At 62.6% G+C, this 112,817-nt stretch carries 113 protein-coding genes and 1 pseudogene (1 of these 114 running past the window's edge); 88 read left to right on the plus strand and 26 right to left on the minus strand.

Annotated features, from left to right (window positions below):
- From HU766_RS10240 to HU766_RS10270, 8 genes are all read right to left on the minus strand, one after another.
- The coding region (locus tag HU766_RS10240; protein ID WP_186656170.1) for a site-specific integrase at window positions 1–999 on the minus strand (999 nt) is incomplete at its 3' end.
- A gap of 757 nt (window positions 1,000–1,756) precedes the next feature.
- Window positions 1,757–2,161: a hypothetical protein gene (locus HU766_RS10245; protein ID WP_186656172.1), complete on the minus strand. Its 405-nt coding sequence runs from the start codon at window positions 2,159–2,161 to the stop codon at window positions 1,757–1,759.
- Complete coding sequence (locus HU766_RS10250) at window positions 2,161–2,505, minus strand: hypothetical protein (protein ID WP_186656174.1); 345 nt, start codon at window positions 2,503–2,505, stop codon at window positions 2,161–2,163. The genes HU766_RS10245 and HU766_RS10250 overlap by 1 nt, the downstream gene beginning before the upstream one ends.
- A 3-nt stretch (window positions 2,506–2,508) precedes the next feature.
- Complete coding sequence (locus HU766_RS26425) at window positions 2,509–2,643, minus strand: hypothetical protein (protein WP_273027719.1); 135 nt, start codon at window positions 2,641–2,643, stop codon at window positions 2,509–2,511.
- Window positions 2,640–2,933: a hypothetical protein gene (locus HU766_RS10255; protein ID WP_186656176.1), complete on the minus strand. Its 294-nt coding sequence runs from the start codon at window positions 2,931–2,933 to the stop codon at window positions 2,640–2,642. The genes HU766_RS26425 and HU766_RS10255 overlap by 4 nt, the downstream gene beginning before the upstream one ends.
- On the minus strand, window positions 2,930–3,115 hold the full coding sequence (locus HU766_RS10260) for a hypothetical protein (protein WP_346656667.1): 186 nt from the start codon (window positions 3,113–3,115) through the stop codon (window positions 2,930–2,932). Before HU766_RS10260 ends, HU766_RS10255 begins: the two co-directional genes overlap by 4 nt.
- Before the next feature lie 8 nt (window positions 3,116–3,123).
- On the minus strand, window positions 3,124–3,555 hold the full coding sequence (locus HU766_RS10265; RefSeq protein ID WP_186656179.1) for a hypothetical protein: 432 nt from the start codon (window positions 3,553–3,555) through the stop codon (window positions 3,124–3,126).
- Window positions 3,552–3,752 (minus strand): helix-turn-helix domain-containing protein, encoded by a 201-nt coding sequence (locus HU766_RS10270; protein ID WP_186656182.1) that lies wholly within the window; start codon window positions 3,750–3,752, stop codon window positions 3,552–3,554. The genes HU766_RS10265 and HU766_RS10270 overlap by 4 nt, the downstream gene beginning before the upstream one ends.
- A gap of 167 nt (window positions 3,753–3,919) precedes the next feature.
- Here HU766_RS10270 and HU766_RS10275 point away from each other — a divergent pair, with 167 nt between their 5' ends.
- Window positions 3,920–4,474 carry a hypothetical protein gene (locus HU766_RS10275; RefSeq protein ID WP_186656184.1) on the plus strand — a complete coding sequence of 185 codons (555 nt, stop codon included), beginning with the start codon at window positions 3,920–3,922 and terminating at the stop codon, window positions 4,472–4,474.
- Here HU766_RS10275 and HU766_RS10280 read toward each other — a convergent pair.
- The 6 genes from HU766_RS10280 to HU766_RS10305 form a co-directional block, all read right to left on the minus strand.
- Window positions 4,471–5,685, minus strand: a complete 1,215-nt coding sequence (locus HU766_RS10280; protein ID WP_186656186.1) for a tyrosine-type recombinase/integrase — start codon at window positions 5,683–5,685, stop codon at window positions 4,471–4,473. The genes HU766_RS10275 and HU766_RS10280 overlap by 4 nt on opposite strands.
- A gap of 193 nt (window positions 5,686–5,878) precedes the next feature.
- Complete coding sequence (locus HU766_RS10285; protein ID WP_186656189.1) at window positions 5,879–6,205, minus strand: AzlD domain-containing protein; 327 nt, start codon at window positions 6,203–6,205, stop codon at window positions 5,879–5,881.
- Window positions 6,202–6,945 (minus strand): AzlC family ABC transporter permease, encoded by a 744-nt coding sequence (locus HU766_RS10290; RefSeq protein WP_186656191.1) that lies wholly within the window; start codon window positions 6,943–6,945, stop codon window positions 6,202–6,204. The genes HU766_RS10285 and HU766_RS10290 overlap by 4 nt, the downstream gene beginning before the upstream one ends.
- Window positions 6,946–7,075: 130 nt before the next feature.
- Entirely contained in the window at window positions 7,076–8,020 is a 945-nt protein-coding gene (locus tag HU766_RS10295; RefSeq protein WP_186656193.1) for a dihydrodipicolinate synthase family protein, read from the minus strand.
- A gap of 37 nt (window positions 8,021–8,057) precedes the next feature.
- Window positions 8,058–9,431, minus strand: coding sequence for a fosfomycin efflux MFS transporter AbaF (gene abaF, locus HU766_RS10300; RefSeq protein ID WP_273027721.1), 1,374 nt, complete (start codon window positions 9,429–9,431; stop codon window positions 8,058–8,060).
- A 185-nt stretch (window positions 9,432–9,616) separates the two neighbouring features.
- The gene (locus HU766_RS10305) at window positions 9,617–10,237 is read right to left on the minus strand and encodes a GntR family transcriptional regulator (RefSeq protein WP_152604616.1); all 621 of its coding nucleotides are present in this window, start codon (window positions 10,235–10,237) and stop codon (window positions 9,617–9,619) included.
- A gap of 281 nt (window positions 10,238–10,518) precedes the next feature.
- Between HU766_RS10305 and HU766_RS10310 the strand changes: the two genes are divergently transcribed.
- A complete protein-coding gene (locus tag HU766_RS10310; RefSeq protein WP_186656219.1) occupies window positions 10,519–11,553 on the plus strand; it encodes a sensor domain-containing diguanylate cyclase in 1,035 nt (344 codons plus the stop codon).
- Window positions 11,554–11,625: 72 nt separating this feature from the next.
- Here HU766_RS10310 and lpdA read toward each other — a convergent pair whose 3' ends face one another.
- From lpdA to HU766_RS10330, 4 genes are read right to left on the minus strand one after another with little or no spacing between them, the layout of a single operon-like run.
- Window positions 11,626–13,005 carry a dihydrolipoyl dehydrogenase gene (lpdA, locus tag HU766_RS10315; RefSeq protein ID WP_186656222.1) on the minus strand — a complete coding sequence of 460 codons (1,380 nt, stop codon included), beginning with the start codon at window positions 13,003–13,005 and terminating at the stop codon, window positions 11,626–11,628.
- A 2-nt stretch (window positions 13,006–13,007) separates the two neighbouring features.
- Complete coding sequence (locus tag HU766_RS10320) at window positions 13,008–14,294, minus strand: dihydrolipoamide acetyltransferase family protein (RefSeq protein ID WP_186656224.1); 1,287 nt, start codon at window positions 14,292–14,294, stop codon at window positions 13,008–13,010.
- On the minus strand, window positions 14,295–15,353 hold the full coding sequence (locus HU766_RS10325; RefSeq protein WP_033699538.1) for an alpha-ketoacid dehydrogenase subunit beta: 1,059 nt from the start codon (window positions 15,351–15,353) through the stop codon (window positions 14,295–14,297). It abuts the gene before it with no gap.
- A gap of 1 nt (window position 15,354) precedes the next feature.
- Window positions 15,355–16,587 carry a 3-methyl-2-oxobutanoate dehydrogenase (2-methylpropanoyl-transferring) subunit alpha gene (locus HU766_RS10330; protein ID WP_047583445.1) on the minus strand — a complete coding sequence of 411 codons (1,233 nt, stop codon included), beginning with the start codon at window positions 16,585–16,587 and terminating at the stop codon, window positions 15,355–15,357.
- Between the two features lie 197 nt (window positions 16,588–16,784).
- On the opposite strand from HU766_RS10330, the gene bkdR reads away from it, so the two are divergent.
- The 3 genes from bkdR to HU766_RS10345 all read left to right on the plus strand — a co-directional run bounded on the left by bkdR (window position 16,785) and on the right by HU766_RS10345 (window position 20,176).
- Window positions 16,785–17,270: a Bkd operon transcriptional regulator BkdR gene (gene bkdR / locus HU766_RS10335; RefSeq protein WP_027593063.1), complete on the plus strand. Its 486-nt coding sequence runs from the start codon at window positions 16,785–16,787 to the stop codon at window positions 17,268–17,270.
- Between the two features lie 196 nt (window positions 17,271–17,466).
- Window positions 17,467–18,708, plus strand: coding sequence for a glutamine synthetase family protein (locus HU766_RS10340; RefSeq protein WP_077068544.1), 1,242 nt, complete (start codon window positions 17,467–17,469; stop codon window positions 18,706–18,708).
- A 127-nt stretch (window positions 18,709–18,835) separates the two neighbouring features.
- Window positions 18,836–20,176: an MFS transporter gene (locus HU766_RS10345; RefSeq protein WP_033699534.1), complete on the plus strand. Its 1,341-nt coding sequence runs from the start codon at window positions 18,836–18,838 to the stop codon at window positions 20,174–20,176.
- A gap of 72 nt (window positions 20,177–20,248) precedes the next feature.
- Here the strand turns inward: HU766_RS10345 and HU766_RS10350 are convergent, their stop codons facing one another.
- The 5 genes from HU766_RS10350 to flgA form a co-directional block, all read right to left on the minus strand.
- On the minus strand, window positions 20,249–20,827 hold the full coding sequence (locus HU766_RS10350; RefSeq protein ID WP_186656226.1) for a hypothetical protein: 579 nt from the start codon (window positions 20,825–20,827) through the stop codon (window positions 20,249–20,251).
- A 185-nt stretch (window positions 20,828–21,012) separates the two neighbouring features.
- Window positions 21,013–21,756, minus strand: coding sequence for a flagellar brake protein (locus HU766_RS10355; protein WP_186656238.1), 744 nt, complete (start codon window positions 21,754–21,756; stop codon window positions 21,013–21,015).
- Window positions 21,757–21,835: 79 nt separating this feature from the next.
- Window positions 21,836–22,303, minus strand: coding sequence for a flagellar protein FlgN (locus HU766_RS10360; RefSeq protein WP_033699531.1), 468 nt, complete (start codon window positions 22,301–22,303; stop codon window positions 21,836–21,838).
- A gap of 50 nt (window positions 22,304–22,353) precedes the next feature.
- The gene (flgM, locus tag HU766_RS10365) at window positions 22,354–22,668 is read right to left on the minus strand and encodes a flagellar biosynthesis anti-sigma factor FlgM (protein WP_033699529.1); all 315 of its coding nucleotides are present in this window, start codon (window positions 22,666–22,668) and stop codon (window positions 22,354–22,356) included.
- Between the two features lie 156 nt (window positions 22,669–22,824).
- Window positions 22,825–23,577, minus strand: coding sequence for a flagellar basal body P-ring formation chaperone FlgA (gene flgA / locus HU766_RS10370; RefSeq protein WP_156310990.1), 753 nt, complete (start codon window positions 23,575–23,577; stop codon window positions 22,825–22,827).
- A 77-nt stretch (window positions 23,578–23,654) separates the two neighbouring features.
- Between flgA and HU766_RS10375 the strand changes: the two genes are divergently transcribed.
- The 69 genes and pseudogenes from HU766_RS10375 (at window position 23,655) to HU766_RS10710 (ending at window position 97,371) form a co-directional block, all read left to right on the plus strand.
- Window positions 23,655–24,584, plus strand: coding sequence for a chemotaxis protein CheV (locus HU766_RS10375; RefSeq protein WP_033699526.1), 930 nt, complete (start codon window positions 23,655–23,657; stop codon window positions 24,582–24,584).
- A 51-nt stretch (window positions 24,585–24,635) separates the two neighbouring features.
- Window positions 24,636–25,463 carry a protein-glutamate O-methyltransferase CheR gene (gene cheR / locus HU766_RS10380; protein ID WP_047583440.1) on the plus strand — a complete coding sequence of 276 codons (828 nt, stop codon included), beginning with the start codon at window positions 24,636–24,638 and terminating at the stop codon, window positions 25,461–25,463.
- 296 nt (window positions 25,464–25,759) lie between these two features.
- A complete protein-coding gene (gene flgB / locus HU766_RS10385) occupies window positions 25,760–26,167 on the plus strand; it encodes a flagellar basal body rod protein FlgB (RefSeq protein WP_033699522.1) in 408 nt (135 codons plus the stop codon).
- A 2-nt stretch (window positions 26,168–26,169) separates the two neighbouring features.
- Window positions 26,170–26,613, plus strand: coding sequence for a flagellar basal body rod protein FlgC (flgC, locus tag HU766_RS10390; RefSeq protein ID WP_033699519.1), 444 nt, complete (start codon window positions 26,170–26,172; stop codon window positions 26,611–26,613).
- A gap of 12 nt (window positions 26,614–26,625) precedes the next feature.
- Complete coding sequence (gene flgD, locus HU766_RS10395) at window positions 26,626–27,327, plus strand: flagellar hook assembly protein FlgD (RefSeq protein WP_095063736.1); 702 nt, start codon at window positions 26,626–26,628, stop codon at window positions 27,325–27,327.
- Between the two features lie 27 nt (window positions 27,328–27,354).
- Window positions 27,355–28,677 (plus strand): flagellar hook protein FlgE, encoded by a 1,323-nt coding sequence (gene flgE, locus HU766_RS10400; RefSeq protein ID WP_033699514.1) that lies wholly within the window; start codon window positions 27,355–27,357, stop codon window positions 28,675–28,677.
- Window positions 28,678–28,737: 60 nt separating this feature from the next.
- Entirely contained in the window at window positions 28,738–28,929 is a 192-nt protein-coding gene (locus tag HU766_RS26190) for a hypothetical protein (RefSeq protein WP_077068494.1), read from the plus strand.
- Between the two features lie 158 nt (window positions 28,930–29,087).
- Window positions 29,088–29,828 (plus strand): flagellar basal body rod protein FlgF, encoded by a 741-nt coding sequence (locus tag HU766_RS10405; protein WP_033699512.1) that lies wholly within the window; start codon window positions 29,088–29,090, stop codon window positions 29,826–29,828.
- Window positions 29,829–29,874: 46 nt separating this feature from the next.
- The gene (gene flgG, locus HU766_RS10410) at window positions 29,875–30,660 is read left to right on the plus strand and encodes a flagellar basal-body rod protein FlgG (protein ID WP_033699511.1); all 786 of its coding nucleotides are present in this window, start codon (window positions 29,875–29,877) and stop codon (window positions 30,658–30,660) included.
- Between the two features lie 48 nt (window positions 30,661–30,708).
- On the plus strand, window positions 30,709–31,404 hold the full coding sequence (flgH, locus tag HU766_RS10415) for a flagellar basal body L-ring protein FlgH (protein WP_033699509.1): 696 nt from the start codon (window positions 30,709–30,711) through the stop codon (window positions 31,402–31,404).
- 6 nt (window positions 31,405–31,410) lie between these two features.
- Window positions 31,411–32,526 carry a flagellar basal body P-ring protein FlgI gene (locus HU766_RS10420; RefSeq protein WP_162181145.1) on the plus strand — a complete coding sequence of 372 codons (1,116 nt, stop codon included), beginning with the start codon at window positions 31,411–31,413 and terminating at the stop codon, window positions 32,524–32,526.
- 9 nt (window positions 32,527–32,535) lie between these two features.
- The gene (gene flgJ / locus HU766_RS10425; protein WP_047583436.1) at window positions 32,536–33,690 is read left to right on the plus strand and encodes a flagellar assembly peptidoglycan hydrolase FlgJ; all 1,155 of its coding nucleotides are present in this window, start codon (window positions 32,536–32,538) and stop codon (window positions 33,688–33,690) included.
- Window positions 33,691–33,702: 12 nt separating this feature from the next.
- On the plus strand, window positions 33,703–35,745 hold the full coding sequence (flgK, locus tag HU766_RS10430) for a flagellar hook-associated protein FlgK (RefSeq protein ID WP_186656252.1): 2,043 nt from the start codon (window positions 33,703–33,705) through the stop codon (window positions 35,743–35,745).
- 13 nt (window positions 35,746–35,758) lie between these two features.
- Window positions 35,759–37,321 (plus strand): flagellar hook-associated protein 3, encoded by a 1,563-nt coding sequence (locus HU766_RS10435; protein ID WP_033699504.1) that lies wholly within the window; start codon window positions 35,759–35,761, stop codon window positions 37,319–37,321.
- A gap of 217 nt (window positions 37,322–37,538) precedes the next feature.
- Window positions 37,539–37,808 (plus strand): annotated as a pseudogene (locus HU766_RS10440) (MFS transporter); the annotation flags it as partial.
- 425 nt (window positions 37,809–38,233) lie between these two features.
- Window positions 38,234–39,163, plus strand: a complete 930-nt coding sequence (locus HU766_RS10445) for a ketoacyl-ACP synthase III (protein WP_095063733.1) — start codon at window positions 38,234–38,236, stop codon at window positions 39,161–39,163.
- A 305-nt stretch (window positions 39,164–39,468) separates the two neighbouring features.
- Window positions 39,469–40,911: a flagellin gene (locus HU766_RS10450; RefSeq protein WP_186656255.1), complete on the plus strand. Its 1,443-nt coding sequence runs from the start codon at window positions 39,469–39,471 to the stop codon at window positions 40,909–40,911.
- A 76-nt stretch (window positions 40,912–40,987) separates the two neighbouring features.
- Complete coding sequence (locus tag HU766_RS10455; RefSeq protein WP_033699500.1) at window positions 40,988–41,341, plus strand: flagellar protein FlaG; 354 nt, start codon at window positions 40,988–40,990, stop codon at window positions 41,339–41,341.
- Between the two features lie 83 nt (window positions 41,342–41,424).
- Entirely contained in the window at window positions 41,425–42,810 is a 1,386-nt protein-coding gene (fliD, locus tag HU766_RS10460) for a flagellar filament capping protein FliD (protein WP_186656274.1), read from the plus strand.
- A gap of 128 nt (window positions 42,811–42,938) precedes the next feature.
- Window positions 42,939–43,340 carry a flagellar export chaperone FliS gene (fliS, locus tag HU766_RS10465; RefSeq protein WP_033699497.1) on the plus strand — a complete coding sequence of 134 codons (402 nt, stop codon included), beginning with the start codon at window positions 42,939–42,941 and terminating at the stop codon, window positions 43,338–43,340.
- A gap of 15 nt (window positions 43,341–43,355) precedes the next feature.
- Window positions 43,356–43,649: a flagellar protein FliT gene (locus tag HU766_RS10470; protein ID WP_186656277.1), complete on the plus strand. Its 294-nt coding sequence runs from the start codon at window positions 43,356–43,358 to the stop codon at window positions 43,647–43,649.
- 168 nt (window positions 43,650–43,817) lie between these two features.
- Window positions 43,818–45,293: a transcriptional regulator FleQ gene (fleQ, locus tag HU766_RS10475; RefSeq protein WP_033699493.1), complete on the plus strand. Its 1,476-nt coding sequence runs from the start codon at window positions 43,818–43,820 to the stop codon at window positions 45,291–45,293.
- A gap of 239 nt (window positions 45,294–45,532) precedes the next feature.
- On the plus strand, window positions 45,533–46,303 hold the full coding sequence (gene rfbF / locus HU766_RS10480; RefSeq protein WP_033699490.1) for a glucose-1-phosphate cytidylyltransferase: 771 nt from the start codon (window positions 45,533–45,535) through the stop codon (window positions 46,301–46,303).
- Window positions 46,294–47,361, plus strand: coding sequence for a CDP-glucose 4,6-dehydratase (rfbG, locus tag HU766_RS10485; RefSeq protein ID WP_186656501.1), 1,068 nt, complete (start codon window positions 46,294–46,296; stop codon window positions 47,359–47,361). The genes rfbF and rfbG overlap by 10 nt, the downstream gene beginning before the upstream one ends.
- A complete protein-coding gene (rfbH, locus tag HU766_RS10490) occupies window positions 47,354–48,679 on the plus strand; it encodes a lipopolysaccharide biosynthesis protein RfbH (RefSeq protein ID WP_186656287.1) in 1,326 nt (441 codons plus the stop codon). The genes rfbG and rfbH overlap by 8 nt, the downstream gene beginning before the upstream one ends.
- A complete protein-coding gene (locus HU766_RS10495; protein WP_186656296.1) occupies window positions 48,679–50,208 on the plus strand; it encodes an N-acetylneuraminate synthase family protein in 1,530 nt (509 codons plus the stop codon). The genes rfbH and HU766_RS10495 overlap by 1 nt, the downstream gene beginning before the upstream one ends.
- 1 nt (window position 50,209) lies before the next feature.
- On the plus strand, window positions 50,210–52,039 hold the full coding sequence (locus HU766_RS26560) for a thiamine pyrophosphate-binding protein (protein ID WP_186656298.1): 1,830 nt from the start codon (window positions 50,210–50,212) through the stop codon (window positions 52,037–52,039).
- Window positions 52,039–52,674 (plus strand): HAD hydrolase-like protein, encoded by a 636-nt coding sequence (locus tag HU766_RS10505; protein WP_186656302.1) that lies wholly within the window; start codon window positions 52,039–52,041, stop codon window positions 52,672–52,674. Before HU766_RS26560 ends, HU766_RS10505 begins: the two co-directional genes overlap by 1 nt.
- A gap of 110 nt (window positions 52,675–52,784) precedes the next feature.
- Window positions 52,785–53,705, plus strand: coding sequence for a class I SAM-dependent methyltransferase (locus tag HU766_RS10510; RefSeq protein ID WP_238338598.1), 921 nt, complete (start codon window positions 52,785–52,787; stop codon window positions 53,703–53,705).
- A complete protein-coding gene (locus HU766_RS10515) occupies window positions 53,656–54,735 on the plus strand; it encodes an NAD-dependent epimerase/dehydratase family protein (RefSeq protein WP_238338599.1) in 1,080 nt (359 codons plus the stop codon). Before HU766_RS10510 ends, HU766_RS10515 begins: the two co-directional genes overlap by 50 nt.
- Window positions 54,732–56,075: a polysaccharide pyruvyl transferase family protein gene (locus tag HU766_RS10520; RefSeq protein ID WP_186656306.1), complete on the plus strand. Its 1,344-nt coding sequence runs from the start codon at window positions 54,732–54,734 to the stop codon at window positions 56,073–56,075. Before HU766_RS10515 ends, HU766_RS10520 begins: the two co-directional genes overlap by 4 nt.
- Window positions 56,076–56,151: 76 nt before the next feature.
- Window positions 56,152–57,318, plus strand: coding sequence for a class I SAM-dependent methyltransferase (locus HU766_RS10525; protein WP_238338600.1), 1,167 nt, complete (start codon window positions 56,152–56,154; stop codon window positions 57,316–57,318).
- Between the two features lie 5 nt (window positions 57,319–57,323).
- A complete protein-coding gene (locus HU766_RS10530) occupies window positions 57,324–58,265 on the plus strand; it encodes an FkbM family methyltransferase (RefSeq protein WP_238338601.1) in 942 nt (313 codons plus the stop codon).
- Window positions 58,262–59,668, plus strand: a complete 1,407-nt coding sequence (locus HU766_RS10535; protein WP_186656312.1) for a glycosyltransferase family A protein — start codon at window positions 58,262–58,264, stop codon at window positions 59,666–59,668. Before HU766_RS10530 ends, HU766_RS10535 begins: the two co-directional genes overlap by 4 nt.
- 79 nt (window positions 59,669–59,747) lie before the next feature.
- Window positions 59,748–64,610: a glycosyltransferase gene (locus tag HU766_RS10540; protein WP_186656315.1), complete on the plus strand. Its 4,863-nt coding sequence runs from the start codon at window positions 59,748–59,750 to the stop codon at window positions 64,608–64,610.
- A gap of 133 nt (window positions 64,611–64,743) precedes the next feature.
- Window positions 64,744–65,964, plus strand: a complete 1,221-nt coding sequence (locus tag HU766_RS10545) for an ATP-binding protein (protein ID WP_238338602.1) — start codon at window positions 64,744–64,746, stop codon at window positions 65,962–65,964.
- Entirely contained in the window at window positions 65,961–67,325 is a 1,365-nt protein-coding gene (locus tag HU766_RS10550; RefSeq protein WP_186656318.1) for a sigma-54 dependent transcriptional regulator, read from the plus strand. Before HU766_RS10545 ends, HU766_RS10550 begins: the two co-directional genes overlap by 4 nt.
- Window positions 67,326–67,568: 243 nt before the next feature.
- Complete coding sequence (gene fliE, locus HU766_RS10555) at window positions 67,569–67,901, plus strand: flagellar hook-basal body complex protein FliE (RefSeq protein WP_033699469.1); 333 nt, start codon at window positions 67,569–67,571, stop codon at window positions 67,899–67,901.
- Between the two features lie 15 nt (window positions 67,902–67,916).
- A complete protein-coding gene (gene fliF / locus HU766_RS10560) occupies window positions 67,917–69,695 on the plus strand; it encodes a flagellar basal-body MS-ring/collar protein FliF (RefSeq protein ID WP_186656322.1) in 1,779 nt (592 codons plus the stop codon).
- A complete protein-coding gene (gene fliG / locus HU766_RS10565; RefSeq protein WP_027593031.1) occupies window positions 69,688–70,707 on the plus strand; it encodes a flagellar motor switch protein FliG in 1,020 nt (339 codons plus the stop codon). Before fliF ends, fliG begins: the two co-directional genes overlap by 8 nt.
- Window positions 70,708–70,877: 170 nt before the next feature.
- Window positions 70,878–71,648, plus strand: a complete 771-nt coding sequence (fliH, locus tag HU766_RS10570; protein ID WP_186656325.1) for a flagellar assembly protein FliH — start codon at window positions 70,878–70,880, stop codon at window positions 71,646–71,648.
- Window positions 71,638–72,996: a flagellar protein export ATPase FliI gene (gene fliI / locus HU766_RS10575; protein ID WP_186656327.1), complete on the plus strand. Its 1,359-nt coding sequence runs from the start codon at window positions 71,638–71,640 to the stop codon at window positions 72,994–72,996. Before fliH ends, fliI begins: the two co-directional genes overlap by 11 nt.
- 6 nt (window positions 72,997–73,002) lie before the next feature.
- Window positions 73,003–73,455, plus strand: coding sequence for a flagellar export protein FliJ (gene fliJ, locus HU766_RS10580; RefSeq protein ID WP_186656329.1), 453 nt, complete (start codon window positions 73,003–73,005; stop codon window positions 73,453–73,455).
- A gap of 108 nt (window positions 73,456–73,563) precedes the next feature.
- The gene (locus HU766_RS10585; protein ID WP_033699464.1) at window positions 73,564–73,869 is read left to right on the plus strand and encodes an STAS domain-containing protein; all 306 of its coding nucleotides are present in this window, start codon (window positions 73,564–73,566) and stop codon (window positions 73,867–73,869) included.
- A gap of 8 nt (window positions 73,870–73,877) precedes the next feature.
- Window positions 73,878–75,569 (plus strand): fused response regulator/phosphatase, encoded by a 1,692-nt coding sequence (locus HU766_RS10590; RefSeq protein ID WP_186656331.1) that lies wholly within the window; start codon window positions 73,878–73,880, stop codon window positions 75,567–75,569.
- A gap of 76 nt (window positions 75,570–75,645) precedes the next feature.
- A complete protein-coding gene (locus HU766_RS10595) occupies window positions 75,646–75,993 on the plus strand; it encodes an Hpt domain-containing protein (protein WP_186656334.1) in 348 nt (115 codons plus the stop codon).
- A 71-nt stretch (window positions 75,994–76,064) separates the two neighbouring features.
- Window positions 76,065–77,315 (plus strand): flagellar hook-length control protein FliK, encoded by a 1,251-nt coding sequence (locus HU766_RS10600; RefSeq protein WP_186656337.1) that lies wholly within the window; start codon window positions 76,065–76,067, stop codon window positions 77,313–77,315.
- A gap of 211 nt (window positions 77,316–77,526) precedes the next feature.
- Window positions 77,527–78,024: a flagellar basal body-associated protein FliL gene (fliL, locus tag HU766_RS10605; protein ID WP_033699458.1), complete on the plus strand. Its 498-nt coding sequence runs from the start codon at window positions 77,527–77,529 to the stop codon at window positions 78,022–78,024.
- Window positions 78,025–78,033: 9 nt separating this feature from the next.
- Window positions 78,034–79,002: a flagellar motor switch protein FliM gene (gene fliM / locus HU766_RS10610; protein ID WP_027593022.1), complete on the plus strand. Its 969-nt coding sequence runs from the start codon at window positions 78,034–78,036 to the stop codon at window positions 79,000–79,002.
- Between the two features lie 47 nt (window positions 79,003–79,049).
- Window positions 79,050–79,514, plus strand: a complete 465-nt coding sequence (gene fliN / locus HU766_RS10615; RefSeq protein ID WP_027593021.1) for a flagellar motor switch protein FliN — start codon at window positions 79,050–79,052, stop codon at window positions 79,512–79,514.
- 12 nt (window positions 79,515–79,526) lie between these two features.
- Window positions 79,527–79,961, plus strand: a complete 435-nt coding sequence (fliO, locus tag HU766_RS10620; RefSeq protein WP_047583666.1) for a flagellar biosynthetic protein FliO — start codon at window positions 79,527–79,529, stop codon at window positions 79,959–79,961.
- Window positions 79,961–80,716: a flagellar type III secretion system pore protein FliP gene (gene fliP / locus HU766_RS10625; protein ID WP_077068491.1), complete on the plus strand. Its 756-nt coding sequence runs from the start codon at window positions 79,961–79,963 to the stop codon at window positions 80,714–80,716. The genes fliO and fliP overlap by 1 nt, the downstream gene beginning before the upstream one ends.
- A gap of 21 nt (window positions 80,717–80,737) precedes the next feature.
- Window positions 80,738–81,007: a flagellar biosynthesis protein FliQ gene (gene fliQ / locus HU766_RS10630; protein ID WP_033699456.1), complete on the plus strand. Its 270-nt coding sequence runs from the start codon at window positions 80,738–80,740 to the stop codon at window positions 81,005–81,007.
- Window positions 81,008–81,014: 7 nt separating this feature from the next.
- On the plus strand, window positions 81,015–81,791 hold the full coding sequence (gene fliR, locus HU766_RS10635; protein ID WP_033699454.1) for a flagellar biosynthetic protein FliR: 777 nt from the start codon (window positions 81,015–81,017) through the stop codon (window positions 81,789–81,791).
- 2 nt (window positions 81,792–81,793) lie between these two features.
- Window positions 81,794–82,936: a flagellar biosynthesis protein FlhB gene (gene flhB / locus HU766_RS10640; RefSeq protein ID WP_033699452.1), complete on the plus strand. Its 1,143-nt coding sequence runs from the start codon at window positions 81,794–81,796 to the stop codon at window positions 82,934–82,936.
- Window positions 82,937–83,327: 391 nt separating this feature from the next.
- Window positions 83,328–85,457, plus strand: coding sequence for a flagellar biosynthesis protein FlhA (gene flhA / locus HU766_RS10645; protein WP_033699451.1), 2,130 nt, complete (start codon window positions 83,328–83,330; stop codon window positions 85,455–85,457).
- Between the two features lie 11 nt (window positions 85,458–85,468).
- On the plus strand, window positions 85,469–86,776 hold the full coding sequence (gene flhF, locus HU766_RS10650; RefSeq protein ID WP_033699450.1) for a flagellar biosynthesis protein FlhF: 1,308 nt from the start codon (window positions 85,469–85,471) through the stop codon (window positions 86,774–86,776).
- Window positions 86,777–86,869: 93 nt separating this feature from the next.
- The gene (fleN, locus tag HU766_RS10655; RefSeq protein WP_027593013.1) at window positions 86,870–87,703 is read left to right on the plus strand and encodes a flagellar synthesis regulator FleN; all 834 of its coding nucleotides are present in this window, start codon (window positions 86,870–86,872) and stop codon (window positions 87,701–87,703) included.
- Complete coding sequence (fliA, locus tag HU766_RS10660; RefSeq protein ID WP_033699449.1) at window positions 87,700–88,440, plus strand: RNA polymerase sigma factor FliA; 741 nt, start codon at window positions 87,700–87,702, stop codon at window positions 88,438–88,440. Before fleN ends, fliA begins: the two co-directional genes overlap by 4 nt.
- Before the next feature lie 119 nt (window positions 88,441–88,559).
- The gene (locus tag HU766_RS10665) at window positions 88,560–88,934 is read left to right on the plus strand and encodes a chemotaxis response regulator CheY (protein ID WP_161775562.1); all 375 of its coding nucleotides are present in this window, start codon (window positions 88,560–88,562) and stop codon (window positions 88,932–88,934) included.
- Between the two features lie 20 nt (window positions 88,935–88,954).
- The gene (locus HU766_RS10670) at window positions 88,955–89,743 is read left to right on the plus strand and encodes a protein phosphatase CheZ (RefSeq protein ID WP_033699448.1); all 789 of its coding nucleotides are present in this window, start codon (window positions 88,955–88,957) and stop codon (window positions 89,741–89,743) included.
- 12 nt (window positions 89,744–89,755) lie between these two features.
- A complete protein-coding gene (locus HU766_RS10675; RefSeq protein ID WP_186656340.1) occupies window positions 89,756–91,951 on the plus strand; it encodes a chemotaxis protein CheA in 2,196 nt (731 codons plus the stop codon).
- A 46-nt stretch (window positions 91,952–91,997) separates the two neighbouring features.
- Window positions 91,998–93,119, plus strand: coding sequence for a chemotaxis response regulator protein-glutamate methylesterase (locus HU766_RS10680; RefSeq protein ID WP_033699445.1), 1,122 nt, complete (start codon window positions 91,998–92,000; stop codon window positions 93,117–93,119).
- The gene (locus tag HU766_RS10685) at window positions 93,119–93,859 is read left to right on the plus strand and encodes a flagellar motor protein (RefSeq protein WP_033699443.1); all 741 of its coding nucleotides are present in this window, start codon (window positions 93,119–93,121) and stop codon (window positions 93,857–93,859) included. The genes HU766_RS10680 and HU766_RS10685 overlap by 1 nt, the downstream gene beginning before the upstream one ends.
- Before the next feature lie 3 nt (window positions 93,860–93,862).
- Window positions 93,863–94,720, plus strand: coding sequence for a flagellar motor protein MotD (gene motD / locus HU766_RS10690; protein WP_033699441.1), 858 nt, complete (start codon window positions 93,863–93,865; stop codon window positions 94,718–94,720).
- A gap of 77 nt (window positions 94,721–94,797) precedes the next feature.
- On the plus strand, window positions 94,798–95,586 hold the full coding sequence (locus HU766_RS10695) for a ParA family protein (RefSeq protein WP_033699440.1): 789 nt from the start codon (window positions 94,798–94,800) through the stop codon (window positions 95,584–95,586).
- Window positions 95,586–96,452: a CheW domain-containing protein gene (locus tag HU766_RS10700; protein ID WP_186656343.1), complete on the plus strand. Its 867-nt coding sequence runs from the start codon at window positions 95,586–95,588 to the stop codon at window positions 96,450–96,452. Before HU766_RS10695 ends, HU766_RS10700 begins: the two co-directional genes overlap by 1 nt.
- 42 nt (window positions 96,453–96,494) lie before the next feature.
- Window positions 96,495–96,974 carry a chemotaxis protein CheW gene (locus HU766_RS10705; protein WP_003254393.1) on the plus strand — a complete coding sequence of 160 codons (480 nt, stop codon included), beginning with the start codon at window positions 96,495–96,497 and terminating at the stop codon, window positions 96,972–96,974.
- A 1-nt stretch (window position 96,975) separates the two neighbouring features.
- Window positions 96,976–97,371 carry a DUF2802 domain-containing protein gene (locus HU766_RS10710; RefSeq protein WP_186656518.1) on the plus strand — a complete coding sequence of 132 codons (396 nt, stop codon included), beginning with the start codon at window positions 96,976–96,978 and terminating at the stop codon, window positions 97,369–97,371.
- A gap of 33 nt (window positions 97,372–97,404) precedes the next feature.
- On the opposite strand, the gene HU766_RS10715 is transcribed toward HU766_RS10710, so the two are convergent.
- The 3 genes from HU766_RS10715 to HU766_RS10725 all read right to left on the minus strand — a co-directional run bounded on the left by HU766_RS10715 (window position 97,405) and on the right by HU766_RS10725 (window position 102,162).
- Entirely contained in the window at window positions 97,405–100,137 is a 2,733-nt protein-coding gene (locus HU766_RS10715) for a DUF6543 domain-containing protein (protein ID WP_186656345.1), read from the minus strand.
- Between the two features lie 127 nt (window positions 100,138–100,264).
- On the minus strand, window positions 100,265–100,609 hold the full coding sequence (locus HU766_RS10720; protein ID WP_033699435.1) for an EscU/YscU/HrcU family type III secretion system export apparatus switch protein: 345 nt from the start codon (window positions 100,607–100,609) through the stop codon (window positions 100,265–100,267).
- Window positions 100,606–102,162 carry a flagellar hook-length control protein FliK gene (locus HU766_RS10725; protein ID WP_047583657.1) on the minus strand — a complete coding sequence of 519 codons (1,557 nt, stop codon included), beginning with the start codon at window positions 102,160–102,162 and terminating at the stop codon, window positions 100,606–100,608. The genes HU766_RS10720 and HU766_RS10725 overlap by 4 nt, the downstream gene beginning before the upstream one ends.
- A gap of 132 nt (window positions 102,163–102,294) precedes the next feature.
- Here HU766_RS10725 and ccmA point away from each other — a divergent pair, with 132 nt between their 5' ends.
- From ccmA to HU766_RS10795, 14 genes are all read left to right on the plus strand, one after another.
- Window positions 102,295–102,927: a cytochrome c biogenesis heme-transporting ATPase CcmA gene (gene ccmA, locus HU766_RS10730; protein ID WP_186656347.1), complete on the plus strand. Its 633-nt coding sequence runs from the start codon at window positions 102,295–102,297 to the stop codon at window positions 102,925–102,927.
- Complete coding sequence (gene ccmB, locus HU766_RS10735) at window positions 102,924–103,592, plus strand: heme exporter protein CcmB (RefSeq protein ID WP_027592998.1); 669 nt, start codon at window positions 102,924–102,926, stop codon at window positions 103,590–103,592. Before ccmA ends, ccmB begins: the two co-directional genes overlap by 4 nt.
- Window positions 103,593–103,638: 46 nt before the next feature.
- Window positions 103,639–104,406 carry a heme ABC transporter permease gene (locus HU766_RS10740; RefSeq protein WP_033699432.1) on the plus strand — a complete coding sequence of 256 codons (768 nt, stop codon included), beginning with the start codon at window positions 103,639–103,641 and terminating at the stop codon, window positions 104,404–104,406.
- Window positions 104,403–104,579 carry a heme exporter protein CcmD gene (gene ccmD, locus HU766_RS10745; protein WP_033699430.1) on the plus strand — a complete coding sequence of 59 codons (177 nt, stop codon included), beginning with the start codon at window positions 104,403–104,405 and terminating at the stop codon, window positions 104,577–104,579. The genes HU766_RS10740 and ccmD overlap by 4 nt, the downstream gene beginning before the upstream one ends.
- The gene (ccmE, locus tag HU766_RS10750; RefSeq protein WP_186656349.1) at window positions 104,576–105,031 is read left to right on the plus strand and encodes a cytochrome c maturation protein CcmE; all 456 of its coding nucleotides are present in this window, start codon (window positions 104,576–104,578) and stop codon (window positions 105,029–105,031) included. Before ccmD ends, ccmE begins: the two co-directional genes overlap by 4 nt.
- A gap of 11 nt (window positions 105,032–105,042) precedes the next feature.
- A complete protein-coding gene (locus HU766_RS10755; protein WP_186656528.1) occupies window positions 105,043–107,016 on the plus strand; it encodes a heme lyase CcmF/NrfE family subunit in 1,974 nt (657 codons plus the stop codon).
- The gene (locus HU766_RS10760; protein ID WP_095063717.1) at window positions 107,013–107,549 is read left to right on the plus strand and encodes a DsbE family thiol:disulfide interchange protein; all 537 of its coding nucleotides are present in this window, start codon (window positions 107,013–107,015) and stop codon (window positions 107,547–107,549) included. Before HU766_RS10755 ends, HU766_RS10760 begins: the two co-directional genes overlap by 4 nt.
- On the plus strand, window positions 107,546–108,034 hold the full coding sequence (locus HU766_RS10765) for a cytochrome c-type biogenesis protein (RefSeq protein WP_033699425.1): 489 nt from the start codon (window positions 107,546–107,548) through the stop codon (window positions 108,032–108,034). Before HU766_RS10760 ends, HU766_RS10765 begins: the two co-directional genes overlap by 4 nt.
- Window positions 108,027–109,217, plus strand: a complete 1,191-nt coding sequence (gene ccmI / locus HU766_RS10770) for a c-type cytochrome biogenesis protein CcmI (RefSeq protein WP_186656371.1) — start codon at window positions 108,027–108,029, stop codon at window positions 109,215–109,217. Before HU766_RS10765 ends, ccmI begins: the two co-directional genes overlap by 8 nt.
- Window positions 109,218–109,229: 12 nt before the next feature.
- A complete protein-coding gene (locus HU766_RS10775) occupies window positions 109,230–109,649 on the plus strand; it encodes a hypothetical protein (protein WP_033699422.1) in 420 nt (139 codons plus the stop codon).
- 107 nt (window positions 109,650–109,756) lie between these two features.
- Window positions 109,757–110,695 carry a 2-hydroxyacid dehydrogenase gene (locus HU766_RS10780; protein ID WP_033699420.1) on the plus strand — a complete coding sequence of 313 codons (939 nt, stop codon included), beginning with the start codon at window positions 109,757–109,759 and terminating at the stop codon, window positions 110,693–110,695.
- Window positions 110,696–110,746: 51 nt separating this feature from the next.
- Window positions 110,747–111,535 (plus strand): PhzF family phenazine biosynthesis protein, encoded by a 789-nt coding sequence (locus tag HU766_RS10785; RefSeq protein WP_186656373.1) that lies wholly within the window; start codon window positions 110,747–110,749, stop codon window positions 111,533–111,535.
- 449 nt (window positions 111,536–111,984) lie between these two features.
- On the plus strand, window positions 111,985–112,323 hold the full coding sequence (locus tag HU766_RS10790) for an FKBP-type peptidyl-prolyl cis-trans isomerase (RefSeq protein ID WP_047583653.1): 339 nt from the start codon (window positions 111,985–111,987) through the stop codon (window positions 112,321–112,323).
- A gap of 275 nt (window positions 112,324–112,598) precedes the next feature.
- Window positions 112,599–112,817: the 5' portion of a histidine phosphatase family protein gene (locus HU766_RS10795; RefSeq protein WP_186656375.1), read on the plus strand. Its footprint extends 444 nt past the window's final position; the window shows 219 of its 663 coding nt (coding positions 1–219); its start codon is at window positions 112,599–112,601; its stop codon lies beyond the right edge, outside the window.

Raw genomic sequence — 112,817 nt, forward strand, 5'->3', positions numbered from 1 at the left:
GTCGTGGCTGGTCCACTGGCGGTCACTCAGTTCGGCAAACACCAGGCTCGCTGCGGTTGCGCTCAGTGGCCCGCGCCGGCTGGCTGGGAACAGGTAGGCACCGTGATAGCCATGGGCGGCCTGCTGGGCTTGATAGCGGCTCAGCAATGCGCAGGCTTGGCTGGTCAGTGGCAGTATGTGGTTCTGCTTGGTCTTGGTGTCGTCGGCGGGGATGAACCACTGGCCGGCCTGCAGATCGACGTTGCGCCACAGTGCGCTGCGCGTCTCGCCCAGGCGGGTACCGTGGCACAGCATCATCAGCGCCAGCAGGGAGTCACCGGGCCGCGCCTCGCTCCAGCCTGCGAGCTTGGCCAGCAGATCGGGCAAGTCTCGCTCCCGCAGCCGTGACGACTTCGGCTTGATCCGCACCGCGACGAAATCCCCGAAGCGCAGCGAGCCCATGGGGTTCTGCTCGATCATCCCGAGCCGGTGTGCCTTGCGCATGGCTACCGCCAGCACGTTGAACACCAGGCGCACGAACGACAGGGCGTAACGCTCCTGCAGTGGCCACATCAGGCGTTGGTCGAGCGTGGCCTTGCTCACCTCGGCCAGCGGCAAATCGTGCAGCCGTGGCGCTAGGTGGCAGGTGATGGCCGACTTCGCGCCGGCCTTGCGCTTGGCCGACAGGTTGCGATCACGCAGCATGCGGTCCAGGTACCAGTCCAGCAGCTCACCGGTACGGCTCCAGGTGCTGGTCAGCGAGGTGGCCTCGGCGTCTGCGGCACGGCGCCCCAGGATGGCCGGCAGCGCGGTCAGCATGGCCTTGGTGGTCAAGCTGGGGAAGTCGCCGGCCTTGCCCCACTTGCCCCTGACAACAACGTGCCAGGCACCCCGGGTGCGATCTACGGTGGAATAGCGGAAGCGCAGTTCGGGGTAACGTGGGTCACGCAATTGGCGCACCGGCTGGCCGGCCTGCTTGCGGATCTCGGCGTCACTGAGGGTGATGCGTTTGGTAGTCATGCTTCGTTCTCGAATTGAGGCCGGCTCGGCGCCAGCGGCTCGACCTGCGTAGCCGGGCTGGTGACACAGCCTGATAGGTAGTTCAGTTGAGCCGAGTCGGACCGGATCAGCCGAGACAGACCGAATGATCTGTCTCGGCAATCCATTGTGTTGATTCCTACACAGTGTGTTGATAACGCCACGGTGGAAGATGGCTCACTGTTATCTCGGCGAGCGATCGACGAATGCACGCAGGTCGCGACCACCGCATCAACCGCACCTGGCAGGAAATGCCCCGGTACCACATGCCGCCCTGCATCAGTTGCATCCCGTCGCGCTTGATCAGCCCGTAGCCAGGCAATCCAGCGCGAGCTGCTTGGGCACGTTGTCGACTATCAGCTGTAGGTGGCCGCCCAACGTGCTGGCCTGGGCAGCGAGCAATTGCGGTTTAACAAACACTGCGCACTTGCGGCAGCAGCCGGCTGCAGTCCACGGAAGCCACTCGAACACCAGGAACGTGTACCCGCCCGCTCGTTTGCACCCGGCATCGGCCTGCGATCGGCATCGGGCTTGTTCAGTCGTAACTCGGCTCATTTCAAATCCCTGTGGTGGTAATAGTTATAAAGGGGCCTAGTTTTTGAACCTGAAACCCCGCCAAAACCGCCGATAATGGTTCATTTTTTGAACCGTTATCGGGATTCGCGGCGCGTTGTTGCGCTTGAACGGTTCATTTTCTGAACCCTTGCTGTTCAAAAATTGAACCCGGTAAAAGGGCAAATCATTCCCCCAACCTCCTCATAGGCGCGGGCGTTGGCCCAACCTCCAACTGCCGGCCTGGGCATTCATGAATGCGAAGCCAGGTGAGGGCGTATAGGGCGCATCTGGCGCCCTCACGGCCCTTCATGTTGGTTCTGGTGCGAACGATCAGATTCCTTTCCTGCAGCCCCTGCAGCGATGCCGCCAGCGTTGCTTTCGCCATGCCGCCACGCTCTTCCATCATCGAGTGCGTGGCCGCTAGGTCGCCGTTGTTGTTCCCGCGGTACTGCGAGAGCAGCAGCATGAACACCTTCAATTCGGAGCCTGTCATGGTCAGAAAATCGGGGTGCTCGCCGAGCAGCCTGGGGATCATGTACGCGCCACGACCTCCCCAATCTGAGTCGCGGCGGGTTTTCCTCTTGGTCATCAGAGCCTCAGTTCTGCGCCATTCGTCTGTGGTTCGGGTTGTCGGGCCTTGGTCGCTCTCTCCATGCTGAGCTTCGGCACGCCGGCGCCAGCAAAGGCTCGGCAGACCTGGCCGTTGTTCACCGCGTGCCAGTAGGTCTGGTCGTCCAGCGAGTCGATGAGGCGGGCAGTTACAACTGCATCAGCGCTACGCAGAACTGCGCGCCCGCACTCGGCGTCGGACTGGCTCAAGAACGGCCCCAGCAAGGCCCGTTCGACCTTTGGATGGCCCAGGTAAAACAGTTCAGTGGCTTTCTTTGGGCAAGCCGATCCCGTCAGCGCTTGCGCACTGTTTTGATTCTTCATGGGTTACTTCCTGTTGAAGTCGATCGGCGCGGAGCACTCGGTGACGCTGTGCAATGCACGCCGACCCTGGGCGGCGGCCCAGGCCATGACGGGTTGCTGCGCCATCACGGTAGCGACGAGACGAATAACGGAGCTCATACGACCGCCTCGTCATCCATTCCGGGGCGCTCGCCTACAACGCCATACGAGGCTCCCAGGTGGCGATGAACCCAGCAGAAATTACGGCTGAAAATTCGGACCTGCTCCAGATGCCGTGCAATGTCGCGCATCGTTCCCTCCTCATGGCTCTCACACACGGGGTAGAGCAGGTCGTAAAGTTTGTTGAATTCATCCCTAGCAAAGTTCATGGAGCACATTGCGTGGGCATCAAGCACCGCCTCCGACAGAACCTCACCTTCAAGAATCACTGCTTTCAGAAGGTTGTTCATTGGGCTCCCCCTTGAGCTTCAACGGCGCGGGCTTGATCCATGTGGTGGTTGTAGCGCTTCAAGCGGACGGACAGGGATGAGCTTGCGCGGAGGGCGCTCAGGGCCATCATGCGATGTGCAAGGGCACCGTTTTGCTCTTTCGAAGAGCGATCATTTCTGGTGCCGGCGTTGTGCTGGCCGATGCGTTCTGTCACGATAACTTCCTCTCGTTGGTGCCTACCAATGCGATTTCGCCGGAGAGGTGCTGCAACACCTCCTCCTGCAACTGTTTGTCAACCACGGCGCCATCGGCCCCTTCGCACGGGGCTTGGCGCGTGGTCACTTCAAGATCAGCGTCATCCAGTAACAGGTTCACCCAGTCGGGCTTCTCCGCTCGGCATGTGTGACGCACTGTTCCGAATAGCGCTTTGTTGGTCTCTTGGCGGGCCTCGGTCCAAAGGTCATATTCGCCTTCACTTCCAGCCATCTGCTTCCGCGCCCACTCAGGCAGTTGCCCCCTGCAACGCATTTCGCTCAGCATCGTCCACCAATGGCATGCCATTGCGCGCTCGGCCTCGATCAGCGCCCCGATCTGCTGCCGCTGGTTCATATTCAGCGCCACTACGACTTCCAATTCATTCACCGGCTGCCCACCTTCGCGACACGGTTGATCCACGCTTCGAGTTCTTTCACCAGGATCAGTCGGCGCTTTCCCGACTTGAACGCCTGTAGTTCACCCTTGGCGATCGCGCCATAGATGGCGCTGCGGCTGTGGCTAGTGAGGCGCGCCGCTTCGTCGGGCCCTACAGCCAGCGGTTGAATTGGTAAGGCTTGTTCCATGAGAGCTCCTGCGGTGTATTGAAAGATGTGGACACCTTATCCGAGCCCAAAACGATGTGTCCACATTTTTCTTACACTGCACGACACATGCGCACACTGACTGACACGTATCGACACAAGGCACTGTGTGTGCCATGATTTTCCGCAAACGATCCTAGGAGATGGTGATGGCGAAGGCCCAGCCAAACAGAGTCAAAGCAGAAACCCTTTCCCTCAGGATTTCGCCGGACTTGAAATATGGACTTGAGCTCATATCGAGAATTGAAGAGAACTCGCTAACCAGCCAAGTGGAGAAGGCTTTACGGGAGCTCTTTGCCACTGCTCGCATGTCATACGAGTACCTGGGTGAATCAGAAAGGCCTAGCGAAATACCCAATCACGACATTTATTTTTCGGAAATTCTGCAGCTAGTAATGTCCATTGATGCCCCGACCCGGCTTATGCGAACGGCAATATTGCTGCCGTATACTCTCAGCCAGAAAGATCAGGCCATACTTGAATTAATTCATACTCAGCCCGGCTTTGATGGTGAGGATGAAAATATTTTTGGGTTCGAGCATGAGCACTCTGTGATTACTGAATGGCTAACTAAAGAGTATTTTTCAAAGTATTCTAAAGTTAGCTTTAAGGCCATCAGGAAAAACTGGGCAAGACTAAACGAAACGGCTGAGCAGACGCTTGAAATGGGGCATTACCCCGCGGAAATGATATGGGAGAGCTAGATCAACTCAACCGCCGCAGCCTTCGTATCAGGCGCTAGGTGGGCATATCGAAGGGTCATTTTGATGTCGGAGTGCCCCAACAGGTCTCGTACCGTGTTCAGCGGTACGCCGGCCATAACCAAGCGCGATGCGAAGTCATGCCGCATATCGTGCCAACGGAAACCGATGATGCCCGCTCGGTCGAGTAGTCCGAGCCACGCGCTTTTAACATCCTCAAGCCGACCGCCATCAGCTGAAGGAAATACAAATCCCGACGTCTTTCGACATTCCTTCTGCCACTCCTGAAGCGTTTCGAGTGCTTCCTTGTTTAGTGGGATGTGGCGAGTTTCATTATTCTTGGTTGTGTCACCGATTATTGTAATCGTCTTGGTCAAAAAGCTTACTCTTTGCCACTCTAGATTGAATAGCTCGCCACGCCGGATGCCGGTGTTGAGCGATACCAGTACCATTGGTTTTAGATGGTCAGTGAACACTCTTTCTGCAAACGAATGAAGTTGTTTTTTTCCTCTGTCAGCTCGCCATCTATTCGCGCTTTCACGCTCTGCCCGAATATCATCCTGGCGATCATCGAGAGCCTTGCGCAGTTGCAGGTTTTCGTCAGTGCTCAGGTAGCGCACGACCCCCTTGCTGTCGACCTTCAGTTGTTTGAGCTTGGCCATTGGGTGGGTAGTGATAATTTCCCATTCGACCGCTCGACTGAGTACACCGCTGATGCTGCCCATCTTCCGATTGACTGTCGCCGGTTTGTTGCCGGCCTGCAGCCAGGTCGTGCGGATCTCTTCCAGGTCCCGACCGGTAATGGCGTCGATGCGCTGGGAGATGATCGCCTCGAAATTGTTGGCCAGCGTGTGGGCGGTCTTCTCGTAACCCCGATGGTGCGCCTTGAACCAAGGCAGATATGTGTCGGTGATGAATTCGCGCAGGGAGGGCAGGGCGGCTCCTCGGCGCCCCTGTGAGATGGCAGTGGGCTCGCCGTGCTTGCGAGCCTCAGCAAGGTACTGGGTCGCTTCCTGACGTGCCTGCTCGAGGGTGAGGATACCCACCCGGCCCAGGGTTTTCTTGCGGCCCCTGGCCCAAGTCACGACATAGGACCTCGCCCCCGCGGCGGTCACGCGCACGAAAAGCCCTGTGATGGTAGTGTCGTGCACTTCGTACTCGCGACCGGTGACCTGCAGGCTGGCCAGTAGCTTGGCGGTGAGCTTATCTTTCACTTCGTCCCCATGGGTGCATTGTGGGTGCAGAAATGAATATACGGTGGCGTCTGATCGGACGCAACCGGACGTAGAACCCAATAAATGCGGGCTAAGGCAAGGTGCTGCGGGGTTGTAAAAGACCCTCCTAAGGGGAAGGTTGCAGGTTCAATTCCTGCCTGGGACGCCATTTCTTCACGCCCTTCGCCAAAGCCTACAGCCCCCAGTGCTTCAACGCCCACAGCGCGCCCATGCCCACGCCCAGCGTCAGCAGCGTGCTGCGCGTTCGCCAGGCCACCAGGCCCGCGAGTATCGCGGCCGGTATCTGCGGGTTCAGCCAGTCGAAGTCGGCCTGCCGGTCAGACAGCACCACGGCCGGCAGCACCAGTGCGGCTAGCACGCTGGCCGGCACATACGCCAGGGCGCGGCGAAACAGCGGCGGTATGCGCAGCACGGCGTAGAACTCGATGAACGACAAGCGCACCGCGAAGGTGCCCAGGCCGATCAGCAAGAAGGTCATCCATGGGGTCATTTCGCTCATGATGCTTCCTGTTCGCGGTGTTCATCAGCCACAGGCTGCACGGTTCTGCCTTTTTGCAGGCGCTCGAGGAGCAGGCCGGCGATGATCCCGCCCAGTGCACCCGCCAACAGGCCCAGGTTATAGGGCAGGTCTACCGCCAGCACGGCGAGTACACCACCGGTCAATGCCGCGCCAATGGTCGCTGGGCTGCGCAGGCTGGGGATCAGCAGCGCCAGGAACGACAAGGGGATGGCAAAGCCCAGGGACCAGTCTTCCGGGATGCCCGCGCCCAGGTATATGCCGGCCAGCACCGAGAGGTTCCAGCCGAACCACATGGTGATGGCCGTGCCGGCGTAGTAGTGGAAGGCGAAACGGCCCAGTTCCCCCGAGGCCATTTTCAACGAACACAAGGCAAAGGACTGGTCCGAAAGCAGGTAGGCCATCGGCCACTTGCGCCGCCGCGGCAGGTGGCCAAGGTGCGGGGCCAGGCTGGCGCTGTACATCAGGAAGCGGAGGTTGATCACCAGCGCCGTGACCACCATGGTTACCGGCAGGGCGCTGTTCTGCATCAACTGCATCACCACCATTTGCGCCGAGCCTGAATAGAACAGCAAGGTCATGCCGATGGCATCGGCGGGCGACAGGCCCATGCCGATGGCCGTGACCCCGGTGATCAAGCCGAACGGCACGACCCCGGAGGTCAACGGCAGGACGCTGTGGGCGCCCTGTCTGAACGCTTGGGTCGCGCTGGGGTACGGCATTTGAAGTCCTTGACGATGTCCGGGAGGGCGAGGGTTGCTGCCAAGGTAATGCCCGTGAAAGCTGGCCGCAAGGGTAGATCTTGCACACTGCCCCCCCCTGCCCAGGGGAAGGGGGCATGGCTGCGCGTTGTCAGTCTACGTTGTTGGCCGCCGACCAGTCGGCGTACCAGGCGCGGAACAGCGCGTACTGCTGTTCGGCATAGCGGCGCTGGGCGTCGGTCAATGCATCGGTTTCGTTGAAGTGCCGGGCGTATTCCGGGTTGCCGTTGAGCACCATCAGGTGCTTGTAGTACAGCACCAGGTCGCAGCCTTCATCGAAGGACGACAGCACGGCCAGGGCCGCTTCCAGTTCCCCGGCAAGGCGCCGCGCTTTGGCATCGCCCTGGGCTGCACGTTTGGCCAGCGCCACCAGGTGCAGCACCTCGCGCGGCAGCGCATTGCCAATGCCGGTGATGGCGCCGGTGGCATTGCAGTTGACGAACCCGTGCACCACCTGGGTATCGACGCCCACCATCAAGGTGACGTCATCATCTTTGGAGGTGATGAACTCTGCGGCATAACGCATATCCGCAGCGCCGCCGAACTCCTTGAAGCCGATCAGGTTGGGGTGCTCGCGGCGCAGTTCGAAAAACAGGTCGGCGCGGGTCGCGAACCCGTAGTACGGGCTGTTGTAGATCACCGCCGGCAGCTGCGGGGCGGCATCGAGGATGGCCTTGAAGTGGGCCTTCTGGGCCACTGCCGACGCACCACGGGACAGCACACGGGGGATCACCATCAACCCCTGGGCGCCAACCTTCGCCGCATGGGCGGCATGGGCCACGGCTTCGCGGGAGTTGACCGCACCGGTGCCGACGATGGTCGGGATGCCGGCCGCTACCAGGCGTGCCACCCCCTCCTGGCGCTCTGCCTCGGTGAGCAGCGGCCAGTCGCCCATGGAGCCGCAATACACCACGGCGCTCATGCCAGCTTCGATCAGTTCGCGGCCTTTGCGCACCAGGGCGTCAAAATCAGGCTTGCGCTCGGGGGTGCACGGGGTCATCAGTGCGGGGATGGTGCCGGTGAAGATGTTGCTCATGCTCATTACCTCGAGGGTTGTCGTTCTTGTTGGTCTGTCAGCGGTCGGCGGTGCGTGCCAGGGATTCTTCATCCACCGCCCGCAGCGACTTGCCACGTGTTTCCCTGGCACCGGCGACGGCAATGATCGAGATCACGGCGGAGGCCACCAGGTACCAGGCGATCGGCGTTGAGCTGTTGTATTCCTTCAGCAGGGTCACGGCGATCAGCGGCGCCAGCGAACCGGCCAGGATCGGCGCCACCTGGTAGCACAGCGACAGGGCGGTGTAGCGCACATGGGTCGGGAACAGTTCGGCCATCAGGGCGGAGTAGGGCGCGTAGGTCATCGACTCGATGGCCAGGCCCAGGGTGATGGCCGCCATGATCAGCCAGTCGTTGCCGGTGTCCATCATCGGGAAGCCGACGAAGCCCCAGAACGCGGTGAGCACGGCGCCGATCAGGTACACAGGCTTGCGGCCGATGATGTCCGAGAGGTAGCCCATGAGCGGGATCATGAAGAAGTGCAGCAGGTGAGCGCCAAACATCAGCAGCAGGATTTCTGACGTGTCCTTGTGCACCACCAGCTTCAGGTAGGTGATGGAGAAGGTGACGACGATGTAGTAGAGGATGTTTTCCGCAAACCGGGCGCCGATGCCGATCAGCACTTCGCGCCAGTATTTGGTGACCACCTCGACCACGCCCAGTTGCTGGCTTTCCACCCGCTGCTGGCGGGCCTGGGCCTCTTTGAAGATGGGGGCATCATCGACCCGGGTGCGGATCCAGTAGCCAATCAGCACCACCACGGCCGAGAACCAGAAGGCGACGCGCCAGCCCCAGTCGAGAAATTGCGCGTCGGACAGGTTGGTCGAGAGCAGCAGAAGGATGACCGTGGCAATCAGGTTGCCTGCCGGCACGCCCGCTTGCGGCCAGCTGGCCCAGAAGCCGCGACGGTTGTCCGGGCTGTGTTCGGACACCAGCAGCACGGCCCCACCCCATTCGCCGCCAAAGGCAAAGCCTTGGATCAATCTCAATACCACCAGCAGGATGGGGGCGGCATAGCCGATGCGTTCGAAGGTGGGCAGGCAGCCCATGAGGAAGGTGGTCACCCCGACCACGATCAGGCTGATCTGCAGCAAGTGTTTGCGCCCGACCTTGTCACCGTAGTGGCCAAATACCAGGCCGCCGATGGGGCGGGCGAGAAAGCCCACGGCATAGAGGGCGAATGCCGCGATGATGCCGTCCATCGCGCTGCCGGTCTGGCGGAAGAACAACTGGCCGAAGACCAGCGCGGACGCGGTGCCATACAGGAAGAATTCGTACCACTCGGCAACTGCGCCCGCCATTGCGGCTGCCACCACGCGTTTGATGCCCGCAGGCGCCTTTTCTGCTGTGTTCGCGGCACTCACTGATGCCGCAGTTGTGGGTGTGGCCATCGTTTTGCACTCCGATACGTATTATTGGAAGAAGGAGTAGGCAGTTCGGCATCGTTGTGTGCCGCCCATTCCTTATATTGTATTTCGTATACGATATCTAGATAAGCAAAAACGAAGCCAAGGACAGGCGGTCGCGCGCGGGCGGCGCTCGCTATACGCCACCCTAAAAATCAAGGCAGGGCTACTCAGTTATGGGGCAGATGATCGTAAAGGCTTTGGCACACCCCATTGATGTGCGTCTCGATCAGCCGGGCAGCCAGCTCCACGTCCCGTGCGCGGCAGGCGGCGACAATGTCGCGATGCTCGTGATCCGCGCGGTCCTTGCCGGCCGACAAGCTCATCTGCATGCGCAGATAGCGTTCGACCTTGTCATGGATGGAGCGAATCAGGCCGATCAGGTAGGGGCGTTTTGCGGGCTCGTACAAACACGCATGCAGCGCCCAGTTGAGGTCGGCCCAGCGGCCGATATCGTCCTCGCCGATGAACTCCGCGCAGATGGCTTCGGCACGGGCAAAGTGCGCTTCGGTCATGTTGGGGATCGCCAGGCGAATCGCCTTCACCTCCAGCAGCACCCTGACCTCGAACATCTGCGCCAGCTCAGGCTCGGAAATGCGCGTAACCAGGGCGCCACGGTTGCGATGAAAGTCCACCAGGCCTTCCGCTTCAAGGCGTTTCAACGCCTCGCGCACCGGAATCTTGCTGACATTGAAGGCCTGCGCCACCTCGTCCTGGCGCACCGGTTCGCCTTCGGCGAGCTGCCCCGAGATGATCGCCTCGCGCAGGTGCTTGGCGATGATTTCGGACATCGAAGGTGTGGCACCCAGGTTGGTAGCTTTGAACGACGGCAGCGGCACGGGATTTTCCAGCAATCAGGCTTTGTGGATATCTTATACGAAACGCAATGCCAGCCAAACCAGCCGCCGCCGCGAGGCCCATCGAGAAATAGCCCCTTGGTCCTATTCCGGTTGCCCCCTGGCGGGCATATGCTTGCCCGTCAGCGGCTTTGCCTTGCCGCCTGCGGCACCTATCAAAACTGTCGGCAGCTCCTTGACCGGGGCGCAGTTGCTGGACATCAGGGAGAGCGTCCATGAGTCACAACACCAGGCCGGCACCCGCCGGCTTCAGTGAGCAGCAGCTGCATACCTTGTTCGAATTGATCAGCGACGGCATCTGGGACTGGAATGCCAACACCGGCTACGTCTATCGCAACCCGGGTTGGTACGCCATGCTCGGCTACGCCAGCCATTCCATGGCCAACTCGGTGCTGACCTGGGAAAGCGTGATCCACCCGGAGGACTATCCGCGGGTAATGGCGCACTTCGAGGCCTACATCACCCAACGCAACGAGCGCTACCTGATCGAGTACCGATGTCGTTGCCAGGATGGCAGTTATCTGTGGGTCGAAGACAGCGGCTACATCATCGCCCGCAACAGCGACGGCTCGGTGGCGCGCATGCTTGGCGCCCACCGCAACATCGATGCCGGCAAGCGGCGGGTAGCGCAGCTTGAGCAACAGAACCTGTCGCTGGAAAGCCTGGTGGCCGAACGCACCCGTGAGTTGTCCTGGGTCAACCAGCAGTTGCAGCGCCAGCTGGATGAAAACCGCGAATTAGCCGAGCGCGATGCGTTGACCCGGATCGCCAATCGCTATCGGCTGGACAAGGTGCTGCAGCAGGAATGCGAGCGGAGCCAACGCTTCCGCCAGCCGTTGTCGCTGATTGCCATGGACGTGGACGACTTCAAACCGATCAATGACCGCTATGGCCATGCCCGTGGCGATGCGGCGCTGGTCCAGGTGGTCGACAACCTGCGTACCTGCCTGCGCGAATATGACCTGCTGGCGCGTTGGGGCGGCGATGAGTTCGTCATTGTGCTGCCGCAGACGCTGCTGGACGAGGCGCTTGAAGTGGCTGCAGGGTTGCGCCAGGTGATGGAGAAGGTGGAGCCGGTCGGCGAGTGTCGCCTGACCATGAGCTATGGGGTGGTGCAGTGGCAGGACGGTGATGCGCCGGATGACCTGCTGGCCCGTGCCGACAAGGCCCTGTACCGGGCCAAGGGGGCGGGCAAGAACGCAATAGCGGATGACCTGACTGCGCTTGCAGAACAACACGGATCTTGCTGATTTAGCGGGTGCCTGAGGGGAGCGGGTTTACCCGCACCCCCAGGGACTCAATCGGCCTGAGCCCTTTCAGCGTCAGACATGCAGGGCGTGGCCCAGCGCACGCAATGCCGCTTCCTGCACCGCTTCACCCAACGTCGGGTGGGCGTGGATGGTGCCCGCGATATCTTCCAGGCATGCGCCCATTTCCAGTGACTGGGCAAAGGCCGTGGACAATTCCGAAACGGCCACGCCCACCGCCTGCCAACCCAGGATCAGGTGATTGTCGCGGCGCGCTACCACGCGCACGAAGCCGGCTTTGGACTCAAGGCTCATGGCCCGGCCGTTGGCGGCGAACGGGAACTGCGCGACGATGCAGTCAAGGCCCTGCTGGCTGGCCTGCTCAGGCGTCTTGCCGACCACCACGATCTCCGGGTCGGTAAAGCACACCGCAGCGATTGCGCTGGGTTCGAAGCGCCGCGTCTTGCCGGCGATGATCTCGGCGACCATCTCGCCCTGGGCCATGGCCCGGTGCGCGAGCATCGGTTCACCGGCCACATCGCCGATGGCCCAGACATTGTGCATGCTGGTCTGGCAGCGCTCGTCAATGGCGATGGCGGCGCCGTTCATCTTCAGCGCCAAGGATTCCAGGTTGAAACCCTGGGTGCGGGGGCGGCGGCCCACGGCCACCAGTACCCGGTCGGCTTCCAGGCGCAGTTGCTCGCCCTGGCCGTCGCGGGCCAGCAGGCAACCATTGTCGTAACCTTCGACGCTATGGCCCAGATGCACGGCGATGCCCAACTTCTTCAGCGCCTCGGCCACCGGGCTGGTCAGTTCGCTGTCGTAGGTTGGCAGGATGCGCTCGCGTGCTTCCACCACGCTCACCTGTGCGCCCAGCTTGCGGTAGGCGATACCCAGCTCCAGGCCGATATAGCCACCGCCTACCACCACCAGGTGCTGCGGCAAGGCCGCCGGTGCCAATGCCTCGGTCGAGGAAATGATCGGCCCGCCCTGCGGCAGCATCGGCAGTTCGACGCTGTTGGAGCCTGTGGCCAGCAGCAGGTGCTCGCACTGGATGCGCTGGCCATCGACGTCGACATGCTTGCCGTCGAGGATCTTCGCCCAGCCGTGGATCACCTTGACCCCGTGCTTTTTCAGCAAGGCCGCAACCCCACTGGTCAGGCGGTCGACGATACCGTCTTTCCAGGCCACGCTCTGGGTGATGTCCAGGCGCGGCGCGCTGACACTGATGCCCAGTGCCGACGGCGTGGTGTACCGCGAGGTCTGGTGAAACTGCTCGGCGACATGGATCAATGCCTTGGACGGAATGCAGCCGACGTTCAGGCAAGTGCCGCCCAGCGCCTGGCCTTCGACCAGCACGGTGGGGATACCCAGTTGCCCGGCGCGGATGGCGGCCACATAGCCGCCAGGGCCGCCGCCGATGATCAGCAGGGTGGTTTCGATAGTCTGTTGCATGCTCACTCCACGAACAGGCAGGCGGGTTGTTCAAGCAGGCCACGCACGGCCTGGATGAACAGCGCGGCATCCATGCCATCGACCACCCGGTGGTCGAACGAGCTGGACAGGTTCATCATCTTGCGCACGACGATCTGGCCGTCGATCACCATCGGCCGCTCGACCATGCGGTTGACGCCGACGATCGCCACTTCCGGGGTGTTGACCACCGGCGTGCTGACGATGCCGCCCAACGCACCGAGGCTGGTCAGGGTGATGGTAGAGCCGGACAGTTCTTCGCGGCTGGCCTTGTTGCTGCGCGCGGCAGTGGCCAGGCGCGAGATTTCGCTGGCATTGCCCCACAAGTTGCCGGCTTCGGCATGGCGCAGCACCGGCACCATCAGGCCGTTGTCACCCTGGGTGGCGATGCCCACATGCACCGCGCCATGGCGGGTGATGATCTGTGCTTCGTCGTCATAGGTGGCGTTGATCTGCGGGAAGTCGCGCAGGGCCACCACCAGGGCGCGGACCAGGAACGGCAGCAAGGTCAACTTGCCACGGCTGTCGCCGTGCTTCTGGTTGAGCTGCTGGCGCAGGGCTTCCAGGGCGGTGACGTCGATTTCCTCGACATAGCTGAAGTGCGCGACCCGGCGCTTGGCGTCCTGCATGCGCTGGGCGATCTTGCGGCGCAGGCCGATGACTTGCACCTGCTCGCTGTCGGTACGCTTGGCGTAGCCGCTCGGGGCTTGCCCGGCTGCGGTCTGCGGTTTGCTCATGAAACCGTCGAGGTCTTCGTGCAGGATGCGCCCGGCCGGGCCGCTGCCGTGTACGTAGCGCAGTTCGATACCGGCATCCAGCGCACGTTTGCGCACGGCTGGGGAGGCCAGTGGCTTGTCGCCGGCCTGGCGCGGCACGATGGGCGCGGCGGTGTGGGGGGCTGCGCCCTGGCAGGCGGGCGCTGGCACTGCGGCATGCGGTTGCGGCGTGCTCGCGACTGGCGCGACAACTGCCTCGGCCGGCTTGGTGTCGGCCGGCTTGCCCTGCGGCGCGTCGACATGGTTGCCGCTGCCCTCTACTTCGATGCGGATCAGCTCGCTGCCGACCGCCATCACTTCACCCGGCTGGCCACCCAAGGCCAGCACCTTGCCGCTGACCGGCGAAGGGATTTCCACGGTCGCCTTGTCGGTCATGACATCGGCCACTACCTGGTCCTCGGCGATCACATCGCCGACCTTGACGAACCACTCGACCAACTCGACCTGTGCGATGCCTTCGCCAATGTCCGGCATCTTGATGACGTGCGTGCCCATTCAGACCTCCATGACCCGTTTCAATGCCGCACCTACCCGCGAAGGCCCTGGGAAGTAAGCCCATTCCTGTGCGTGGGGGTAGGGGGTGTCCCAGCCGGTGACGCGCTCGATCGGCGCTTCGAGGTGATGGAAGCAGTGTTCCTGAACCAGCGACACCAGCTCGGCACCGAAACCACAGGTACGGGTGGCCTCATGCACCACCACGCAGCGGCCGGTCTTCTTCACCGACGCGACGATGGTTTCCAGGTCCAGCGGCCACAGGCTGCGCAGGTCGATGACTTCGGCGTCGACGCCGGTCTCCTCGGCGGCCACCTGGGCCACGTAGACCGTGGTGCCGTAGGTCAGCACGGTGACATCATTGCCCGGGCGGGTGATCGCCGCCTTGTCCAGTGGCACGGTGTAATAGCCATCCGGCACGGCGCTGTGCGGGTGCTTCGCCCACGGCGTCACAGGGCGGTCGTGGTGGCCGTCGAACGGGCCGTTGTAGAGGCGCTTGGGCTCGAGGAAGATGACCGGGTCGTCGCATTCGATCGAGGCGATCAGCAGGCCCTTGGCGTCATAGGGGTTGGACGGCATGACCGTGCGCAGTCCGCACACCTGGGTGAACATCGCCTCCGGGCTCTGGCTGTGGGTCTGGCCGCCGTAGATACCACCCCCGCACGGCATGCGCAGGGTCAGCGGCGAGATGAACTCGCCGGCCGAGCGATACCGCAGGCGGGCCATTTCCGAGACGATCTGGTCGGACGCAGGGTAGAAGTAGTCGGCAAACTGGATTTCCACCACCGGGCGCAGGCCGTAGGCACCCATGCCCACGGCGGTGCCGACGATACCGCTTTCGGAGATCGGCGCGTCGAACACGCGCGACTTGCCGTATTTGTTCTGCAGGCCTTCGGTGCAGCGGAACACGCCGCCGAAGTAACCGACGTCCTGGCCGTAGACCACGACATTGTCGTCACGCTCAAGCATGATATCCATGGCCGAGCGCAGGGCCTGGATCATGGTCATGGTAGTGGTGGCCATGGCGGTTTCCGGGTTGATGCTGTTGTTATGGTCGTTCATCTCAAACCCCCAGTTCCTGGCGTTGACGGCGCAGGTGTTCGGGCATTTCCTTGTACACGTCCTCGAACATCGAGGCTGCGCTCGGGATGTGGCCGTTGGCCAGGGTGCCGTACTGTTCGGCTTCCTTCTGCGCCGCGATGACCGCAGCTTCGAACTCGGCGGTGACGGCCTGGTGTTCTTCCTCGGACCAGTGGCCGATCTTGATCAGGTGCTGCTTCAGGCGGGCGATCGGGTCGCCCAGCGGGAAGTGGCTCCAGTCATCGGCGGGGCGGTACTTGGATGGGTCGTCGGAGGTCGAGTGCGGGCCGGCACGGTAGGTGACCCACTCGATCAGGCAAGGTCCCAGACCACGGCGGGCGCGTTCGGCAGCCCAGCGCGAGGCGGCGTAGACAGCGACGAAGTCGTTGCCGTCGACGCGCAGCGAGGCGATGCCGCAACCTACGCCACGGCCGGCGAAGGTGGTCGATTCACCGCCAGCAATCGCCTGGAAGGTGGAGATCGCCCACTGGTTGTTGACCACGTTGAGGATCACCGGCGCGCGGTACACATGGGCGAAGGTCAGGGCGGTGTGGAAGTCCGACTCGGCAGTGGCGCCGTCGCCGATCCAGGCCGAGGCGATCTTGGTATCGCCCTTGATCGCCGAGGCCATGGCCCAGCCGACCGCCTGCACGAACTGGGTCGCCAGGTTGCCGCTGATGGTGAAGAAACCTGCCTCGCGCACCGAATACATGATCGGCAGTTGGCGGCCCTTGAGCGGGTCACGCTCGTTGGACAGCAGCTGGCAGATCATCTCCACCAGCGACACGTCGCGGGCCATGAGAATGCTTTGCTGGCGGTAGGTGGGGAAGCACATGTCGGTGCGGTTCAGCGCCAGGGCCTGGGCGCTGCCGATGGCTTCCTCGCCCAGGCTCTGCATGTAGAAGGACATCTTTTTCTGGCGCTGGGCAACCACCATGCGGCTGTCGAAGATACGCGTCTTGAGCATGGCGCGCATGCCTTGACGCAGGACCATTGGGTCGATGTCCTCGGCCCACGGGCCAAGTGCGTCGCCATGCTCGTCCAGCACCCTGATCAAGCTGTTGGACAGCTCGGCGGTGTCGGCAGCGTCGACGTCGATCGAAGGTTTACGGGCAATACCTGCATCGTTCAGACGCAGGTAGGAAAAATCGGTCTGGCAGCCTGGCCGGCCGGTTGGCTCGGGCACATGCAAACGCAGGGGGGCGTACTCGTTCATGCTTTTTACGCTCGCTCGAATGTTGTTTTTGTGAGCTCTGAAGCGGCCGCCGCTGAGTACCGGCTCGTGACTGGCAAGTCAGCGTCTCCTACATCTTAGTGGCACGGCAGAAGAATATTTCTCTCAAGTTGGTTGCCTTTGCCGACGAGCGCAGATAAACATTCCGCATAAACACAAAAAACCGGTGAATTTGTCTCATGCGCAAACTCGATCGTACCGATATCGGCATTCTCAACAGCCTTCAGGAAAACGCCCGCATCACCAATGCAGAGCTGGCGCGCTCGGTTAACCTGTCGCCCACCCCCTGTTTCAACCGGGTCAAGGCCATGGAGGAACTTGGGGTGATCCGCCAGCAGGTGACCTTGTTGTCACCGGAGGCGCTGGGGCTGGATGTGAATGTGTTCATCCATGTGAGCCTGGAAAAACAGGTGGAGCAGTCGCTGCACCGGTTCGAGGAGGAGATCGCCGAGCGCCCCGAGGTGATGGAGTGCTACCTGATGACCGGCGACCCGGACTACCTGCTGCGGGTGCTGTTGCCGAGCATTCAGGCGCTGGAGCGGTTTCTCGATTACCTGACGCGGTTGCCGGGGGTGGCGAACATTCGCTCGAGTTTTGCCTTGAAGCAGGTGCGCTACAAGACCGCCTTGCCGTTGCCGGCCAATGGCATGACCCTGCGCGAGTAAAGGGTTGCCAGCACTGGCAACCCAGTAGGTGCTTGATATTTTAAACACCCCCAGCCTATGTTGTTGTTAGCCAATAACAACAAGGACAAGCGTCATGACCACCGCAGGCCAGAACACCCTCGCCGAACACCTTCACGGCATCGATGAAATCGAATGCGTCACCCCCGACCTCAACGGTGTGCCGCGCGGCAAAGTGATGACTGCCGAGGGCTTCCTCGAAGGCCGGCGCCTGCAGATGGCCCGTGGCGTGCTGTTGCAATGCATCATGGGCGGCTACCCGCCGGCAAGGTTCTACGGCAGTGATGACGGCGACCTGGCGCTGGTGGCCGAGCCCACGCAAATCCACCGCCTGCCCTGGAGCGAGGATGGCCGCGCCCTGGCCATCTGCGACGCCAACGAACTGGATGGCAGGTCGTCGGCGTTGTCCACCCGCGGCCAGCTCAAGGCGGTGATCGCCCGCTACGCAGCTTTGGGCCTGGCCCCGGTGGTGGCCACCGAACTCGAATTCTTTGTCTTTGCACCCAACACCGACCCCGTGCAGCCCTTTCTGCCGCCCCTGGGCAAGGATGGCCGCCGGGAGCTTGGCCATTCGGCGTTCAGTGTCAGCTCCAACAATGGCTTGCGGCCGTTCTTCAACGAGGTCTACCAGTGCATGGCAGCGCTCGGCCTGCCACGTGACACCTTCATGCACGAGATGGGCATCAGCCAGTTCGAGATCAACCTGTTGCACGGCGACCCGCTGCTGCTGGCCGACCAGACCTTCCTGTTCAAGCACCTGCTCAAGGAAGTAGCGCTCAAGCATGGGCTGACCGTGGTGTGCATGGCCAAGCCCCTGGCCAAGACCCCCGGCAGTTCCATGCACATTCATCAGAGCCTGGTGGAGATCGGCAGCGGGCGTAACGTGTTCAGCGATGAGCAGGGACAGCCGACCGCCACCTTCCTGCACTTCATCGGTGGCCTGCAGGCGTGCATGGCGGACTTCACCGCGTTGTTTGCGCCCAATGTCAATTCCTACCAGCGCCTGTGCCACCCGTACGCCTCGCCCAACAACGCCTGCTGGTCCGAGGATAACCGCGCGGCGGGCTTGCGCATACCGGCCAGCGCCCCCGTGGCCCGGCGCGTGGAAAACCGCTTGCCCGGCGCCGATGCCAATCCGTACCTGGCGATTGCCGCAAGCCTGGCTGCCGGGTTGCACGGCATCGAGCAACGCTTGCAGCCGGCGCCGGCCATCCAGGGTGAGTTCGAGGTGCCAGAGCACCTGAGCCTGCCGTGCACCCTGCACGCAGCACTGCAGCGCCTCAAGCGCAGCGCGCTGGCGCGGGAACTGTTCGGCAACGAGTTCATCGAAGGCTACGTTGCCAGCAAGACGCTGGAGCTGACCGACTTCTTCGACGAGATCACGCCGTGGGAGCGTCGGGTGCTGGCAGCACAGGCCTGATCGCGACACAACCGCTACTGGACGCGTCCCCTGCACGCTATTTCGCAGGCAAGGGACTGCGCTGCAACACAATTGCTTTTATGCTTGCCAGGCTAACGCCACCTGACCAGGGAGCCCGACGGGACGTATGCGAAACATCTGGAAGCCGTTTCAGTCGCTGTATTTCGCTGCCTTGATGATGCTTATCGGCTCAGGCCTGCTCAGTACCTACCTGGCACTGCGCCTGGCGGCCGACCATGTCGACAGCTTGTGGGTCGGTGCGTTGATGGCGGCCAACTACTTCGGCTTGGCCGTGGGCGGCAAGGTCGGCCACCGGCTGATCGGCCGGGTAGGGCACATTCGCGCGTATGCCACCTGCGCCGGTATCGTTTGCGCGGCGGTGCTCGGCCATGGCATGACCAATTGGTTGCCGGCCTGGGTCGGGCTGCGGATGGTGGTCGGCCTGGGGATGATGTGCCAGTACATGGTCATCGAAAGCTGGCTCAACGAACAGGCCGATGCCAAGCACCGCGGTGCGGTATTCAGTGGCTACATGATCGCCTCCTACCTGGGGCTGGTGCTCGGCCAGCTGATTCTGGTGGTGCACCCCGAGCTCGGCCCTGAACTGCTGATGCTGGTCGCCATGTGCTTCGCCCTGTGCCTGGTGCCGGTGGCGATGACCCGGCGCATTCACCCGGCGCCTTTGCGCCCGGCCCCGATGGAGCCGAAGTTCTTCATCAAGCGGGTGCCGCAGTCGTTGAGCACGGTGCTCGGTTCGGGCCTGATCGTCGGTTCGTTCTACGGCCTGGCGCCGCTGTACGCTTCCAATCAGGGGCTGTCCACCGAGCAGATTGGTCTGTTCATGGGTAGCTGCATCTTTGCCGGGCTGCTGGTGCAGTGGCCGTTGGGCTGGCTGTCCGACCGCTACGACCGCGCGTTACTGATCCGCAGTGCTGCCGTGGGCCTGGCAGTGGCCTCTGCGCCGCTGGCCCTCTTGCCCAGCGTGCCGCTGGAGTTGCTGTTCGGTATCGGCTTTGTCATTTCATTGTTGCAGTTCTGCCTGTACCCCTTGGCAGTTGCGTTCTCCAATGACCACGTGGAAAGCGAGCGGCGGGTCTCGCTGACCGCCATGCTGCTGGTCACTTATGGTGTGGGCGCTTGTATCGGCCCTCTGGCGGCGGGCGTATTGATGAAAGTGCTGGGGGCGCAGATGCTGTATGCGTTCTTCACGTTCTTCGCGCTGGTGCTGGTGTGGCGCATTCGGCCGAAAGCGGTCACCGGGCTGCACCAGGTGCAGGACGCGCCGCTGGGCCACGTGGCAATGCCGGCGGCCGGTTCGCCGTTGTCGGCAGCGCTCGACCCACGGGTCGATGAGCAGACGGTGCAGGATGTGATGCAGGCGCCGGTGGCGGCGGAGGATACGGAAGCGGACCAAGGCTCGGTAGAGCGCGAAGCCAAGGCGCAACCTGAAGTCGACAAGTCTGTGTGAGGTCAGGCCGCCCAGCGTTGAAGGCCGAGTGAGCCGTATCCGTCGCTGGGCGTCGCGGTGACTCACCGCAGATCACAACACCTTGATGGCGTGCAGGTGGAATTTCAGTATCGTTCCGTCCTTGGTGCCTGCGTGCAAGAACCAGTGACGGAGTGTCTCGAATCGGTCTTTGTAGACCGACATAACCTGCGAGACCCGATGGCCGTCTTTGTCACGTAAGTAAAACTCGACGTCTTCGGCGCCCGTCAGGTTGCCGTCCCATTTGTCGAGTAATTCAATCTTCCATTGATCCTGGAAGGAGGGGGCCTTGTTCAGGAGCGTCGAAGGATTGAGTCCGCTGGTGAGCTCATATGTCAGCCCGTACCCGTACATACCCAGCCAGCCGTTGCTGTTTTGCTCAAGCCTTGCGTTATTGAACTTGGCGTCTGCGGTACTGTTGATTCGATAAATGAGGCGGTTCGCCGTTTCTTCGATGAAGGTGAATTTGAATGTGAGCGGTTTGAAACTGACTGAATCACCTCGTTCGTCGTCGGTACACAACCAGCCGTCCTGGTTTGCAGCAAAAGGCGGATAGGCCCAATAAGGTGTATCAACCACCCCGATCCGGCCAAACTGGCTATGCAATTCTGCGGTAAATGTGGAACGAATCATGCGCTGTCTGCTCCTCTGACCCGCCCAGCCGGGCGGTACAAAACCACATTAAGCAGCCGCCAAAACAGCGGTAAGCGGGAAACCTTGCTGGTCAGCAAACCCGGTTGCCCGCATGCAAGGTCGGGTAATGGGCGCCAACAAAAACGCCACCCGTTTGGGTGGCGTTGGCACATCAGGCGATGACCTCAATAGTCGTCTTTATCGAACCGTCGCGCTTCACGCTGCAACTGGTAGACGAAGCTTTCGATCTTGCGTTGCGCCTGGCCGTTGAGGTTATGGAAGCGCACGCCGGCGAAGGTGGTGTTGATACGCTCCTCGAAGTGCAGGTGGCGCAGCTCGACCATGGTGTCGATCAGGCCCAGCGGGTTGCCGGCCTTGAAGCGCTCGTACACCTGGCCCAGTTGCAGGCGGTCCTCGACGTTGCCTTCGAAGCGCAGCTTGCAGCCGGTGGCAGAGATGTCCAGCAGCTTGCCGCGCAGGGCACCGTTGCCTTTAAGGTGGGTGCCGTCGAGGATGACATCGACCAGCTGCGACAGCTTCAACGCGGCGCGAAAGGCGTTGCGGCGCTGGTGGTAGGTCATTTCTTCCGGCATCGCGCCGCGGTAGCAGCGGTGGCCGTCGACTTCGCTGATGGTCAGCTGGGCAGTGCATTCCCAGGCGATGCGCACGCCATCATGGAAGCCTTCGACGCGGAACGGTTCGCCGTTCTCGATGAATTTTTCGCCGTCGCGGGGGATCATTTCGTCCAGTGCCAGGGTATTGCTGTCGCGGTCAACATTCACCACGTAGCTCTGGAACCGCTGGTTGCGATCATGGAAGGTGATGATCAGGGGGTCATGGCTTTCCTGCAGCTGTCGCAGGTTGGCTGCGATCTCCAAAGGTGTACTCAGCACCTTCGGCGGCTGCGGGGCATCGGCTTCATTGAACACGGCTAATCAATCTCCAGGCAAAAACGACACACGCAAGTAACGGCATTTTGCCAGTATGTTCCGTGCCTTGATAGAAGTATCACACTTGGCTGAGGGCGCGCGGCTTGGCCAGCAGCGAGGTGCCGCCACGGCTGTCGTAGAGCGACGGAGAATCGCCACCCATGAGGATTCTGATCTGGTTGTTGGTGACGTGTTGCTGCACTTGGATGATGCGCCCGTTGGTCTCGTTGATCTGCTGGCAGGTGTCCATCAGTTGCGAGAGCATATCGAGCCGTTGCAGCATTGTTTCGCCATGCTGCGACTGCGCTGCCACTGCCTGCACACCGGCGCGGTCGGCGCTAAGGCCGAGGCCGGTGAGCAACTGGCTGCGCCGCTGCCCATGCTGCTCGAGCAAGATGATCAATGACTGCTTGCGGGCCAGGATCTGTTCCAGCAGTGCCATCTCGCGGCCATGCAGGGCGACCGCTTCTTTATGAAGGAGGTCGAGCAGTTCCTGCATCGGGGCGATGTCATCTTCGATCAGTTGCAGCAAGGTGGTGTCGTGCATGGCTAACTCTTGGCTTTGTTAAGCGTCCGTGAAGTCAGCGCGCCGAACGGTCAGCGCTGGGCTTCGAAATCGAGCAGTTTGCTGGCGACCCGGCCGGCATCGACCTGGTAGCTGCCATCGGCGATCGCCTGTTTCAACTCGGCCACGCGGGCACTGTTGACCACGGGCTGTTCGCGCAGCGTGTCGCTGATCTTTTGCAACTGCTGTGCCTCTTGGCTGAGGTGTACGGCTTCTCCGCTGGCGCTGGTGCTTTTAGGCGCTTCCTGGCTCGCGCCGGGCTTTTCGGCGGTGCCGGGCGCGGCATTGCCGCGAACGCCGCCCGTGACGGACGGAGAGTTATTCAAACGACTGAAGTCGATGACCATGATCAGAAACCCCTGGGTATTTGGACGCTTGCCTTGTTTTCGGCCAACCCGAAAGAAACTTTAGGCACAAATGCATAGCCGCCTGTCAGCAAGCTCGCGAACCCGTGTTCTGACACAGTTTAGGAAAAGCGGTTCCACACTGCCAGCGCAATCCTGCTACATCGTCACTTCGACCTGGCCGGGGCCGGTCACCCGGGCCTTGATCACCCGTTTGGAATTGAGGTTGCGCACCCGGATCTGTTCACTCAGGCCACCCTTGCTCAGCGCTTCGCCTGGCATGCGCACGCTCAGGCTGCCGCTGCGAGCGATGATCACCACGTGGTCGCCCTTGCGCACCACTTCGGCTTGCTCAAGGTGCTGCGGGGTGAGCACCTGGTCGATGACCGTAGGGCGCAGCATCTTCATGCCCACCGCCTGGTCCAGCTCGCTGAGAAAGCCCTGGCCGAGGGTGCCGACATCACGCTCGCGCAGGGCCACGTCACCTTCGCCGACCACGTTGTCACGCTTGAGCGGGCGGGTGACCACCACCACATCGCGAAACAGCCGCACCGTTGCCGGCACAAACACGGTCCACGGTGCCGCACTGTCGCAACGCACCCGCACCGTGACCCGTCCCAGTGGCTGCGCGGGGCTTTCCAGCGAAGCGTCCAGTGGCTGGCTGCACAATGGCATGCGCAAGCGCGGGTCGAGGGTGCTGACCTGGATCTCGTAACGGCCGACGGTTTGGGTGGTGGCCAGATAATCTTCTACGGTGAATTCAAGAAACCCTTGGGTGACACCGATAAGCTGTTCAGGCAAGGTAAACGCGTCCGCCAGCGTGCGAACGCCGGGCACCAGCAGGCACAGCGTGGCCAGCGAGCCAGTCAGCAGGTGCGTCAATCGTCGGAAAAATGTCGTTTTCGTGTACATGGCGCTCAAAAAAGCAAAGCCCGTGCCGACTCGGTACCTGATTTGCAACGAAAGGCTGAAACGTAAAGGAGTCTGGCATGGCGGGTGTTATGGATTCGGTCAACCAGCGCACACAGCTGGTGGGGCAGAATCGCCTGGAATTGTTGCTGTTTCGCCTCAATGGCGGCCAGCTCTACGGTATCAACGTGTTCAAGGTCAGGGAGGTGCTGCAGTGCCCTGCGCTGACCGTGCTGCCCAAGTCCCACCCGGTGGTGCGCGGCGTGGCCAACATTCGCGGGGCGACCATCCCGATCCTCGACCTGTCGATGGCTACTGGGTTGGCGCCACTGCAGGAGGACACGCGCAACAGTTTTGTGATCATCACCGAGTACAACACCAAGACCCAGGGCTTTCTGGTGCACTCGGTCGAGCGCATCGTCAACATGAACTGGGAAGAAATCCATCCGCCACCCAAGGGCACCGGCCGTGACCACTACTTGACTGCGGTCACCCGGGTGGATAACCGCATGGTCGAGATCATCGACGTGGAAAAGGTGCTGGCCGAAGTGGCGCCGTCGTCCGAGCAGGTGTCTGCCGGCGTGGTCGATGCCGAGGTGCAGGACAAGGCCGTGTTGCTGCGGGTGTTGACCGTCGACGATTCGTCGGTGGCGCGCAAGCAGGTCAGCCGCTGCCTGCAAACCGTCGGCGTCGAAGTGGTGGCGCTCAACGATGGCCGCCAGGCGCTCAACTACCTCCGGCAATTGGTGGAGGAGGGCAAAAGGCCGGAAGAAGAGTTCCTGATGATGATCTCGGACATTGAAATGCCAGAAATGGACGGTTACACGCTGACCGCGGAGATCCGCAGCGATCCGCGCATGCAAAAATTGCACATCGTCCTGCATACTTCGCTGTCCGGGGTATTCAACCAGGCGATGGTCAAGAAAGTCGGCGCCGATGATTTCCTGGCCAAGTTCAAACCGGACGACCTGGCGCAGCGCGTGGTCGACCGGATCAAGGCAACACATTGAAGCAGCCGGGAGCCCGCTCCCGGCACCAGCGATTGAAAAGAGGCGGCAGTAGTGTCTACGGGTAATTTGGATTTCGAACAGTTCCGGGTCTTCCTGGAGAAAGCCTGTGGCATCCTGCTGGGCGAGAATAAGCAGTACCTGGTCTCCAGCCGTCTCAACAAGCTGATGGAGCAACAAGGTATCAAGAGCCTGGGCGAGCTGGTGCAGCGCATCCAGACCCAGCCGCGCAGCGGTTTGCGCGAACAGGTGGTCGACGCGATGACGACCAACGAGACCCTGTGGTTCCGTGATACCTACCCGTTCGAGGTGCTGAAGAACAAGGTCATCCCCGAGTTCATCAAGAACAACCCGGGCCAGCGCCTGCGCATGTGGTCGGCGGCCTGCTCGTCGGGGCAGGAGCCGTACTCGATCTCGATGGCTATCGATGAGTTCGAGCGCAGCAACCTGGGCCAGTTGAAGATGGGCGCGCAGATTGTCGCGACCGACCTGTCCGGGACCATGCTGACCAACTGCAAGACCGGCGAATACGACAGCCTGGCGATTGCCCGCGGCCTATCGCAGGAGCGCCTGCAGCGCTACTTCGACCCCAAGGGGGCGGGGCGTTACGCGATCAAGCCGGCCATTCGCAGCCGCGTCGAGTTCCGCTCGTTCAACCTGCTCGACAGTTACGCGAGCTTGGGCAAGTTCGACATCGTGTTCTGTCGCAACGTGTTGATCTACTTTTCGGCCCAGGTGAAGAAAGACATCCTGCTGCGTATCCACAGCACGCTCAAGCCGGGCGGGTACCTGTTCCTTGGCGCCTCCGAGGCGCTGAACGGGTTGCCGGACCATTACCAGATGGTGCAGTGCAGCCCGGGGATTATCTACCAGGCCAAGTAGGGTTTGCCTTGAGGGTTGTGGCGCCTACGAGATCGAGCGCCACGCGGGCGGCGCTCGATCTTGTAGGCGCCACACCGCTATCGCCAAACACGTCAATTTTTTGTTTTGCCGCCTATGCCGACCGGCAATTGCCGCTTGCGCCCCTTCAAGCGGAAGACCTTTGCCGCTTTTCTGGCATCACCCTGACAGCATTCCGTCTTGCTAGCCCGTATTTCCGGGCCTTTCCGCTGGTTGGCACAGCCCTTGCTATGCCTTGCTCAACGACACTCCGGTCAACCTTCGAAGGTTTCCCCGACATGAGCATCAGCTTCGACAAGGCGCTTGGCATTCATGAAAAGGCCCTGGACTTCCGCGCCCAGCGCGCCGAAGTGCTGGCCAACAACATCGCCAACGCCGACACGCCCAACTACAAGGCGCGTGACATGGACTTCTCCTCGGTGCTCGCCGCCGAAAGTGAAAAACAGCAAAGCGGCCGCTTCGCTCTGGATCGGACCAACAGCCGGCACATCGAGGCCGATGGCCTGGCCCTGAGCGACGAGGCGCTCAAGTACCGCACGCCGCTGCAGCCGTCGATCGACCAGAACACCGTGGACGCCCAGATCGAGCAATCGAACTACACGGAAAACGCCATCGGTTTCCAGGCCAGCTTCACCTTGCTCAACAGTAAATTCAAAGGGCTGGTTTCGGCCCTGCGCGGAGAGTAACCATGTCCCTATCCAGTGTCTTCAACATTGCCGGCAGCGGCATGAGCGCGCAAAACACTCGCCTCAACACCGTGGCCTCGAACATCGCCAACGCCGAGACCGTGTCGTCGAGCATCGACCAGACCTACCGCGCACGCCATCCGGTATTCGCCACCACCTTCCAGGACGCGCAAGGCGGTACCAGCCAGTCGCTGTTCGAGGACCAGGGCGAAGCCGGGCAGGGCGTGCAGGTCAAAGGTATCGTCGAAGACCAGAGCAACCTGGAAGCGCGCTACGAGCCCAACCATCCGGCGGCGAACAAGGACGGCTACGTCTACTACCCGAACGTCAACGTGGTCGAGGAGATGGCTGACATGATCTCTGCCAGCCGTGCGTTCCAGACCAACGCCGAGCTGATGAACACCGCCAAAAGCATGATGCAGAAAGTCTTGACCTTGGGTCAGTGATAGGAAGCCGACATGACCACGACCAATTCCACCAGTGACGTCGGCAGCGCGTACCTGACCTCGCTGCAAAAGCAGACCAGCAAGACCGACAGCAGCACCGGCGCTGCCGGCAGTGCGCTGGGCAAGGATGCGTTCTTGCAGTTGCTGGTAACGCAGATGAAAAACCAGAACCCGCTCGACCCGCAGGAAAACGGCGAGTTCGTGGCGCAGCTGGCGCAGTTCAGCAGCCTTGAAAGCATGCAGACGCTCAACGAAACGGTGAACTACATCGCCGGTTCGTTCCAGTCGTCCCAGGCCTTGCAGGCCTCGTCGCTGGTTGGGCGCAACGTGATCGTCCAGACCGACAAGGCCGTGGTCGACACCAGCAAGGAGCTCAAAGGCTCGGTCAACCTGACCTCTTCGAGCACCGCCACGTCCGTCGGTATCTACGACAAGGACGACAAGCTGGTGCGCACCCTGGACCTGGGTACCAAGGCTGCGGGCAAGGCTGACTTCACCTGGGATGGCAAGGGTGAAGATGGCGAGGTACTGGCGGAGGGCACTTACACCTTCAAGGCCACTGCCAGCATCGATGGCAAGGCCACGGCCATGACGACCAACCTGCCGGCCACGGTCACCAGCGTGACCATGGGTAGCAATGGCGCGGAGATGACGCTCAACCTCGCCGGGCTGGGCAGTATCGCGCTTTCCAAAGTTCAAAGCATTGGCATTTAGGGCCTAACCCAACGACAGGAGTAGCACATGTCTTTCAATATCGGCCTTAGCGGCCTCTATGCAGCAAACAAGGCCCTGAACGTTACCGGCAACAACATTGCCAACGTCGCCACCACTGGCTTCAAATCGTCGCGCGCCGAGTTCGCCGATCAGTATTCCAACTCCATCCGCGGTACCAGCAGCGGCAAGAATGCCATCGGCAGCGGTGTGAAGACTGCCGCTGTTTCGCAGCTATTCACCCCGGGCAACATCAATGCCACTGGCCAAGCGCTGGACTTGGCTATCGATGGCAACGGCTTCTTCGCCCTCAGTGACAATGGCTCGAAGATCTATACCCGTGCCGGCGCGTTCTACAGCGACAAGGAAGGCTATGTGGTCAGCGCGTCGGGCGGCAATCTGCAAGGCTATGCGGTGGATGAAAACGGCAAGGTCATCCAGGGCGTGCTCACCGATCTGCAAATCGATACCTCCAACCTGACGCCGAACCCGACCGGGCGTATTGCCGAAACCGTCAACCTCAACTCCAGCGCCGCCGCGCCGACCGAGACGCCGTTTGACCCGACCAATGTCAAGACCTACAACTTCACGTTCAACACTGATGTTTATGACAGTCAGGGCAATGCGCACCAGCTGAACCAGTACTTCGTCAAAGATGCCGCCAGCAACTCATGGACCATGTACAGCACTGTCGATGGTCGCAATCCGGCTGACCCGACGTCCACCACGGCGCTGGTCAACAAACTGCCATTCAAGACCGACGGCACCCTGGATACTGCCGCGATGACCGCAGGGCCGGTGGCGGGCGGCATGACCATCGCCGCCAACAAGACCTTCACTCTCGACGGGTGGGTTCCAGCACAGAAAAACGCTGCAGGCGCTTGGGCTGCCAATGGTGCTACCGCGCATGACGGCGGGGTTAACTTGGACATGCTCGGTACTACCCAGTACAACGCAGCGTCTGCGGTCACTGCCAAGACACAAGACGGTTTCGCCACGGGTGAGCTGTCCGGCTTGACCGTGGATCAAGGTGGCTTCTTGTTCGCCAACTTCACTAACGGCCAGAACAAAGTGATCGGCCAAGTAGCCATTGCCAACTTCGCCAACTTGCAGGGCCTGACTCCGATCGGCGGCACCAGTTGGAAAGAGTCCTACGCATCGGGTGTGCCGGTCATCGGCGCGCCAGATACCGGCACCCTCGGCCAAATCGCCGGTGGCGCGTTGGAAGACTCCAACGTTGACTTGACCGGCGAGTTGGTCAACCTGATCAAAGCGCAGAGCAATTACCAGGCGAACGCCAAGACCATCTCCACTGAGAGCACCATCATGCAGACCATCATCCAGATGACCTGATGGTGAGCGTTGGGTGGTGATTGGGTTTGGCACAAACCCTGGCCTGGGCAGGAGTGCGATATGAAAAAGCTGTGGGTTCTAGCCCTTGTGTCTGTGTTGGGAGTTGCTATGGCGGCTTACGCTGCACCGGCTCCTTTCTATCTCTGGCAAAGTCTTGCCACCGGGCGCTACATGTGCTCGGCGAACAACCCAGGGTCGGGCTGGGCCCGCTTTTCAGGGCCTTACAACAATGCAGGCTGCCGGGACTATTGACGGGCAGCCGGCTACCGTTGGCCTGAATACGCCGACAAACTGACACTTCCCTGACACCGGTGCGTGGAAAGCCCCAATTCAAGGGGCTTTAAAGCTGGTTCGATTATTGCTTGATGCTCGCCAGTGACAGCGCGGCAGGTACGCGCAGAGGAGATGCTGTGGACAAGATGCTTTACGTGGCCATGACCGGCGCCAGCCAGAACGCGCTGGCGCAGAAGGCCCATGCCAACAACCTGGCGAACATTTCCACCAACGGCTTCCAGCGCGACCTGGAACAGGCGCGCTCGATGCCGGTGTTTGGCGACAGCTTTCCGGCGCGCGCCTTTGCCATGACCGAGCGCCCGGCCACTGACTTCAGCGAAGGCCCGATGATCGAGACCGGTCGCGAGCTGGACGTCACCGTGACCGGCAAGGGCTTCATCGCCGTGCAGGCCCCGGACGGCAGCGAAGCCTACGTGCGTACCGGCAGCCTGAACATCGATGCCCTGGGCGTGCTGCGTGCCGGCAACGGCATGCCGGTGATCGGCAACGGTGGCCCGATTGCCATCCCCCCGGAGCAGAAGGTTGAAGTGGGCGCCGACGGCACCATCAGCATCCGCGCCATGGGTGAAGACCCGCGGGTAATGGCCGAGGTCGACCGTATCAAGCTGGTCAACCCCGACACCAAAGGCCTGACCAAGGGCCTGGACGGCATGATCCATACCAGCAATGGCCAACCGGCCGACGCCGACGTCAATGTGCGCGTGGTATCGGGCTTCCTGGAAGGCAGCAACGTCAACGCCGTCGAGGAAATGACCTCGGTGCTGGCGTTGTCCCGTCAGTTCGAGCTGCACGTCAAGATGATGAACACGGCCAAGGAAGGCGACGAAGCCATGGCGCGTGTTTTGCAAATCGGCTAATCACATTTGAACGGGTGCCGTAAAACAGGCGCACGAGGAGAACAGCATGCTTCCGGCTCTTTGGGTCGCTAAAACCGGCCTGTCCGCCCAGGACACCAACCTGACGGTCATTTCCAACAACCTGGCCAACGTCTCGACCACCGGCTTCAAACGTGATCGCGCCGAGTTCCAGGACCTGCTCTACCAGATCAAGCGTCAGCCTGGCGCCCAGTCGACCCAGGACAGCGAGCTGCCTTCGGGCCTGCAAGTGGGTACCGGTGTGCGCATTGTCGGCACCCAGAAGAACTTCACCGCCGGCAGCCTGCAGACCACCGAAAACCCGCTGGACATGGCGGTCAACGGCCGTGGCTTTTTCCAGATTCTGCAGCCCGATGGCACGGTTTCCTACACCCGTGACGGCACCTTCCACCTGAACTCCGATGGCCAGATCGTCACGGCCAACGGTTTTGCCCTGGAGCCTGCGGTGGTCGTGCCGAACGACGCGCAGACCTTCACCGTCGGCCAGGATGGCACCGTGTCGATCACCACTGCCGGCAACCCGGCGGCCCAGGTCATCGGCAACATCCAGACCGCTGACTTCATCAACCCGACCGGCCTGCAGGCAATCGGCGACAACCTGTTCCTGGAAACCGCCGCCAGCGGTGCGCCGCAAGTCGGTACCCCAGGCCTGAACGGCTTCGGCACCACCCTGCAGCAGACCTTGGAAAACTCCAACGTCAGCACCGTGGAAGAGTTGGTGAACATGATCACCACCCAGCGTGCCTACGAGATGAACTCCAAGGTCATCTCCACCGCCGACCAGATGCTGTCGTTCGTCACCCAGCAGCTGTAACACCCTGAACCTGATCCACGTAGCCCAGTTACACCGTGAGGTAGCGTCATGAATCGTCTGTTGTCCGTCTTCGCCCTGGGGGGGGCGGTGTTGCTGGCAGGTTGCGTCGCGCCGACGCCCAAGCCCAACGACCCGTACTATGCGCCGGTGTTGCCGCGCACCCCGTTGCCGTCGGCGGCCAACAACGGTTCGATCTACCAGGCCGGTTTCGAGCAGAACCTGTACAGCGACCGCAAGGCGTTCCGGGTCGGTGACATCATCACCATCACCCTCAACGAGCGCACCTCGGCCAGCAAGAACGCCGGTTCGCAGATCCAGAAAAACAGCAAGGCCGACATCGGCCTCAGCTCGTTGTTCGGCAGCACACCCAACACCAACAACCCGTTCGGCGGCGGTGACCTTTCGCTGGAGGCCGGCTACAGCGGCGAACGTGCCACCAAGGGCGACAGCAAGGCCACCCAGGGCAACACCCTGACCGGTTCGATCACCGTGACCGTGGCCGAAGTGCTGCCCAACGGCATCATCGCCGTGCGCGGCGAGAAGTGGCTGACCCTGAACACCGGCGAAGAGCTGGTGCGCATTGCCGGCATGATCCGTGCCGACGACATCGCCACCGACAATACCGTGCCGTCCACCCGCGTGGCCGATGCGCGCATCACCTATTCGGGGACTGGCTCGTTTGCCGATGCCAGCCAGCCCGGGTGGCTGGACCGCTTCTTCATCAGCCCGCTTTGGCCTTTCTGAGTACGGATGACCATGTTCAACGTGAGGCAGCTGATTGCCGCAACCCTGCTCCTGTCCTGTGCCTTCGCGGCCCAGGCCGAGCGCTTGAAGGACATCGCCAGCATCTCTGGCGTGCGTTCCAACCAGTTGATCGGCTATGGCCTGGTGGTGGGGCTCAACGGCACGGGTGACCAGACCACCCAGACGCCGTTCACCCTGCAGACCTTCAACAACATGCTGTCGCAGTTCGGCATCAAGGTGCCGGCCGGTTCCGGCAACGTGCAGTTGAAAAACGTCGCGGCGGTGTCGGTGCATGCCGACCTGCCCGCCTTTGCCAAACCCGGCCAGGTGGTGGACATCACCGTTTCGTCGATCGGTAACTCCAAGAGCCTGCGCGGCGGCAGCCTGCTGCTGACCCCGCTCAAGGGTATCGACGGCAACGTCTACGCGATCGCCCAGGGCAACCTGGTGGTCGGCGGCTTCGATGCCGAAGGCCGCGATGGCTCGAAGATCACCGTCAACGTTCCGTCGGCCGGGCGTATCCCGGGCGGCGCCAGCGTCGAGCGGGCCGTGCCGAGCGGGTTCAACCAGGGCAACAGCCTGACCCTGAACCTCAACCGCCCAGACTTCACCACCGCCAAGCGCATCGTCGACAAGGTCAACGAACTGCTCGGCCCGGGCGTCGCCCAGGCCTTGGACGGTGGCTCGGTACGTGTCAGTGCGCCGATGGACCCAAGCCAGCGTGTGGATTACCTGTCGATCCTGGAAAACCTCGAGATCGACCCGGGCCAGGCAGTGGCGAAAGTCATCATCAACTCGCGTACCGGCACCATCGTCATTGGCCAGAACGTCAAGGTGTCGCCAGCCGCGGTGACCCACGGCAGCCTGACCGTGACCATTACCGAAGACCCGATCGTCAGCCAGCCGGGGCCGTTCTCCAATGGCCAGACTGCCGTGGTGCCACGCTCGCGGGTCAACGCCGAGCAGGAAGCCAAGCCGATGTTCAAGTTCGGCCCAGGGACCACGCTGGATGAAATCGTCCGCGCGGTGAACCAGGTTGGCGCGGCGCCCAGCGACCTGATGGCGATCCTCGAAGCCCTGAAACAGGCCGGCGCCTTGCAAGCCGACCTGATCGTGATCTGAGGACGCAGGATGAACAGCAAAAGCCTGGTATCCGGCAGCGTCGACAGCGGCGCCTACACCGACCTCAACCGCCTCAACTCGCTCAAGCACGGCGACCGCGACAGCGAAGCCAACGTGCGCAAGGTGGCCCAGGAGTTCGAATCGCTGTTCATCAGCGAAATGCTGAAGGCCTCGCGCAAGGCCAGCGATGTGCTGGCCGCCGACAACCCGATGAACACCGAGACGGTCAAGCAGTACCGCGACATGTATGACCAGCAGCTGGCGGTGAGCATGTCCCGCGAGGGTGGCGGTATCGGCCTGCAGGACGTGCTGGTGCGCCAGTTGACCAAGAGCAAGAGCACGGCAGGCGCCAGCAGCCCGTTTGCGCGCGGCGAGGGCAGTGGCCCGGCGCTGTGGGGCAACAAGGTGGCTGAGCCGGTGCATGCCACCGAGTCGGGTGCCACCCGCAACGACGTAGCGGCCCTCAATGCGCGGCGCCTGGCGCTGCCGAGCAAGCTCACCGACCGCCTGCTGGCCGGCATCGTGCCGTCGGCCGCGACCAGCAACGGCGCCGCCGTGCCGGCCCGTGACGGCCAGCAAGTGGCCAAGGCCTTTGCCGTGCCGGAAAACGGCCTGCGCATTGTCGGGCGTGCCGTGGCCCAGCCGCCGCTGGCGCCGAACAAAGCCTTCAGCGACAGCGACACGTTCGTGGCGACCATGCTGCCGATGGCCGAGCAGGCCGCCAAGCGCATCGGTATCGACCCGCGCTATCTGGTGGCCCAGGCGGCGCTGGAAACGGGCTGGGGCAAGTCGGTCATGCGCAACACCGATGGCAGCAGCAGCCACAACCTGTTCGGCATCAAGGCCAGTGGCAACTGGCAGGGCGAGCAGGCGAGGGCGATCACCAGCGAATTCCGTGATGGCCAATTCGTCAAGGAAACGGCGGCGTTCCGCTCGTACGATTCCTACCAGGACAGCTTCCATGACCTGGTGAATCTGTTGCAGGGCAATTCCCGCTATCAAGGTGCGCTGGACGCGGCCGATAACCCTGAGCAGTTTGCAAGAGAGCTGCAAAAGGCAGGTTATGCGACTGACCCGGGCTATGCGAAGAAGATCATCAGCATCGCCCAGCAAATGCAAGCAACCCCTCAATACGCCATGGCTGGCAGAACCACGAATCTATAAAAGGACTAAATCATGTCGAGCCTGATTTCGATCGGCCTGAGTGGCCTGAGTGCCAGCCAGGCGGCATTGTCGGTTACCAGTAACAACATCGCCAACGCCGCCACCAGTGGCTATTCGCGCCAGCAGACGATCCAGGCCGCAGGGGCCTCGCATAACATCGGCGCGGGCTTTCTCGGTACCGGTACTACGCTGTCGGATGTGCGCCGTATCTACAGCGCTTACCTGGACAACCAGCTGCAGACCGCCACCTCGCTGCAGGCCGACTCGGTCGCGTTCCAGGACCAGATCACTAGCGTCGACAAGCTGCTGGCTGACCGCGACACCGGTATCAGTTCGGTCCTTACCGCGTTCTTCTCGGCCTTGCAGACGGCGGCGGCCAAGCCCGGCGACGTTGCTTCGCGGCAGTTGCTGCTGACCCAGGCGCAGACCTTGAGCAACCGCTTCAACGCGGTGTCCAACCAGCTCACCCAGCAGAACGAAACGATCAACTCGCAGCTCGATACCATGGCGGGGCAGGTCAACAAGCTAACGGCCAACATCGCCGAGTACAACAAGCAGATCTCTGCAGCGACGGCCACCGGCAATACCCCCAACAGCCTGCTGGATGCGCGCAGCGAAGCGGTTCGCCAGCTCAACGAGCTGGTCGGCGTGACCGTGCAGGAGCGCGACGGCAACTACGACGTCTACCTGGGCAGCGGCCAGTCGCTGGTCACCGGCAACAAGGCCAACACCCTGTCGGTGCAGCCGGGGGTTGCCGACAAGAGCCAGGCCAGCCTGCGCATCAACTATGAGTCCTTCAGCTCTGACGTGACCTCGGTGGTGAGCGGTGGCGCGATCGGCGGCCTGCTGCGCTACCGTCAGGACGTGCTGACGCCGTCGATGAACGAGCTCGGCCGCGTCGCCCTGGTAGTGGCTGACAGCATCAACAGCCAGCTGGGCCAGGGCCTGGATGCCAATGGCCAGTTCGGCAGTTCGCTGTTCTCCAGCATCAACAGCGCTACCGCCATCGCCCAGCGCAGCCTGGCGTCGTCGAACAACAGTGCAGGGTCTGGCAACCTGAATGTGAGCATTGCCGACAGTGGCGCGCTGACCACCTACGACTACGAGGTGAAGTTCACCAGCGCCAACCAGTACAGCGTGCGCCGCTCCGACGGCACCGACATGGGCAGCTTCGACCTCAATGCCGACCCGGCACCGGTGATCGACGGCTTCAGCCTGGCGCTGAAAGGCGGTGGCCTGGCGGCAGGCGACAGCTTCAAGGTAATCCCCACCCGTGCGGCGGCAGGCAGCATCACCACTGCCCTGACCGATGCCAACAAGTTGGCGTTCGCCGGGCCGGTCAGCGCCACGGCGGGTAGCGGCAACAGCGGCACCGGCACCATCACCCAGCCTACCCTGGGCGAATCGCTGGACATCTACGGCGGTGCCGATACCGCGTTGATCCAGCAGTCGATTCGCAACTCGATGCCGGTACGCGTGGTGTTCGACGCCGCCAACGGTGGCTCCCAGGGCTACAAGCTGTTCGATGCCAAGGGCACTCAGATCGGCACCGGCAGCGTGGTGCCTGGCCAGGACAACAAACTGGCCGTGGCCGTACCCATGCTCGATGCGGCGGGTAATCCAATCCTCGATGGCAGCGGCAACCCGCGCACCTTCAGTGTCGAAACCACGATCGGCGGCAGCCCGGCGGCGAATGACAGCTTTACCCTGTCGTTCAATGCCGACGGCAAGGCAGACAACCGCAATGCCACGGCGCTGCTCGACCTGCAGACCAAGTCGACGGTGAACACCGGGTCTGGTGGCGGCACCAGCTTCACCTCGGCCTATGCCTCGCTGGTCGAGCGCGTGGGCGCCAAGGCCAGCCAGGCTGCCATCGACACCACCGCGACCGAGGCGGTCATCAAGTCCGCCAGCGAGAGCCGCAGCGCGGTTTCCGGGGTCAACCTCGATGACGAGGCGGCGAGCCTTGTGAAGTTCCAGCATTACTACACGGCGTCGTCGCAGATCATCAAGGCGGCGCAAGAAACCTTCAGCACCCTGATCAATGCTTTGTAAGGAGTAGACTCTCGTGCGTATTTCCACTGCTCAGTTCTACGAGTCCAGCGCCACTAGCTACTCCAAGAATTTCTCTGGCATGAACAAGACCAACGACCAGGTCACCTCGGGTATCCGTATCCAGACGGCGGCCGATGACCCGGTCGGCGCAGCGCGCCTGCTGCTGCTGCAACAACAGCAGGCATTGCTGGACCAGTATGGCGGCAACATCAATACGGTGAGCAATGCCCTGCTGCAGGAGGAGAGCGTGCTCTCCACCGTCAACGACGCCATGCAGCGCGCCAGTGAACTGGCGATCCGTGCGGGTGGGCCTGGGGTCACCGACTCCGACCGCGTGGCCATCAGCACCGAGCTCAAAGAGATCGAAGCCAACATCTTCGGCCTGCTGAACTCGCGCGATGCCAATGGCGACTACATGTTCGGCGGCTCCAAGAGCACTTCGCCACCCTATGTGCGCAACTCCGACGGCACCTACAGCTACCACGGTGACCAGACCCAACTGAGCCTGCAGGTGTCCGACACCCTGAACCTGGCGACCAACGATACCGGCTTCAGCGTATTCGACTCGGCCAGCAACAAGAGCCGCACCCAGTCGACGCTCTTGGTGCCGGCCACCGACGATGGCGTGGTCGGGGTGTCGCCAGGCTTGATGACCTCGAGCAGCAGCTATAACAACAACTTCACTGCAGGCCAGCCCTACAAGCTGACCTTCACCAGTGCGACCCAGTATGTGATCACCGACAGCACTGGCCGCGATATCACCGCTGAAACCGCCACCAACGGTCACTTCGACAGCAACACCGAAGGCGCCAACCGCATCGCCTTGCGTGGCGTCGAGTTCGAAATCACGGTCACGCTGGAAGAGGGCGCCGATGCCGACGCTTCGGTGGCGGGGCGCGAGTTTTCCCTGGCGGCGCGGCCGGATTCGTTCAACACCACCCGCAGCGCCGGCAACACTTCCAGCGCCCAGGTCACCAGCAGCACCGTAAGCGACGAGGCGGCCTACCGCAGCACGTTCCCCAGTAACGGTGCGGTGATCAAGTTCACCGGGCCCGGCAGCTACGAGTTCTACGCGCAGCCATTGACGGCTGACAGCAAGCCTGTGGCTACCGGTACGTTCACGGCGCCAGCCTTGACGGTGGCGGGTGTGACCTACCAGGTATCCGGTTCGCCGGAGGCGGGTGACCAGTTTGCCGTTACCGCCAACACTCACCAGAACCAGAACGTACTGGAAACCCTCAGCCAGCTGCGCGCTGCGCTGGATACGCCGGTCACGGGCACAGGCCAGGCCAACTCGCTGAAGGATGCTGCGGCTTCGGCCATCGCCAACCTGGCCAGCGCCCGTGAGCAGGTCGATGTCACCCGCGGTTCGATCGGTGCCCGTGGCAACTCGCTGGAGATCCAGCGCCAGGAGAACACCAGCCTGGGCCTGGCCAACAAGACCACCCAGAACGCCATCGGCAACACGGACATGTCGCAGGCTGCGATTACGCTGACCTTGCAGCAAGCCATGCTCGAAGCTTCGCAGCTGGCTTTCTCGCGCATTTCCCAATTGAGCCTGTTCAACAAGCTCTGATCCGCTGCTGCCCCTACAGGCTCGCACAATCCTTGTGTGGCCTTGCCGGGGCGCCGGACCGGTCGGAATGGGGCGCGTAGCGGCCCCGGCGATTTTTGCTGCGCCACAGAACCTGGGGCCGCTACGCAGCCCTTTTGCGACGCAAGGCCGCTCCTACAAACGGCCACTCAGCGGCCCAGGGGCAACGCCACGCCAATCACGGCGAACAAAGTCCCGCAGCATGCTGGCGCCGGTGGCGCTGCTGATCGGGCTGACTTCGCCTGGCCTCAGCGTGATCGGCCTGGCGCTGACAGGCGTGCTGTTGGGCTTCGCGGTACAGATGAACGCGGTGTACATGACCAGCATCTTTCTGGGCGGGGCGTTGGGCTCGGCGGTGGCCAGTGCGCTGTTTGCCGAGTTCGGCTGGCAGGGGGTAGCGCTGGTGGGCGCCGGGTTGCCTGGGGTGGCGCTGATCGTGTTCCTCATCCAGGCCCGGCGGGGTTTGTAGGAGCGGCCTTGCGTCGCGAAAGGGGCGCGTAGCGGCCCCAGGTTCTGTGGCGCAGCAAAAATCGCCGGGGCCCCTACAGGCTCGCACAATCCTTGTGTGGCCTTGCCGGGGCGCCGGACCGGTCGGAATGGGCCGCTGCGCAGCCCATTCGCGACGCAAGGCCGCTCCTACGGGGATCTGTGCCTGCCTGGTCACTCCTCGAATTCCTCAGTCTCCACGCCCGGCGCACGGCTTTCGTAGCATTTCAATGTGACCAATGAGTCAAAACGCTCATCTTCCCTGTATTCTATGCAGCAGCTGTTGCAGCATTTTGTTACCGGTGCGCAGGCGAGCTCTGCTTTCAACCCTTGGCGGTGACGCTCCGGTATTTGGCGCCCTCAATTCATCGAGTGGTGGTCTTTGGCTGTTTTCATTGGGAAGCCAGAATGATTGGCATCAAAAGCATCGCGAGTTACGTGCCCACCGCTGGCCTGGACAACTATGTCCAGGGTGCGAAGTTCGGCAAGGACGAAGAGTTCATGTTCGGCAAGATCGGCGCGTCGTTCTTGCCGCGCAAGGCCGAAGAGCAGGAAACCTCCGACCTGTGCGTAGAGGCCGCCCAGGCCCTGTTCGCCAGCAACCCTGACCTTGATCCGCAGTCGATCGATGCGCTGATCGTGGTCACGCAGAATGGTGATGAAGAGGGCCTGCCGCACACCGCTGCCATCGTCCAGAGCAAACTTGGCCTGTCTACCCGCGTGGCGGCGTTCGACGTGTCGCTGGGCTGCTCCGGCTACGTGTATGGCCTGTACGCCATCAAGGGCTTCATGGAAGCGGCAGGGCTGAAGAACGGCTTGCTGATCACCGCCGACCCGTATTCGAAGATCGTCGACCCGGAAGACCGCAACACCACCATGCTGTTCGGTGATGCCGCCACGGCCACCTGGATGGGTGAAAACGCGGTGTGGAACCTGGGTGAAGCGCGTTTCGGTACTGACGGCTCCGGTGCCGAGCACCTTAAAGTCACTGACGGCAAGTTCTTCATGAACGGCCGCCAGGTGTTCAACTTTGCCTTGGTCAAGGTGCCGGCGCACCTGCACGAACTGCTGGATGCCAGTGGTCTGACGTCGGCGGATATCGACGCCTTCTGTATTCACCAGGGCAGTGCGGCGATTGTCGATGCCGTGGCCCGGCGCTTCGAAGAGCAACACCCGGAGAAGTTCGTCAAGGACATGCTGGAAACCGGCAACACCGTGTCGTCCAGCGTGCCGCTGCTGTTGCAGAAGCACATGCTTGACGGCAGCTGGAAGCGTGTGGCGATCAGCGGCTTTGGTGTGGGCTTGTCGTGGGGTTCGGCCATCCTGTATCGCGACTGATTGCTCGCAGACCCCAAAAAAGCGCCCGGCGGCCACCGCCTGGCGCTTTTTTTATGCCTGCAGAAAAACCGCTCTCGTGGTGGTGCTGCAAGCCGTTATCTGGCGCATTTCATAAGGTTTTTGACGCCAATAAAATGCCCTTAAGCCCTTGAATTTCCAAGGGTGGCCGCTTGCCAGTATTTTTTTTTCGAAAAAGCCCTCAAGCAACCCGCGCACCCGACGATAACTATTACGAAGGTTCTCTAGGCCAAGCCGGCGGTTGCCAAGGCCGGAAGCCGCAGTACCCATCCAACGAGGATTTCGTCATGGCTTTAACTGTAAACACCAACATTGCGTCGATCACTACTCAGGGCAACCTGACCAAGGCGAGCAACGCTCAGACCACTTCGATGCAGCGTCTGTCCTCGGGTCTGCGTATCAACAGCGCTAAAGACGACGCTGCTGGCCTGCAGATCGCCAACCGTCTGACCAGCCAGATCAATGGCCTGGGCCAGGCTGTGAAGAACGCCAACGACGGTATCTCGATCGCCCAGACCGCTGAAGGTGCGATGCAGGCTTCGACCGACATCCTGCAAAAAATGCGTACCCTGGCTCTGTCCTCGGCTACTGGCTCCCTGAGCGCTGACGACCGTAAGTCGAACAACGACGAATACCAGGCCCTGACCGCTGAGCTGAACCGTATCTCGGAAACCACCACCTTCGGTGGCCAGAAGCTGCTGGACGGTTCGTACGGCACCAAGGCCATCCAGGTCGGCGCCAACGCCAACGAAACCATCAACCTGGCCCTGGACAACGTTTCCGCCAAGAGCATCGGCTCGCAGCAGATCAAGTCGGGCACTATCTCGCCAAGCGCCAGCGGCGTCGCCGCAGCCGATCTGGTTGTCACTGGCAACGGTCAGAGCAAAACCGTCAGCTACGATGAGGGCTCTTCGGCCAAAGACATCGCTGCCAAACTCAATGGCTCGATCGGTGGCCTGACTGCTACTGCCAGCACCGAAGTCAAACTGGCTGTTGCCAGTGGCGCTGCAGCTACCCCTGCCAACTTCGATTTGACTGTTGGTGGCAGCACCGTCAGCTTCATCGGTGTTACTGACACTGCAAGCCTGGCTGACCAGTTGAAGTCCAACGCCGCCAAGCTGGGTATCAGCGTCAACTACGACGAATCGACCAAGAGCCTGTCGGTCAAGTCGGACACTGGCGAAAACCTGGCCTTCACCTCCAAAGCCGGCGCAGACGCCATCTCGGTGGGTGCGCGCAACGGCAGCGGTGATTTCCCAGGTACTCTGACCACGCTTTCCGCTACCCTTAACGACAAATCGACTGTCACTGGCCAGATTTCTCTGGACTCCGCCAAAGGTTACTCGGTCGCTAACGGTGCAACCGGTACGGGTGCTACTGACCTGTTCGGCGCGGCGTCCAAGTCCTCGGATAAAACCACCATCGCTGATACCGATGTTACCGACGCCGTCAACGCCCAGAACGCTCTGGCCGTCATCGACAAGGCCATTGGTTCGATCGACAGCGTCCGTTCGGGCCTGGGTGCTACCCAGAACCGTCTGCAAACCACCGTCGATAACCTGCAGAACATCCAGAAGAACTCCACCGCTGCCCGCTCCACCGTGCAGGACGTGGACTTCGCTTCGGAAACTGCCGAGCTGACCAAGCAGCAGACCCTGCAGCAGGCTTCGACTGCGATCCTGTCGCAGGCTAACCAGCTGCCATCTTCGGTCCTGAAACTGCTTCAGTAATTCAGGCGCCTGAGTAAAGGGTGAAAGGGCGCGTTTACGTGCCCTTTCACCCTTTTTGGCATGAGGAGTTCGAAACATGGACATGAATGTCAAGCTGAGCCAGGTGTACCCGTCTGTGTTACCCCAGGCGCCAGTCGCTGACCGGGACCCGGTAGTGCCTGCCAAAGTGCAGGAGGCTGCTGCTGCCCCCGACAGTCAGCCGCACTCGCGCGAAGACCTGGAGAAGGCGGTTGGCGAGATTCGTGATTTCGTCCAGTCGAGCCAGCGTCAGCTGGACTTTTCCATTGATGATTCCACGGGGCAGGTTGTGGTCAAGGTGATCGCCACCCAATCAGGTGAAGTGATTCGCCAGCTCCCGTCGGAAACAGCGCTGAAGCTTGCACAGAGCCTCAGTGAAGCCGGCAGCCTGCTGTTCACTGATCAGGCATAGGCTGGCATGATTTTTGTTGCTGTTATCTATTTGATGGATTTATCCGCCAAGGATCCGGCAGCTACTGAACAAGGAGAGCAATGATGGCAGGTACAACAGTCAGCGGTATTGGCTCGGGCATTGATACCCAGGCGATTGTCGATTCCCTGGTAGCCGCGCAGAAGGCGCCGAAGCAGGCGCAGATCAATACCCAAACGCTGAAGGCAACCACCACGTTGTCCTCTATCGGCAAGATTCAGTCGGCCCTGGATGCCTTCCGCGGCGCCTTGACCAACATGACCGACACCAACAGCTTCGGCGGTTTGAGCCTGAAGTCTTCGGATGAGAAGGTCGCGACCGTCACCATGGGTACCGGTGCTGCCAACGGTTCGTTCAAGTTGATTGTCGACAAGTTGGCGACTGCTTCGAAGATCTCGACCAAGGTCTATGCGAACGGCGCGGGCTCGGTAGTCAATGCCGGTAGCACCCCGACCACCTTGACCATTCGTCAGAATGACAAGAACTACGATCTGAGTGTTCCTGCCGGCGCAACACTGCAGCAGGTGCGCGATAACATCAACAGCCAGTTCGGCGTGGCGGGCCTCAGCGCCAACGTGCTGACGGATGCCAATGGCTCGCGTTTGATCATCACCTCGACCAAGATGGGTGAAGGTTCCGACATTACGCTGCTGGGCGATTCAGGCATCGATACGGGCTATACCGTTGTCGATGAACCGGCGGACGCTGAGTACACGCTCGACGGCATTGCCATGAAGTCCAAGACCAATGACATCACCGATGCCGTCAGTGGTCTGAACATCAAGCTGATCGGTACTTCACCGAAAAACGCTACCAGTGGCGAAGTGACCGCTACCATCCTTTCGTTGAGTACCAGTTCCGCGACGTTGAAGTCGGGCCTCAAGGGTTTCATCGATACCTACAACGCCTTGCTCAATGTGATGAACGCAGAAACCAAGGTCACCAAGAATGCCAACGGCACCATGACCGCTGCCGCGCTGACCGGTGATGCCGCGATGCGCACGTTGATGTCCTCCATTCGTGAGGAGCTCAATGCGGTGTCGGGCAATGGCACCTTGAAATCGCTTGCGGCCTTCGGTGTCACCTCGGCCCAGGATGGCGGTGCGCTGAGCCTGGACGACAAGAAATGGGACAAGGTTGCCTCGACTAATGCGGCAGACCTGACCAGTATTTTCAATGGCAAGGACGGCTTGCTGGCGCGCCTGCAGAAGGTCACCGAGCCATTCGCCAAAGCCGCCACTGGCTCCCTCGCCGAGCGCTCCAAGACCCTGAGCGAGAGCCTGACCAAGCTCAAGAGCGAGCAGGACTCGCTGGATGCTCGTATGGAAGCCCTGCAGAAAAGCCTGCAAGACAAGTACAACAACATGGATACCCTGGTCACTCAGTTGCGTCAGCAGCAGAACTCGGTGCTGAGTACCCTCAACGCACTGAACAAATCGAGCGACGATTGATCAGTGGGCGGTGCGTGAAGCCCGGGCGTGACGCCCGGCTTCATGTCATCGGCCGGTAAAGTTTTCCGCCTTTTGCCCGATACAGGGAATATCACCCCCCTTTAGCCTGCCCGTCACGAGGTCGCAAGATGAATCCCATGAGAGCCCTTCGTCAGTACCAGAAGGTCAATTCCCATGCCCAGATTTCCGAAGCCACGCCGCATCGCCTGGTGCAGATGCTGATGGAGGGTGGCCTTGATCGCATGGCGCAAGCCAAGGGTGCAATGGCCCGTGGCGACATCGCGGAAAAGGGGCTGATGCTCGGCAAGGCGATCGACATCATCATCGGCCTGCGCGATGGGTTGTTGCCTGAAAAGAGCGAAAACCCGGAGTACGTCGAAAAGCTCGACGCCCTTTACGTCTATATGACCAACCGCTTGATGCAGGCCAACGTCGACAACGATGCCGGCATTATCGACGAAGTTGCCCAGCTGCTGATTACCGTGAAAAGCGGTTGGGACGGCATCGCCGACGCCCAGCCCGCCAGCTGACGGAAGGAGATTACCGTGACCGCACTGCAACGCCTCGATGACACCTGTGATGCCCTGATCGGTGCCTTGGGTGAGCGTGACTGGGATGCCATTGCCAAGCTGGATGTGGCGTGCCGTGCGTGCATTGACGAGGTACTGGAAACCCACGCGATGGACCAGACGTTGCTGCGCGGAAAGCTGGAAGGGGTGCTGCGGGTCTACCGCAACCTGATCGATGTGACAACCGGTGAACGCCAGGCAATTGCCGAAGAGATGATGCAGATCAACCAAGCGAAAAATGCTTCGAAGGTTTATCATCTGTTCAGTTAATATGCGCACAACTGAATAAAAGGCGCCATAAATTTGACTGTTTGGGCCTTTTTGACTTTACTAGTGGCTGTTTTCGAATTTCAGACGTCCGAACACTGACCATTCAGTCGGAATGATGTCGAGCATGCCCTTGCAGGGCGCCGATATGACTAGGGAAGTTGCTATTGCATGTGGCGTGAAACCAAGATTTTGCTGATCGATGACGACAGCGCGCGCCGCCGCGACCTTGCGGTGGTGCTGAACTTTCTCGGCGAAGAGAACCTCGCTTGCTCAAGCCAGGACTGGCAACAGGCGGTCGAGACGTTGTCCTCGAGTCGTGAAGTGCTGTGCGTGCTCATCGGCGCTGTAAACGCTCCGGGCAATCTCCTAGGGCTCGTTAAGACAGTGGCGGGTTGGGATGAGTTCCTTCCTGTTCTGCTTTTAGGTGAAATTTCTTCTGCCGAGCTCCCGGAAGACCTTCGTCGCCGGGTACTGTCCAACCTGGAAATGCCACCAAGCTACAGCCAGCTGCTGGATTCGCTGCACCGTGCCCAGGTCTATCGCGAGATGTACGACCAGGCCCGCGAGCGTGGCCGCCAGCGCGAACCCAACCTGTTCCGCAGCCTGGTCGGCACCAGCCGTGCCATCCAACACGTGCGGCAGATGATGCAGCAAGTGGCCGATACCGACGCCAGCGTGCTGATTCTGGGTGAGTCCGGCACCGGCAAGGAAGTGGTGGCGCGCAACCTGCACTACCACTCCAAACGCCGCGAAGCGCCGTTCGTGCCGGTCAACTGCGGCGCGATCCCGGCCGAGCTGCTCGAAAGCGAACTGTTCGGCCACGAGAAGGGCGCCTTTACCGGGGCGATCACCAGCCGTGCCGGGCGTTTCGAACTGGCCAACGGCGGTACCCTGTTCCTCGACGAAATTGGCGACATGCCGTTGCCGATGCAAGTCAAGCTGCTGCGTGTGCTGCAGGAGCGTACGTTCGAGCGCGTGGGTAGCAACAAGACCCAGAGTATCGACGTACGCATCATCGCTGCGACGCACAAGAACCTCGAGAGCATGATCGAGGACGGCACCTTCCGCGAAGACCTGTACTACCGGTTGAACGTGTTCCCCATCGAGATGGCGCCGCTGCGTGAGCGGGTAGAAGACATCCCGTTGCTGATGAACGAGCTGATTTCGCGCATGGAGCACGAAAAGCGCGGCTCGATCCGCTTCAATTCGGCTTCGATCATGTCGCTGTGCCGCCACGGCTGGCCGGGCAATGTGCGCGAGCTGGCCAACCTGGTCGAGCGCATGGCGATCATGCACCCGTACGGGGTGATTGGCGTGTCCGAGCTGCCGAAAAAATTCCGCTACGTCGATGACGAAGACGAGCAGATGGTCGACAGCCTGCGCAGTGACCTGGAAGAGCGCGTGGCAATCAATGGCCACGCGCCGAACTTCAGCAACCCTGCGATGCTGCCGCCTGAAGGGCTGGACCTGAAGGACTACCTCGGTAGCCTGGAGCAGGGTCTGATTCAACAGGCGTTGGACGACGCCAACGGTATCGTTGCGCGCGCGGCTGAACGTTTGCGCATTCGCCGTACCACGCTGGTGGAGAAAATGCGCAAGTACGGCATGAGCCGCCAGGGCGGCGAGGACCAGGCGGAGGATTGACGCCTGGGCCGGGGTTTTCGCCTCGGTTTTTCTGTCGCCCATTAGTTGAGCGCCGCCCATGCGACGCTCAATTTCCTCCCTGTCACACATCCCAAGCCCTGCCTCGATTCCCTTCGCCTATAAAACCGATTCCGCAGCGAATGCCAGCATAAAGCAGGCATGCGTTTTGCTTTGCATAGCATAAAGGGCCAGGGGTCAGTTTTTTGTCACCCCTCCGACCAATGCGGACAAACAGCATAATGAAAGCAGTCATTCTGGCCGGTGGGCTGGGCACACGCATCAGCGAAGAATCCCACCTGCGCCCAAAGCCGATGATCGAGATAGGCGGCAAGCCGATCATCTGGCACATCATGAAGATCTACTCGCACTACGGTATCAACGACTTCGTCATTTGCCTGGGCTACAAGGGCTATGTGATCAAGGAGTACTTCGCCAACTACTTCCTGCACATGTCGGACGTCACCTTCGACATGGCGGAAAATCGCATGGATATCCATAACCGCCACGCCGAACCTTGGCGGGTGACGCTGGTGGATACCGGGGAAAACACCGCCACCGGTGGCCGCCTGAAGCGTGTCCGCGACTATGTTGGCGATGAAACCTTTTGCCTGACTTACGGCGACGGTGTGTCCGACGTCGATATCCCCCAACTGATCGACTTCCACCGGCAGCACGGCAGGCTGGCCACCGTTACCGCCGTGCAGCCGCCGGGGCGTTATGGCGCGCTGGATGTGCAGGGCGAGCAGGTACGTGGCTTCCAGGAAAAACCTTTGGGCGACGGCGGCTGGATCAATGGCGGCTTCTTCGTGTTGGAGCCGGCCGTGCTCGATTACATCGAAGGTGACGACACCACCTGGGAATACGAGCCGCTGCGTCGTCTGGCCAAGGAGGAGCAGCTGATGAGCCACCTGCACCGTGGCTTCTGGCAGCCGATGGACACCCTGCGTGATCGCATGCTGCTTGAAGAACACTGGAAAAACGGCGAAGCAGCATGGCAGCTATGGCGCTGAACCCGGCATTCTGGGCTGGGCGCCGAGTCCTGCTGACCGGGCATACCGGCTTCAAGGGCGGCTGGCTGGCCGTCTGGCTGCGCCAGCTTGGCGCCGAACTGCGCGGCTTTGCCTTGCCTGCCGCGACCACGCCATCGTTGTGGCAGGCCGCGCAGCTGCAGCAGCAGATAGCCGGCGATTTCGCCGATATCCGTGATGCTTCGGCCCTGGCTGGTGCCTTGAAGGATTTCCAGCCGGAGGTGGTGCTGCATCTAGCGGCTCAGCCGCTGGTGCGCGAATCCTATCGTGCGCCAGGCGACACCTACGCAACCAACGTCATGGGCACGCTCAACCTGCTGGAGGCCGTGCGTGCCACGCCTTCGGTACGCGCGGTGCTGGTGGTGACCACCGACAAATGCTACGACAACCGCGAATGGCCCTGGCCCTACCGGGAACAGGACGCCCTAGGCGGCTTCGACCCCTATAGCAGCAGCAAGGCCTGTGTCGAACTGCTGTGCGCGAGCTACCGCGATTCGTTCTTGCGTACCTCCGGCGTGGCCCTGGCCACGGCGCGCGCTGGCAACGTGCTAGGGGGCGGGGACTGGTCTGCCGAGCGCTTGCTGCCGGATATCTTGCGTGCCTGGGAGGATGGCCAAGAGGTGATCTTGCGGTATCCCGATGCGACGCGCCCCTGGCAGCACGTACTCGACCCGCTGATGGGCTATCTGCAACTGGCGCAGGGCTTGCTGACCGATGCCGAGCGACACGCCGCAGCCTGGAACTTCGGCCCTGACAGCGCAGGGCTGGCCAGCGTCGGCGAGATCGTCCGGCGCCTTGCCGAACGTTGGCCAGGCGAGGCGCGCTGGTCGGTGGCCGGCGATGCCCAGCCGCACGAAGCCGGCCTGCTGGCGCTGGACTCCAGCAAGGCGCGGCAGATGCTTGGCTGGTCGCCCCGCTGGTCGCTGGATGACACCCTGAAACAGACCCTGGACTGGCATCTGGCCTGGCGCGCAGGGCGTGATATGAACATCGTTACCCGCGAGCAGATCGCGGTTCACCAAGGCGGATCCCATGAGTGACAGTACGGCGCAGCAGTTGCGCCAACAGATTGCCGAACTGGTCGGGCGCTATGCCGATCTGCAGATGGCGCCGAAACCCTTCGTGGCGGGGCAGAGCAGCGTTCCGCCTGCCGGCAAGGTGATCGGCGCGGGCGAACTGCAGGCGATGACCGAGGCCGTGCTGGATGGCTGGCTGACCACCGGGCGCTTCAACGAGGCGTTCGAGAAGCGCCTGGCCAAGTACCTGGGCCGTCGCTGCGTACTCACCACCAACTCGGGTTCGTCGGCCAACCTGCTGGCGTTTTCCGCGCTGACCTCGCCACGTCTGGGCGACCGCGCGATCAAGCCCGGCGACGAAGTGATCGGCGTTGCCGCCGGTTTCCCGACCACCGTCAACCCGATCCTGCAGTTTGGCGCGGTACCGGTGTTCGTCGATGTCGAGATGGGCACCTACAACATCAACCCGGCGCTGATCGAAGCGGCCATCGGCCCGAAGACCAAGGCCATCATGCTCGCCCATACCCTGGGCAACCCTTTCGACCTGGGCGTGATCCGCGCCCTGTGCGACAAGTACGGCCTGTGGCTGATCGAAGACTGCTGCGATGCCCTGGGCTCCACCTACCAGGGGCGCATGGTCGGCACCTTCGGCGATATCGGCACGCTCAGCTTCTACCCGGCGCACCACATCACCATGGGCGAGGGTGGGGCAGTGTTCACCGACTCGCCGTTGCTCAAGCGCATCATCGAGTCGTACCGCGACTGGGGCCGCGATTGCTACTGTGCGCCCGGCGAGGACAACACCTGCAGCAAGCGTTTCTGCTGGAAACTGGGTGGCCTGCCGCAAGGCTACGACCACAAGTACACCTACTCGCACCTGGGCTACAACCTGAAGATCACCGACATGCAGGCCGCCTGCGCGCTGGCGCAGATGGACCGGGTCGATGATTTCGTCGCTGCGCGTAAACGCAACTTCGGCTGGCTCAGCGAGCGCCTGGCCGGTTGTGCGGACCAACTGATTCTGCCCCAGGCCACCCGCGACAGTGACCCCTCCTGGTTCGGCTTCCCGATTACCCTGCGCGACGGCAGCGGCGTGAAGCGCCTCGAGCTGTTGCGTTACCTGGATGAACAGGGCGTGGGTACCCGCCTGCTGTTCGCCGGCAACCTGACGCGCCAGCCTTACATGCAGGGGCTGAACTACCGGGTTTCCGGCGAACTGCCGGTCACCGACAAGATCATGAACGACACGTTCTGGATCGGCCTCTGGCCGGGCTTGAGCGATGACCATCTGGAACATGCGGCCAGTCACATCGAAACCTGGCTCAATCGAGGAACCCACTGATGAGCACTGCCTCTTCCGCCAACACCGGTACGTTGTTCGACAAACCGCTGTTCATCCTCGAAATGGCCAACAACCACATGGGCGATGTGGCGCATGGCGTGGCGCTGATTCGCGCATTTGCCGAGGTGTGCAAGGCGTTCCCGTTTCGCTTTGCCTTCAAGCTGCAATACCGTGACCTGGATACCTTCATTCACCCGGCGATGCGCGGCCGTGACGATGTGAAGTACATCAAGCGTTTCGGCGAGACACGTTTGTCCCGTGAGCAGTTCGATACCCTGGTGGCGGAAATCCGTGCCAACGGCTTTCTTTGCCTGTCCACGCCGTTCGATGAGGCATCGGTAGGCGTGATCGAAGAGCAGGGGCTGGATGCGATCAAGATCGCCAGTTGCTCGATGAGCGACTGGCCGTTGCTGGAACGCGTGGTACAGACTCAGCAGCCGCTGATCGTCTCCACGGCCGGTTCGACCCTGGATGAGCTCGATCGTCTGGTCAGCTTCCTGGCCCACCGGGAAAAGAGTTTCGCCATTCTGCATTGCGTAGGGGAGTACCCGACCCCGGATGCCAACATGCACCTGTCGCAGGTGGATTTTCTGCGCCGGCGCTACCCTGACGTGCGCGTGGGCTTTTCCACCCATGAAAACCCGGACAACACCGATATCGTCAAGATCGCGCTGGCCAAGGGCGCGCGTATTTTCGAGAAACACGTCGGCTTGCCCACCGAGCAATTCCCCATCAACGCCTACTCGGCAAGCCCTGAGCAGGTTCGGCGCTGGCTGGAAGCGGCGCAATATGCCTTGTTGCTGTGCGGTGAAGGCGAGCAGCGTCTGCCGGTGAACGAGAGTGAACGCGACAGCCTGCGCTCCCTGCGTCGTGGTGTGTTTGCGCGCAGGCCCATTGCCGCGGGTGAGGTGGTACAGGCAGACGACGTGTATTTTGCCTTCCCGCCGCAAGACGGGCAGGTCACTGCCAACGACTGGTCGAAGTACGCCACCTTCACTGCCCAGGCGGATATCCCTGAGCATGCCGCACTGAGCACGCAGAACAGCACGCGGCGTGATGTGCGTGACAAGGTCTGGGCGATTGTCCAGCAAGTGCGCGCACAGTTGAGCGGCAGCCATGTAGTGGTGCCGGGGCGGGTCGACCTGGAGATCTCCCACCACTATGGCCTGGAGCAGTTCGACGAAATCGGTTTGACCATGCTCACGGTGGTCAATCGCGGCTACTGCAAGAAACTGCTGATGCTGCTGCCAGGCCAACAGCACCCTGAGCAATACCACAAGCGCAAGGAAGAAACCTTCCACGTCCTGCATGGCGAGCTGACGCTGCAGCTGGACGGTGTCAAGCGGGTCTGCCGTCCGGGGGATGTGGTCACCGTCGAGCCGGGTGTTCGCCATGCCTTCCACAGCGAGGGTGGGGCCATTATCGAAGAGCTGTCCTCCACGCATTTCAGCAATGATTCGTTCTATACCGACGAAGCGATCAATGCCAATCGCGACCGTAAAACCCTCTTGAGCTATTGGATGGACTGACGTGCCAAGCCCCTATCGTGTTGCAGACTACATTGCTGACTTCATTGCCGATCTGGGTGTGAAGCACGTCTTCCTGTTGCCAGGCGGAGGTGCCATGCACCTCAACGACGCGGTCGGCAAGCACCCCCACCTGGATGTGGTGGCCTGCCACCATGAACAGGCCGCCGCGATTGCCGCCGAAGCCTACTGCCGGATCAACGAGAACATCGGTGTGGCGATGGTCACCACTGGCCCGGGAGCGACCAATGCGGTGACTGCCGTTGCCGGTGCCTGGATCGAGTCGGTGCCGTTGCTGGTCGTCTCCGGCCAGGTCAAGCGTGCCGATCTGCTGCGTGGCGCGCCACTTCGGCAGAAGGGCGTGCAGGAAGTGGATATCGTCAGCGTGGTCGAGCCGATCACCAAGTATGCGGTGACCGTCCAGCAGCCAGAAGACATTCGCCGCGAGTTGGAGCGCGCTGTCTTTGTAGCGCGAGATGGCCGTGCCGGCCCGGTATGGATCGACGTACCGCTGGACGTGCAGGGCGCGCCGATCGATGCCGACAGCCTGGTGGGCTGGGACGAGGCCACAGCACCCGTTGCAGCGCTGGACGCGGCAACGCTGGAGCAGATCCGCAGCTTGCTTGACGGTGCCCAGCGGCCGCTGATCCTCGCCGGCCATGGCGTTCGCTTGAGCGGTGCGGCTGCAGCCTTCCGTGATTTGATCGAAAGCATGGGCGTGCCGCTGGTGACGACCTGGAATGCAATGGACCTGCTGCCTCACGAGCACCCGCTGTATGTCGGTCGCCCAGGCGTGGTAGCGCTGCGTGCACCGAACTTCGCAATACAGAATGCCGATCTGCTGATCACCATCGGCTGTCGTCTGGACAACATCATCACCGCCTATGCGCCGCGCGACTTTGCGCGCAACGCACGCAAGGTCGTCGTGGATGTGGATGCCAACGAGATCGCCAAGCTCGACATGGACATCGATGTCGCCGTTACCCGCGATGCCGTCAGCTTCATCGAAACACTGGCCGCGTCGCTGAAAGGTGCCTCGTTCAACCGCCCGCAATGGTTGGCACGTTGCCGCGACTGGAAGTCACGCTATGGCGTCAACGACGGCAAGCCTTTCGCGGCCAGCGGGCCGATCAGCCACTTCCAGTTTGCTGACGCGCTTTCCAACGCCGTGCCGGAAAATACCCTGGTCAGCACCGGCAGCTCGGGGTTGGCGGTCGAGGTCTTCTACACCGTGTTCCGCAATCGCCCAGGCCAGCGTGTATTCCTGACCTCTGGCCTGGGCGCCATGGGTTACGGCCTGCCCGCTGCGATTGGTGCGTGCTTCGCCAACGGCAGCAAGCCGATGGTGGCGGTGGAGAGCGATGGCAGCCTGCAACTGAATATTCAGGAGCTGGCCACGCTGCGCGGGTTCAACCTGCCGATCTGCCTGGTGGTGATGAACAACGGCGGTTATGCCTCGATCCGCAATACCCAGCGCAACTACTTCGAAAGCCGCTATGTCGGCACCGGCCCCGAGGCGGGCTTGTGGATGCCAGACCTGGAAGAACTGGCACGTGCCTACCACTTGCCGTTCAAGCGCATCAGCGATGCCGCCGAGCTGGAGCAGGGCCTGGCCGAGGCCGTGCAAATGCCGCGTCCGATGATCGTGGAAGTGGTGTTGATGAAGGATGAGGCGTTGAGCCCGAAGGTTGCGGCAATTCCGCAGGCGGATGGCTCGATGACCTCGATGCCGCTGGAAGACATGAGCCCCTTGCTGCCGCTGGCGGTATTGGAGGAAGAAATGGCTGGCAACATCGCCCCGGTATCGCGCCAGGTTCGGCAGCAGGTCAATTGATGAAACGCCACGTCCTGTTCGACTTTGACGGCACCTTGGTGGACTCGGCGCCGGCCATTCTTGTCTGCTTTACCCGTGTGCTGAAGGCGCACGGGCTGCAGGCCATGCGCCCCATAGACGCCAGCCTGATCGGGCCGCCCTTGCGCCAGACGCTGGCGACACTGAGCGGCAGTGACGACGCAGCATTGCTGGATGCCCTGAGCGCCTCGTTCAAGGACATTTACGATTCCGAAGCCTGCCTGGAAACACCGGCCTATGCGGGTTGCCAGGCGATCTTGGAGCAGCTGCGCGAGCAGGGCTTCAATCTGTCCATTGCGACCAACAAACGTCTGCTGCCAACCCAGCGCATCATTGCGGCATTGGGTTGGCAAGGGCTGTTCAGCGACGTGTATGCCAGTGACTCCTACCCTGATCGCTACACGGACAAGGCCGGCATGATCGCAGCCTTGCTGGGGGATGGCGGCATTGCCGCGCAATCGGCCCTCTACATTGGCGATACCGTCGCAGACGGTCGTGCAGCGGCGGCCAATGGTGTCGAGTTCTGGCCAGTCGCTTGGGGCTATGGTCAATTTGCCAGTCATGAGCAGCCATTGCCTTCGCCGCAACAGTTGCTGGAACGCCTGGTGCGCGCATGAACACAGCTGCTACAGCCAACACATGCCCCTGCTGCGCAACGGTCGAGCGCGTACTGCCCCGCCCGCAATACACCGCTTGCCGGCTGTGTGGGCATCGTTGGCGGATGCCGATGGACGAGGCGGGCTACTATGAAACGCTGGTCGCTCGTAACGATCTGAACACGCCTTGGTTCAAGCGCAAGATGCGTGAACGTGTCGCCGCGGTATCCGACTTGCTGAAGACAGGCAAGGAACGCGTGCTCGAAGTCGGCTGTGCGGAAGGTGAGCTCGGTCGCGAGATCAAGGCGCGCTTTGCCGTCACCTATGAGGGTGTGGAGTTGTCGCAGGACAGGGTGCTGGCGACGCAGAAACTTGACCGCGTATTCCACACGCCAGCCAGCGAGATTGAGGCAACGCCGTACCAGTTGATCGTGTCCTTCCATGTGCTGGAGCATATTGCTCGACCCGAGCAGGAGCTTGCAGCCTGGGCGAGCCTTCTGAGTGCGGACGGGCGTGTGCTGATCGAGGTGCCGAACCAGGCCGGGCATCCGCTGCTGGCCAGCGATCGCAATCCCGAGCACCTGCACCAGTTCACCCCGGCGTCGCTGGCCCTGCTGCTCGCACGTTGCGGCTTTACCTGCGAAGCGTTGTCCGTGGGGCATTACGAATCGCCGGTCTACTCGGACTCGGTGCGCCTCGTCGCCCGCTTGCAGCCTGCGGCCGCGCAACGCGAGCAGCGTCTGCTGCAGCGTTTTCGTGAGCAAACTGGCGGCCCGTTCCTGGTGTACGGCATTGGCGGCGACTACCTCAATTATCTGGCACCGATTGCCGAGTCGCTGGATATCCACGCCCTGCTGGACTCATCAGAAACCAAATGGGGGCAGCGCCTGGGTAAACACGTGGTGTGTGCCTACGATCCGCAAGTGCACGCGGAGTTGCCCATCCTCATCTGCTCCATTCGCTTCGCCACGGACATCCGTCAGCACCTGCTCGACCTTGGGATTGCAGCGCAGCGCATCATCGGCCTGGATAGCATCTATGAAAACGCCTGATCCCGTTCTCGCTGCGGACTTGAGCGGGATGCTCACAGCCCCGCTGCCCTGGGAAGCCCTGCACGGCCGTCATATTCTGGTCACTGGCGCCTCGGGCTTCATTGGTGGGCATGTCGTCGAAGCCCTCGTCTGGCTCAATCGGCGTCAGCCTCAGGCGAAGGTGCACGTGTACGCCCTGGCGCGGGACCTGGCAAAACTGCGTCAGCGCATGCCCTGGCTGGATATTCCAGGCGAAGTGACGCCTCTGATCCAGGATGTCACCCAGCCCTGCGGCCTTGCTGCGCCGCTGGATTTCATCGTCCATGCCGCCAGCCCTGCCAGCCCCAAGGACTATCTGCAACGGCCGGTCGATACGATCCGTGCCAATACCGATGGCACCCGGGCACTGCTTGAGCTGGCCCGGGACAAGCAGGCACGTTTTCTGTTTCTCAGCAGTGGTGCGGTGTACGGCGACAACCCTTGGCAAACCGATGCGATCGCGGAAGGTGATTTTGGCCGGGAAGACCCGTTGGCTCCACGGGCCTGCTACGGCGAGAGCAAGCGCTTGGCCGAAACGCTGTGCCAGGCCTACCACACCCAATACGGTGTGGATGCCAGGATTGCGCGGATTTCCCATTGCTATGGGCCGGGTATGCGGCTGGACGATGGCCGGGCGATCTCCGATCTGCTTGCCGATGTCCTTCACAACCGGGATATCCAGCTGGATTCCGATGGAAGCGCCTCGCGTCCGTTCTGCTATGTCTCCGATACCGTGCTCGGGCTGTTCCACATCCTGTTCCGGGGCGAAGCGGGCCATGCCTACAACGTCGGTGAAACGCAGGAAACCAGCATCCTGGAATTGGCCGAAAAGTTGATTGCCTCAGCCGGTAAGGCAGGGCAGCTCACGGTCAGGCCGCAGGCGCGCAGTGGCCCGGCACCTGCCGTGAGAAACGCCGGGCATTTCAATATCGACAAAATTCGCGCTTTAGGGTGGGCGCCACTCACACCTTTGGATGTGGGTTTGTCCCGACTCTTGCAGGCCCATACATGACCGCTCCCGATTCGCGTCCGACACTCATTGGTTACCTCCCTCCGCCTGAGGGCATTAGAAAGACCGGGGCCAACTACCCATATCATTCTCAATTCATCAATATTGGGGATATTGTTTACGCTCATGCCGGCGCCATGTTGACCTCGGGGCGTCATGTTGAGGCGTGGAACTTTCGGATGACCGCAGAAGAGGTCAATGAACGATTTTCCAAGGTGATATTTTTCATTCCTTGCAGAATTGCGCCGCCTCCCTATGACCAGGATGGTTACCCTTACGCGTACGTCACAGACTTTATCGAGAAACTGAAAATTCCTTTTTTCAGTCTTGGCGAATCCATTCAAGCCAGGGAGTACGATTATCAGCCCGGCTTCCACAAGCAGCTTTCTCCTGCCGTGGTTCGCTACCTGAGTGTGATTGCCGATCGGTCACCGGTGGTGGGGACGCGCGGTTATTATTCAGCGGACGTGCTGAATAGCCTCGGGATCAAGAATGCCGTTCCTTTAGGCTGCCCGTCCCTCTACCTGAATGGCCCTTCGCTGCGTACGTCCTTGCTGGAGGTGCCGCACAACCCTGAAAAGGTTGCGGTGTGCTACTCGAACTATCAGGGCAATCGTCATAGCCGCATCGACGACGTTCTGCGCCTGGCCAGTCAGCACGATTATTACTATGTCGAGCAGGTCTTTGGCCTGCTTGCGCAGGCGCTCTATTACCCCGGGAAGGTCAGCGGGGCTGATATCCATGCGGCGCGGCGTTTCTATAAAGACTTGGCGCCTGTGCTGGCCTTGTTGAAACAAAAGCGCGTTCGCTACTTTACAAACTATAGCCTGTGGAAGGCATTCCTCGGCTCGATGGATTTTGTGTTCGGTGCCCGCATGCATGGTTTGACGCCGGCGCTGCATGCCGGGAAGCCTGCCGTGTTCATTGCGCACGATTCGAGGGTGCGGGAAATGTGCGAGTTCTTCTCACTGCCGTTTGTGGCGGAGCATGAGCTACCCGCGTCAATGGATATCAACTTCTTCTTGTCACGCTGTGACTACACCGCGACGCTTTCGCAGTATCAAGATGCCTATGCGCGATTCGTTCAGACGCTGCGCACGCTTGGGCTCGACGGCAATATCGATGCAGCGGGTTCGATTATTGATGGTTGGGAACCTGAGCCTGACGTGCAGGTGGCCAGCGAGGAGCGCGTCCCGCGTTACTCACCCGAAGAAATGTTCAACCTGGAGCAGCAACTTGCTATTTGCGCCGGGATTCCGGACGAGACCTTTTTGAAGCTTGCCCAGATCAGTGATATTTCCCAACGTTGGTACCGTTCTCGTCTCAATACACAGGCGGGTTAAAACCGCTTGATTTGGCCAGTTATTGTTGCGTCTTTCGGTTTTGGCAAGGCCGTTCGTAAAGTTCAGGGTAGGCGATATGAGAGCGTGTGAAATTTGTAGCGGAAGCCATCTAGAGCAACTGCACCGTCAGCATTTTCTGTTCCCGGGGCTTCCCCAGGCCGTGCATTACGATGTGGTGGCCTGTCGCAACTGCGGTTTTGCCTACGCCAGCGACATTCCGGATCAGTCGGCGCTCGATCAGTTCTATCAGAACGTCGAGCATCACCTGCATACCGACCTGCCGCCCGGGTTGGCGCGTATTCACGGGGATTTCTTCCACTTCGTCCAGCAACATGCAGACCTGGCAAGCGACGCTCGCATTCTCGATATCGGTTCGGGCATGGGGCATTTCCTTGCACATTTCAAACAGGCAGGCTTCCAGCGCTTGCTCGGTATGGAGCCCAGCCCGGCTGCAGCCAAGCTGGCGCACGAAATCTACGGGGTGGAGATCAGAAGCGCGACCGTGGATGCTTTCGTCACTGAAGAGCGCTTCCAGCTGATCAGCCTTTGCGGCGTGCTGGAGCACATTGCCGACCTGCGCAACAGCATGGCCAAGATTGCGGCGCTGCTGGCGGACGATGGTTATCTGTTCATCGCGGTTCCCGATGCCGAGGCCTTCGGCAAGACGCCGCCGGCTGAGCCCTTCCTCGAGTTTGCGCTGGAGCACATCAACTTCTTCAGTGCCGTCAGCCTGGACAACCTGCTGGCTGCCAGCGGCTTCGAGAAAGTGACGGTCATCTCCCAGCACAACGATTTCTACGACAACCATTACCTGCTGGCCATGTACCGCAAGACGACCAAGGCAGCTAAGCGTTTCACGCTTGATGCTGTGGCGGCTGCCAGCCTGCTCAGTTATGTCGAGCTGTCGCGACAGGTATTGCGCCCGGTGGAAGCGCTGGCCGAGCAACTGGAGGCCAGTGCCGAGCCGGTGCTGATCTGGGGCGCTGGCGCGCTTACCAGCCGGTTGCTCTGCGATACCCGGTTGGGCAAGGCCAATATCTGCGGCATCGTCGACCGGAACAGGAACCTGCAGGGCAAACCCCTGCTCGGTGTGACCATTACCGGCCCCGATGAGCTGGCGCAGCACCAGGGGGCCACGGTCTTCATTGCCAGTACCACTTACGCTGCAGAGATCCGCGACACACTGATCCAGCAACATGACTGGCGCGGCAGAATCCTCAGCCTCGCCACCGGAGCCCGGTAATGCCGATGAACACGCTTAACCACATCCGTGCGGCCTACGAGGCCGGGGAATCTGCCAAGCAGGATTACATCGAGGCCATCCACGCACGGCACGCCAGCCTGTTCGCGTACCCCGAGTTCCTCGCCGGTACCGACGTGGAGTCTCTGCGTATCCTGCCGGAGGGCGTCTTCGTGCGTTCCCGCTCGCAGCAGATCGAGTTGTTTCTCGACCCCCAGGACCAGCACCTGGTGCCCTGCACCCTGATGAACTTCCGTGCCTATGAAACACTGGAGACCGAGTTCCTCAAAGCCATCACCCCGGAAAACGGGGTGGTTCTGGACATCGGCGCCAACTGCGGCTGGTATGCCCTGGCGCTGGCTCGGCACTGCCCCTCGGCGCGGATTCACGCCTTCGAACCGATTCCGCATACCCATGAGATTCTAGAGCGCAACATCCGCCACAACGGTTTGTTCAACATAGAGGCGCACCGGCTGGCCTTTTCGAACCAGCAGGCGACACTAGAGTTTCTCTACACGCCCAACTGTTCCGGCGCCACTTCCCAGGTGCTGGCCGGGCAACCGGGCAGCCAGGAAAGCCTGCAGAAGGTGTCCTGCCTGGCCACGACGCTGGATAGCTTCTGCGCGCAGCATGAGCTGGCGCCGCAGATCATCAAGTGCGATGTAGAGGGGGCGGAGTTGATGGTGATCCAGGGCGGCGAGGCGATGCTCGCTCGCCATAAGCCGGTGATTCTGATCGAGCTGTTGAGGAAGTGGGCCAGGCAGTTCGACTACCACCCCAACGAGGTGGTGGAGCGGCTTGGTCGTATCGGCTATCAGGCCTATACCCTGAGCAAAGAGGGGCTGCACCCTTGCCCGGGCATTGACGAGCAAACCCAGGAAACCAACTTCGTCTTTGTGCACGAGCAGCAGCACCGTCAGATCGCCGACCTGCTGCGGTCCATGCCATGAACCCAGCCATTCCGCCGCTGACCGTTGCTCTGCTGACTTACAACCGACTGGACTACCTCAAGCAGTCCCTCGCTGCCGTGCTCGGCCAGAGCTTCGAGGATTTCGAGCTGCTGGTTCTCGACAATGGCAGCAGTGACGGGACGGCGCAGTTCATTCTGGGCCTGCAGGACCCGCGAATTCGTTACGTCAGGAACTCGCGCAATGTTTCCACCGTGGAGTTCAACTGCCGTTCGGCTTATCACCTCGCCCTGGGGCGACGGGTGATCGTCACCCATGACGACGACGTCATGGAGCAAGACATGCTGGAGCGGCAGATGCGCTTCATGGATGGCCACCCCGAGGTGCGGCTGGTGTGGACGCGCGTCAGCGACATTGATCAGGATGGCCATGCGCTGGTCGGGGGCAGCACCGTGCCCGACGCGGAGCGAATTTTCGCGCCCGGGGAATACATCAGCAGTTTCCTCAAGGAGCGGCTGTGGCCCATGCCCAGTGGTGTAATGCTGGAACGAACTGTACTGCCCAGCTTCTATGCGGTACACGCGTGCCTCGGCGACGCGGCTGCTCGCAAGAAAACCCTGGAGACGGCGGGCATCGAGGACGTGCTGTTGCCGGCCCGCATCAATCGCCGGCATGCCATCGGCTACCTTGACCAGCCCTTGCTGCGCCGTCGGGTGCATACCCAGCAGTTCTCCCATGCGGCGAGCCTGTCGCTGCCTGGGGTCGCCCTCTATCGAGACCTGAAGCACATCGCCAAGGGCGTTCCCGGGCTGGAGGCAGAAACCCTGCATTTCGATGCCTTCACGGCGCGCTTCTTCATTCAGGAAGCCATTACGACCCAGCCCGCGAGGGCGATCAACAACGGCATTTTAAAGAAGATTGGTAAAACGGCCGACGGCCTGCAGCGCAACATGGCATTGGCCCCCGACGCCTTTATGGCGGGCCTGCCTGTGTTTCTGCTGGCCCAGCTTCTGTCGCTGGGCGAACCGGCGTGCCAACTGAACACGCTGTCGGCCTCCGGGCATGCCAGCGCTACCGAGAAACTTCTGAGCTGGGCGCGCAAAGCCACCGCAACGCCACGCTCGAGCATCCTGGCCGGCCTGGAGGGGCGCAGGATCATCATCTTTGGTAGTGCCTTCATCGCCGCGCTGCTGATTCTTGAAGCCGAGAAAAACGGCGATCAGGTCGTTGCCTGTATCGATTCCAACATCAATCGCCAGGGCAGAGAAATGCTGGGCGTACCCATTCAACCCTTGGCCTGGATGAGTGAGCACGTGGAAGAGGGCGATGTCGTGGTCATCAGTTCCGAGCGGGATCATGAACATTACATTGAAGCGCTTATCCATCAGCACCTCAGGGCAGCGGCACGCGTCGTGTCCTGGAAGCACCTGACGGCATCTGCGTGATTCACGACATACAGGCTACGTGCCGACAGGCGCCGTGTCGCTTGACGCAAGCGAGCAACCATTTTTGGGAAGTGACAGCATGACGAATTGGGCTTTGATCGCAGGTGGGCGTTGTGCCGGGCAACCTTGGCGAGTACGGGTAGCTGGGTTTTGCCTGGAAGATCAGCAGGCATTCCTGCTGTCCGATGCGGACTGGGAAGGCTTGCAGCGCAAATTGCCGCTGCAGCCCCTGACGGTGTATGGCTTGAGCAACGGGCTGTTGTTCGAGCGGGCTACCGATGCCGCAGGAGAGGCCGATGGCGTGCTTCTGATTGCCCACCCTCGTCAGGCCCAGGCGGTGTGCGAGTTGCCGTCCAAAGCACAGCGATATCTGCTATTAGGTGATGCCGAGCAACGGGAGGCGCTGCAAGAAGAAGCCGCCTTCAGCAAAATCCTTGTCCCGGCAAAGGAAGGCCAGCCCAGTACTTCGCTGGTCTGCCTGGATTACCTGAAACTTCCCGATGCTGACGCATCCGACTCGCAAGCGTGGCCAATCACCCGAGATACGGAAGATCGCGACTACTCCAGGAACTACCATTGTTCGGCAGACTACTGGCTGTACAAGGTAACCACCGCAATCGCTGATGATGCCGCTGCGGTACGGCACCTCGAGCCCCTGCTGAGTGTCGTGATCCCGACCTACAACCACGGGCGTTACCTTGGCCAGTGTGTCCAGTCGGTACTCGACCAGGGCGTGGACGATATCGAGATCCTGGTGCTGGACAATGCGTCCACGGACGACACCACCGAGGTAATGGCGGCATTCGCGGGCAACCCGAGCGTGCGCTACATCCGTAACCGATACAATTTCGGCCCAGGCTACAACTGGCGCAATGGCCTGCGTATCGCACAGGGGCGGTACTTCACGTTCCTTTCCGCCGACGATTATTTCAACCCAGGCCACCTGTCGCGCCTGTTGCCTACGCTGGAGAGCCAGCCCCACGTGGCGGTTGGCTATACCGGCATTCGCTGGGTCAATGGCGCTGGGCAAGCGTTGAACCAGCCTCGTCATCCCGGTTACCGCAACGGCGATTATGTCGGTGGGCGCAATGAAGTCGCTGACCTGCTGATTTTCGACAGTTACATGACACCGTCGGCAGTGATCTACCGGCGTGAGGCATTTTGTCAGGTCTGGAGCCCAGGCAAGACGTACGGTGCCGGTGACTGGGAGATGGTCGTGCAGATGGCGGAGCGTTACCCCGATTTCGCCTATGTCGATATGCCCGGTGTCAGCTATCGCTGGCACGGTGCGCAGGAGTCGAACCAGTTCTACGCCTCCGTTGAGCCATTGATCGGGCACCTTGCCATTGTCGAAGGCGTATTCGAGCGCAATGCGCAGCATCACCTCTACGGGCGTGAGCGCGAGGTGGCGGCGCACCTCGAACGGCGTCTGGAGCAATACCCTGGCGAGCAGCATTCCGAGTTGGGTGCCCGGGCGCGCCAGCTCTGCGAGCGTTTGGAAGGGCAGGCGCGGCAGCAAGAGACGACGTTGTTCTCGATTATCGTGACGACCTACAACCGCCCGCAATTGCTCAGCGATGCGCTGAACAGCATTGGCCACCAGTCTTTCAAGGACTTCGAGGTCATTCTGGTCAATGACAACGGCGACCCGGTCGAGTCGCTGCTGGCTGATTACGATTTCCCTGTCACGTACATCCGCCAAGGCCGTAATCGCGGCCCTGCCGCTGCCCGTAACACCGCTTTGCACCTGGCCCGTGGTCGGTATGTCGTTTATCTGGACGACGACGACCTGTTCCTGCCTGGTCATCTCGAAGCATTGGCCAACGCGCTGGCGGCTCACCCCGACAGCGTGGTGTATACGGATGCGGTGTTTATTCAGGAAACGATCACGGCGGGCGAGAGGGCCGAGGTGGCGCGTGAGCAGCGCTACCCCCACGAGGCGTACTCCCGCGAACGGTTGCTGGTCAACAACTACATCCCGGTCAACACCTTTGCCTGCCCACGTGCGCTTGCGCTGGCCGTAGGGGGCTTCGACGAATCACTGACAGGTCTGGAGGATTGGGACTTCCTCATGCACTTATGTGCTCGAAGCGCTTTCCACCATGTTCGTGATGAGACGGTGCAAGTGCGCATGCGCCGGGATGACAATGCCCCTGCACGACGTTCGGAGCAGGCACTGCAAGATTACCCTGCGCTGTATCGTGAGTTGTATGCACGCCATGCCGACTGTGGCAGCGATGAAGTCAAGCGCGGGCGCCAGCAAATGCTGGAGCATCTGGGCGAAAAGCCCAAGTCATTGACACTGCAAGACTGGCTGGCCGAACGCGTTCCGGATGCCATGCAGAGCCGGCTGATCGGGCAGCGCCTGCAAGCCCATCAGGGTGGGCCTGTAATCGGGGTCATCGTGGTGGACGCTGAAGGGCATGCGGATGCCTTGAAAGCATCGCTGCAAAGCTTGAGCAGCGATAACTGCCTTTACCCCACAGTGAAAGTCATCGCGCTGACGCCAGGGGAGGCACCCGCAACTTCGGCCCAGGGCAAACTGCAGTGCCTGCGTTTGAGTGACGCCAGCCTCAGCGACCAGCTCAACCAGGCAGTGCTGGCGGGTGAGTTCGACTGGTTCATGCTGGTAGAGGCGGGCGTTGAGTTCACTGCCAGCGGCCTGCTGATTGCCGCGCTTGATCTGCTGGCAGCGCCTGGCTGTCGGGCCGTTTATGGTGATGAAGGTTTGCGTGGCGATGGCGCGGAAATGGGCGCTGTCCTGCGCCCTGACCTCAACCTTGATCTTCTTCTGAGTTTGCCGGCGAGCCTGTCACGCCACTGGTTGTTCAACCGTCAGGTGTGGCTGGACATGGGCGGCTTCCGCCAGGAGGCAGGCCAGGCGTTCGAGCTGGAGTACATCCTGCGCCTGATCGAGACCGCCGGTTTCGAGGGGCTGGGGCATATCAGCGAGCCGCTGCTGATCAGCGATGCGCAGACGCTGCGCGACTGCCCGGACGAGCGCGAGGTCATTCAGCGCCATCTGCATGCACGCGGTTTTCCGCAGGCTCGCGTCGAGTCGCGTCTGCCCGGGCGTTATGACCTCGACTACGGCGCCCCCGGTGATTTGCCGGTCAGCATCCTGATCCTGCTCCAGGGCAACAGCACGGAGCGGGCGCAGCGTTGCATGGAAACCATCCTGGAGAAGACGCCCCATCGAAACTACGAGGTGCTTCTGCTGGCGCGCAATGATGCCGGCCCAGCAGTGAGCAGCTGGCTCGATAGCGTTGCCCAGCTCGGCACCGATGCCATTCGTTGCTTGCGTTTCCCTGCCGGCATGGCGCCTGCGCACATGCGCAACCAGGCCGCCGAGCAGGCGCGTGGTGAGTTCCTGCTGTGGCTGGACGAAGGCGCTGCGGTGCTCGATAGCGACTGGTTGCAGCAGATGCTCAACCATGGCGTGCGCCAGGAAGTCGGCGTGGTGGGGGCCAAGCTGGTGGCGGGGGACGCTACCATCAGCCATGCCGGTTTCGTGCTCGGCCTGAACGGCCCGGTTGGCGAAGCCTTTGCCGGGCAGCCGCTGGATGCATCTGGCTACCTGCAGCGCCTGCAGGTCGACCAAAACTATGTCGCAGTGAGCGGCAAGTGCTTGCTGGTGAACAAGGGCCTGTTCCTGGAGGTGGGTGGTTTCGACGAGACACCCGAGCTGCAGCGCTGGGCGGATGTCGATCTGTGCCTGCGCCTGTCCCGTGCCGGCTACCTGAACGTGTGGACGCCGCGTGTGCAATTGCTGCTCAGCGAAGATGCGGCAACGCCGGCCAGCACCGAGGAAGAAGACGCCTTGTATGCCCGCTGGCTGCCGGCACTGGCGCGAGACCCGTTCTACAACCCGAACTTCTCGCTGTCGTCCACCAATGGCTTCGGCCTGGCGCCCACCCAGCTGAGCTGGCGACCGCTGTCGTCCTGGAAGCCGCTGCCGACGATCCTGGCCCATGCGGCGGACAGGCAGGGTTGTGGCAACTACCGGGTCATCCAGCCGCTCGATGCGCTCAGCCGCGAGGGGCTGGCCGAGGGGCTGCTGTCGTGGAATCACCTGGCACCAGGCGAACTGGAGCGTTACCAGCCGGACAGCATCGTCCTGCAGCGCCAGGTGGGCGACGAGCAGATTGAGCACATACGCCGGATGCACGCGTTTTCGCAGGCCTTCAAGGTCTTCGAGCTGGACGACTATCTGCCCAACCTGCCGATCAAGAGCGTACACAGGGCGCACATGCCCAAGGACATTCTGCGCTCCATACGTCGCGGCCTGGCCTATGTGGACCGCTTTGTCGTCTCTTCGCAGCCGCTGGCCGAAGCCTTTGCCGGCCTGCATGACGATATCCGGGTGGTACACAACACGCTGGATACCCGCTACTGGAAAGGCCTCAACGCCCAGCGCCGGCAGTCGCGCAAACCGCGTGTCGGCTGGGCGGGCGGCGCAAGCCACACGGGCGACCTGGAAGTGATCGCGGACGTGGTCAGGGAGCTGGCCAACGAGGTGGAGTGGGTGTTCTTCGGCATGTGCCCGGATAAGCTGCGGCCTTATGTGCATGAGTTCCACCAAGGCATTGCCTTTGAACACTACCCCGCGGCGCTGGCCAGAATGAACCTGGACCTGGCCCTGGCGCCCGTCGAGCAGAACCTGTTCAACGAGTGCAAGAGCAACCTGCGCCTGCTGGAGTACGGCGCCTGTGGTTTCCCGGTGATCGCCAGCGACGTACGTTGCTATCAGGGCTACAGCGACTTGCCGGTCACCCTGGTGAAGAACCGCTTCCGTAGCTGGGTAGAGGCCATCCGCATGCACCTTGCCGACCTGGATGCGACGGCGAAGGCGGGCGATGCACTGCGCGATGCGGTGCAGGGCGGCTGGATGCTCGAAGGCGACAACCTGAATCACTGGCGCAAGGCCTGGCTGCCGGATTGAGCCTGGCTGGCCTCCCTTGCCCATTGCGGGCGAGGGAGGCAGCGCATCCGAAAATCCCCATCTCCGGCACGGCTATTGCTAGACCGCTGGCAACATACCGTTTTTATGACGGTCAGCCACGCGAGAGAGCACGATGCCCCAGGCCGCCCACGTTTCCCGAGCCCCCGATCCGCAGGGGCATGCCCTGATCGAGCAGGAAAGCCGACAGGGTGTCGAGCAAGCCTTCGCCCTGTTCAACCAGGTCTCCAGCCAGCTGAGCCAGTCCTATAGCCTGCTTGAAGCGCGGGTCAGCGAACTGAAGGGCGAGCTGGCGGTGGTCAGCGCCCAGCGCATCGCCGAACTCAGCGAAAAGGAACGCCTGGCCAACCGCCTGCAGAACCTGCTGGACCTGCTGCCCGGCGGGGTGATCGTGATCGATGGCCACGGCCTGGTGCGCGAAGCCAACCCGGCCGCCTGCGAACTGCTCGGCGAGCCGCTGATCGGCGAACTGTGGCGCCAGGTGATTGCCCGCAGCTTCGCCCCGCGCAAGGACGACGGCCATGAAGTCTCGCTGCGCGACGGCCGCCGCCTGTCCATCGCCACCCGCTCGCTGGATGCCGAGCCCGGCCAGTTGGTGCTGCTCAACGACCTGACAGAAACCCGTCGCCTGCAAGACCAGTTGGCTCGCCACGAGCGCTTGTCGTCGCTGGGGCGCATGGTCGCCTCGCTGGCCCATCAGATCCGCACGCCCCTGTCGGCAGCCATGCTCTACGCCAGCCACCTGGCCGATAGCGAGCAAGACCTGAGCGTGGAAACCCGCCAGCGCTTCGCCGGTACCTTGAAGGAGCGCCTGCACGAGCTGGAGCACCAGGTGCGCGACATGTTGGTGTTCGCCCGTGGCGAGCTGCCGCTCGGCGATCGGGTGAGCCCCAAAGGGCTGTTCCAGGCCTTGCAGCAGGCCGCGCAGTCGCACGTGCAAGGGCATGCCGTGCGTTGGCAGTGCGACAGCCACCTGGGCGAGCTGCTGTGCAACCGCGACACCTTGGTCGGCGCCATGCTCAACCTGATCGAGAATGCCCTGCAAGCGAGCGAGGTGCCGGCGCGGCTCAAGGTGCACGTGTTCCGTCGCCAGCAGGTGTTGCACCTGTGCGTGAGTGACGCCGGCAGCGGCATCGACGCCGACGTGCTGGGCCGCCTGGGCGAGCCGTTCCTGACCACCAAGGCCACCGGCACCGGCCTGGGCCTGGCCGTGGTCAAGGCCGTGGTGCGGGCGCACCAGGGTACGCTCAGCGTGCGTTCCAAGGTCGGGCGCGGCACCTGCGTGCGGGTCGAGCTGCCGTTGATCGATGGGCAACTGGCGGAGGCGCACGGATGACCATCAAGGTGCTGCTGGTCGAGGATGACCGCGTGTTACGCCAGGCGCTTGGCGATACCCTGGAAATCGGCGGTTTCGCCTACCGCGCCGTGGGCAGTGCCGAAGAGGCACTGGAGGCTGTGCTGAGCGAAGCGTTCAGCCTGGTGGTCAGTGACGTGAACATGCCGGGTATGGATGGGCACCAGTTGCTGGCGCAGTTGCGCCGCCAGCAGCCGCAACTGCCGGTGTTGCTGATGACCGCGCATGCTGCGGTGGAACGTGCCGTGGAAGCGATGCGCCAGGGCGCAGCCGATTACCTGGTCAAGCCGTTCGAGCCCAAGGCGCTGCTGTGTTTGGTGCAGCGCCATGCTGCCGGGCGCGTGAGTGCGGTGGACGAGGAGGGGCCGGTAGCCTGTGAGCCGGCCAGCCGACAATTGCTGGAGCTGGCCGCGCGCGTGGCGCGCAGCGACTCGACGGTGCTGATCTCGGGTGAGTCGGGTACCGGCAAGGAAGTGCTGGCACGCTTCATTCACCAGCAGTCCCCGCGGGCAGGCCAGCCCTTCGTGGCGATCAACTGCGCGGCGATCCCCGACAACATGCTCGAAGCCACCTTGTTTGGCCATGAGAAGGGCGCTTTCACCGGCGCCATCGCGGCCCAGGCCGGCAAGTTCGAGCAGGCCGAGGGCGGCACCTTGCTGCTCGACGAAATCTCCGAGATGCCGCTGACGTTGCAGGCCAAGCTGTTGCGGGTGTTGCAGGAGCGTGAGGTGGAGCGGGTAGGCGGGCGCAAGCCGATCAGCCTGGACATCCGCGTGCTGGCCACCACCAACCGCGATCTGGCGGGCGAAGTGGCGGCCGGGCGGTTCCGTGAAGACCTGTATTACCGATTGTCGGTGTTCCCCCTGGCCTGGTGCCCGTTGCGCGAGCGCAAGGGCGACATCCTGCAACTGGCCGAACGCCTGCTGGCCCGCCATGTCGGCAAGATGAAGCATGCGCCGGTGCGCTTGTCTGCCGAAGCGCGGGCCTGCCTGCAGGCGTATGCCTGGCCGGGTAACGTGCGCGAACTGGACAACGCCTTGCAGCGGGCGTTGATCCTGCAGCAGGGCGGGGTGATCGAGGCGGCGGATTTTTGTCTGGCCGGCGCCATTCCATTGTCGGCGGGCGCGGCGCCTTCATTGCCCGAAGTGGCGGTCGAGGCGGGTGGCCTGGGTGATGACCTGCGCCGCCATGAGTACCAGACCATCATCGACACCTTGCGCGCCGAGCGTGGCCGCCGCAAGGAGGCCGCCGAGCGGCTGGGCATCAGCCCGCGCACCTTGCGTTACAAGCTGGCACAAATGCGCGATGCCGGGTTTGACGTCGAGGCCAGCCTCTTCGGCTGATAAGCCGCAGGTGCGGGCTATGTCGGGTGCGGCCTTGTGTCGCGAAAGGGGCGCGTAGCGGCCCCGGCGATTTTTGCTGCGCCACAGCACCTGGGGCCGCTACGCGCCCCTTTCGCGACACAAGGCCGCTCCTACAACGGCGCGTCAAATCAGAAGGGTGGCAAGGCTGGCACCTTTGTTGCTTTACACGAGCTATCCGCCGCATGAGTGTCAAAAAAATGCGGCCGCCGGAGAGAGAAGGTCATGAGCCAAGGTGTTGAATTCAATCGTCTGATGCTGGACATGCGGGCCATGCAGGCCGACGCCATGTCGTTGCCCAAGGTGTCCGCCGCGCCTGAGCTGGCGCCGGGCCAGAGCAGCTTTGCCGACATGCTCGGCCAGGCCATCGGCAAGGTGCATGAGACCCAGCAGGCCTCCACCCAGCTGGCCAACGCCTTCGAGATTGGCAAGAGCGGCGTCGACCTGACCGACGTGATGATCGCTTCGCAAAAGGCCAGCGTTTCCATGCAGGCGATGACCCAGGTGCGCAACAAGCTGGTCCAGGCGTACCAGGACATCATGCAGATGCCGGTTTGAGGACGGACGTAACCCATGGCTGAAGCAGTCGTCGACAACGCCCCCGCCAAGAGCGGCCAGCCAGCGTCCAAGCCGCCGCTGTTCGGTATGGCGTTTCTGGAAAACATCTCGCAGATGCCCATGCTGCGTCAGGTCGGCCTCATGGTCGGCTTGGCCGCGAGCGTGGCCATCGGCTTTGCCGTGGTGCTGTGGTCGCAGCAGCCCGACTACCGGCCGCTGTACGGCAGCCTGTCGGGCATGGACACCAAGCAGGTCATGGAAACCCTGGCCGCTGCAGACATTCCCTACAACGTCGAGCCCAATTCCGGCGCTCTGCTGGTCAAGGCCGACGACCTCTCCCGTGCGCGCCTGAAACTGGCGGCCGCAGGCGTGGCACCGAGCGATGGCAATGTCGGTTTCGAACTGCTCGACAAGGAGCAGGGCCTGGGCACCAGCCAGTTCATGGAGGCCACCCGCTATCGCCGCAGCCTCGAAGGTGAACTGGCGCGCACAGTGTCCAGCCTGAACAACGTCAAGGGCGCACGCGTGCACCTGGCGATCCCGAAAAGCTCGGTGTTCGTGCGTGACGAACGCAAGCCCAGCGCCTCGGTACTGGTCGAATTGTACCCAGGCCGCGCGCTGGAAGCCGGGCAGGTGATGGCGATCGTCAACCTGGTCGCCACCAGCGTGCCAGAGCTGGACAAGTCGCAGGTCACCGTCGTCGACCAGAAGGGCAACCTGCTGTCCGAGCAGTTGCAGGACACCGCCCTGACCATGGCGGGCAAGCAGTTCGACTACAGCCGCCGCATGGAAAGCATGCTCACCCAGCGCGTGCACAATATCCTGCAGCCGGTGTTGGGCAATGACCGCTACAAGGCCGAAGTGTCCGCCGACCTGGACTTCAGTGCGGTGGAATCGACGTCCGAGCAGTTCAACCCGGACCAGCCGGCGCTGCGCAGCGAGCAGTCGGTCGACGAGCAGCGCGCCAGCAGCCAGGGCCCACAAGGCGTGCCGGGTGCACTGAGCAACCAGCCACCGGGTGCTGCCTCCGCACCGCAAACCACCGCCGCAGCCGCCACCCCGGCCCCTGCCATCCAGCCTGGCCAACCGCTGGTGGATGCCAACGGCCAGCAGATCATGGACCCGGCCACCGGCCAGCCAATGCTCGCGCCGTACCCGTCGGACAAGCGTCAGCAGAGCACCAAGAACTTCGAGCTGGACCGCTCCATCAGCCACACCCGTCAGCAGCAGGGCCGCATGACCCGCCTGTCGGTAGCGGTGGTGGTCGACGACCAGCTCAAGGTCGACCCTACCAGCGGCGAAGCCACCCGTGCCCCATGGGGTGCCGAGGACCTGGCACGCTTTACCCGCCTGGTGCAGGACGCGGTCGGCTTCGATGCCAGCCGCGGCGACAGCGTGACGGTAATCAACGTGCCGTTCGCCGCCGACCGTGGCGAAGAAATCGCCGACATCGCCTTCTATCAGCAGCCGTGGTTCTGGGACATCGTCAAGCAAGTGCTGGGCGTGGTGTTCATCCTGGTGCTGGTGTTCGGCGTACTGCGGCCGGTGCTCAACAACATCACCGGGGGCGGCAAGCAGGCTGCCTCGGATAGCGACATGGAGCTGGGCGGCATGATCGGTCTGGATGGCGAACTGGCCAACGACCGCGTCAGTCTGGGTGGCCCGACAAGCATTCTGTTGCCAAGCCCGAGCGAGGGTTACGAGGCACAGCTCAACGCAATCAAAGGCCTGGTGGCCGAAGACCCGGGCCGCGTGGCTCAGGTCGTGAAAGACTGGATCAACGCCGATGAGTGATAACCGAGCCGTTACCGCCAAGCTGAGCCGTGTCGACAAAGCGGCGATCCTCCTGCTCTCGCTGGGCGAAACCGATGCTGCCCAGGTTCTGCGGCACATGGGGCCCAAGGAAGTACAGCGGGTGGGTGTGGCCATGGCGCAGATGGGCAACGTGCACCGCGACCAAGTCGAGCAGGTGATGAGCGAGTTCGTCGACATCGTTGGCGACCAGACCAGCCTGGGTGTGGGCTCCGACGGTTATATCCGCAAGATGCTCAACCAGGCCCTGGGCGAAGACAAGGCCAACGGCCTGATCGACCGCATCCTGCTGGGCGGCAACACCAGCGGCCTGGACAGCCTCAAGTGGATGGAGCCGCGTGCCGTGGCCGATGTGATCCGCTACGAGCACCCGCAGATCCAGGCCATCGTGGTCGCCTACCTGGACCCTGACCAGGCCGGTGAAGTGCTGAGCAACTTCGACCACAAGGTGCGGTTGGATATCATCCTGCGCGTATCTTCGCTCAACACCGTGCAACCGGCAGCGCTCAAGGAACTGAACCAGATTCTCGAGAAGCAGTTCTCGGGCAACTCCAATGCCGCGCGGACCACCTTGGGTGGTATCAAGCGTGCCGCTGACATCATGAACTTCCTCGACAGCTCGGTGGAAGGTGCGCTGATGGACTCGATCCGCGAGGTCGACAACGACCTGTCGGAGCAGATCGAAGACCTGATGTTCGTCTTCAACAACCTGGCCGATGTCGACGACCGCGGTATCCAGGCGCTGTTGCGCGAGGTGTCCTCCGACGTGCTGGTGGTGTCGCTCAAGGGCGCCGACGAGCGGGTCAAGGACAAGATCTTCAAGAACATGTCCAAGCGTGCCTCGGAACTGCTGCGCGACGACCTGGAGGCCAAGGGGCCGGTGCGGGTCAGCGACGTGGAAACGGCGCAGAAGGAAATCCTCACCATCGCTCGCCGCATGGCCGAGGCTGGCGAGATCGTGCTCGGTGGCAAGGGCGCCGAGGAAATGATCTGATCCATCCTCGTGTAGGAGCGGCCTTGCGTCGCGAAAGGGCTGCGAAGCGGCCCCTGGATTTCAGCGTCGCAACCTGTATCGCCGGGTCCGCTCTGCGGCCCTTTCGCGACGCAAGGCCGCTCCTACACGGGGCCGCGTTGCTTGCAGATGGTTTTTGAGTACCTGAGAACATGTCCAGCAAAGAGCACCACCCCAGCGACCTGATTCGCGCCCGCGACCTCGAGGGCGTCGACGTCTGGGCGCTTCCCAGCTTCGACCCGCAGCCTGAGCCGCAACCCGAGCCTGAGCCGGAACCGGTAGCCATCGAGGAAGAAGTCGAGGAAGTGCCGCTGGAAGAAGTCCAGCCGCTGACCCTCGAAGAGCTCGAAGCGATTCGCCAGGAGGCCTACAACGAAGGCTTCGCCACCGGTGAGCGCGAGGGCTTTCACAGCACCCAGCTGAAGGTGCGCCAGGAGGCCGAACAGGCCCTGGCAGCCAAGCTGGGCAGCCTCGAGCAGTTGATGGCGAACCTGATGGAGCCCATTGCCGAACAGGACACGCAAATCGAGAAAACCCTGGTGCACCTGGTCGCGCACATGACCCGCCAGGTGATCGGCCGCGAGTTGCGCAATGACTCCAGCCAGATCACCCAGGTGCTGCGCGAAGCCCTCAAGCTGCTGCCGATGGGCGCCGACAACATCCGCATCCATCTCAACCCCCAGGATTTCGAACTGGCCAAGGCCCTGCGCGAACGCCATGAAGAAAACTGGCGCCTGCTTGAAGACGAAGCCCTGCTGCCGGGTGGCTGCCGCATCGAGACGGCGCACAGCCGCATCGACGCCAGCATGGAGACGCGTATCGAGAAGGCCGTGGCGCAGTTGTTCGACCAGCTTCACGACCATTCCCTGCACCCGGCGCCAGCGGATATGTCCATCGACCTGGACCACCCCGATGCGCCTTGATCGCACCAGTTTCGGCAAGCGCCTGGGCAGTTACGCCGAGGCGATCGAACTGCCGGCGCAACCCATCGTCGAAGGCCGCCTGCTGCGCATGGTCGGCCTCACCCTGGAGGCCGAAGGCCTGCGCGCCGCAGTGGGCAGCCGCTGCCTGGTGATCAACGACGACAGCTACCACCCGGTGCAGCTCGAAGCCGAAGTCATGGGCTTTTCCGGCACCAAGGTGTTCCTCATGCCGGTTGGCAGCATCGTCGGTATCGCCCCCGGCGCACGGGTGGTACCGCTGGATGACGGCGGCCGCCTGCCGATGGGCATGAGCATGCTCGGGCGGGTGCTGGACGGCGCCGGGCGCGCCCTCGATGGCAAAGGCGGCATGAAGGCCGAAGACTGGGTACCGATGGACGGCCCGGTCATCAACCCGCTCAACCGCGACCCCATCAGCGTGCCGCTGGATGTGGGCATTCGCAGCATCAATGGCCTGCTCACCGTCGGTCGCGGCCAGCGCCTGGGCCTGTTCGCCGGTACCGGCGTGGGTAAGTCGGTGTTGCTGGGCATGATGACGCGCTTCACCGAAGCCGAGATCATCGTCGTCGGGCTGATCGGCGAGCGGGGCCGCGAGGTGAAGGAATTCATCGAGCATATTCTCGGTGAAGAAGGCCTCAAGCGCTCGGTGGTGGTCGCATCGCCTGCCGATGATGCGCCGCTGATGCGCCTGCGTGCTGCCATGTATTGCACGCGTATCGCCGAGTACTTCCGCGACAAGGGCAAGAATGTGCTGTTGTTGATGGATTCGCTGACCCGTTTTGCCCAGGCCCAGCGTGAAATCGCCCTGGCCATCGGTGAGCCGCCGGCCACCCGCGGTTACCCGCCGTCGGTGTTCGCCAAGCTGCCCAAGCTGGTGGAGCGCGCCGGTAATGGCGAGGCCGGTGGCGGCTCGATCACCGCGTTCTACACGGTCTTGTCGGAAGGCGATGACCAGCAGGACCCAATCGCCGACTCGGCGCGGGGTGTGCTCGACGGCCACTTCGTGCTGTCGCGCCGCCTGGCCGAGGAAGGCCACTACCCGGCGATCGACATCGAAGCCTCGATCAGCCGGGTCATGCCTCAGGTGGTCGATAGCGACCATTTGCGCCAGGCGCAAAAATTCAAGCAACTGTGGTCGCGCCTGTCGCAGAGCCGCGACCTGATCAGCGTGGGTGCCTATGTGCCGGGTGGCGACCCGGAGACGGACCTGGCCATCGCCTTGCAATCGCGGCTGGTGGACTTTTTGCGCCAAGGCCTGGACGAGAACGTCGGCATGGCGCAGAGCCGCGAGCAGCTGGGGGCGATCTTCACGCCTCCGGCGGCGGGCTGATAGGCCATGGCGCTGCCTGGACGTGCTGCGCGCCTGGCGCCGGTGGTGACCATGGCCGAAGAGGCCGAGCGCAAGGCTGCCCAGCGCCTTGGGCACTTCCAGCTGCAGGTGGCCCAGGCGCAGGTCAAGCTGGCCGAGCTCGAGCGCTTTCGTGAAGACTACCAACTGCAGTGGATCAACCGCGGCGGGCAGGGCGTCGATGGCAACTGGCTGGTCAACTACCAGCGCTTCCTCGGGCAATTGGAAACGGCCATGACCCAGCAGCGCCAGAGCCTTACCTGGCACCAGAACAACCTGAACAACGCCCGCGGCGCCTGGCAACAGGCCTACTCCCGGGTGGAGGGGTTGCGCAAGTTGGTGCAACGTTATCTGGACGAAGCACGGCGGGCCGAAGACAAACGCGAACAGCGACTGCTCGACGAACTGTCCCAGCGCCTGCCGCGGCAAAGCCACTTTTAACTTGCACCGGCCTGCGCGCCGCTGGCGGGGCCGTGTGCTTGCCACCCATGCCATCGCCTGCTAAACCTTAGAAGAGTTGCATCCGCCATCATCGAAGGAATCGCTAGCATGGCAGTCGAAACTGATTTTTCGCAGGATGGGAAAAAGCTGACGATCAAGATCACAGGGCGCTTCGATTTCGGCAAGCATCAGGAGTTTCGTGATGCCTACGAGCGCCAGAACGACCAGCCTGACTCGGTGGTGGTCGACCTGAAGGACGCCACCTACCTCGATAGCTCCGCGCTCGGCATGCTGTTGCTATTGCGTGACCATGCAGGCGGCGACGAGGCCGACGTGAGCGTCATTCATGCCAGCTCCGACGTTCGCAAGATCCTCGCCATCTCCAATTTCGACAAACTGTTCGATATCAGTTGAGCCGTGTGATGGCTGCCGAACAGGCATTGACCGTGCTGGTTGCCGAAGACGGGGCGGCCGACCGCCTGCTGCTTGCGCAGATCGTCCGGCGCCAAGGGCACCAGGTGTTCACGGCCGAAAACGGCGAGCAGGCGGTGGCGCTGTTTGTCGAGCGGCGGCCGCAACTGGTACTGCTCGATGCGTTGATGCCGGTGATGGACGGGTTCGAGGCGGCTCGGCAGATCAAGGCCCTGGCCGGCGAAGCGCTGGTGCCGATCATTTTCCTGACCTCGCTGAACGAGGAAGACGCCCTGGTGCGCTGCCTGGAGGCTGGCGGCGATGATTTCATGGCCAAGCCTTACCGTGCGGTGATCCTCGCCGCCAAGATACGCGCCATGGACCGCCTGCGCCGGTTGCAGGCGACCGTGCTGGCCCAGCGCGACGAGATCACTCGCCACCATCAGTACTTGCTCAACGAGCAGCGGGTGGCCAAGGCCGTGTTCGACAAGGTGGCCCATGCCGGTTGCCTGGTCGCGCCCAATATCCGCTACCTGCAATCGCCCTATGCGCTGTTCAACGGTGACCTGCTGCTGGCAGCGTTCACGCCGTCTGGGGACATGCAGGTGCTACTGGGCGATTTCACCGGCCACGGCCTGCCTGCCGCCGTCGGCGCCATGCCCCTGGCCGAGGTGTTCTACGGCATGACGGCCAAGGGCTATGGCCTGGCGCAGACCCTGCGCGAGATGAACGCCAAGCTCAAGCGCATCCTGCCGGTGGACATGTTCTGCTGTGCGTTGATGCTCAACCTCAGCGTGCAGCGCGGTTCGGTGGAGGTGTGGAACGGCGGCATGCCTGACGGCTATCGCTTGTCGGCGGGCGGTGAGGTGCTGTCGGCGTTGGTCTCGCGCCATCTGCCGCTGGGCGTTCTTGCGCCCGAGCGCTTCGATGACAGCACCGAAGTGCTGCCGTTGGCGGCAGGGGAGCGCTTGCTGTTGTTGTCGGACGGGGTGCTCGACACGGCCGATGACCAAGAACGCTTGTTCGGCGTCGAGCGCCTGCATGAGGTGTTGGCCGGCAACCGAGACCCTGTGCGCCTGTTCGATGAGGTGATGCAGGCCCTTGAGCGTTTCGGTGGGCGGCCTCGGGACGACATCAGCTTGTGTGACATCCGCATGTTCACGGCGGATGAGCGGGTGCCGGCGCCAATGATCTACGCTGAACGCGGCCGGCCCAGCCCGCTCGACTGGTCGCTCGGCTTCGAACTGCGCGGCGAAAGCCTGAGGTGGTTCAACCCGGTGCCGTACCTGGTGCAACTGTTGCAAGAGATACACCCGCTGCGCTCGCGCACCGGCAGCCTGCACAGTGTGCTCAGCGAGCTGTTTTCCAATGCCTTGGAGCATGGGGTGCTGGGCCTGGATTCGCGGCTCAAGCGCGATGTTGAGGGCTTTGCCGACTACTATCGAGAGCGTGCCCGACGATTGGGGGCTTTGGCTGACGGCTTCGTGCGCATCGACCTCAAGGTTGAACCCCATGCCCAAGGCGGGCGTCTGATGATTGAGGTCCGTGACAGTGGCGCAGGGTTCGATGTACAGCAGGTATTGTCGCGGCCAGCGCAGGAGCAGTGTTTGAGTGGCCGGGGTGTGAACCTGGTGCGGCGGCTCGGCAGCGACGCTCAGTGGTGCGAAGGTGGCCGCTGTGCGCAGGTCGAGTTTGTCTGGTGAGTGCTTGGGGTGAGCGGTTTTGTAGAGGGCCACGCCCTGGCTCAGGCATAATCTGGCTTGATCAAGGAGTGAACAAGTGACTGAGATTCATATCGACCACAAGGTGCTCAGTGATCTGCGTGAGGTCATGGAGGATGGCTACCTGCATCTGGTGCAGACATTCCTGGATGACTCCGAGCGGCGCCTGAGCGAACTGCACGCCGCCAAGAGTGCCGACGAGCTGGGTTCGGCCGCGCATAGTTTCAAGGGCAGCAGCAGCAACATGGGGGCTGTCGCCCTGGCCGGTTTGTGTCAGCAACTGGAAGACCGCGTACGGCAGCCACCCTTGTATGGCATCGAGGACCTGATCAACCGCATCGACCTTGAATATGTGGAGGTTCGGCGCTTCTACCGCGGTGAGGAACACCGCATCTCGGCAGGCTGATGCACACTTGGCCTGAGTCTTGCCTGTCTTTGCCCGGATGATTACTCAGTTTCTGGCGCGGAGACCGCTCAATGCCTGTCGCACCCAATCCTTTGTTGCAAGCAAATGCCGTAGGCAAGTCGTCGCGAGCGGCTAGCTCGATGGCGGACAAGCCGTTACAGGCGCTGGGCGGCGCGGGCGGCGGCTTCGATCAGGTCATGGCCAAACAGAAAACCTTCGGGCAGGACGACAAGGTCGCCCAGGCCAAGCCCAAGGACAAGCCAGAGCCGGCGCAAGGCGGCAAAAAAGAGGCTGCCGACAAGCCAGCGGTTGCCGATGACGGCAACAAATTGCCAAGCGATGATCAGGCCGATACGGGGCTGAGCGACGCCAACCTGGTGGCCGGCCAGGTCACCGATGCGCAACCCGGTGCGCAATTGATTCAAGCCCAGGCCGAGGCGGTCGCGCCGGTGCTGCAAGCTGCCGCTGCGCAGTCGCTGGCGAGCGCCGCGCTGCCAGAAGAGGCGCCCGCCGAAGAAGCCTTCGACCCTGACGCCGACCCCTTGGCCAACCTGCCGACCTTGCGCCTGGCGCTGGAGCAGAGCGCTCAGGCCAAGGGCACCACCTCGGCACACGCTGTGGACCCTTCGCAGGCCCAGGGCGACGAGGCTAGCGTCAATACCTTGGCGAACCTGATCGACAACGCCGAGGGTGAGGCGGGCGAGCCGGGTGGCAAGGCCTTTGGCGCGCTGCTCGAAGATGGCTTGAAAGACACCAAGGCTGCCAGCAGCGACACGCGCATCGACGATTTTGCCGATCGCCTGGCCAGCCTGACCCAGGCGGCCACGGCGAAGACCGCCAATGCCGTGCCGGCGAATGCCAGCCCATTGCACCAGCCGCTGCCAATGAACCAGAGCGCCTGGACCGAGGGCCTGGTCAATCGGGTCATGTACTTGTCCAGCCAGAACCTCAAATCGGCGGATATCCAGTTGGAGCCGGCGGAGTTGGGGCGGCTGGACATTCGCGTCAATGTGGCGACGGACCAGTCGACCCAGGTGACGTTCATCAGCGGCCACGCCGGCGTGCGTGATGCGCTCGACAGCCAGCTGCACCGGCTGCGGGAGTTGTTTGCCCAGCAGGGCTTGGCGCAGCCGGATGTCAACGTTGCTGACCAGTCGCGGGGGCAGCAGCAACACCAGCAGGCGCAGGAGCAGGGCAGTAATCTGTCGGGGGTTGCGGCGCGGCAGGGCGTCGGGCAGGGCGGCGTAGAACAGGGCGAGAGTGCTGGCGCGGTTGAGCAGCAGGTGGTGATTGGCGACAGTGCGGTTGATTATTACGCGTGAGAGCAGGGTGCATGTCGTTAGGTTTTTAGCGCCTGTGAGATCGAGCGCCGCGCGGGCGGCGCTCGATCTCACAGGCGCTGCACATCCAACGACAAGCCCAACGACAAACCCCTCCGAACCTCATTCCATCCCCCTCCCCAAAACCTGGCATAACACTTGCTCAAGCCACGTCATCCTCCTGTGAACCCCCGATGGACGACGGATTATTGGCATGGCGAAAACCGAAGCAGTAAAAGACCCCGCCACAAAAGGCAAACTCAAGCTGATCCTGCTGTTGGTGCTGGGCCTGGTACTGGCAATCGGCCTTTCGGTGGGCGCCACCTGGTTCATCATGCACAAGAGCGAGCCGGCCCCCGCAGCCGACCCGGCCGCGGCCAACGCCAAGCCCGCGGCCCTCTACGAAGCCCTCACCCCAGCCTTCGTGGTCAATTTCAACCAGAACGGTCGCCAGCGCTACATGCAACTGAGCATCACCTTGCAAGGCCGCAACCAGGCCGACCTGGACGCCCTCAAGGTGCACATGCCGGTGATTCGCAACAACCTGGTGATGATGTTCTCCGGGCAAGGCTTCGATACCTTGGCCAGCAGCCCGGTCGGGCAGGAAATGCTGCGTCAGAAAGCCACCGCCGTGGTCCAGGAAGTCGCACAGAAGGAAGTCGGCAAGCCGGTCATCGACCAGTTGCTGTTCACCAATTTCGTATTGCAGTAGGAGTCCGCAATGGCCGTACAGGACCTGCTGTCCCAGGATGAAATCGATGCGCTGTTGCACGGTGTCGACGACGGTCTGGTGCAGACCGAAAGCGCTTCCGAGCCAGGCAGTATCAAAAGCTACGACCTGACCAGCCAGGATCGGATCGTGCGCGGTCGCATGCCGACCCTGGAAATGATCAACGAGCGCTTTGCCCGCTACACCCGCATCAGCATGTTCAACCTGCTGCGCCGCTCCGCCGACGTGGCGGTGGGCGGCGTGCAGGTGATGAAGTTCGGCGAGTACGTGCATTCGCTGTATGTGCCGACCAGCCTCAACCTGGTCAAGATCAAGCCGCTGCGTGGCACTTCGCTGTTCATCCTCGACGCCAAGCTGGTGTTCAAGCTGGTGGACAACTTCTTCGGGGGTGACGGCCGTCACGCCAAGATCGAAGGCCGTGAGTTCACCCCGACCGAGCTGCGGGTGGTGCGCATGGTCCTTGACCAGTGCTTCGTCGACCTCAAGGAAGCCTGGCAGGCGATCATGCCGGTCAACTTCGAGTACATGAACTCTGAGGTCAACCCGGCCATGGCCAACATCGTCGGTCCCAGTGAGGCGGTGGTGGTGTCGACCTTCCACATCGAGCTGGACGGCGGTGGCGGCGACCTGCACGTGACCATGCCGTACTCGATGATCGAGCCGGTGCGCGAGATGCTCGATGCCGGCTTCCAGTCTGACCTGGACGACCAGGACGAGCGCTGGGTCAAGGCCCTGCGCGAGGACGTGCTGGACGTTGCCGTGCCCTTGACCGCCACCGTCGCCCGCCGCCAGCTGAAGCTGCGCGACATCCTGCACATGCAGCCGGGCGATGTGATCCCGGTGGAGCTGCCCGAACACCTGGTGTTGCGCGCCAACGGCGTGCCGTCGTTCAAGGCGCGCCTGGGCTCGCACAAGGGCAACCTGGCGCTGCAGATCATCGACCCGATCGAACGCCGCTGACGGCGTGCCGGTCGCTCACTACGAATTGAATGCCTGTCGAGGAAATCATGGCTAACGAAAACGAGATCACCTCCCCAGAGGATCAGGCCCTGGCCGACGAATGGGCCGCGGCGCTGGAGGAAACCGGTGACGCCGGCCAAGCCGATATCGATGCGCTGCTGGGCGGTGACACCGGCAACAGCGGCGCGGGCCGCCTGCCGATGGAAGAGTTCGCCAGCTCGCCGCGGCCGAACGAAAATGTCAGCCTGGAAGGCCCCAACCTGGACGTGATCCTGGATATCCCGGTGAACATTTCCATGGAAGTGGGCAGCACCGAGATCAACATCCGCAACCTGCTGCAGCTCAACCAGGGTTCGGTGATCGAGCTCGATCGCCTGGCCGGTGAGCCGCTCGACGTGCTGGTCAACGGCACCTTGATCGCCCATGGCGAAGTGGTGGTGGTCAACGAGAAGTTCGGCATCCGCCTGACCGACGTGATCAGCCCTAGCGAACGTATCAAGAAGCTGCGCTGAGTGAAGGGCTCGATGCGCGCCAGCGCCGCCTTTGCCGGGCTGTTCGCCAGCCAGTTGGCCTGTGCGGCGGCCAGCCCTGCGGCGACCACCGCCGCCGCACCCGGCAGCCTGAGTGGGCAACTGGCGCAGATGGTCTTTGGCCTGCTGCTGGTGGTGGGCCTGATCTTCTTCCTGGCCTGGTTGTTGCGCCGTATGCAAGGCACGGCGGTCAAGGGTGGGCAGGTGATCGAGATCGTCGGCAGCCGGGCCATCGGCCCGCGTGACCGGCTGTTGCTGGTGCAGGTCGGCAAGGAGCAGATCCTGATCGGCCATACCCCAGGCAGTATCGAGGCTTTGCATGTGCTGGCCGAACCCGTGGAAGTGCCCGCCACTGCTCGTCAGGCGACGCCGGAGTTCGCCCAGCGGCTGATGGAGCTGATGGGCAAGGACCCTAAGGACAACAAGTGATGATCGGCGTGCTGCGCATGATGTTGACTCTGGCGCTGCTGCTGGCCGCGCCGTTGGCCCTGGCCGCCGACCCGCTGTCGATCCCGGCCATTACCCTGTCCAATGGGGCGGACGGGCAGCAGGAGTATTCGGTCAGCCTGCAGATCCTGCTGATCATGACGGCGCTGAGTTTCATCCCGGCGTTCGTCATCCTGATGACCAGCTTCACCCGCATCATCATCGTCTTCTCGATTTTGCGTCAGGCCCTGGGTTTGCAGCAGACGCCTTCGAACCAGATCCTGACCGGCATGGCGCTGTTCTTGACCATGTTCATCATGGCGCCGGTGTTCGACCGGGTGAACCAGGATGCCCTGCAGCCGTACCTGAAGGAACAGATGACCGCCCAGCAGGCCATCGACAAAGCCCAGGGGCCACTCAAGGACTTCATGCTGGCGCAAACCCGGCAGAGCGACCTGGACCTGTTCATGCGCCTGTCCAAGCGCACCGACATCGCCGGCCCCGACCAGGTGCCGCTGACCATCCTGGTACCGGCCTTCGTCACCTCAGAGCTCAAGACCGCGTTCCAGATCGGTTTCATGATCTTCATCCCGTTCCTGATCATCGACATGGTGGTCGCCAGCGTGCTGATGGCGATGGGTATGATGATGCTGTCACCGCTGATCATTTCGCTGCCGTTCAAGATCATGCTGTTCGTCCTGGTCGATGGCTGGGCGCTGATCATGGGCACCCTGGCCAGTAGTTTCGGCGGCGTCTGACGCTGCCAAGGAGAGCCACGCATGACCCCTGAAGTTGCTGTCGACCTGTTCCGCGATGCCCTCTGGATGACCACGCTGATGGTCGCCATCCTGGTGGTGCCGAGCCTGCTGGTGGGCCTGATGGTGGCGATGTTCCAGGCTGCCACGCAGATCAACGAACAGACCCTGAGCTTTCTGCCGCGCCTGCTGGTGATGCTGGTTACGCTGATCGTCGCCGGGCCGTGGTTAGTGCAGAAGTTCATGGAGTACATCACCACCCTCTACACCAGCATCCCGCAGCTGATCGGTTGACACGGCCATGCTGGAGCTGACCGACGCGCAGATCGGCACCTGGGTCGCCACCTTCATCCTGCCGTTGTTCCGGGTGACGGCGGTGCTGATGACCATGCCGATCTTCGGCACGCGCATGCTGCCGGCGCGGGTGCGCCTGTACGTGGCGGTGGCCATCACCGTGGTGATCGTACCGGCGCTGCCGCCGTTGCCCGAATTCGACCCGTTGAGCCTGCAGGGGCTGCTGCTGTGTGGTGAGCAGGTCATCGTCGGGGCGTTGTTCGGTTTCTCGTTGCAGTTGCTGTTCCAGGCCTTCGTCATCGCCGGCCAGATCGTCGCGGTGCAGATGGGCATGGCCTTCGCCTCGATGGTCGACCCGGCCAACGGTGTCAACGTCACGGTGATCAGCCAGTTCATGACCATGCTGATCAGCGTGCTGTTCCTGTTGATGAACGGGCACCTGGTAGTGTTCGAGGTGCTCACCGAAAGCTTCACCACCTTGCCGGTGGGCAACGCGCTGGTGGTCAATCAGTTCTGGGAAATGGCCGGGCGCCTGGGCTGGGTGTTTGGCGCCGGGCTATTGCTGATCTTGCCGGTGATCGCAGCCTTGCTGGTGGTGAACATCGCCTTTGGCGTGATGACGAGGGCGGCGCCGCAGTTGAACATCTTCTCTATCGGCTTCCCGCTGACCCTGGTCATGGGCATGGGGATTTTCTGGATAGGCCTGGCCGATATTCTTTCCCACTACCAGGCATTGGCCAGCGATGCGCTGCAATGGCTGCGTGATCTGGCGAGGGCGCGCTGAGCATGGCTGAAAGCGAGAGCGGTCAGGACAAAACAGAAGACCCCACCGAAAAGCGCAAACGCGACGCGCGTGAAAAAGGCGAGGTTGCCCGCTCCAAGGAGCTGAACACCGTGGCGGTGACCCTGGCCGGTGCCGGTGGCCTGCTGATGTTTGGCGGGCACCTGGCCGAGACGCTGCTGAACCTGATGCGCATGAACTTCAGCCTGACCCGCGAGATCATCGTCGACGAGCGGTCGATGGGCGCATTCCTGCTGGCCTCCGGCAAGATGGCGATCTGGGCGGTGCAGCCGGTGCTGATTTTGCTGTTCGTGATCTCGTTCGTTGCCCCGATCGCGCTGGGCGGTTTTGTATTTTCCGGCAGCCTGCTACAGCCGAAATTCAGCCGTATGAGCCCGCTGTCGGGGATCAAACGGATGTTCTCGATGAATTCCCTGACCGAATTGCTCAAGGCACTGGTCAAGTTCTTCGCGATCCTGATTGTGGCGGTGGTGGTGCTGGTCAGTGACCGCCAGGCGTTGTTGTCGATTGCCAACGAGCCGCTGGAGCAGGCGATCATCCACAGTTTGCAGGTGGTGGGTTGGAGTGCGTTGTGGATGTCGGCGGGGTTGCTGTTGATCGCGGCAGCGGACGTGCCGTTCCAGCTGTGGCAGACGCACAAGAAAATGAAGATGACCAAGCAGGAAGTGCGTGACGAGTACAAGGACTCGGAGGGCAAGCCTGAGGTCAAGCAGCGTATTCGCCAGTTGCAGCGCGAAGCATCGCAACGGCGCATGATGGCCGCGGTGCCGCAGGCGGACGTGATCATCACGAACCCGACGCACTATGCGGTGGCGCTGCAATACGACCCGGAGAAGGGCGGGGCGGCGCCGCTGTTGCTGGCCAAGGGTACTGATTTCATGGCATTGAAAATTCGCGAAATCGGCGTTGCGCACAAGGTGCAGATTCTTGAGTCGCCGGCGCTGGCGCGGGCGATCTATTACTCCACCGAGCTTGAGCATGAGATCCCGGCGGGGTTGTACCTGGCGGTGGCGCAGGTGCTGGCGTATGTGTTCCAGATACGTCAGTACCGGTCGGGCAAGGGCAAGCGGCCGGAGCCTTTGAAAGACGATTTGCCGATTCCGCCGGATTTGCGGCGTGATGGCTGACAGGCGCCAGGCGATGGGGTTTTGGCGCCTGTGAGATCGAGCGCCGCCCGCGCGGCGCATCGCGACGCAAGGCCGCTCCTACGTTTGTTTCGGGCCAGTGAGGTCTGTGGCATTTGCGCGCGACCGCCTTGTTAGTACGACGCGATATTTAGGCGGGCGCCAAAGGGTCGCACGCCAATACCCCAGGAATAACTGGCCCGAAACAAATGTAGGAGCGGCCTTGCGTCGCGATGCGCCGCGCGGGCGGCGCTCGATCTAACTGCATTCGAAAATCCCACGGCATACATCCAAATCCCCGGCGTACATCCAAATAGCAAAGTTGGAAGGCTTCTTGCAGAGCCACGCCCAGGCGCCCCCTGGGCGTCAAAGTTTTGCATCAAGAGGACTCGCGGTGGATCGCACTCAGTTAATCAGCAACGCCCGCCACAACCTGGCCGGTCTCGGTCGGGGCAACCTGGGCGTGCCGTTGTTGCTGCTGGTGATGTTGGCAATGATGATGTTGCCGATACCGCCGTTCTTGCTCGACGTGTTCTTCACCTTCAACATCGCCCTGTCGATCGTGGTGCTGCTGGTCTGCGTGTACGCCCTGCGCCCGCTCGACTTCGCCGCATTCCCCACCATCCTGCTGGTGGCGACCTTGCTGCGCCTGGCGCTGAACGTGGCGTCCACCCGGGTGGTCATGCTCCATGGTCAGGAGGGCCACGGCGCCGCAGGCAAGGTGATCCAGGCCTTCGGTGAAGTGGTCATCGGCGGCAATTACGTGGTCGGTGCGGTGGTGTTTGCCATCCTCATGATCATCAACTTCGTGGTGGTCACCAAGGGCGCCGGGCGTATTTCCGAGGTAAGCGCACGCTTTACCCTCGATGCGATGCCGGGCAAACAGATGGCCATCGACGCCGACCTCAACGCTGGCCTGATCGACCAGGCCCAGGCCAAGGCGCGCCGTACCGAGGTGGCCCAGGAGGCCGAGTTCTACGGCTCGATGGACGGTGCCAGCAAGTTCGTGCGCGGCGATGCCATCGCCGGCCTGTTGATCCTGTTCATCAACCTCATCGGCGGCATGCTCATCGGCATGCTCCAGCACGGCATGCCGTTCAGCGAAGCCGGCAAGGTGTATGCCCTGCTGACCATCGGTGACGGTTTGGTGGCGCAATTGCCATCACTGCTGTTGTCCACCGCCGCAGCCATCATGGTCACCCGCGCCTCGGGCTCGGAAGACATGGGCAAGCTGATCAACCGGCAGATGTTCGATTCGCCAAAGGCGCTGGCGGTGTCCGGCGGCCTGATGATCGTCATGGGCCTGGTGCCGGGCATGCCGCACGTGGCTTTCCTCAGCCTCGGCCTGATGGCCTGCGGCGGCGCCTACCTGGTGTGGAAGAAACAGCAGCAGGTCAAGGCCAAGGCCCAGGCAGAGGTGCAGCGCCAGCAGGACCTGCTGCCCTCGCCGCAGCGTGCGCTGGAAACCAAGGAGCTGGGCTGGGACGACGTTACCCCGATCGACATGATCGGCCTGGAAGTGGGCTATCGGCTGATCCCGCTGGTCGACCGCAACCAAGGTGGCCAGTTGCTGGCGCGGATCAAGGGCGTGCGCAAGAAGCTGTCCCAGGACCTGGGCTTCCTCATGCCCACCGTGCACATTCGCGACAACCTCGACCTGCAGCCCAGTGCCTACCGCCTGACCTTGATGGGGGTGATTCTGGCCGAAGCGGAGATCTACCCGGACCGCGAGCTGGCGATCAACCCTGGCCAGGTATTTGGCACCCTCAACGGCATTGCCGCGCGCGACCCCGCGTTTGGCCTGGAGGCGGTGTGGATCGACGTTGGCCAGCGCTCCCAGGCGCAGTCGCTGGGCTACACCGTGGTGGACGCCAGTACCGTGGTGGCCACCCACCTCAACCAGATCCTGCAAAAGCACTGTCACGAACTGATCGGCCACGAAGAGGTCCAGCAACTGCTGCAGGTGCTGGGCAAGGCTTCGCCTAAACTTGCAGAAGAGCTGGTGCCGGGTGTCATTTCCTTGTCGGGCTTGCTCAAGGTCTTGCAGGCGTTGTTGTCCGAGCAGGTGCCGGTGCGCGACATCCGCAGCATCGCCGAGGCTATCGCCAACAACGCCGGCAAGAGTCAAGATACCGCCGCGCTGGTCGCGGCGGTGCGCGTCGGATTGTGTCGCGCCATCGTGCAAAGCATTGTCGGCGTTGAGTCGGAGCTGCCGGTGATTACCCTGGAGCCAAGGTTGGAACAGATTTTGCTCAATAGTCTGCAAAGGGCCGGGCAGGGTCAGGAAGACGGTGTTCTTCTGGAACCGAGCATGGCCGAAAAGCTGCAGCGTTCGCTGATTGACGCGGCCCAGCGCCAAGAGATGCAGGGCCAGCCGGCCATTCTTCTGGTCGCCGGCCCGATCCGCGCCATGCTGTCGCGCTTCGGTCGCCTGGCTGTACCGAATTTGCATGTTCTGGCGTATCAGGAAATACCTGACAACAAGCAAGTCACCATCGTTGCCACCGTGGGCCCTAACGGCTGAGGTAGTGGATAATGCAAGTTAAGCGATTTTTCGCCGCCGATATGCGTCAGGCCATGAAGCTGGTCCGGGATGAGCTTGGCTCCGATGCCGCCATCATCGGTAACCGCCGCATTGCCGGTGGTGTCGAATTGACGGCGGCGCTGGACTACAAGCTGTCCGCACTGGCCCCGCGCGTACCCAACGCCGAGCTTGAAGAAGAGCTGCGCAAGACCCACACGCGTATCGCCACGGCCCAGGCCGAACTGGACCAGCGCAGCGACAGCAGCGACAACAACCGCCAATTGTTCGCCGGGCAGTCGCTGACCGCCTCGGAACCCTTGGTCGAGCCGCACGTGGATGCGCCGGCGCCTGCCGCTGCACCCAGCCCGGCGCCGGTCGACCCACGGCTGTTCGATGCCATGCGCTCGGAGCTGTCGGGCCTGCGCGAGCTGCTAGAAGTGCAACTCGGCTCGCTGGCCTGGAGCCAGCTGCAAGGCAGCAAGCCCCAGCAAGCCAACCTCTGGCGCCGCCTGCAGCGCATCGGCCTGTCCGGCCCGATTGCCCGCGAGCTGCTCGAACTCACCACCGAGATCGAAGAGCCGCGCCAGGCCTGGCGCATGCTGCTGGCGCACCTGGCGCGGATGATCGAGATTCCCGAGGTCGAGCCGATCGAAGAGGGCGGGGTGATCGCCATGGTCGGCCCGGCCGGCATGGGCAAGACCACCACCCTGGCCAAGCTGGCCGCGCGTTACGTGCTCAAGTACGGCGCCCCGCAGCTGGCGTTGGTGAGCATGGACAGCTTCCGCATCGGTGCCCAAGAGCAGCTCAAGACCCTGGGGCGTATCCTCAACGTGCCGGTGACCTACGTCGACCCGGGCCAGTCGCTGGCCCAAGCGCTGGAGCCGCTGCTGCGCAAACGCGTGGTGCTGATCGATACCGCCGGCCTGCAGGCCAGCGACCCGGCCCTGCGCATGCAGCTCGAAACCCTGGCGAGCCGCGGCATCGCCTCGAAGAACTACCTGGTGCTGGCAACCACCAGCCAGAAGCAGGTGCTGACGGCCGCCTACCACAGCTACAAGCGGTGTGGCCTGGCCGGTTGCATCCTGACCAAACTCGATGAAACGGCAAGCCTCGGCGATGTGCTGAGCCTTGCGATCAGTCATGAATTGCCGGTGGCCTACCTGACCGATGGGCCACGTATTCCTGACGATTTGCACTTGCCACGGGCGCACCAACTGGTAACGCGCGCGGTCAATGTGCAACAGCAGGATGAGCCCAGCGAAGAGGCCATGGCCGACATGTTCGCTGATCTCTACCACAACCCACGGCGAGCGGGTTGATGATGAAGCGTGTGCAAAGTAGCTATGCCAAGGGGCACGCAGAATTGCCTCACGTGTGGCCTGAGTCCCAGCGAGACAAGGTAAAGAACAGACATGGGTAGCATGCATCCCGTACAGGTGATCGCCGTGACCGGTGGCAAAGGTGGCGTCGGCAAAACTAACGTTTCAGTGAACCTGTCTCTGGCGCTGGCCGAGCTTGGCCGCAGGGTCATGTTGCTGGACGCCGACCTGGGCCTGGCCAATGTCGACGTATTGCTTGGGCTTACCCCCAAACGCACCCTGGCCGATGTCATCGAAGGGCGCTGCGAGCTGCGCGATGTGATGCTGCAGGGGCCGGGCGGAGTGCGCATCGTGCCGGCGGCCTCCGGCACCCAGAGTATGGTGCACCTGGCGCCGGCCCAGCACGCCGGCCTGATCCAGGCCTTCAGCGATGTCGGCGACAACCTCGACGTGCTGGTGATCGACACCGCTGCAGGTATTGGTGATTCGGTGGTCAGCTTCGTTCGCGCGGCCCAGGAAGTGCTGCTGGTGGTCTGCGACGAGCCCACCTCGATCACCGACGCCTATGCGCTGATCAAGCTGCTCAACCGCGATTACGGCATGAACCGCTTCCGCGTGCTGGCCAACATGGCCCAGAGCCCGCAGGAAGGGCGCAACCTCTTCGCCAAGTTGACCAAGGTCACCGACCGCTTCCTCGACGTGGCCCTGCAGTATGTCGGCGCCGTGCCGTACGACGAGTGCGTGCGCAAGGCGGTGCAGAAGCAGCGGGCAGTTTACGAAGCGTTCCCGCGCTCCAAGTGCGCGCTGGCCTTCAAGGCCATTGCGCAGAAGGTCGACAGCTGGCCGTTGCCGGCCAACCCGCGCGGGCACCTGGAGTTCTTCGTCGAGCGTCTGGTGCAGCCCACCAGCGCAGGACCGGTACTATGAGTGCGAGCGGCTTCAAGATGTACAGCAGGGCGTCGAAAGACGCCCAGTACGAGCTGATCGAACGCTACGCCCCGCTGGTCAAGCGCATTGCCTACCACCTGCTGGCGCGGCTGCCGGCCAACGTCCAGGTCGAAGACCTGATCCAGGCCGGCATGATCGGCCTGCTGGAAGTGGCCAACAAGTACGACGCCAGCAAGGGCGCCAGCTTCGAAACCTACGCCGGTATCCGCATCCGCGGCGCGATGCTCGATGAGGTGCGCAAAGGCGATTGGGCACCGCGTTCGGTGCACCGCAACACACGCATGGTCAGTGACGCAATGCGCGCTGTTGAAGCAAGAACCGGTCGCGACGCTAAAGATCACGAGGTTGCGGCCGAACTCCAATTGAGTCTCGACGATTACTACGGGATTTTGAACGATACCTTGGGCAGCCGGCTGTTCAGCTTCGACGACCTGTTGCAGGACGGCGAGCACGAAGGGCTGCACGAGGACGGCGCCAGTGGCCAGGTCGAGCCGTCGCGCGATCTTGAAGACGAGCGCTTCCAGGCTGCCCTGACCGATGCCATTGCCAACCTGCCAGAGCGCGAGCGGCTGGTGCTGGCGCTGTACTACGACGAAGAGCTGAACCTCAAGGAAATCGGTGAGGTGCTGGGGGTCAGCGAGTCGCGCGTAAGCCAGCTGCACAGCCAGTGCGCCGCACGTTTGCGCAGCCGTCTGGGTGAATGGCGGGCGCGCTGAGTGCCAACCGTTCGCCTTTGAAGACGCTGCAGTCGTTTCACGTTGTGCCGAATTGAATGAATGCGTGCTCGGGGGCCGAGCGCGTTTGAGACTGCTTGGAGGTCTAATTGGACAAGAACATGAAAATCCTCATCGTTGACGACTTTTCGACGATGCGGCGGATCATCAAGAACCTGCTACGTGATCTGGGCTTCACCAATACCGAAGAAGCCGATGACGGCACCACGGCGTTGCCGATGCTGGAAAACGGCCACTACGACTTCCTGGTGACCGACTGGAACATGCCGGGCATGTCCGGTATCGACCTGCTGCGTAAAGTCCGCGCCAGCGAGAAGCTGAAAACCATGCCGGTACTGATGGTGACCGCCGAAGCCAAGCGCGACCAGATCATCGAAGCGGCCCAGGCCGGCGTCAATGGTTACGTGGTCAAGCCGTTCACCGCTCAGGTGCTCAAAGAAAAGATCGAGAAGATCTTCGAACGCGTCAACGGCTGAGTCACGTCAGGGGGCGCGCCATGGATTCATCACAAACGTCTTTGGGGGAGTTCGAAACGACCCTGAAGAAACATGCCCAGGAATTGGTCGAGAGCCTGGAGCGGGGTCGCTTCGGCGAGGCGGTGCAGCTGATTCATCAGCTGAACCAGACCCGCGACCGTGGCCTGTACCAGGAAGTCGGCAAGCTGACCCGAGAGCTGCACAGCGCCATCGTCAGCTTCCAGATCGACCCGAACATGCCGCAGGCCGAGGAAGTCTCGCAGATCACCGACGCCACCGAGCGCCTGTCCTATGTGGTCAAGTTGACCGAGGGTGCGGCCAACCGCACCATGGACCTGGTCGAGGAAAGCACGCCGGTACTCAACGACCTGGCGGGTGAGGCCAAGGCCCTGAGCGTGGACTGGCAGCGCTTCATGCGCCGCGAAGTCGCTGCGCCAGAATTCCGTGACCTGGTCAAACGGGTCGACAGTTTCCTGACGCACAGTGCCGAAGGCAACCGCAAGGTTTCCGGCCACCTCAACGACATTCTGCTGGCTCAGGACTACCAAGACCTGACCGGCCAGGTGATCAAGCGGGTCACCGCGTTGGTCACCGAGGTGGAAAGCAACCTGCTCAAGCTCGTGCTGATGGCCAGTCAGGTCGACCGTTTTGCCGGCATCGAACATGACCACCAGCAGCTTCGCGCTGAAAAAGATCAAGAAAAACATCCGACTCGGGGTGAAGGTCCGCAGATTCATGCCGATAAGCGTGAAGACGTCGTGTCCGGTCAGGACGATGTCGATGATCTGCTGTCCAGTCTGGGTTTTTAAGGAGCACGTTTAATGAGCTTCGGCGCCGATGAAGAAATCCTTCAGGATTTCCTGGTAGAAGCCGGCGAAATTCTTGAGCAACTGTCCGAGCAATTGGTCGAGCTGGAAAGCCGACCGGATGATGCCGACCTGCTCAATGCCATTTTTCGCGGTTTCCACACTGTAAAAGGGGGCGCCGGCTTCCTCCAGCTCAACGAGCTGGTGGAGTGCTGCCATATCGCCGAGAACGTGTTCGACATCCTGCGCAAAGGTGAGCGCCGGGTCGACGCCGAGTTGATGGACGTGGTGCTCGAAGCGCTGGACACGGTCAACAATATGTTTGGCCAGGTCCGCGAGCGCAGCGAAGTCATCCCGGCCACCCCGGAGCTGCTGGCCGCGTTGTCGCGCCTGGCCGAGCCTGCCGCTGCTGACGAAGTCGCCGCTGCCGAGCCTGCGGCCGCTGAACCGCTGGCCGCGGCGCCTGCCGAAGAGCCGGACATCACCGACAGCGAATTCGAGCAGTTGCTCGACTCGCTTGACGCGGTCAAGGCCCAGGCCGCTGCCGATGAGCAGTTGCAAGGCGAGAGCATCAGCGGTGCCAGTGACGAGATCACCGACGCCGAGTTCGAATCGCTGCTCGACCAGTTGCATGGCAAAGGCCAGTTCAGCGCCGAAGTCGTCGCTGAGCCAGTGGCCAGCGCCCCGGCGCCGGTCAGCGACGAAATCACCGATGAAGAGTTCGAGTCGTTGCTCGATCAACTGCATGGCAAGGGCACGTTCCAGGCCGACGCCTTGCCCGCCGCCGCTGCAGTTGCGCCCGTGAGCACTGCACCGGCCGCCACGGCCAGTGACGCTATCAGCGAGCACGAATTCGAAGCCTTGCTCGACCAGTTGCACGGCAAGGGCAAGTTCTCTGGCGACGCCGTCGCGGTCGAAGCGCCTGTCGCTGCCAAGGTCGAAAGCAAGCCAGTGGCCAAGCCCGCACCGGCGCCTGTCAGCAAGCCTGCGCCTGCACCACGGGCGCCGGCCCCTGCGGCAGAAAAGCATGCCGTCAGCGAGGCCGAAACCACCGTGCGCGTCGACACCGCGCGCCTGGACGAGATCATGAACATGGTCGGCGAACTGGTGCTGGTGCGTAACCGCTTGGTCCGCCTGGGCCTGAACAGCGGCGACGAGGCCATGTCCAAGGCCGTGTCGAACCTCGACGTGGTCACCGCCGACCTGCAGACCGCGGTCATGAAGACCCGCATGCAGCCGATCAAGAAAGTCTTCGGCCGCTTCCCGCGTCTGGTTCGCGACCTGGCCCGCCAGCTCAAGAAAGAGATCAACCTGGAGCTGGTCGGTGAAGAGACCGACCTCGACAAGAACCTCGTCGAGGCCCTGGCTGACCCGCTGGTGCACTTGGTGCGCAACGCGGTCGACCATGGCGTGGAAATGCCCGACGAGCGTGAAGCGTCCGGCAAGGCGCGGACCGGCCGGGTGGTGTTGTCAGCCGAGCAGGAAGGCGACCATATCCTGCTGTCGATCTCCGATGACGGCAAGGGCATGGACCCCAACATCCTGCGCGCCAAGGCCGTGGAGAAGGGCTTGATGGACAAGGACGCCGCTGAGCGTCTGAGCGAGTCGGACTGCTACAACCTGATCTTCGCCCCGGGCTTCTCGACCAAGACCGAGATTTCCGACGTGTCCGGCCGTGGTGTCGGCATGGATGTGGTGAAGACCAAGATTTCCCAGCTCAATGGCTCGATCAACATCTACTCGGCCAAGGGCCAGGGATCGAAGATCGTCATCAAGGTGCCGCTGACCCTGGCGATCATGCCGACCCTGATGGTGATGCTGGCCAACCAGGCCTTCGCCTTCCCGCTGGTCAACGTCAACGAGATCTTCCACCTCGACCTGTCGCGCACCAATGTGGTCGATGGCCAGGAAGTGGTGATCGTGCGCGACAAGGCGCTGCCACTGTTCTACCTCAAGCGCTGGCTGGTGCAGGGCCAGGTGCACGAAGAGCAGCATGAGGGCCACGTGGTGATCCTCTCGGTTGGTACCCAACGCATTGGCTTTGTCGTCGATCAACTGGTGGGCCAGGAAGAAGTGGTAATCAAGCCGCTGGGCAAGATGCTGCAGGGCACGCCGGGTATGTCCGGGGCCACTATCACCGGCGACGGTCGCATCGCGTTGATCCTCGACGTCCCGAGCATGCTCAAGCGTTACGCCGCGCGGCGTATTTGATTTCGGTGGCGCACCCTGGCGGGTTGCGCCGCCTAATGGAGTGTTTATGGCAGTCAAGGTCCTGGTGGTGGATGATTCCGGTTTCTTCCGCCGCCGCGTCTCGGAAATCCTCTCGGCGGACCCGACGATCCAGGTAGTGGGTACCGCGACCAATGGCAAGGAAGCAATCGACCAGGCGCTGGCGCTCAAGCCCGATGTCATCACCATGGACTACGAGATGCCCATGATGGATGGCATCACGGCGGTGCGGCACATCATGCAGCGCTGCCCGACGCCGGTACTGATGTTCTCTTCGCTGACCCACGAAGGTGCCCGGGTGACCCTGGACGCACTGGATGCCGGTGCGGTGGATTACCTGCCGAAGAACTTCGAGGACATCTCGCGCAACCCGGAGAAGGTCAAGCAACTGCTGTGCGAGAAGGTGCACACCCTGTCGCGCAGCAACCGCCGTTTCGGCAGCTACAGCCCCGCGCCAGCCGCCGCACCGGCCGCCGCGAGCAGCGCTGCGCCAACCAGCAGCTTCGCCAGCCCCGCACCGGTGCGCACTGCTGCGCCGGTGCGCGCGGCGGCAGCGCCAGCGGCACATGCCCCGGCACCCAAGCGCAAACCCTACAAACTGGTGGCCATCGGTACCTCCACGGGTGGCCCGGTGGCGCTGCAGCGGGTACTGACGCAACTGCCTGCCAACTTCCCGGCGCCGATCGTGCTGATCCAGCACATGCCGGCGGCCTTTACCAAGGCCTTTGCCGAGCGCCTGGACAAGCTGTGCAAGATCAGCGTGAAGGAAGCCGAGGACGGTGACGTGCTGCGCCCAGGCCTGGCGCTGCTGGCCCCAGGTGGCAAGCAGATGATGATCGATGGCCGCGGCACGGTGAAGATCCTGCCCGGCGACGAGCGCCTGAACTACAAGCCGTGCGTGGACATCACTTTCGGCTCGGCGGCCAAGTCGTACGGCGACAAGGTGCTGTCGGTGGTGCTGACCGGCATGGGCGCCGATGGTCGTGAAGGCGCGCGCCTGCTCAAGCAGGGTGGCAGTACCGTGTGGGCCCAGGATGAAGCCAGCTGCGTGATCTATGGCATGCCCATGGCCATCGTCAAGGCTAACCTGGCCGACGCGGTGTACAGCCTGGACGAGATCGGCAAGCACCTGGTCGAGGCCTGCGTCTGATGGATGTACTAAGCCTGATTGGCCTGATCCTGGCGTTCGTCGCGATTGTCGGCGGCAACTTCCTCGAAGGCGGGCATGTCGGCGCGCTGATCAACGGCCCGGCGGGTTTGATCGTGTTGGGCGGTACCTTGGCGGCGGCCTTGCTGCAGTCGCCATTGCCGGCTTTCAAGCGGGCCTTGCAGATCCTGCGCTGGATCCTCTTTCCGCCCCGCGTCGACCTGGCCGGTGGTATCGATCGGGTGGTCAGCTGGAGCCTGACGGCGCGCAAGGAAGGCCTACTGGGCCTGGAAGGGGTGGCCGATGCCGAGCCCGACCCGTATGCGCGCAAGGGCTTGCAACTGCTGGTCGACGGCGCCGAGCCAGAAGCCATCCGCAGCATCCTTGAAGTCGACTTCCTGACCCAGGAGGGCCGTGATATCCAGGCTGCCAAGGTGTTCGAGAGCATGGGCGGCTATGCGCCAACCATCGGCATCATCGGTGCGGTCATGGGCCTGATCCATGTCATGGGCAACCTGGCCGACCCGTCGCAGTTGGGTAACGGCATCGCCGTGGCGTTCGTCGCCACCATCTACGGTGTGGCCAGCGCCAACCTGATCCTGTTGCCGATCGCCAACAAGCTCAAGGCCATCGTCATGCGCCAGTCGCGCTACCGCGAGATGCTGCTCGAGGGCCTGTTGTCGATTGCCGAGGGTGAGAACCCGCGCTCGATCGAACTGAAGCTGCAAGGCTTCATGGAGTAACCCATGCGTCGCCGTCGTCATACCGAGGAACACGAGAATCACGAACGCTGGCTGGTGTCGTACGCCGACTTCATCACCTTGCTGTTCGCGTTTTTCGTGGTCATGTATTCGATTTCCTCGATCAACGAGGGCAAGTACAAGGTCATCTCGCAGGCCTTGATCGGGGTGTTCAACGACCCTGAACGGAGCATGAAGCCGATCCCGGTCGGGGATGAGCAACCCCTGAGCGTGCGCCCGGCCGAGCCTTTGGTGAGGGAAAGCGAGCAGACCGAGGCGGGCCTTGCGCAAACCAATGTCGACCCGCTGAAGACCATCAGTGACGATGTGCGCGACGCCTTTGGCGACCTGATCAAGACCGACCAGATGACCGTACGCGGCAATGAGCTGTGGATCGAAATCGAGCTCAACTCCTCGCTGCTGTTCGGCAGCGGCGATGCCATGCCTAGCGACAAGGCCTTCGCGATCATCGAGAAGGTGGCGAACATCCTCAAGCCGTTCGCCAACCCGGTGCATGTCGAAGGTTTTACCGACAACCTGCCGATTCGCACCGCGCAGTACCCGACCAACTGGGAGTTGTCGTCGGCACGGGCGGCCAGCATCGTCCGCTTGCTGGCCATGGAGGGGGTGAACCCGGCGCGCATGGCATCGGTGGGCTATGGCGAGTACCAGCCGGTCGCCAGCAACGACAGTGCCGAAGGCCGTGCCCGCAACCGTCGTGTGGTACTGGTGATTTCCCGTAACCTCGAAGTGCGCCGCAGCCTGACCGGCTCTGGCAGCGCCAATGCCACGCCAGATGCTGCGTTGCGCCGGGCTGGCACACAAAGTGCACCGGCTACGCCAGCAATGGCGGCGGGGCAGTAACTCGTCAATTCTCCGTCACCAAATACCATACCGTTCCCGGCAGGGCAGGCGGCCACACCGGGAGGAAGCAACGAACGATGAGAGTCTGGGCAGTAGCCAATCAAAAAGGTGGCGTCGGCAAGACCACCACGACCATCGCCCTGGCTGGGCTGCTGGCTGAGGCGGGCAAGCGCGTGGTCGTCGTCGACCTCGACCCGCACGGTTCGATGACCAGTTATTTCGGGCACAACCCCGATGCGCTGGAGCACAGCTGCTATGACCTGTTCCTGCACCAGGGCAGCGTGCCGGAGGGTTTGCCTGGGCAGTTGCTGTTGCCGACCAGTGATGAGCGTATCTCGCTGCTGCCTTCGAGCACCGCGCTGGCGGTGCTGGAGCGCCAGTCGCCGGGCAAGAACGGCCTGGGCCTGGTGATCGCCAAGAGTCTGGCGCAGCTGTGGCAGGACTTCGACTTCGCCTTGATCGACAGCCCACCCTTGCTTGGCGTGCTGATGGTCAATGCCCTGGCCGCGAGCCAGCAGCTGGTGATACCGGTACAGACCGAGTTCCTGGCGGTGAAGGGCCTGGAGCGCATGGTTGGGACCTTGGCCATGGTCAACCGTTCGCGTAAACAGGCCTTGCCTTACCAGATCGTGCCGACCCTGTTCGACCGCCGTACTCAGGCTTCCCTGGGCACGCTCAAACTGTTGCGCGACACCTATGAGCAGAATGTCTGGCAGGGTTACATCCCGGTCGATACCCGCTTGCGCGATGCCAGCCGCAAGGGCGTCACGCCGTCGCAGTTCGATGGCAAGAGCCGTGGCCTGATTGCCTACCGGGCGCTGCTCAAGCACTTGCTCACTTACAAAAACGCAGTGCAGGTGGCCTGATGACCCAGACCCGGCAAACCGGCACGCGGCCGCAGATGGCCCTGCAATCCTACCTCGATGGCCTGTTGCAGGAGGCCACTGAGGCCGACGATCTGATCGAGCCGGCGGCAGACGTCGCCGATGCGGTGCGCGTGGAACAGGCACCTGAAGCACGCCAGCCAGCGCAGCCCGCCGCTGTCGCGCAGCGGCCCTTTGCCGAGCCGCGGCTGAAGGTGTTGCCCAGCGTGCTGCCGGTGGAAGAACCGGTGGTCACGGTAGTCGAGAGCGAAGTGCTGGCCGAGGCCAGCGTCCCGGTCCTGACCGAAGAACAGAGCGTGGAACCGGCAGTGCCGTTGGTGGATGTGCACCTGCCCGCGCCGAACCTGCCGGTGCCCCCGGCAAGCATCGACGGCCGCCCGGCCTGGGCGGCGGAGCCGTTCGAGTGCCTGCTGTTCGATGTCGCCGGCTTGACCCTGGCGGTGCCCTTGGTATGCCTGGGCTCGATTTACAACCTGGCCGGCCAGGAACTGACGCCGCTGTTCGGCCAACCTGACTGGTTTCTCGGCATCCTGACCTGCCAGGCCGGCAACCTCAAAGTCCTCGACACCGCGCGCTGGGTGATGCCCGACCGCTACCGTGACGACTTCCGCCAGGGCCTGCAGTATGTGATTTCCGTGCAGGGCTACGAATGGGGGCTGGCCGTGCACCAGGTCAGCCGCTCATTGCGCCTGGACCCGTCCGAGATCAAGTGGCGCAGCCAGCGTGGCCAACGCCCGTGGCTGGCCGGCACGGTGATCGAACACATGTGTGCCCTGCTCGACGTCGCCGAACTGGCCGAGCTGATCGCCAGTGGCGCGGTCAAGCAGATGCACGCCAAACACCAATGACACCGCACACACCGCCTATGGCGGACTTTAAGGGGTAGGGGAATGAAAAAGTCGTCTGCACAAGGTTCCGAAGATCCGATTCTGCAGTGGGTAACCTTCCGTCTGGACAACGAGTCCTACGGGATCAATGTCATGCAGGTGCAGGAAGTGCTGCGCTACACCGAGATCGCCCCGGTACCGGGCGCACCGAGCTATGTGCTGGGCATCATCAACCTGCGCGGCAACGTGGTGACAGTGATCGACACCCGCCAGCGTTTTGGCCTGATGCCGACCGAGGTGACCGACAACACCCGTATCGTCATCATCGAGGCGGACAAGCAAGTGGTCGGCATCCTGGTCGATAGCGTCGCCGAGGTGGTCTACCTGCGTCAGTCCGAGATCGAGACGGCGCCGAACGTGGGTAACGAAGAGTCGGCCAAGTTCATCCAGGGCGTGTGCAACAAGAACGGCGAACTGCTGATACTGGTCGAGCTGGACAAGATGATGACCGAGGAAGAGTGGTCCGAGCTTGAGAACATCTGAGTTGATCTTCGAGGTTGCTGTCATCTTCCTGGCGCTGCTGTGGGTGCTCAGCTTGTGGATGTTCCTCAACCACAGCAAGCGCCAGCGCGAGCTGGCCGCGCAACAGGCCGAGGGCGATGCCCTGCGCGATCAACGCATCAAAGACCTGAGCAAGCGCCTGGACGACTACCAGAACGGTACGGTGCGCATGGGTGAGGCCATCCATGACCTGCGCGAAACCCTGGCCACCCTGCCTGACCGGCTGGAACGCCTGGAGCAGCGCGACCCCAGCAGCGTCACCTTCAGCCAGGCGGCCAAGCTGGTCGGCATGGGCGCAAGTGTGTCGGAGCTGACTGAAACCTGCGGCCTGACCCGGGCCGAGGCGGAGTTGATGAGCAAGCTGCACCGCAGCGAGTAGTACGGCGCTGCACTGCCCCGGTCATTGGCCAGTTCACGGGCCTTGCCAACTGTGGGCGTGGCCCATCTCGGCTACCTGATCCAGCGGTACATGGTCACGGATGACCCGATGAAGCTCGCTCAACTCCAGGGTCGCATGGAGGTCGTACAGCGGCGATACCATCAGGGTGCAGAGCTCGCGCAGTTGCTTGAGCCAGGGCAGGCGCTCGTCGATTACATGGTTGAGCACGCCTGGGCCGGTCAGCAGGTTGAGCCGCCTTGCATAGGCCTGGAAAGGTAGCGGCGCCAGGCGCGCGTCCGGCCGGCTGGCATAGAAGTCGGGCACCAGCTGGTAGCGGCGAAGGATTTCGTCCGAGATGGCACTCAGGTTTGGATTGCCTGGGTGGCTGCCGATCATGCTGCTGTTGAACTGGATGTACATGCCCAACTGGTCGTTGGAAACAGGCGGTGACAACAGCAGGCCATCCCTTGTGGTCTTGAGTTGGAGCCTGGCCAGCGGCGCGGTGCCCTCCGCGCCGCTCGCCGCCAGCAAGCGGTCATCGGCATCCAGGTACAGGCCACCGTAGTGTTCGAGCAGTCGGTAGCGCAGGATGTCGCAGGCCGAGGCAAAGTTGCGCCCCTGACCCTGTTTGCCGTCAAGGGCGGCGCGATACTGCGGGTAGTAGGGCGACAGGGTGAAATGCTGGTAAAACTCTTGGTCTTCGAGGGGCATGAGCAGGGCGCTTTCACTCCGCGCGCGCAGGGTTTTCAGATTGTGCAGGTAGGCTGCGTTGTTTTGCCGCGACAGCAGGATCTGGAAGCGATAGCCGCTGCTGCGTATCACCTGTGCGTTATGCACCAGCGCCTCGAGGTATTCGCCCTGCAAGGGCTGGTCGCCCACCCAGATACTGCTGACTACCTTGGGCAGCGGCATGCGCTGCAGGCCGTTGTAAGGCTCGTAGTCGATCGGCAGCTCGATATTGATGCCCAAGGCGCGCAGCGTGGCCATGCGCTGGTGGTGGGTGGGGGTGGCCCTGCTCTGGCTTGATGACAGCACCAAAGCAGGGTCGCCTTCGGTGCCCAGCGCCCAGCGCGGCGGGCTGATCAACTTTGCATCCCGGGTGCGGATGAAGCAGTTGGTGGCGAATTCGTATTGAACCCATTCGTTGACCAGGCCTTGTCGGGTGCTGAGCCAGGCGGCGAAACGGTGCCGAAGGTTTTCCTCGATCGTGGTCACCACGGCGGCATGGGTCGACGCCTGTACCGACGGCTCGCGGAACGCGAGTTCAGCGGGCTCCAGTGCCGTTTGCTCCAGCAGCGGTGCCGCACCGACGCGGGCATTGAACAAGGTGTCCAACAGTTGGGAACGGAAGAAGCCTGGGCGGGTCGTGCGAAATACCTCGGCGTACCTGACCGCCTGGCCAGTGCCGGTGGGTAGGGCATTGAACAGGCCGAACACCTGGTCTGTCACGCCTTGTGCCTTTACCTCGGGGGTCTTGCCATTGATGGCGGCATCCAGGCCCAGGCTGAACTGCGCCAGGCCGCCAGCTACCAGCAACGGGGCCAGTTCGGGCAGTACCACCATCAGGGGTAGCAGCAGGTTGGTGGCAAGGTTCAGGTAGCTGGCCCATTTGGCCTTGTTGACGGCATGGTTGCTGGTGATCTGGCTATCGGCATCGGCGTAGGCACGGCGCTTTTGCAGCAAGGTCAGGTGGGTGAACAGGTCGCCCTCCAGGGTGCTGTCGTACTTGTCGGGGCGAAAATCGATAATGTATTGCGGGTCCCAGAAACCACTGGTGGCAAAGCCTGGATGGTCATGGCTCAGGCGGTGCGCTTTGGGGTAAAGGCCCAGGCCTGTCAGTGCGGTGCGCAGGCCGCTGAAATCGAGGCCGTCCGGCCAGTCAGTACGGGCGAAACAGGCCATCAGTGCATCGCGTTTGGCGGCGTCCTGGCATTGCCTGGCCAGCCAGCGCTTCATCGCCGAAGAGTCGGCGAACTCATGGAAAGGCGAAGCATTGCCAGGCAAGTACAGCACTACCAACGGCTGGCTGGCGTGACGGATCTGCACGATGCTAGTGGAAATGTAGCCGTAGATATTGAGCATGCTTAACCGCGCGTTGCTGCGGGCGATCAACTGCGCCGCCTCCCACAGCAGTTGGCGGCCAGGCCCGGACAGGCTGTTGAGCAACACCTGCTTGTTGCAGGCGGCGATGAAGGCAATCTTCAGGGCGCGCTGATAGTGCCCTTGTCGCTTGTCCCAATAGGTATCCAGGCGGGCCTTGAAACTGTTGTGAAAATGCAGGTTCCACAGAAAGCTCTGGAAATTCTCGGCGCGAATCGGCAGGCAGTTGTCCGGTGCGTAGCGGCTGGGTTGGGTGCGTCGGTAGAGGCCGTTGAAGACAAGGTAGGGCGCGGCATTGGACAACATACTCAGCGGTACCAGGCGGTCGACCAATATCACTTGACCAGCCGGTGGCAGCCCTGCCCAGTTGCCGTAATGGAAACCGCCATAGCCGGCTGCGGTTTCACCTTGCCAGTTGGCCAGCAATGCCTCGACCAGGTTCATTCTTTGGGTAATGACGGCATTGTCCGCAGCGCCAGTGTGGCTGTCGGCGCGAGGCGCAGCCTGGTAGTGAAGGGTCACCACATCGATCAGTAGTGGCGAATCGGTGATGCCGTGTTGGCGCAGCCAACCGCTCAGCAGTTCCACGGCCAGGGTATCGGGGCGAGGGAAGTCCTGCAGTGCCTGACGCACCAGGCTGAGGTTGGAAAGGGGGATGGGGTGCATACTGTGTTCCTGGGGGAATGAGAAGCGCAGGATGGCGATGGGTTGTGCGTGTGGGGGCTACATAGTGCTATGGCTGGCGTAGCGAGGCTGGCACCTCGCCTGGCAGGTGGTGGTAGCTGCTGCTGCGTTACTCGATGCTGTTGCCAAACGGCAGGCGAGCGGGGTTGGGGGTGATGTCCCGTTCGCCGGCCGGTACGTCGCTGAACCCAACGGGCACCTTGCCGCGCAACTGCCAGGCAAAGGCAATGATTTCGGCAATGGTCAGGTACAGCGCCTCGGGTATCTGCTCGCCCAGCTCCAGCCGTGCCAGCAGGCTTACCAGCTCGGCGTTTTCGTAGATCGGCACCTCGTGTTGGCGGGCAAGTTCAAGAATGGCTTCGGCCAGGGCATCGTCGCCCTTGGCGCTGAGCGTGGGGGCCTGTTGGCCGTCGTAGCTCAGGGCAATGGCCTGGCGCGGTGTTTTGCCACTCATGCGTTTTCGTCCACCCAGCGTTGTTCGACCCGCGTGCGGGGGCCTTGGGGTGGGGTGCCGGGGTGGCATTCCAGGTCGCCGACGTCCAGGCCCCTGGCCAGCAGGCGCTCGCGCAGGGTGCCAAGCTGGCTGTCGATCAGCCGCGCGGTCTGTTCCTGTTCTGCCCACAGTTGCCCGTTCAGGCGGCCCTGGCTCAGTTGTGCCTGCACTTGCAAAGGGCCAAGCGGAGCGAGGTCGAAGGCCAACTCGATACGCCACAGCGCTTGTAGCGGGTCATGCTCTTGGTGCTGGCGGTCAGCTTGCTGTTGCGGCGTTTCTTCGCGTTGCAGCTTGACCTGCAGCGGGATGAACTCCTGGCCATGGCGGATCGGCACTTCAGTCTGCCAGGTGGTCTGCAGGTTGCCGTTTTCAAGGTTGCCGCTCTGCTGCAGGCTGCTCATGGCATGGCTCTGCAGGCGTGAAACGGCCGCCGCGGCCAGGCGCAGCAACTGTTGCAGGTCGCCTTCGTCTTCCATGGCCTTGAGTAGCCGCGAAGGCAGCGGAAACGCCCCTGGCTGTGGTTTCGGGCTGACCCGGTCGAGCATGCCCAGGGCGCCACGGGCGAGGGCCGGCAGGGTCAGGGCCAAGGTGCTTGGCATCAGGGCCGGTGCACCGGGCGCGGTGACCGAGGCCTGGGTGATCAACCTGAGCAGGTGGGCCTTGAGATCAGTGGCCACGCTGGCGGGGAAGCCACCCAGCAGCTTCGCTTCGAGGAAGGTACCGCTGTTGCTCAGGGCTTGGGCGACGGCTTTGGCATCGCCGAGCTGGCGCACGTCCGGCAGCCCGGCCAGCAAACGCTCGGCACTGCTGCGCAGGCTACCGTCGGCGCCGGGGTCGCGGGCGACCTGCTGCAATGCACTGAGCAGGCCGGTTAACGAGGCCTGGCGATTTTGCTGGGTGAGCAGTTGCTGGGCGATGCTGAGCTGGTCTTGCCGGCCGCTGAGCGGCACGAATTGCAGCGACTGGTCGCCTTGCACCCGCGCGCTGAGCAGGCTGCCTACGGGCAGCGGGCGCGGGCTGTCGATGGTCAGGGTGGCACCGGCCTGCGCGCTGTTGAGCAGGCTCACCAGTGCCCGGTAACCGGCTGTTTGGCCCGGCGCTTGTAGGATGGGCTGGTTGGTCAGGACCTTGCCTTGCAGCAGGGTACCGACCGGCACCTTGGCCGTGTCCAGGCGGGTGAGGGTGGCGATGTTGCTGGCGCTGGCCTGTTGCAGCATGATCGCCAGGCGATTGCCCTCGGTCTGGCTGACGGTGACTTGGCTGCCGGGGGGTAACGGCTGGCTGGCGCTGGCCTGCAATTGGGTCTGGGCGCCGTTGGCCTGGATCAGCCGCAGAACGACCTGGAACTCCCGGCCCAGCTGGCGTAGCGACACGACCTCGGCTTGCGCCGTTTCGCCAGGGGCGAGCAAGCCGGGCTGTGCTTGGGTCAGGCGCAGCAGTTCGCCGGTCATGCCCGCCTTGATGGCCTGGGCGCTGATCGCGGTTTGTGCGCCGAGACTATTGATTTCAGTCATGATTGTATACAACCTGTCGAACCCGCCTCTTGGCAGCGAGGCCGTGCATGTAATAATGCCGCCCGCCCGCCACTGCCAGTATAACGGCAGCGAGGGGGGCGACTTGAGCCGTAAACTGGATAAGGCGAAACCGTGACCCTTCATCTCCAAGCCGCAGGCCTGGCCTGCGAGCGCGACTGGCGCCTGCTGTTCGAGCAGCTCGATTTCGAGCTGCGGCCCGGCGACATGCTGCAGATCAGCGGCCCCAACGGCAGCGGCAAGACCAGCTTGCTGCGCCTGTTGGCTGGGTTGATGCAGCCGACCGCCGGGCAGATCCTGCTGGGCGGCAAGCCGTTGGCCGACCAGCGCCATGCCTTGGCCAGCATCCTGCTGTGGATCGGCCACGCTGCGGGCATCAAAGACCTGCTCACCGCCGAGGAGAACCTCACCTGGCTCTGTGCCCTGCACCAGCCCGCCAGCGCCGAGCGCATCTGGGCGGCGCTGGCGGCAGTCGGCCTGCGCGGCTTCGAAGACGTGCCGTGCCATACCTTGTCGGCCGGCCAGCAGCGCCGTGTAGCCCTGGCCCGGCTGTACCTGGACAGCCCGCCCTTGTGGATTCTCGACGAACCGTTCACCGCCCTCGACAAGCAAGGTGTGGCGCAGCTCGAAGCGCACTTGGCGGCGCATTGCGAGCAGGGTGGCACGGTGGTGCTGACCACCCACCACAGCCTTGAACGCAAGCCGTCGGGCTACCGTGAACTGAACCTGGGGCAATGGGCAGCATGAGCGTATTCATCCTGTTGCTGCGCCGCGAAGCGCGTCTGTTGTTCCGCCGCCCCGCAGAACTGGCCAACCCGCTGGTGTTCTTCGCCATCGTCGTTGCCCTGTTCCCGCTGGCGGTCGGCCCTGAAAGCCAATTGTTGCAAACCTTGTCACCTGGCCTGGTGTGGGTTGCGGCCTTGCTGGCCGTGCTGTTATCGCTGGACGGCCTGTTCCGCAGCGATTTCGAGGATGGCTCGCTGGAGCAATGGGTGCTGTCGCCGCATCCACTGGCGTTGCTGGTGCTGGCCAAGGTGCTGGCGCACTGGATCTTTTCCGGCCTGGCGCTGGTATTGTTGGCGCCACTGCTGGCGCTGATGCTGGGGTTGCCGAGCCATTGCCTGCCGGTGCTGCTCGCCTCCTTGCTGCTGGGCACGCCGGTACTGAGCCTGTTGGGTGCAGTGGGTGCGGCGCTGACGGTCGGTCTCAAACGTGGTGGGTTGCTGCTGGCGTTGCTGATTCTGCCGTTGTATATCCCTGTATTGATCCTGGGCAGTGGTGCGTTGCAGGCGGCGTTGCAGAATATGCCCGCCACTGGCCACCTGCTCTGGCTTGCCAGCCTCACGGCCCTGGCGGTGACACTGGCACCCTTTGCGATAGCGGCCGGCCTGAAGATCAGCGTCGGCGAATAACGAGTCCTGGGCTCTCAAGCCCGGCTAATACCCTGGATGTACCCTGATGAAAATGAGTTGGACGTGGTTCCACAAACTCGGTTCTCCCAAATGGTTCTATGCCATCAGCGGCCGCATGCTGCCATGGCTGACGGTCTGCGCCATCGTGCTGTTGCTGGTGGGCGTCACCTGGGGCCTGGCGTTCGCGCCCCAGGATTACCAACAGGGCAATAGTTTCCGCATCATCTACATCCATGTGCCGGCGGCGATGCTGGCGCAATCGTGCTACGTGCTGCTGGCGGTGGCCGGGGTGGTGGGCCTGGTGTGGAAGATGAAACTGGCCGACGTCGCCCTGCAATGCGCCGCGCCCATCGGCGCCTGGATGACCGCCGTGGCGCTGGTCACCGGCGCCATCTGGGGCAAGCCGACCTGGGGTAGCTGGTGGGTGTGGGATGCGCGGCTGACGTCGATGCTGATCCTGCTGTTCTTGTACTTCGGCATTATTGCGCTGGGCCAGGCAATCAGTAATCGTGACAGCGCGGCCAAGGCCTGCGCGGTGCTGGCCATCGTCGGGGTGATCAACATACCGATCATCAAGTACTCGGTGGAGTGGTGGAACACCCTGCACCAGGGCGCCACCTTCACCCTCACCGAAAAGCCTGCGATGCCTGCCGAGATGTGGCTGCCGCTGCTGTGCACGGCACTGGGCTTCTACTGCTTCTTCGGCGTGGTGCTGTTGTTGCGCATGCGCCTTGAGGTGCTCAAGCGCGAGGCACGCGCCAGTTGGGTCAAGGAGGAAGTGTTGAACAGCCTGGGGCGGAGGGCCGCGCAATGAGTTTCGCCTCGTTCGGTGATTTCCTCGCCATGGGCCACCACGGCCTGTACGTGTGGACGGCCTATGGCATTTGCCTGGCGGTATTGGCGCTGAACGTCGCCACCCCACTGCTGGCCCGCCGTCGCTACCTGCAAGATGAGGCGCGCCGCTTGCGCCGGGAGAACAACCAGTGAATCCGCAGCGCAAGAAACGCCTGTTGCTCATTGCCGGCCTGCTGGTCGGTGTCGGGATTGCCGTCGGCTTTGCCCTGAGCGCATTGCAGCAGAACATCAACCTGTTCTACACGCCGACTCAGATCGCCAATGGCGAAGCCCCCCTGGATACCCGTATTCGGGCTGGCGGCATGGTCGAAAAAGGTTCGGTGCAGCGCTCGGCTGACTCGCTCGACGTGCGCTTCGTGGTCACTGACTTCAGCAAGTCGGTGCCGATCACCTACCGCGGCATCCTCCCCGACCTGTTCCGTGAAGGGCAGGGCATCGTTGCCCTGGGCAAGCTCAATGGTGAAGGTGTGGTGGTGGCCGATGAAGTGCTGGCCAAGCACGACGAGAAGTACATGCCGCCCGAGGTCACCAAGGCCCTGAAGGAAAGCGGCCAGGCCGCTGCAGGCGCGGAGGCCAAGCCATGAACGCGGCGCTGGTGATTCCCGAACTCGGCCAGTTGGCGATGATCCTGGCCATCTGTTTTGCCGCCGTGCAGGCCAGCGTGCCGCTGCTCGGCGCGTGGCGCGGTGACAGCCTGTGGATGAGCCTGGCGCGGCCGGCGGCCTGGGGGCAATTTGCCTTCCTCAGCTTTGCCTTCGCCTGCCTCACCCATGCCTTCATGACCGACAACTTCTCGGTTGCCTATGTGGCCAGCAACTCCAACAGCGCCTTGCCCTGGTACTTCAAGTTCAGTGCCGTGTGGGGCGCGCACGAGGGCTCGCTGCTGCTCTGGGCGTTGATCCTGGGGGGCTGGACCTTCGCCGTGTCGGTGTTCTCGCGCCAGCTGCCGCAAGTGATGCTGGCCCGTGTGCTGGCGGTGATGGGCATGATCAGCGTGGGCTTCCTGAGCTTCCTGATCATCACCTCCAACCCCTTCCAGCGCCTGCTGCCGCAAGTGCCGACCGACGGTCGCGACCTCAATCCGCTGCTGCAGGACATCGGCCTGATCGTCCACCCGCCGATGCTGTACATGGGCTATGTCGGTTTTTCGGTGGCCTTCGCCTTCGCCATCGCCGCGTTGCTCGGCGGGCGCCTTGACGCTGCCTGGGCGCGCTGGTCGCGGCCGTGGACCATCGTCGCCTGGGCCTTCCTCGGTGTGGGCATCACCCTGGGCTCATGGTGGGCTTACTACGAGCTGGGCTGGGGTGGCTGGTGGTTCTGGGACCCGGTGGAAAACGCCTCGTTCATGCCTTGGCTGGTGGGCACGGCATTGATCCACTCGCTGGCGGTGACCGAGAAACGCGGGGTGTTCAAGAGCTGGACCGTGCTGTTGGCGATCGCAGCCTTCTCGTTGAGCCTGTTGGGCACCTTCCTGGTGCGATCCGGGGTGCTGACCTCGGTGCATGCGTTCGCCGCCGACCCGTCACGCGGCGTGTTCATCCTGATCTTCCTGCTGTTTGTGGTGGGCGGCTCGCTGACCCTGTTCGCCCTGCGCGCGCCAGTGGTCAAGAGCCAGGTCGGCTTTGCCCTGTGGTCGCGCGAGACGCTGTTGCTGGCCAACAACCTGGTGCTGGTGGTGGCGGCGTCGATGATTTTGCTCGGCACCCTGTACCCGCTGGTGCTCGATGCCCTGACCGGGGCCAAGCTGTCGGTCGGCCCGCCGTACTTCGATGCGTTGTTCCTGCCGCTGATGGCACTGTTGATGGTCGTGCTCGGCTTCGGTGTGGTGGTGCGCTGGAAGGACACCCCCGGCAAGTGGCTGGCGAGCATGATGACCCCGGTGCTGATCGGCAGTGCGGTACTGGCCCCGGTCGCCGGTTTTATCGTCGACGACTTCGACTGGCCCACGCTGACCGCCTTTGCCCTCGCGGCCTGGGTGGTGCTCAGCGGGCTGCGTGATGTGCTCGAAAAAACCCGTCACAAGGGCCTGGCCAAGGGCATGCGCGGCCTCACCCGCAGCTACTGGGGCATGCAGCTGGCGCACTTTGGCCTGGCAGTGTGCGCACTGGGCGTGGTGCTGTCGAGCAACAACAGTGCCGAGCGCGACCTGCGCATGGCGCCGGGTGAAAGTGTCGAGCTGGGTGGTTATCACTTCCTGTTCCAGGGCGCCAAGCACTTCGAGGGGCCGAACTTCATCTCCGACAAAGGCACCGTGGTGGTGTCCCGCGATGGCCGTGAAGTGACCACGCTGCACCCCGAGAAGCGGCTGTACACCGTGCAGCAGTCGATGATGACCGAAGCTGGCATCGACGCAGGCTTCACCCGCGACCTGTACGTCGCCCTGGGCGAGCCGCTGGAAAACGGTGCCTGGGCGGTGCGCGTGCATATCAAACCATACGTCCGCTGGATCTGGCTGGGCGGTCTGCTGACCGGCCTGGGCGGGTTGCTGGCGGCCCTCGACCGGCGTTACCGCGTCAAGGTCAAGACCCGGGTGCGTGATGTCCTGGGCGTGTCTGGAGCAGCTGCATGAAGCGTTGGATCATGGTGGTGCCACTGGCGGTGTTTCTGCTGGTGGCGGTTTTCCTCTACAAGGGGCTGTTCCTCAAGCCCGACGAGCTGCCCTCGGCGATGATCGGCAAGCCCTTCCCGGCGTTTGCCCTGGCCTCGGTGCAGGGTGACCGCAACCTGACCCAGGCCGACCTGCTGGGCCGCCCGGCGTTGGTCAATGTGTGGGGCACCTGGTGCCCGTCGTGCAAGGTCGAGCACCCGTACCTGAACCAGCTGGCCGAGCAAGGCGTGGTGATTCATGGGGTCAACTACAAGGACGACAATGGTGCCGCGTTGAAGTGGTTGGCCGAATACCACAACCCGTACCAGCTGGACATCCGCGACGAGCAGGGCACCCTGGGCCTGGACCTGGGCGTGTATGGCGCGCCGGAAACCTTCCTGATCGACGCCAAGGGCATCATCCGCTACAAGCACGTGGGTATCGTCGATGCCAGCGTCTGGCGCGAACAGCTGGCGCCGCTGTACCAGGGCCTGGTCGATGAGGCCAAGCCATGAGGCGGGGGCTGGCAGCCGTGGTGCTGGGGTTGGCCCTTGGCCTGGGCCTGGCCGGTGTGGCCAGGGCGGCCATCGATACCTACCAGTTCCGTGACGACGCCGAACGTGAGCGTTACCAGCAACTGACCAAGGAACTGCGCTGCCCCAAGTGCCAGAACCAGGACATCGCCGATTCCAACGCGCCGATTGCCGCCGACCTGCGCCGTGAGATCTTCCGCATGCTGGGCGAAGGCAAGAACAACGCGCAGATCGTCGACTTCATGGTCGACCGCTACGGCGATTTCGTGCGGTACAAGCCGGCGCTCAGCGCCCGTACCTGGCTGTTGTGGTTCGGCCCGGGGGTCTTGCTGGCCGGCGGCTTCGTGGTGCTGGCGGTGATTGTGCGTCGCCGCCGCGCCACGGTGGCCCACGGTGCCAATGAGCTGTCCGTCGAAGAACGCGAGCGTCTCGCCAAACTGCTGGAAAAAGAACAGACCCATGATTGAATTCTGGCTTAGCGCGGGCCTCCTGCTGCTCGCTGCCCTCAGCTTTCTGCTGATCCCGATCCTGCGTGGCCGTCGCCGTCAGCAAGAGGAAGACCGCACCGCCCTGAACGTTGCCCTGTACCAGGAACGCGTTGCCGAACTGGCGGCCCAGCAGGCCGCTGGCGTGCTCGACGAGGCGCAACTGGCCAAGGGCCGTGACGAGGCGGCCCGCGAGCTGCTGGCCGACACCGAAGGCAGCGAGCCCCCACGCCAGGGCCATCTGGGCAAAACCCTGCCGCTGCTGGCGGCGGTGCTGGTGCCACTGATGGCATTGGGGCTGTACCTGCATTTTGGCGCGGCCGACAAGGTTGAGCTGACCCAGGAGTTTGCCCAGGCGCCGAAGACCATGGAGGAGATGACCACACGCCTTGAACGGGTCGTGAAGGCCCAGCCAGATTCGGCCGAGGCCCTGTATTTCCTGGGCCGTGCCTACATGGCCGAGCAGCGTCCCGCCGATGCGGCGCGTACGTTCGAGCGTGCGGTGGCCTTGGCCGGGCGCCAGCCCGAGTTGCTCGGGCAGTGGGCCCAGGCGCAGTACTTCGCTGCCGACAAGCAATGGAGCCCGCAGCTGCAGGCACTGACCGACGAAGCCCTCAAGGCCGACCCCAACGAAGTGACCAGCCTGGGGCTGCGCGGTATTGCCGCGTTCGAGGGGGAACGCTACCAGGAAGCCATCGACTACTGGAAGCGCCTGCTGGCGCAACTGCCCGAAGGCGATGCATCGCGTGCCGCCTTGCAGGGGGGTATCGACCGTGCTGCCGAGCGCCTGGGAAGTGAGCCTGGCCCGGCCGTGGCGCCGGTGGCTGCCCGCCTGACGGTGCGGGTGGAGCTGGCTGCGGCGCTCAAGGACAAGGTCAAGCCTGACGACACGGTGTTCATCTTCGCCCGTGCCAGCAACGGCCCGCCCATGCCGCTGGCGGCCAAGCGGGTGACCGTGGCGCAGTTGCCGATCGAGGTGGAGTTGTCTGACGCCGACGCCATGATGCCGCAGATGAAACTGTCGGACTTTACCGAAGTCCAACTGGTTGCCCGTGTCTCGCGTGCCGGCCAACCGACCCACGGCGAGTGGATCGGCCAGGGTTCGCCACTGGCCACTGCCACCCAAGCCACGCAACACCTCACCATCGACAGCCCTGACCCGTAAGAGAGCATTGCCATGCACAGCACCGTCCGCCTGACCCTGATCACCCTTGCCCTGGGTTTGTCCGCGTGTACGGTGCATGAGCCTTACGAGCAGCCGGCGCCGCCGATCGAGCGGGTGCCGCCGCACCAGGGGCCGGTGGTCAAGCCGCTGCCGGGCGGGCAGCCTTCGACCTCGCCAAGCAAACCTGCGGCCACCCCCAAGCCGATGCCACGCACCTCTGCCAGCTTCGCCCCGCCGCCAGGGGGTGCCAGCCACTGGGACCCGAAACTGGGCGTATACGTGCTGGAGAAAAAGCCCAACACCTTCTATCGCCAGCGCACCTATTACCGCTACGACGGCGGCTGGAGCTGGTCGCTGAGCCCGGATGGCCCATGGCAGGGCACCGACAGCAGCGGTGTGCCGGGTGGCCTCGGGCGCGCCTTCGCCCAATAGGCTCAGAGATGCCCTCCCGGTACAGTACAGTTGCCTGCTCAATTACCGATTGACTGTACCGACCGCTGACTCCGCATAATGCCCCTTCGATCAGACGCGGAGGTGGCATGAGCAAGACAGTCCTGGTGTTGGTAGAAACCGTCGACGATTACCTGCCCTTGCTGGAACAGGCGGGTTATCGGCTGATTCGCGCCCCCTCGCCGCAACTGCGTGCCGATGCCATCCAGCGCCACGCCCATGAAATCGATGCTGTGCTCACCCGTGGCCCGCTGGGCCTGACTGCCGCAGAGATCGATGCGCTGCCCGCATTGCAGATCATCTGCGTGATCGGGGCCGGCTACGAGCAGGTCGACCTGGCCGCCGCCGCCGCCCGTGGTATTACCGTCACCAACGGCGCCGGGGCCAATGCCAGCGCAGTCGCCGACCATACCCTGGCCATGCTGCTGGCGCTGCTGCGCGACATTCCCCGTGCCGACGCCAGTACCCGCCGCGGCGAGTGGAACCGGGTAATCAGCCCTTCGGTGAGCGGCAAGCGCCTGGGCATTCTCGGCCTGGGCGCAGTGGGGCTGGCGATCGCCAAACGTGCCAACCTCGGCTTCGACATGAGCATCAGCTACCACAGCCGCACCCCTCGTCAGAGCGTGCCTTACACCTGGTACGACAGCCCGCTGCACCTGGCCGATGCCGTCGACATCCTGGTGGTGGCCACGCCTGGCGGCGCCACTACTCGTCATCTGGTCGATGCTGCGGTGCTTGAAGCCCTGGGTGCCGAGGGTTACCTGGTGAATATCGCCCGTGCCAGCGTGGTGGACACCCAGGCCCTGGTGGTGGCGCTGGCGGGCGGGCAGCTTGCCGGCGCTGCGCTGGACGTGTTCGATGACGAACCCGAGGTGCCCGATGCCCTCAAGGCCCTCGGCAACACCGTATTGACCCCGCACGTGGCTGGCCAGTCGCCAGAGGCTGCGCGGGACACGGTGATGTTGGTGCTGGGCAATCTGCAGGCGTTCTTCGCCGGCGAGCCGGTGCTGACCCCGGTACGCGACTGACCCTTTTCATACAGGTGCCCGGCAGCGGCCCGGCCAACAAGGAGTGTGTGCATGCAACTCGAGATCTTCCAGGTCGATGCGTTTTCCGCTGAACCCTTCGGTGGCAACCCGGCGGCGGTGATCCCGCTGGAAAGCTGGTTGCCAGACGATGTGCTGCAACGTATCGCCGAAGAGAACAACTTGTCCGAAACCGCCTATTTCGTGCGCAACGGCGAGGGTTACGACCTGCGTTGGTTCACCCCGACGGTCGAAGTCGACCTGTGTGGCCATGCCACCCTGGCCTCGGCGTATGTGCTGTTCGAGCAGTTGGGTGAACAGGCGCCAGTGCTGCGTTTCAATACCCGCAGTGGCGAATTGCGCGTCAGCCGAGGTGTCGATGGGCTTTTGGCGATGGATTTTCCGGCCAAGCAGCCGGTTGCGGTGGAGGTGCCGGCAGGCTTGCTGGAGGCGCTGGGCTTGAGCGGTGCGCGGGCGGTGTATCAGTCCGACGACTATGTGGTGATGATCGATGACGCCTCGCTGCTTGACCCGCTGAAGCCGGACTTCGTTGCGCTGTCGGCTTTTGCCGTGCGCGGTATCGCCGTGACTGCGCCGGGGCGCGGGTATGATTTTGTCACCCGTTGGTTTGGTCCGCGGGTTGGTGTGAATGAGGACCCGGTCACGGGGTCGGCGCATACCTCGCTGGCGCCGTTGTGGGCCGAACGGTTGGGCAAGGGTGTTTTGAGCTGTGAGCAGGGTGGGGCGCGCAAGGGGCAACTGCGTTGCGAAGTGCCGGGCAATGGCCGGGTGATCATTAGCGGGCGGGGGGCGTTGTACCTGCGGGGGAGTGTGTTTATCTGAGTTGGGTGTGTGGGTTTAAAGGTGTAGGCCTTGGGGTTTGCAGCGCCTATGAGATCGAGCGCCGCCCGCGCGGCGCATCGCGACGCAAGGCCGCTCCTACATCTGTTTCGGGCCAGTGAGGCCTGTGCCATTGGCGCGCGACCGCCTTGTTTGTACGACGCGATATCGAGGTGGGCACCAAGAGGCCGCGCGCCATTCCCCCAGGAATAACTGGCCCGAAACAAATGTAGGAGCGGCCTTGCGTCGCGATGCGCCGCGCGGGCGGCGCTCGATCTCATAGGCGCTGCAAAACCCCAGACATGCACCTATAAACCCCAAAGCCATCCCCAGTCATTGTCTCTCGGGCGAATATGCAGTCAATGCGCCAGCATGAAACACCGACTGCGCTTGCCAAACCTGTGCATTCCTGAGAAAAGGGCGGCTTTGATTTTTCAGCGTTGGAGCATGCCATGAGCAGCGAACTGCAGATCATCGACCTCGTCGAAGGCGACGGCAAGGCCGCCGTCAAAGGCGCCCTCATCACCACTCAGTACACCGGCTGGTTGGCCGACGGCAGCGAGTTCGATTCGTCCTGGTCGCGCGGCAAGCCTTTCCAGTGCGTGATCGGTACCGGTCGGGTGATCAAAGGGTGGGACCAAGGCCTGATGGGCATGCGCGTTGGCGGCAAGCGCAAATTGCAGGTGCCTGCGCAGTTGGGCTATGGCGAGCGCAGTGTGGGTGCGATTCCGCCGCATTCGGACCTGACGTTTGAGATCGAACTGCTGGAAGTGCTGACGCGGGATGATTGAGTGATTGATGTGGTTTTCGGTGTGCAAACCTCAAGGCATGCACACCACCCCCGAAAAATTCTCAAGGAATACATATTTCAGCAACACCCATCCCCTAACCTAAGCCTTGCTCAAGGATCGGCAATCACACGCCAGGGAGGAACCAAACGGGTTGAAGGCACTCTGACTCTCACTCGTTGCCAAGGATGGCACTCACTACAAGGACGCCTCGCGGCTGCGGCGCCGGGCAAGGTGGCGGGTCAACTCGATTCTCTCTGCCACATGAGCCTGCCTTGATGAAGTTGCCAACGTTTCTCCGCCGTCGTCGCCACCTGCTGCTTAGCCTAGTGCTCACAGCCGTAGCCATACCGCTGGCGTTGGAAGCTGTCGAAAGCCGCGCCCAGCCGGCTGATGGCACGCAGACCCTGGTGTTTCTGCGCCATGCCGAGAAACCCGGCGAAGGGCTGGGGCAACTGAACTGCCAAGGCCTCAACCGTGCACTGGACCTGGCCACG

The sequence above is a fragment of the Pseudomonas sp. SWRI77 genome, assembly GCF_014269105.1.
GTDB lineage: Bacteria > Pseudomonadota > Gammaproteobacteria > Pseudomonadales > Pseudomonadaceae > Aquipseudomonas > Aquipseudomonas capeferrum.

What these genes read in the sequence shown, in the direction of transcription:
- HU766_RS10245 (WP_186656172.1), bottom strand. Translation starts at nt 2,161, where the DNA reads ATGACCAAGAGGAAAACCCGCCGCGACTCAGATTGGGGAGGTCGTGGC.
- HU766_RS10250 (WP_186656174.1), bottom strand. Translation starts at nt 2,505, where the DNA reads ATGAAGAATCAAAACAGTGCGCAAGCGCTGACGGGATCGGCTTGCCCA.
- HU766_RS26425 (WP_273027719.1), bottom strand. Translation starts at nt 2,643, where the DNA reads ATGAGCTCCGTTATTCGTCTCGTCGCTACCGTGATGGCGCAGCAACCC.
- HU766_RS10255 (WP_186656176.1), bottom strand. Translation starts at nt 2,933, where the DNA reads ATGAACAACCTTCTGAAAGCAGTGATTCTTGAAGGTGAGGTTCTGTCG.
- HU766_RS10270 (WP_186656182.1), bottom strand. Translation starts at nt 3,752, where the DNA reads ATGGAACAAGCCTTACCAATTCAACCGCTGGCTGTAGGGCCCGACGAA.
- HU766_RS10275 (WP_186656184.1), top strand. Translation starts at nt 3,920, where the DNA reads ATGGCGAAGGCCCAGCCAAACAGAGTCAAAGCAGAAACCCTTTCCCTC.
- HU766_RS10285 (WP_186656189.1), bottom strand. Translation starts at nt 6,205, where the DNA reads ATGAGCGAAATGACCCCATGGATGACCTTCTTGCTGATCGGCCTGGGC.
- HU766_RS10290 (WP_186656191.1), bottom strand. Translation starts at nt 6,945, where the DNA reads ATGCCGTACCCCAGCGCGACCCAAGCGTTCAGACAGGGCGCCCACAGC.
- HU766_RS10295 (WP_186656193.1), bottom strand. Translation starts at nt 8,020, where the DNA reads ATGAGCAACATCTTCACCGGCACCATCCCCGCACTGATGACCCCGTGC.
- abaF (WP_273027721.1), bottom strand. Translation starts at nt 9,431, where the DNA reads ATGGCCACACCCACAACTGCGGCATCAGTGAGTGCCGCGAACACAGCA.
- HU766_RS10305 (WP_152604616.1), bottom strand. Translation starts at nt 10,237, where the DNA reads ATGTCCGAAATCATCGCCAAGCACCTGCGCGAGGCGATCATCTCGGGG.
- HU766_RS10310 (WP_186656219.1), top strand. Translation starts at nt 10,519, where the DNA reads ATGAGTCACAACACCAGGCCGGCACCCGCCGGCTTCAGTGAGCAGCAG.
- lpdA (WP_186656222.1), bottom strand. Translation starts at nt 13,005, where the DNA reads ATGCAACAGACTATCGAAACCACCCTGCTGATCATCGGCGGCGGCCCT.
- HU766_RS10320 (WP_186656224.1), bottom strand. Translation starts at nt 14,294, where the DNA reads ATGGGCACGCACGTCATCAAGATGCCGGACATTGGCGAAGGCATCGCA.
- HU766_RS10325 (WP_033699538.1), bottom strand. Translation starts at nt 15,353, where the DNA reads ATGAACGACCATAACAACAGCATCAACCCGGAAACCGCCATGGCCACC.
- HU766_RS10330 (WP_047583445.1), bottom strand. Translation starts at nt 16,587, where the DNA reads ATGAACGAGTACGCCCCCCTGCGTTTGCATGTGCCCGAGCCAACCGGC.
- bkdR (WP_027593063.1), top strand. Translation starts at nt 16,785, where the DNA reads ATGCGCAAACTCGATCGTACCGATATCGGCATTCTCAACAGCCTTCAG.
- HU766_RS10340 (WP_077068544.1), top strand. Translation starts at nt 17,467, where the DNA reads ATGACTGCCGAGGGCTTCCTCGAAGGCCGGCGCCTGCAGATGGCCCGT.
- HU766_RS10345 (WP_033699534.1), top strand. Translation starts at nt 18,836, where the DNA reads ATGCGAAACATCTGGAAGCCGTTTCAGTCGCTGTATTTCGCTGCCTTG.
- HU766_RS10350 (WP_186656226.1), bottom strand. Translation starts at nt 20,827, where the DNA reads ATGATTCGTTCCACATTTACCGCAGAATTGCATAGCCAGTTTGGCCGG.
- HU766_RS10360 (WP_033699531.1), bottom strand. Translation starts at nt 22,303, where the DNA reads ATGCACGACACCACCTTGCTGCAACTGATCGAAGATGACATCGCCCCG.
- flgM (WP_033699529.1), bottom strand. Translation starts at nt 22,668, where the DNA reads ATGGTCATCGACTTCAGTCGTTTGAATAACTCTCCGTCCGTCACGGGC.
- flgA (WP_156310990.1), bottom strand. Translation starts at nt 23,577, where the DNA reads ATGTACACGAAAACGACATTTTTCCGACGATTGACGCACCTGCTGACT.
- HU766_RS10375 (WP_033699526.1), top strand. Translation starts at nt 23,655, where the DNA reads ATGGCGGGTGTTATGGATTCGGTCAACCAGCGCACACAGCTGGTGGGG.
- flgB (WP_033699522.1), top strand. Translation starts at nt 25,760, where the DNA reads ATGAGCATCAGCTTCGACAAGGCGCTTGGCATTCATGAAAAGGCCCTG.
- flgC (WP_033699519.1), top strand. Translation starts at nt 26,170, where the DNA reads ATGTCCCTATCCAGTGTCTTCAACATTGCCGGCAGCGGCATGAGCGCG.
- flgD (WP_095063736.1), top strand. Translation starts at nt 26,626, where the DNA reads ATGACCACGACCAATTCCACCAGTGACGTCGGCAGCGCGTACCTGACC.
- flgE (WP_033699514.1), top strand. Translation starts at nt 27,355, where the DNA reads ATGTCTTTCAATATCGGCCTTAGCGGCCTCTATGCAGCAAACAAGGCC.
- HU766_RS26190 (WP_077068494.1), top strand. Translation starts at nt 28,738, where the DNA reads ATGAAAAAGCTGTGGGTTCTAGCCCTTGTGTCTGTGTTGGGAGTTGCT.
- flgG (WP_033699511.1), top strand. Translation starts at nt 29,875, where the DNA reads ATGCTTCCGGCTCTTTGGGTCGCTAAAACCGGCCTGTCCGCCCAGGAC.
- flgH (WP_033699509.1), top strand. Translation starts at nt 30,709, where the DNA reads ATGAATCGTCTGTTGTCCGTCTTCGCCCTGGGGGGGGCGGTGTTGCTG.
- HU766_RS10420 (WP_162181145.1), top strand. Translation starts at nt 31,411, where the DNA reads ATGACCATGTTCAACGTGAGGCAGCTGATTGCCGCAACCCTGCTCCTG.
- flgJ (WP_047583436.1), top strand. Translation starts at nt 32,536, where the DNA reads ATGAACAGCAAAAGCCTGGTATCCGGCAGCGTCGACAGCGGCGCCTAC.
- flgK (WP_186656252.1), top strand. Translation starts at nt 33,703, where the DNA reads ATGTCGAGCCTGATTTCGATCGGCCTGAGTGGCCTGAGTGCCAGCCAG.
- HU766_RS10445 (WP_095063733.1), top strand. Translation starts at nt 38,234, where the DNA reads ATGATTGGCATCAAAAGCATCGCGAGTTACGTGCCCACCGCTGGCCTG.
- HU766_RS10450 (WP_186656255.1), top strand. Translation starts at nt 39,469, where the DNA reads ATGGCTTTAACTGTAAACACCAACATTGCGTCGATCACTACTCAGGGC.
- HU766_RS10455 (WP_033699500.1), top strand. Translation starts at nt 40,988, where the DNA reads ATGGACATGAATGTCAAGCTGAGCCAGGTGTACCCGTCTGTGTTACCC.
- fliD (WP_186656274.1), top strand. Translation starts at nt 41,425, where the DNA reads ATGGCAGGTACAACAGTCAGCGGTATTGGCTCGGGCATTGATACCCAG.
- fliS (WP_033699497.1), top strand. Translation starts at nt 42,939, where the DNA reads ATGAATCCCATGAGAGCCCTTCGTCAGTACCAGAAGGTCAATTCCCAT.
- fleQ (WP_033699493.1), top strand. Translation starts at nt 43,818, where the DNA reads ATGTGGCGTGAAACCAAGATTTTGCTGATCGATGACGACAGCGCGCGC.
- rfbF (WP_033699490.1), top strand. Translation starts at nt 45,533, where the DNA reads ATGAAAGCAGTCATTCTGGCCGGTGGGCTGGGCACACGCATCAGCGAA.
- rfbG (WP_186656501.1), top strand. Translation starts at nt 46,294, where the DNA reads ATGGCGCTGAACCCGGCATTCTGGGCTGGGCGCCGAGTCCTGCTGACC.
- rfbH (WP_186656287.1), top strand. Translation starts at nt 47,354, where the DNA reads ATGAGTGACAGTACGGCGCAGCAGTTGCGCCAACAGATTGCCGAACTG.
- HU766_RS10495 (WP_186656296.1), top strand. Translation starts at nt 48,679, where the DNA reads ATGAGCACTGCCTCTTCCGCCAACACCGGTACGTTGTTCGACAAACCG.
- HU766_RS10505 (WP_186656302.1), top strand. Translation starts at nt 52,039, where the DNA reads ATGAAACGCCACGTCCTGTTCGACTTTGACGGCACCTTGGTGGACTCG.
- HU766_RS10510 (WP_238338598.1), top strand. Translation starts at nt 52,785, where the DNA reads ATGGACGAGGCGGGCTACTATGAAACGCTGGTCGCTCGTAACGATCTG.
- HU766_RS10520 (WP_186656306.1), top strand. Translation starts at nt 54,732, where the DNA reads ATGACCGCTCCCGATTCGCGTCCGACACTCATTGGTTACCTCCCTCCG.
- HU766_RS10525 (WP_238338600.1), top strand. Translation starts at nt 56,152, where the DNA reads ATGAGAGCGTGTGAAATTTGTAGCGGAAGCCATCTAGAGCAACTGCAC.
- HU766_RS10530 (WP_238338601.1), top strand. Translation starts at nt 57,324, where the DNA reads ATGAACACGCTTAACCACATCCGTGCGGCCTACGAGGCCGGGGAATCT.
- HU766_RS10535 (WP_186656312.1), top strand. Translation starts at nt 58,262, where the DNA reads ATGAACCCAGCCATTCCGCCGCTGACCGTTGCTCTGCTGACTTACAAC.
- HU766_RS10540 (WP_186656315.1), top strand. Translation starts at nt 59,748, where the DNA reads ATGACGAATTGGGCTTTGATCGCAGGTGGGCGTTGTGCCGGGCAACCT.
- HU766_RS10545 (WP_238338602.1), top strand. Translation starts at nt 64,744, where the DNA reads ATGCCCCAGGCCGCCCACGTTTCCCGAGCCCCCGATCCGCAGGGGCAT.
- HU766_RS10550 (WP_186656318.1), top strand. Translation starts at nt 65,961, where the DNA reads ATGACCATCAAGGTGCTGCTGGTCGAGGATGACCGCGTGTTACGCCAG.
- fliE (WP_033699469.1), top strand. Translation starts at nt 67,569, where the DNA reads ATGAGCCAAGGTGTTGAATTCAATCGTCTGATGCTGGACATGCGGGCC.
- fliF (WP_186656322.1), top strand. Translation starts at nt 67,917, where the DNA reads ATGGCTGAAGCAGTCGTCGACAACGCCCCCGCCAAGAGCGGCCAGCCA.
- fliG (WP_027593031.1), top strand. Translation starts at nt 69,688, where the DNA reads ATGAGTGATAACCGAGCCGTTACCGCCAAGCTGAGCCGTGTCGACAAA.
- fliH (WP_186656325.1), top strand. Translation starts at nt 70,878, where the DNA reads ATGTCCAGCAAAGAGCACCACCCCAGCGACCTGATTCGCGCCCGCGAC.
- fliI (WP_186656327.1), top strand. Translation starts at nt 71,638, where the DNA reads ATGCGCCTTGATCGCACCAGTTTCGGCAAGCGCCTGGGCAGTTACGCC.
- fliJ (WP_186656329.1), top strand. Translation starts at nt 73,003, where the DNA reads ATGGCGCTGCCTGGACGTGCTGCGCGCCTGGCGCCGGTGGTGACCATG.
- HU766_RS10585 (WP_033699464.1), top strand. Translation starts at nt 73,564, where the DNA reads ATGGCAGTCGAAACTGATTTTTCGCAGGATGGGAAAAAGCTGACGATC.
- HU766_RS10590 (WP_186656331.1), top strand. Translation starts at nt 73,878, where the DNA reads ATGGCTGCCGAACAGGCATTGACCGTGCTGGTTGCCGAAGACGGGGCG.
- HU766_RS10600 (WP_186656337.1), top strand. Translation starts at nt 76,065, where the DNA reads ATGCCTGTCGCACCCAATCCTTTGTTGCAAGCAAATGCCGTAGGCAAG.
- fliL (WP_033699458.1), top strand. Translation starts at nt 77,527, where the DNA reads ATGGCGAAAACCGAAGCAGTAAAAGACCCCGCCACAAAAGGCAAACTC.
- fliM (WP_027593022.1), top strand. Translation starts at nt 78,034, where the DNA reads ATGGCCGTACAGGACCTGCTGTCCCAGGATGAAATCGATGCGCTGTTG.
- fliN (WP_027593021.1), top strand. Translation starts at nt 79,050, where the DNA reads ATGGCTAACGAAAACGAGATCACCTCCCCAGAGGATCAGGCCCTGGCC.
- fliO (WP_047583666.1), top strand. Translation starts at nt 79,527, where the DNA reads ATGCGCGCCAGCGCCGCCTTTGCCGGGCTGTTCGCCAGCCAGTTGGCC.
- fliP (WP_077068491.1), top strand. Translation starts at nt 79,961, where the DNA reads ATGATCGGCGTGCTGCGCATGATGTTGACTCTGGCGCTGCTGCTGGCC.
- fliQ (WP_033699456.1), top strand. Translation starts at nt 80,738, where the DNA reads ATGACCCCTGAAGTTGCTGTCGACCTGTTCCGCGATGCCCTCTGGATG.
- fliR (WP_033699454.1), top strand. Translation starts at nt 81,015, where the DNA reads ATGCTGGAGCTGACCGACGCGCAGATCGGCACCTGGGTCGCCACCTTC.
- flhB (WP_033699452.1), top strand. Translation starts at nt 81,794, where the DNA reads ATGGCTGAAAGCGAGAGCGGTCAGGACAAAACAGAAGACCCCACCGAA.
- flhF (WP_033699450.1), top strand. Translation starts at nt 85,469, where the DNA reads ATGCAAGTTAAGCGATTTTTCGCCGCCGATATGCGTCAGGCCATGAAG.
- fleN (WP_027593013.1), top strand. Translation starts at nt 86,870, where the DNA reads ATGGGTAGCATGCATCCCGTACAGGTGATCGCCGTGACCGGTGGCAAA.
- fliA (WP_033699449.1), top strand. Translation starts at nt 87,700, where the DNA reads ATGAGTGCGAGCGGCTTCAAGATGTACAGCAGGGCGTCGAAAGACGCC.
- HU766_RS10665 (WP_161775562.1), top strand. Translation starts at nt 88,560, where the DNA reads ATGAAAATCCTCATCGTTGACGACTTTTCGACGATGCGGCGGATCATC.
- HU766_RS10670 (WP_033699448.1), top strand. Translation starts at nt 88,955, where the DNA reads ATGGATTCATCACAAACGTCTTTGGGGGAGTTCGAAACGACCCTGAAG.
- HU766_RS10675 (WP_186656340.1), top strand. Translation starts at nt 89,756, where the DNA reads ATGAGCTTCGGCGCCGATGAAGAAATCCTTCAGGATTTCCTGGTAGAA.
- HU766_RS10680 (WP_033699445.1), top strand. Translation starts at nt 91,998, where the DNA reads ATGGCAGTCAAGGTCCTGGTGGTGGATGATTCCGGTTTCTTCCGCCGC.
- HU766_RS10685 (WP_033699443.1), top strand. Translation starts at nt 93,119, where the DNA reads ATGGATGTACTAAGCCTGATTGGCCTGATCCTGGCGTTCGTCGCGATT.
- motD (WP_033699441.1), top strand. Translation starts at nt 93,863, where the DNA reads ATGCGTCGCCGTCGTCATACCGAGGAACACGAGAATCACGAACGCTGG.
- HU766_RS10695 (WP_033699440.1), top strand. Translation starts at nt 94,798, where the DNA reads ATGAGAGTCTGGGCAGTAGCCAATCAAAAAGGTGGCGTCGGCAAGACC.
- HU766_RS10700 (WP_186656343.1), top strand. Translation starts at nt 95,586, where the DNA reads ATGACCCAGACCCGGCAAACCGGCACGCGGCCGCAGATGGCCCTGCAA.
- HU766_RS10705 (WP_003254393.1), top strand. Translation starts at nt 96,495, where the DNA reads ATGAAAAAGTCGTCTGCACAAGGTTCCGAAGATCCGATTCTGCAGTGG.
- HU766_RS10715 (WP_186656345.1), bottom strand. Translation starts at nt 100,137, where the DNA reads ATGCACCCCATCCCCCTTTCCAACCTCAGCCTGGTGCGTCAGGCACTG.
- HU766_RS10720 (WP_033699435.1), bottom strand. Translation starts at nt 100,609, where the DNA reads ATGAGTGGCAAAACACCGCGCCAGGCCATTGCCCTGAGCTACGACGGC.
- HU766_RS10725 (WP_047583657.1), bottom strand. Translation starts at nt 102,162, where the DNA reads ATGACTGAAATCAATAGTCTCGGCGCACAAACCGCGATCAGCGCCCAG.
- ccmB (WP_027592998.1), top strand. Translation starts at nt 102,924, where the DNA reads ATGAGCGTATTCATCCTGTTGCTGCGCCGCGAAGCGCGTCTGTTGTTC.
- HU766_RS10740 (WP_033699432.1), top strand. Translation starts at nt 103,639, where the DNA reads ATGAAAATGAGTTGGACGTGGTTCCACAAACTCGGTTCTCCCAAATGG.
- ccmD (WP_033699430.1), top strand. Translation starts at nt 104,403, where the DNA reads ATGAGTTTCGCCTCGTTCGGTGATTTCCTCGCCATGGGCCACCACGGC.
- HU766_RS10760 (WP_095063717.1), top strand. Translation starts at nt 107,013, where the DNA reads ATGAAGCGTTGGATCATGGTGGTGCCACTGGCGGTGTTTCTGCTGGTG.
- HU766_RS10765 (WP_033699425.1), top strand. Translation starts at nt 107,546, where the DNA reads ATGAGGCGGGGGCTGGCAGCCGTGGTGCTGGGGTTGGCCCTTGGCCTG.
- ccmI (WP_186656371.1), top strand. Translation starts at nt 108,027, where the DNA reads ATGATTGAATTCTGGCTTAGCGCGGGCCTCCTGCTGCTCGCTGCCCTC.
- HU766_RS10775 (WP_033699422.1), top strand. Translation starts at nt 109,230, where the DNA reads ATGCACAGCACCGTCCGCCTGACCCTGATCACCCTTGCCCTGGGTTTG.
- HU766_RS10780 (WP_033699420.1), top strand. Translation starts at nt 109,757, where the DNA reads ATGAGCAAGACAGTCCTGGTGTTGGTAGAAACCGTCGACGATTACCTG.
- HU766_RS10785 (WP_186656373.1), top strand. Translation starts at nt 110,747, where the DNA reads ATGCAACTCGAGATCTTCCAGGTCGATGCGTTTTCCGCTGAACCCTTC.
- HU766_RS10790 (WP_047583653.1), top strand. Translation starts at nt 111,985, where the DNA reads ATGAGCAGCGAACTGCAGATCATCGACCTCGTCGAAGGCGACGGCAAG.